Source organism: Gelidimonas diazotrophica, from assembly GCF_055694025.1.
Window position 1 is genome coordinate 3623544 of the sequence record NZ_CM146349.1, and the last position, 115343, is coordinate 3738886.

Here is a 115343-nt window from a genome sequence, read left to right on the forward strand (position 1 = left end):
AGCATTGATGTCACGCAATCCTGTATGGGGCATACGCGCAAAAGCCGGATTCCCGATAAAATCAGCGTATGCATGTACTGCAATACACGCGCTGCACAATTCACACTTCGCATCAGACAAGAAAAAGGTTTTATATGGTCCCGCACCTCGTCACCGCCCTGAACGGCCCTCTGCTTGAGCTGGAAAAGAAAATCCTGGACGCCACCCCGGCCATCGAGCGCTGGTTCCGACTCGAATGGCAAGAGCACACGCCGCCGTTTTACTGCTCGGTCGATTTGCGCAATTCCGGCTTCAAGCTGGCGCCGGTCGATACCAACTTGTTTCCGGGCGGCTTCAACAACCTCGCCACCGAAATGCTGCCGCTGGCGGTGCAGGCGGCGATGGCTGCAATCGAGAAATATTGTCCGGACGCGAAAAACCTGCTGCTGATTCCGGAGCGCCACACCCGCAACACCTTTTATCTGCAAAACGTTGCGCGGCTGATCCAGATTTTCCGTCAGACCGGCCTGAATGTGCGCTTAGGCACCTTGGCCGAGGGTGTCACCGAGCCGACCCCGATCGAACTGCCGGACGGCACCGTGCTGATGCTGGAGCCGCTGGAGCGCACCCATAACGGACGCCGGGTCGGCCTGAAGAATTTCGATCCATGCACGATTTTGCTCAACAACGACCTGTCGTCCGGCCTGCCGTCGATCCTGGCCGACCTGCACGAGCAGACTCTGCTGCCGCCGCTGCACGCCGGCTGGGCGGTGCGGCGCAAGAGCAACCACTTCGACGCCTACAACGATGTCGCCAAGAAGTTCGCCAAGCTGGTCGACATCGACCCGTGGATGATCAATCCGTATTTCGGCAAGTGCGCCAACATCAATTTTCACGAGCGCATCGGCGAAGACTGCCTGTCCGCCAGCGTCGATACCCTGCTGGCCAAGATCCGCAAGAAATACAAGGAATACGGCATCAAGGACAAGCCGTTCGTGATCGTCAAGGCCGATGCCGGCACCTACGGCATGGGCATCATGACCGTCACCGACGCCAGCGAAATCGTCGGCCTGAACCGCAAGCAGCGCAACAAGATGTCGGTCGTCAAGGAAGGACTGGAAGTGTCCGACGTGATCATCCAGGAAGGCGTGCATTCGTTCGAGAACATCAATGAAGCGGTGGCCGAGCCGGTGGTCTACATGATCGATCGCTATGTGGTCGGCGGCTTCTACCGGGTCCACGCCGAGCGCGGCATCAACGAAAACCTGAATGCGCCGGGCGCGCATTTCGTGCCGCTGGCGTTCGAGCAGCAGCACAGCTTGCCGGACCTGTCGGCCAAGCCCGGCACCGCCTCGCCGAACCGCTTCTACATGTACGGCGTGGTGGCGCGCCTGGCCTTGCTGGCGGCCTCGCTGGAACTGGAACGCACCGATCCCAACCCGGAAATCTATTAATTTATTAGCTAATTAACTTACAGTAGCGCAGGCCTACGCTACTGAAAACATTGTTTTGCATCGTATAAATAATTCTGGAACCTCATGAAAATCGCTTTCCTCGCCGATCCGCTCGACACTTTCAAGACTTACAAAGACACCACTTATTCGATGATGATCGAGGCCGGGCAGCGCGGCCACAGCGTGCATGCGTTCGAGCCGGCCGACATGGCGCTCGACGGCGGCGTGGTGGTAGCCAACGTCGCGCCGGTCACGCTGACCGGCGACCCTGCCGACTGGTATCGGCTGGAGCCACGCGCGCCGCAGCAACTGGATACGTATGATGTGATCGTGGTGCGCAAAGACCCGCCGTTCGACATGGAATACGTGTACGCGACTTACCTGCTGGAACTGGCGCAGCAGGCCGGCGCGCGGATCGTCAACCAGCCGCAGGCGATTCGAGACCATAACGAAAAGCTGGCGATTGCGCATTTTCCGCAATTCATCGCGCCCACCCTGGTCTCGCGCGACATGGCGCGGCTGCGGGCGTTCCACGTCGCGCATCAGGATGTGATCTTCAAGCCGCTCGACGGCATGGGCGGCACCGGCGTGTTTCGCATCGGACCCGACGGCCAGAATCTCGGCACGGTGCTGGAAATGTTGAGCGACAACGGCCGCCGCACCATCATGGCGCAACGCTTCATCCCGGAAATTACGCAGGGCGACAAACGCATCCTGCTGATCGGCGGCAAGGTGGTGCCGTTTTCGCTGGCGCGCATCCCGCAAAACGGCGAAGTGCGCGGCAATCTGGCCGCCGGCGGGCTCGGCGTGGCGCAAGCGTTGTCGGCGCGCGACCTCGAAATCGCTGAAACACTGGCGCCGATTCTGTTCCAGCGCGGCTTGTTGCTGGTAGGATTGGATGTGATCGGCGGTTATCTGACTGAAGTCAATGTCACCAGCCCGACTTGCTTCCAGGAAATCCGGCAGCAGCAAGGCTTTAACGTGGCGGCGATGTTCATCGATGCGCTCGAACAGGCGGCCTGATGCGATTCCCGGCAAGATATTTACGACCTGGAGTATTTTTCAGGACGCAGTATAATCAAGCGGAAATCATTGGTTTTTTAATCATACTCCCGTACTAAACAATATGTCCATGGTTGGAATTCTGCTCTTGACGCATGCACCGCTGGGCCAGGCTTTTATCGAAGCTGCCACCCATGTGTTCCGCGGCCGGCCCGATCGGATCGAGGCGATCGATGTCTTGGCCGATCAGGACCCGCTGGAAGTCCAGCGTCTGGCCCAGGACGCCATCGCGCGCCTGGACGATGGCTCCGGCGTGTTGGTGATCACCGACGTGATGGGCGGGACCCCTTCCAATTGCTGCAACAAACTCAGCCTGCCGGGGCACATTGAAGTAATTGCCGGCATCAGCCTGCCGATGCTGCTGCGCGCACTGACCTACCGCCAGGACACGCTCGATGTCGTGGTCGAATTGGCGCTGGCGGGCGGCCAGAGCGGCGCGGTCCATGTCGATAATCGTATTCGCCTTTCTCCACAATAAAAAAATGATCCAGCAAGATATTGAAATCGTCAACAAACTCGGGCTGCACGCCCGGGCCTCGGCCAAACTGACCCAGCTGGCCGGCAAGTTCCACAGTGAAGTCTGGCTGACACGCAACGGCCGCCGCGTGAATGGCAAATCGATCATGGGCGTGATGATGCTGGCGGCCGGTAAAGGCGCCAAAGTGACGCTGGAAATCGATGGCGAAGATGAAGACGCATGTCTGCAGGCGATCACGGCCATGGTCAACGACAAATTCGACGAAGGCGAGTAATAAGTACATAAAAAACAAGTAAAAAGCAAGTAAGCTAGAACACGCCAGAAGGGCCGCCGGCGATTGCGCCGGTGACTTCGCTGGCGACTTCGCCGGTAATTTATATGCCGGCGCAATACATCACTAAAACCACCGCAGACCAACACCAATGGCATCTTTTTCGCTCCACGGCTTTCCGGTTTCCCGCGGCATTGCCGTGGGCCGCGCCCACTTGCTCACGCCCGCTGCGCTGGACGTAAAACATTATCTGGTCGGCCAGACGCAGGTGGAAGCCGAAGTACGGCGCTTGCAAAATGCGTTTGCCGTGGTGCACCAGGAACTGCGCACCATCTGGGAAGAACTGCCGGTGGACGCGCCGGCCGAACTGGGCGCGTTCATCGATATCCATATTCTGATCCTGTCCGACCCGATGCTGGCGGAAGCGCCGCTCGATATCATCCGCAGCCGCCACTACAACGCCGAGTGGGCGCTGGTGACCCAGATCGATGAGTTGGTGGCCCAGTTCAACGAGATCGAAGACCGCTATTTGCGCGCCCGCAAAGCCGACATCGAGCAAGTTGCCGAGCGCGTATTGAAGGTGTTGACCGGCACCGCCCAGATCTTGCCGGCGCTTGACGATAGCGACGAAGCGCAAGCCCGCCTGATCGTGGTCGCGCATGACATTTCGCCGGCCGACATGCTGCAGTTTCGCAATCGCGCCTTCAGCGGCATCGTCACCGATGTCGGCGGCCAGAATTCGCATACTGCGCTGGTGGCCCGCAGCCTGGACGTTCCGGCCGCCGTCGGCCTGTCGAATGCCTCGGCCCTGATCAAGCAGGACGACTGGCTGATCATCGATGGCGACTCCGGCGTCGTCATTGTCAATCCGAGCCAGCTGATGCTGGACCAGTATCGCGAGATGCAGGCCAAAAGCCAGCGCGAACGCAAAAAACTCGGCAAACTCAAGAAAACCCCGGCCGTCACCATAGACGGCACCGCCGTCACGCTGCTGGCCAACATAGAACTGCCGGAAGATTGCACCGCCGCGATGGAAGTTGGCGCCAGCGGCATCGGCCTGTTTCGCTCCGAGTTCCTGTTCATGGGGCACGCCAGCACGCTGCCCTCGGAAGAACAGCAATTCGACGCCTACCGGCGCGCGGTGCGCGCGATGAAAGGCCGGCCGGTGACGATCCGCACGCTCGATGTCGGCGCCGACAAACGACTGGCCGGCTTCGAACAGAGCGCGACCAACCCGGCGCTGGGACTGCGCGCGATCCGCTATTGCATGGCCGAGCCGCAACTGTTCCTGACCCAGCTGCGCGCGATCCTGCGCGCCTCCGCTTTCGGTCCGGTCAAACTGCTGATCCCGATGCTGTCGCACAGCTTCGAGGTGACCCAGACTCTGGCCATGATCAACCAGGCCAAGGCGCAACTGGTCAAGGCCGGCCGAAAATTCGATGCCGGGATCAAGATCGGCGCCATGATCGAAGTTCCGGCGGCGGCGCTGACGCTGCCGACTTTCATCCGGCACATGGATTTCCTGTCGATCGGCACCAACGATCTGATCCAGTACACGCTGGCGATCGACCGCTCGGATCACGAAGTCGCGCATCTGTACGATCCGCTGCATCCGGCCGTGCTGCTGCTGCTGGCGATGACGGTGGCGGCAGCCGCCAAGGCCGAAATCCCGGTCTCGATTTGCGGCGGCATGGCGGGCGACACCAAGCTGACCCGGCTGCTGCTGGGGATGGGTTTTCGCGAACTGTCGATGCCGGCATCGATGTTGCTGTCGGTCAAGCAGGAAGTGCTGGGATGCGACCTGGAGCGCATCACGCCGCTGGTCAGGAAAATCCTGCGCAGCGACGACCCCGCCGCCATCAAGCAGATGATCAGCCAGCTGGCCGATGCGCCAGCCACTGTTTGACGATCCCCGCAGGTTTGACGATCCCGGCAGAGTTGGTTATTCTTGTTGCCGTTGCGCCGATTTGATGTCAGCTTGCGGGCGCAGGGGGAAACCCAGTGGGGCCCTCATCCAAATACGGCTAAAGCTGCTTGCAGACATCAACAAGCGATAATTTAGCCCGATCAGCGGATTGCTATCGGGCTTTTTTGTATTTAGGAGCCTGTCGGGCTTCGATTCCCTAAGCCCGACAGGCTCCTAGAAATTTTTTCGACTCACGGCAGCGATTTGCACAACACCGCAGACTGCCGTTTCTAGGTTAAACATGTCCTCCCTCGGAATCGTTACCCCGCAATCGATGCATTTTGCCGCTGCGCTCGCCTTGCAGAGCGGCGCGGCGATTGCCGATTACACCCTGACCTATGAAACCTACGGCAGCCTGAATGCCGCGCGCTCGAATGCGGTGCTGGTCTGCCACGCGCTCAACGCCTCGCACCATGTGGCCGGCGTGTATGCCGATCAACCCAAAAGCGCCGGCTGGTGGGACAACATGGTGGGGCCGGGCAAGGCGCTCGACACCGACAAGTTTTTCGTCATCGGCGTCAACAACCTCGGCTCCTGCTTCGGCTCGACCGGCCCGATGCACACCAATCCCGCCAGCGGCAAGCCCTACGGCGCGGCGTTCCCGGTGGTCACGGTGGAAGACTGGGTCAACGCGCAAGCGCTGCTGGCCGACGCGCTCGGCATCAGCCAGTTTGCGGCGGTGATGGGCGGCTCGCTGGGCGGGATGCAGGCGCTGGCCTGGAGCATCATGTATCCGGCGCGGCTGCGGCACTGCATTATCATTGCCTCCACCCCGACGCTGTCGGCGCAAAATATCGCGTTCAACGATGTGGCGCGGCAAGCGATTCTGACCGATCCCGATTTCCACGGCGGCGATTATTACGCGCATGGCGTAGTGCCGAAAAACGGCCTGTCGGTAGCGCGCATGATCGGCCACATCACCTATCTGTCGGACGACGACATGGCCGAGAAATTCGGCCGCGGTTTGCGCAACGGCGATTACCAGTTCAGCTTCGGCGTCGATTTCGAAATCGAATCCTATCTGCGCTATCAGGGCTTGAAGTTTTCCGAATACTTCGATGCCAACACCTATCTGCTGATCACCAAGGCACTCGATTATTTCGATCCGGCGCGCCCATGCAAGGGCGATTTGACCTGCGCGCTGGAAAACACGCAAGCGCAGTTTCTGCTGGTGTCGTTTGCGACCGACTGGCGCTTTGCACCGGCGCGCAGCCGCGAAATCGTGCAGGCGCTGGTCAACAATAAGCGCCGCGTGACCTACGCCGAAATCGATGCGCCGCACGGTCACGACGCCTTTTTGCTGGAAGATCCGCGCTACCACAATCTGGTACGCGCCTATTACGACCGTATCGCCGGAGAGTGCGCATGAATTTCAATCAACTCAGCGTGCTGCGCCCCGATCTGGCCTTCATCGCGCACTGGATCAAGCCGGGCGCGCACATTCTCGACGTCGGCTGCGGCGATGGCGTGATGCTGGATTATTTGCAGACCGATAAAAAGTGCAGCGGCTACGGCATCGAAATCGCCGATGATCGGGTACTGGCTTCGGCCAAACGCGGCATCGACGTGATCCAGCAAGACATGGAAAACGGCCTGGCGATTTTTGCCGACAAAGCCTTCGATACCGTGCTGTGCCTGTCGTCGCTGCAGATGATGGTCAACGTGGAAGCGATTCTGCGCGACATCGCCCGGGTCGGGCGCGAAGCGATTGTCTCCTTTCCCAATTTCGCCTACTGGCCGCACCGCCTGGCCCTGATGGGAGGGCGCATGCCGGTTTCCAAATTGCTGCCGTACGAATGGTATGACACCCCGAATATCCGCTGCGCCACCATTTACGACTTCGAAGAACTGGCCAATCAGGTCGGGCTGCAAGTCATCGAGTGCGTGGCGCTGCACGATGGCAAACCGGTAACCTTCCTGCCCAACTGGCGCGGCAATCTGGCCGTGTTTCGCTTATGCAAAAAGAATCCAGCATGAATGTCATTCCCGGCCAATCTGTGGCCCAGCCAAAAATCCTGCGTTCCAAATTATTCTGGATCAGCCTGCTGTATTTCTCCGAGGGCTTTCCGCTCGGATTGTTTTTTGATTTATTTCCAGTCTATTTCCGTCAACAAGGCGTCGAGCTTTCCAAAATCGGTTTGCTGAGCTTGCTGGGATTGGCCTGGACCCTCAAATTCCTGTGGGCGCCTTTGATCGATTACACGCGCCGCCATCGTTATTGGATGGCCGCAGCCGACATCGGCATGGGATTGGTGATGATCGTCTGCGCACGCGAAGCGGGCTTCGGCCCGTGGGTATGGTTTGCGATTGGCGCGTTCACCACTTTTTCCGCGACGAATGACATCGCCATCGACGGCTACACCATCGAGCAGCTGGATAAACGCGAATTGGGCCTGGCCAACGGCTTCCGGATCGGGTTTTACCGCGTCGGCATGCTGGCTGCCGGCGTGCTGCTATGGTTTTCCGACAAGGCCGGTTGGACCGCAACGTATGGTTTGGCCGCGGTGCTGTTTTTGGTCATTGCCGTGGTCAGCCTGCTGGCGCCCAGGGAACCGCCGCGGCCGGAACGCGAAGCGCCATCCAGCGTGCGCAATGAGTTGACGGCGCTGGCGCAGCAACCGATTTTAATCGCCGCGCTGTTTTTGTTTATCGCCGGTCTGCTGTGGCCGGTATTGGGCGTGCTCGACGCCGCATGGCTGGCGCCCTTCAAATCGGCATGGTGGTTTAAAGGCGGCGCGCCGGTGTTGCTGCTTCTGTTTTCGGCGCTGGCATTTGCGCGTGGCATCCGCGGCCAATCTGCCGCCGTAGCAACGGTCTCGGCGCGCGGACCGATATTCGGCGCAATCGTGTCTTTGCTGAACCGGAAATATGCATTGTTGCTGATCGCGTTCATTTTGATTTTCAAACTTGCCGATTCTTCGATTGGATTCATGATCAAGCCGTTCTGGGTCGACAGCGGCTTCACCAACACGCAAATTGGTTTGGTGTCGGTAAATCTGGGCTTGGGTTTGTCGATTGCGGGCGGCATTCTGGGCGGATGGTATACGGACCGGGTCGGCATTTTCCGTGCGCTGTGGGTGTTGGGCCTGTGGCAGGCGCTGTCTAATTTGGGGTATGTTGCGGCCGCTTTCCTAGTCCCGAAAGCGCTGCAAGGCGCCGACATTGCGCTCACGCACCAGGCCCTGATGTATGGCGCGAGTGCGATCGAGTCCTTCACCGGCGGCCTGGGAACCGCCGCCTTCCTGGCATTTCTGATGGCGATCGTCGATAAATCCCGCGCTACTACCGAATACGCGATCCTGTCTTCGATTTTCGCATTCTCGCGTTCGATTGCTGGATGGGCCGGCGGTATTGGCGCGCAGGAAATGGGTTACGCCTATTATTTCGCCCTCACCTTCATCCTGGCCTTCCCTGCCTATGCATTGCTGCCGTGGATTAAGACAATCTTGCTTGCTTCCGACGATCGGCGATGAAGCGGCACATTCGCTGCTGCCAGCACATGCAAACAGTCGTTACCTGACAGGATGAACAGTAATTAACGATCAATAATATGCTGGAGTATGGCAAAAAACATACAATTTACCGCATATAAAATATGCGGTAAATTAAAATACCCGCATAGTCTGGCGTATCAACAAAATGAAGCGCGACAATTAACCGGAAATATTCACGATTGCCGGATAATGATGATGTTTTCCACAAGGAAATACATTACTTGATTGCGTGGTGGCGCATCTGCATCTACATGCAGGACTTTGCAGCCAACGCCACAATCGCGTGAAACACAAGTTGATATAGAGAACACCCAAAACGATGAATACCTTCCAAAAGCGTACCGCTATTCGGATTGCTGCTGTCAGTGTTTTACTGGCATCCATGGCTAGCCCGGTGGCATGGTTTGTCGCACGCGAAAGAGCGGAGGAAGGCATCGTTTCTTTGGCTATCGAAGAATCAGGCCGATTGCTGCATCACTTCGATGCAATCAATCTGAGCGGCTCGGATGCCGCTGAACATGCTGCGCTTGCTGCGAAAACGATTTCTGGCGGCTTGTTTGAGATCGCTGAAATTTACGATCGTAGCGGGACCAAGCTTGCCGAATCAGTGACCAGCGAGGGGCGTGCGGTTGAATCGTCGGTACCCCGTCATGGCGCACCAAGCTACACGGTGGCGTCTTACCAAAGCATCAAACTTCCTGCGGAAATTTGGGTCTTGCGCGTTTTTGTGCCCTTGCGCGATTCGGCCACCGATATGCGCTTGCCGATTACCGGCTATTTCGAGGGCGTGCGCATTGTGCCAGCCTGGCAACAAGAGCAAATCTTCGCCAGTTCCCTGACCGTGGCGCTCATGGTCTGCCTGGCATCCTTGCTATGCGGTGCTGCGCTGTATCCGGTCGTAGTGCATCTGTCGGCGGACAACGAACGCAAAGCGCGCGAGGTGCTCGATTCCCATATTTCCATGATGGAAGCGCTCGGTCGCGCCATCGCCAAGCGCGACTCCGATACCGGTGCCCACAATTACCGGGTCGCATGGATCGCCGCCAGCATTGCCGAGCACATGGGCCTGAAGGGAAGCGCGATGCAAGCGCTGATTTTAGGCAGCTTTTTGCACGATGTAGGCAAAATCGGGATTCCCGATGCCATTCTGCTCAAGCCCGGCAAACTCGACGATGCGGAATTCGTCATCATGCGCACCCATGTGGAACAGGGCGAGAGCATTGTCAACGGCATCGGCTGGCTCAACGGTGCCAACGAGGTGGTAGCCGGCCATCACGAAAAATGGAACGGCTCCGGCTATCCGCGCAAACTCGCGGGCGAAGCGATACCACTGGCAGCGCGTATTTTTGCCGTGGCCGATGTCTTCGATGCGCTCTGCTCAAAACGTCCCTACAAAGAGCCCATGGGTTTTGCGGCAACGATGGCAATACTGGAGAAAGACACCGGAAACCATTTCGATCCGTCGGTGATGGATGTGTTCCGCACGATGGCGCTCAAGACCTTCAATCGCCTCGCCAACATCAGCGAAAACGATGCCCGGCAACTCCTTGAAGGCCGCGTACGGCAGCACTTTGCGCTGTAACAGGCAGTGCGTGTAGCCCAGGCTACGCGCTGCTAAGGCTTGGCCACGGTCTTTTTCTCGACCAAGCTGCCGATCAATTCGAGTTGCTCCTGCTGGATTGCCAATAGTTCGCTCCACTGGCCCTCTCGCAACAAATCTATTTTCTCGTGCAGCAGCATGATTTCTAGTTCAGCCTTCAGGTTGACTTCATAATCATGCTCGGCATCGAGCCGGTCTTTTTCTGCATGGCGGTTCTGCGACATCAAGATGATGGGGGCCTGAATCGATGCCAGCATCGAGAGAAACAGGTTCAGCAAAATGTACGGATACGGATCGAAGCTGTTGTTGTAATTCACCAGGATGTAAGAGTTCAACGCCACCCAGATCAGCATGATGGCGGCAAAAATACCGATGAAGGTCCAGGAGCCGCCGAAGCGCGCCACCGCATCTGCCGCACGCTGGCCCATGGTGATTTGGGCCTCGAATTCCTTTGATACGTTTCTGGCAATGTGCTTGCGCCCGGCAATATGACGGGCGACTTTTTTGGTGCGCTCGTCCAGTGCTTCATAAGGCATGCCGAGAAGTTTCTTGGCAATGTCATCCAGTTTTAGCATCATGTCTCGCTGTAAGTTTGCATGTTTGCATTATCCTGGAAGCCGCAGTTGCCCGCTTATGTGCGTCACCCAGGTAAAGTCTTTTTTGGTTATAAACGCATATTCCATTCGCGATTTACCGCAATTGTTGCCCTTTCTTGTCCGGTATTCAGGTTAAGATAGTATTCAGAAGAAACATTTTTCCGATGCAACTAAGGAGTACCTATGCAAGTAAAACAACATCCGCTGTCTGTAGAATTTCCGGAATTCAAGGATGCGATTCATACGTTAAAGTTGGGCAATCCGCATTTTGCCAAGTTGTTCAATGAGTACGATGATACCGACAAGGCAATCAACCGCGCCGAGAATGGCATAGCAAACCTGGCTGATGATGTACTCGAAAATCTGAAAAAAGTACGCGTCACGCTGAAAGATCAGTTGTTTCAATTGCTGCAGACTGCAGCCCCAGCCTAAATCACCGGCAATACCCAAAAACGGACAGCGATGCTGTCCGTTTTTGCGTGCTTTAAGCTGAAATACGCTGCCGCATCCCGTTGCTGCCACCAGCCGGGAATGCCGAATAGCGGCAAACGCCAGGCTCTCTGCAGCTTGCGAAGAAATCGTTTTGCTGCTGGTCGATTTCGCTCTGCAAAACATCGAACGTAAAACCATCCTGGTCGACTGCCCTGCTGACCTTATATTGTGAGAACGAGTTCATTCAGAATCCATTGATCGCCGCGTTGCGCGTGTTTCCGGCGAAAAATTTTAGCCTACGTCTGACACGACTACAGTGTCGATTGCCGTATTTTTTCATGTCAAGCTGATGAAACGCGGAGCGCGGCATTTCTTCAACCTCGCGAAAACTCAGTGCAAAACGACAACAAGGCCATACCGCATCGCTTATAATCCCACACGAAAAGTAGGATATTCCATAAATAGTGGTACATGGCAACTTTTTACTCAATGAAATTTTGCGTGTACTGGTTAAATTGACACGGCCTGGCCCGCTAACCGCAACGCATGTTCTTTTCGTGCAGCGAATAATTGCTGCCTGTTTTTTCTCTCAGGGCAATTATCTTCTGTGGCAATATCCTTTCATTGTTTCCGCATCGCGCGCTTTGCCAGTCTTGCCTGCGCAGTGCTGCTGGTGGCCTGCTCCGCGACACCGGACCAGTCCGGCGCGGCTTTCAAGGGGCCTCTGGTGTGGCCGCAGCCGCCCGGCCAGCCTCGTATTGCGTATGAAACTGCACTGCGTTCAGCGGCTGATATTGCGGTTCCCGAACTCGCCAAGGATAAATTGATTCGTGAACTGTCCGGCGCTGCAGCCGTGTCGAACCGCCCTGTTTTTGAAAAACCTGCAGCCATCGTTGCGCGTCAGGGCCGCATTTACGTGGCCGATACCAAAACGGACTCAATAATCGTATTTGATGTGCCGCGGCGCAAACTATTCAGCTTCGGCCAGCGCCCACCGAATGTATTGAAAAACCCGTCGGGACTCGCGCTGGATGCGCAGACGAATGTGTATGTCGCCGATGCCAAACGGCGCCAGATCATGGTATTCGACAGTCTTGGCCTGTTTCTGCGCGCCATCGGCGGCCCGAAAGATCTGGAGCGGCCGACCGGGGTTGCAGTCAGTCGCGACGGGGAACGGATTTATGCGGTTGATCGCTCCGACAACGAAAGCGCTAACCACCGGGTTGTCATTTACTCCAAGGAGGGAGCAAAAATCAAGGTGATCGGCACTCGGGGCAATGGCGACGGTCAGTTCAACGTGCCGCTGCAGGCTACGGTGGCTGCCGATGGCACGCTGTATGTGCTGGATTCAGGCAATTTCCGAGTGCAGGCTTTCGATCGCGATGGCAACTTCCTGCGCGCTTTCGGCAAGGTCGGCATCAATCCCGGCAATCTGGCGCGTCCGCGTGGTATCGCGGTTGACGATGGCGGCAATATTTACGTGACTGACGCCAGTTTTAATAACTTTCAGATTTTCAGGCCCGATGGCCAATTGTTGCTAGCCGCTGGACAAGGTAGCGGTGAAAGCAATCCGGGGAGATTTGGCTTGTTGAATGGCATCGCTGCAGATGAGACCGGACGCATCTATGTGGTGGATCAAGCATTTAACAAGGTGGAGGTTTTCCGCAGTTTAAGCGATCAGGAAGGACAAAAAATGTTGCAGGGGTCAAAAAACGTTCTTCGGTGATTGTTGTGCTTGACCGGTCAATACTTCGCTTCGAAAGAAAGAGACAGATGAATATTCGAAAAATCATTGCAGCATTCGCCTTGCTATCCATGGGGATTGGCTTGGCGCCCGCTGATGAATACGCCACACAATTTTCCAACCGGGGCAGCATTGGCAACACCCGGCATAACATGACCCAGCGGCAGGCGTCGGGCGGTGGGCCGAACGGACTCTTTATGAAGAACGTTCGGAATGATTACGGCGAAGTATGCGTGTATTGCCATACGCCCCACGGCGCCAACACGAAAACGACATTGCCCTTATGGAACCGCACCATGAAGGCGACTACTTACGCCACCTACAATCAGCTTGGAACCTCGTCATTGACGCAGACCGTAGTACAACCTGGGGCGAATTCACTGGCGTGCCTGTCTTGCCACGACGGCCAGACGGCAATCGATTCGATCATCAATATGCCCGGCTCCGACAGATATAAGAAAAGCCAGGAAGATGCTGCTACACAAGACACTGCATTTCTCACTAGTTGGGGGACGGCAAATGTGGGAACTAGTTCGACTGTCCATCAAACATTATCAAGTACTGGATGCCTGGCTTGCCATGCGGCTGGTCCGGGCTTTCCAGGCGCGACAGATTTTTCCTTTTTTGCCATCGGCACCGACCTGACAAATGACCATCCTGTAGGGGTTACCTATCCATCTGCCAACGGCCCCGGAACCGATTTCAATAAGCCGGGGGGCACCAAAGGCTCCGCTTCCTTTTTTGATGATGGCGATGGCTCCATGGATAGTGGGGATGTGCGTTTGTACGATGCCAAGGTGGAGTGCGCATCCTGTCACGACCCGCATGGCGTACCGACAGGAGGTCCCAATAGTGTTTTTAAACCGAGCTTTTTGCGGGTGGACAATACGGGGAGCAAGATTTGCCTGACATGTCATGCCAAGTAATTCCGCGGCCGGCGTCATTCCTGATTTTTGACTTGCACGCCGTTGGCATGCGCGGCCGCCACCCGCTCCAGAAAGCGGTACACCTGCGCATGATCGCTATGGGCGACATTGAAGCGCAGCCAGGGGCTGGGCTGGTCGGCGGTTTCGAACAACTTGCCGGGCGCCAGTAATAGCGCTTCTTCCGCCGCTTGCTGCGCCACTTGCGCGGTGTCGATGGCGCCGGCAAAGCGCGCCCACAGGAACATCCCGGCGCTCGGCCGATGAAACAGTTGCAGGCCGCAATTTTCCAACCCTGTTGCGACCGTGCGCTGCGCTTGCTCGCAGCGGCCGCGCAGGCGCTCGATCGAAAGCCGATGGCGGCCTTCGGTGAGGATGATGGATGCCAGTTTTTCGCTGATTTCGCAGCTGGTCAAGCCTTCCAGCATCTTTTTCTGTGCAAATTCACGGGCCAGATCGCGGTTGCAGGCGATGAAGCCGACCCGCAGGCTGGGCGAGATCGACTTCGACAAGCTGCCGATATAGGTGACCCGATTGAGCTGATCGAGCGCCGCCAGCGAAATGCCGCGCTCCGGCTGCAGATCGGCGAAGATATCGTCCTCGACGATCTGGAAATCGAAGTTTTCCGCAGCGCGCAAAATCCGGTGCGCGGTGGAGATGCTGGTGCAAGTGCCGGTCGGATTGTGCAGGCTGGTATTGGTGAAGAAAGCACGCGGCCGGTGGCTGGCGGCCAACAGCTCCAGTTGCGCGGCATCCGGCCCGCTCACAGTGCGCGGCACGCCGATTACGCGGTAGCCTCCGGTACGCAGCATCGCGATCAGGTTTGCATACATCGGATCATCGACAAATACCGTATCGCCCGGCTTCAGGAACAGCCGCGCACACAAATTGAGCGCCTGGCTGGCGCCTTGGGTCAGGATGATCTGCTCGGCATCGACCTCGATTGCACGTGCATGCAATGCCATTTGCAAGGCCTTGCGTAGCGGCTGATAACCGTAAGGATTGCCATAGCGCACCATCGAGCCGGCACTTTTGCGCGCCAGGGTGGTGAGCGCATGACGAATCTGTTCGCCTTCCAGCCAGTCTTCCGGCAGCCAGCCGCAACCCGGCATCAACAGCGATGACGCATCGGCAAACACATGACTGACCAGCCATTCCGAATCCACTGCGACCCCGGCCATCGAAGGATTGACGGCTGGCGCCGGCACGCTGCGCGACGGTTGGCTGACGTAATAACCGCTGGCGCGGCGCGGCTGCAAATAACCTTCGGCCACCAGCCGGTTGTAGGCATTGACCACCGTGATCAGGCTGACGCCGCACTGTTTCGCCATCAGCCGCACCGATGGCACGCGGCTGCCGATGATCAGTTGTCCCCGGTCTATCTCGCGCCGCAGCGCATTGCTCAATTGATGGAACAGCGGCGTATCTGCAGTGCGGTCGAGTGTAAACATGCTGCGGTTGTGCTCCACAAGGTGCTCCAAAAATAATGAATTGTATCCAGCATCGGATAGGTACAGTTATAGAGGCAATCGCACCAACTGTATATATATAATTGCTACGGACTGACATACAGTAGCAGCACAGCCATTCACTGGAGACACCCAAATGCGCAGCCCTGATTTTCCGCCCACAACCGCGCCAACAACAGCGCCAATGACCGATATCGGCACCGACCATTACTGGATGCCGTTCACATCCAACCGTTATTTTCAGCAGCATCCAAAAATGATCACGCAGGCCAAGGGGGCGTATTTCACGCTGTCCGACGGGCGTCGCGTATTCGATTGCCTGTCGGCGCTGTGGACTACCGCGCTCGGGCATGGCGACCCGCGCATTACCGAAGCGGCCCGTAAACAGCTGGAAACCGTGGATTACAGTCCGCCGTTCCAGCTGGCCAATCCGTGGGCGCACAAGCTTGCCAACCGCATCGCCGCGATGGCGCCGGAAGATTTGAACCGGGTATTCTTCACCAACTCCGGTTCGGAAGCGGTCGATACTGCGATGAAAATTGCGCTGGCCTACCATCGCACCCGCGGCGAAGCCGGCCGCACCCGCTTCATCGGCCGCGAACGCGGTTATCACGGCGTCGGCTTCGGCGGCATTTCGGTCGGCGGCATCGGCTCCAACCGCAAGATGTTTTCGCCGCTGACCCTGAACGGCGTCGATCACCTGCCGCACACCCACAATTTAAAAGAAATGGCATTCAGCCAGGGCCAGCCGCAATGGGGCGCGCATCTGGCCGATGAACTCGAACGCATGGTCGCGCTGCACGACGCCTCCAATATCGCCGCCGTGATCGTCGAGCCGGTAGCCGGCTCCACCGGCGTGCTGGTACCGCCGGTCGGCTATTTAAACCGCCTGCGCGAAATTTGCACCAAGCACGGGATTTTGCTGATTTTCGATGAAGTAATCGGCGGCTTCGGCCGTTTCGGCGCAAATTTCAGTTGCCAGCGCCTCGGCGTGACGCCGGATTTGCTCACCTTCGCCAAGCAGATTACCAACGGCGTGGTGCCGATGGGCGGCGTGATTGCGCGCGAAGGGATTTTCCAAGCCTTCATGAACGGCCCCGACTACGCGGTCGAATTCTCCCACGGCTACACCTATTCCGGCCATCCGCTGGCAGCCGCGGTCGGCAATGCGGTGCTCGACATCATCGAGCAAGATGACTTGATCGCCCGTTCCCGGGCACTGGAACCGGTATTGCAGGAATCTTTCCATGCATTGAAAGGGCAAGCCGGCATCCTGGACATCCGCAACTTCGGCCTGGCCGCCGCAATCGATCTGGAACCGATCCCCGGCAAACCCGGCCTGCGCGGCATGCGGGTGCTGGAAGAAGGAATAAACCAAGGCATGCTGTTCCGCATCAGCGGCGACACCGTGGCAGTCGGGCCGCCGTTCATCTCGACCCCGGACGAATTGCGCCTGATGGGCGAAACGCTGGGCAAAGTGGCGCATGCGGTACCGGCGATTTGAAATACCTTATATAAACGTCAAAGGCTTGGTCCACGAAAAGCACGAAAGACACGAACAAAAGCAAAGGAGGTGGCGCGCCATGAACCATTTTCGTGCTTTTCGTGTCTTTCGTGGACAAGCACTCAATATCAAACATCATCAAACATTAAAAACATGCGGGCTTCCCATATCGGAATCCCGCCACTCAACAAGGAATCAACATGACTGTCATTGGACACTGGATCAACGGCGAACTGGTTGCCGACACTGGGCGTACCCAGGATGTTTTCAACCCGGCAACGGGCGTAGCCACCAAGCAAGTGGCGCTGGCTTCCAAAGCAACCGTGGAGCATGCAATCGCCAACGCGCAAGCGGCCTTCCCGGCATGGCGCAATACGCCGCCGGGCAAGCGCGCGCAAATCATGTTCAAGCTCAAGCAATTGCTGGATCAGCACGTCGCTGACATTTGCGCGCTGATCACCGACGAACACGGCAAAGTACTGAACGACGCCGCCGGTGAACTGCAGCGCGGCATCGAAGTAGTCGAATACATGTGCGGCGTGCCAGATCTGCTGAAAGGCGAACACAGCAAAAACGTCGGCCCGGCGATTGATTCCTGGTCCGAGCGCCAGGCGCTGGGCGTAGTAGCCGGCATCACTCCGTTCAACTTCCCCGCCATGGTGCCATTGTGGATCGCGATTCCCGCGATTGCCTGCGGCAACACCATGGTCTTGAAACCGTCCGAACGCGATCCCAGCTGCATGTTGCTGATCGCCAAACTGGCCAAGGAAGCCGGCCTGCCGGATGGCGTCTTGAACGTCGTCAACGGCGACAAAGAAGCAGTCGATACGCTGCTGACCGACCCGCGGATTCAAGCCATCGGCTTCGTCGGCTCGACCGCGATTGCTGAATACATCTATGCCACCGGTTGCGCCAACGGCAAGCGCGTCAAGGCGCTGGGCGGCGCCAAGAACCACGCCATCGTGATGCCGGACGCCGATATCGACAATGCAGCAAACGCACTGATGGGTGCGGCGTTCGGCTCCTGCGGCGAGCGCTGCATGGCGATCTCGGTTGCAGTGGCGGTGGGCGACGAAGCAGCCGACGCGCTGGTGGCCAAGCTCAAAGAGCGTCTGGCAACGCTCAAAGTCGGCCCCGGCACCGACAACAACAACGACATGGGGCCGCTGATCACGCGCCAGCACCGCGACAAAGTGCTGGGCTACATCGACAGCGCCGAACAACAGGGCGCGACCGTCGCAGTCGATGGCCGCGGACTCACTGTGCCCGGCCATGAAAACGGCTACTTCATTGGCGCCACCCTGCTCGACCACGTCAAGCCGGACATGAAATCCTACAAGGAAGAAATTTTCGGCCCGGTATTGTGCGTGGTGCGCGTGGGCTCGATGGAAGAAGCGATGCAACTGATCGACGACCACGAATACGGCAACGGCACCTGCATCTTCACCCGCGACGGCGAAGCAGCACGCTACTTCAGCGACAACATCAAAGTCGGCATGGTTGGCATCAACGTGCCGTTGCCGGTGCCGGTGGCCTATCACAGCTTCTGCGGCTGGAAGCGTTCCGCCTTCGGCGACAACGGCATGTACGGCCCCGACAGCGTCAACTTCTTCACCCGTCGCAAGACAGTAACCCAGCGCTGGCCCACCGGCGGCGTGCGCGAAACCGCACAGTTCGACTTTCCCAACAATCAGTAAAACGTTGTTGGTTTGAAAGTGAGAAGCCCTGCATAGCGACGCTCTGCAGGGCTTTTTTGTGTTTTTTTACGGTTCTGCGCAGTGTGGAACTTGAATATAAATGATGGAGTATGCCGTTAAAAGCACTGCTTTCCGCATATATTCATTGGCTATTAAAAAATACCAATTACAGTATATTTATATCAGATCTTCAACACGGCTGTACTCGTAGATACCCTGTTCAAAATCAAGCAGCCCCGTAGGTGCGAATTTATTCGCACTTTTAACTATTACATGCGAACTGCTGCGAATAAATTCGCACCTACCAAACGGCGTACCGATAGGGATAATCGCCGATATTTTTCACGGCACAGATGTACACCACACAGCGGATCTGTCGGAAGGCAGTAAGTCGCATTATGTGTCCCGGGATGGCGCAAATCGGGCTATCACGTCAAACTGATTGCAATTGCCTAACGCAGAAACAGCCATTGCCCGTGTTGCGGAGAGGGTGCGCCAGGGTGGGCACGACATTCCTGAAGCGACCACACGCCGTCGTTTTGATACTGGTCTAAAAAATTTTCATCAGCGTTACAAACCACTGGTCGATATCTGGCTGCATTTTGATAACGCTAGTGATGCCCCAACACTAATTGACTGGAGTGGGTAATGAACCCTAAACCGTTAAGCCAGGAGCGCGACGAAAATGCGCGAAATATCACTACAGCGCTGCAACGTGCAGGCCAGCGCGCACGTACAGTTGCAGCGCAAACACAGACCGCCATTATTGTTGTGCGCAATGGAAAATTAATCAGAGAAATGCCCATCAATCAAACAAAAGGGCAGGTCTGGCTAAAATTCATTGTCAATCGATAAAACGATTCTTTGCAACTAAGCCAGACCTGACCCTGATGTTTTACGCGGCCTTGACCCGATATTTTCATTTGTTTCTTATCGACATCACTCACTCGGAGTTTCCGGCCAGCTCAATCCCCCGGGATTGAGGATCATAAATCCAGCCCACTAAGTTATTGATAAGTGTGTCAAACACTGGCCTGCTGCGCCCCTTAATTGCACATTCCCAAACAATAGCAACCCGCCAGTTGGTTCCCAACAGCTTGTTATGGGAAAGCATGTCCCGACTCATGTTGTCTGAAATTTTTGCAAGCCAGAATTCGGTTCTGGTTTTCGGTATTTTAGACAGATGACAGTGATGTCCGTGCCAGAAGCAGCCATTGACAAAAATCACCGTTTTGTATTTGGGCAGAACGATATCCGGGCTACCGGGCAGTGTTTTCATATGCAGGCGAAACCTGAAGCCTCTGGCGTGCAACGCTTTTCGGATAAGAAGTTCAGGCTGGGTATTTTTGCTTCTGATTGCGCGCATATTTTTTGAGCGGACAGCAGAACTATGTACGTCTGTCATGATATTTAACCCCGGCTTACGCCCTGAGACGGTTGGTGTTTAAGTGACCGAAATGCATAAGTAATTACCGATAAGCAGCCTGATAACTGAATGTATACACAGTATATCTTCCTTGACTGAGTTTAATTTAGGACGTATTGTCCTAAATTATTCCCTTTTATGCGATTTATATGGTTACCGTACTCCAAACAGCCAGTCACGAAGAGGCCATGTCTTATCTGGCATTGGCGCGTGAACGCTTTACACAAAGTGACATTGCCAGACAACTTCAAGTCGATGCCCGCACAATACGACGCTGGGAGGCGCGCCAGTCTGCGCCGCCGCCATATATTGTTGCAGCACTCCGTCAACTCATCTTGCCGCTGCATGATCAGGTGGCGGGTGCCGATGATTTCCGCTTTATAGATCTGTTTGCAGGCGTTGGCGGTATCCGTAGCGGCTTTCAGTCAGCCGGGGGGCGTTGCGTATTTACCAGTGAATGGGACAGTTATGCGCAAAAAACCTATACGGAAAATTATCCTGCAGAACATATGATTGCAGGCGATATCACACAAATTGACGCCGGGGATATCCCTGATCACGATGTATTGCTGGCAGGATTTCCGTGCCAGCCATTTTCTATCGCCGGTGTTTCAAAGAAAAATTCTCTGGGACGCGCGCATGGTTTCGCCGACGAAACGCAGGGCACGCTGTTTTTTGATGTGGCACGCATCATCGAGACCAAGCGCCCGCGTGCTTTTCTTCTGGAAAACGTGAAGAACCTGATGTCGCATGACAAAGGCCGTACCTTCGATGTCATCAAACGAACGCTGACGCAAGAATTGGGCTATCACATCCACTGCAAAGTCATTGATGGCGCGCACTTTGTCCCGCAACACCGCGAACGTATCATCATCGTCGGCTTCCGCGAACCGGTAGCGTTTGACTGGGATATGCTGAACCTGCCGGAAAAAAATCAGATCAAACTGGGCAGTATTCTGCACAAAACCGATGGCAGCGAACCATTGCTGGCGTGGGACGGAAGTAAATTTTTTGACCATGCCAATCAATGCATCCCTGCCAAATACACACTGACCGACAATCTGTGGGTCTATCTGCAAAACTATGCGGCCAAGCACCGCGCAGCGGGCAATGGATTTGGCTATGGGCTGGCGCATAAAGATTCAGTCACACGTACCTTATCAGCGCGTTATCACAAGGATGGATCAGAAATTCTGGTGTATCAGGGAGAGCAGAAAAATCCGCGTCGCCTGACACCACGTGAATGTGCGCGCCTTATGGGTTATCCGGATACGTTCCGGATTCCGGTGTCGGATACGCGGGCATATCAGTTGCTTGCGGACGCCGCAATACCGCCGATGATATTCAGCGTCGCGCAGGCAATGAAACCGATGATTATTAATAGCAATGAAAAAGTCCGGCAAGCTACACCGGTGCAAATCAATGTGGGGGAATTAACGATGACGGGAAAATCAAATAATTGGACACGCGAGCAATTGTTAGTCGCATTCAATTTGTATTGCCAACTTCCATTTGGAAAATTGGATCAACGCAATCCGGACATCATCCGATTTGCGGCAATGATAGGACGCACACCCTCTGCTCTTGCAATGAAGTTGGTCAATATCGCAAGTCTCGATCCTGTAATTACTGGTTCGGGGCGCAAAGGTTTGGTTGGGGCCTCAAAATTGGATCGTGCTATGTGGGACGAAATGCAGCAAGACTGGAACAAGTTTGCGCTGGAAAGTCAGATGATGATTGATGCACTTGTGAGTCAAAGCAATGCGACTCTTATTGAGCCACTCGTTACTGAGGAAATAGAAGACGACGTGGAAATCAATTATTCGGCAGAAAACAAAACCTCACAAACACAGATTCGAGTAGGGCAACATTTTTTTCGCCGCGCTGTGATGAGTGCTTACGCCGGACGTTGTTGCATCACGGGCATAGCGCATCCGTCCTTATTGGTAGCCAGTCATATTATTCCTTGGCGGTCGGGTAAGGATAATCGACTCAACCCACGTAACGGCCTCTGCCTTTCTGCTTTACACGATAAGGCGTTTGATAAAGGCTTAATTACTGTCACGCCAGATTACACAATCAAAATTTCCTCATCAGCTCGTCAAATGGCAGACAATCGTTTTGCATCAGAATGGTTAATTGGCTTGGAGGGTAAAAAGATTACTTTGCCTGAAAAATTTAGTCCTTCAATGGAATTTATTGAATGGCATAACGAACATATATTTCTTCGTGATTAAACCGAATATAACTTTTTTATTTGGCAAAATTAAAAATGAATATCCGTTTTTCTTATATGTATCGCGATGCAGGCAATTTCAAAAACTGGGGCGAGATTGTTTTTTCAAATCCGCACAATGTGCCATTGGAGAATTTGTCCTCGATGGTAAAACTAGCATTGCTTGACGAGATGTATTTCGACGCTTTTGCTGTTGGAGTGCCTGATCTTTTTTTCGACGATTACGAAGAGGACCTTGATCACGACTGGCATGAATTTGAACGCTTGGAACAGGTTAATAGCCCACCGACTGATCGACAAGAACGTACTATCGAAACTTTTATTCTCAAATTGACTGAAAAAAAATTGAAGTAACTTTCCTCTAATTCCCAGAACTCGATGCCACATTTCTGAGTGGCCAACACAGAAAATCCCGTGCAGGTCGATCATTTGAACAGCATATAGCCAGACTATTAGCCGATGGCAATGTCGCACTTGAAGAACAAGCCGTTACAGGCGGGCGCAGGCCAGATTTTGTGTTGCCAAGTCTTATCGTTTTAAAAGATGTAAAAAGAACTTTCGATGATGCACTGGTTTTATCCGCCAAAACCACATTGCGCGAGCGCTGGAAACAGATCGCTATGGAAAAATTCAACTGCGCATTGTTTTTGGCGACAGTAGATGACCGTGTATCGTCAGATGCAATTGATGATATGCACCGCCAGGAAATATGTCTTGTGGTGCCTGAATCGTTAAAAAAAGCAAAAGAGACCTGCTACAAAGACAAAGAGAACGTCATCACTTTCCGATCATTCTTTGATGAACAAATATCTGTCAAGCGACCGCATTTCCGGTCAGTGGCGCCAAGGGTAATGCTATAGAAAAAATGGAACGGTGAGGTCAGGCCCAGCCAAGATGCACCACCAGACCCTCAAACGATTCTTTGCAACTAAGCTCGACCTGTTCCAGATGTCCGGAAATCCATCCCACACCATGCAGCATACGGCGCTACTTATTACGGCTTGCGGCCCTGGTTGACTGGCGAAAAAAACAATAACCACGGAAAAAGAGGATTCGAAGCGCTGCGGGATAATCGCTAACCTATACTGACACTTGCATTCCCCACACTTGGGGAAAGTTCAATCACAGGAGCATGTCATGTCAGGCGCCAAACAGCAGAGCGCCAGCGCGTTGGACAATCCAACCAGCCCGCAGATTTCCGGCCGCCAGGCGCGCTGGCAGGATTTGATTGCCGGGTTGTCGATCGCCGGTTTGCTGCTGCCCGAAGCGGTGGCTTATGCCAGCATCGGCAATCTGCCGCCGCATACCGGCGTGATCGCTTTGTTCGCCGGACTGGTCTGTTATGGCCTGTTCGGCAGCAGCCGTTTTGCCATCGTTTCCGCCACTTCATCATCGGCCGCCGTGCTGGCGGCCGCGACTGCATCGATTGCCAATGGCGATGCCGGCTTCAGAATGACGCTGGCGATTGGCCTGGTGCTGATTACGGGCCTGTTTTTCCTACTGGCTGGGCTGGCGCGGATGGGCAATATCACCGATTTCATCGCCAAGCCGGTGTTGCGCGGTTTTGCTTTCGGTCTGGCAATTATCATCATCCTCAAGCAATGCGCCAGTGTGGTCGGGGTCCATCCGCCCAACGGCGACATGCTTAGATTCGTGTCGGGATTATTAGGCGAGATTGCGCACTGGAATCTGGTCGGCATCGCCGTCGGTTCAGTCGCGCTGGCGCTGTTGTTTCTGTTTGCCCGTTTGAAACACGTGCCGGGCGGCCTGATCGTGATCGTGCTCGGCATTGCGGCCAGTAAATGGCTCGACTTGCCGCAGTATGGCGTCGGCCTGGTTGGCGCCATCCATCTGGAACTGGCCACCCCGACGCTGCCGCTGTTGTCGCGCAGCGAGTGGGTGCGGCTGGGCGAACTCGGCTTCGCGATGGTGATGATTTTGTACGCGGAGTCATACGGCTCGATTCGCGGCTTCGCCATCAAACACGGCGACACCATATCGCCGAATCGGGATTTGCTGGCGTTAGGTGCATCCAACCTGCTGTCGGGCTTGTTCCACGGCATGCCGGTCGGCGCCGGTTATTCCGCCACCGCGGCCAATGAAGCGGCCGGCGCCAGATCGCGGCTGGCGGGCTGGATCGCCGCGTTGGTGGTGCTTGCCATTGTGCTGACGATCCTGCCCAGCATCGCCCTGTTGCCGGAACCCGTGCTGGCGGCGATTGTGATTCATGCGGTCAGCCATACCCTGAACCCGGCCATCTTCCGGCCTTATCTGGCGTGGCGGCGCGATCGGCTGGTGATCATCGCGGCCGTGGCAGGCGTACTGTTGCTGGGTGTGCTGGATGGCCTGCTGGCCGCCGTCGGCCTCAGCCTGATGTTGCTGTTGCAGCGCTTTTCAGAATCGACCATCACGGTGCTGGGACGGCTCGGGCAAGGACATGATTTCGTGAATTTGACGCTATATCCGGAAGCCAAGCCGGTCGGCGGCATCCTCATCCTGCGCCCCGACGAACCGCTTTTTTTCGCCAATGTCGAACGCGTAATGCAGCAGGCGCAGCGCACCATCGCCGCCGCAGATCCGGCGGTGCACAGCGTCATCCTGAGCCTGGAAGAATCGCCTGATCTGGACAGCACCAGCCTGGAGGCATTGCATGATTTTTATCGCTTTGTCACCAGCCAGAACAAGCGGCTGCTGCTGGCACGCCTGAAAGGCCCGGTATACGACCTTCTGCAACGGGCCGTTCCCACCGATCTGGCGGTGCCATCCTTCAGCGCGTTGAGCGTAGACGAAGCGGTGCGGATCGCGCAATTAGCATGAGTAAGCCGAGAATCATCGATTCAATCCAATGTATTCGTGGGTTGAATCGATGCGAAATTAATCGCATGAAAATCAATCATTGGAGTAATGCGCCAGGAAGGGCAATATTGCGTCCTTTGCCAGCTTAAGAATTTGCATATGCATCAAAAGACAGAAAATCCCGCACTGAGCCAGGCACTGATCGTCCTGATGTCGATTGCCACCGGGCTTGCCGTTGCCAGCAATTACTACGCGCAGCCGCTGCTTGAAACCATTGCGGGCGCGTTTGCGCTGTCGGTCAATCAAGCGGGTTTTATCGTTACCGCGGCCCAGCTCGGCTATGCCCTTGGCCTGATGTTCATCGTGCCGCTGGGCGATATGTTCGAGCGACGCGGCCTCATTGTGTCGATGACGTTGCTGTCTGCCGGCGGCCTGCTGATTACGGCCATGTCTTCCAGCGTGGCCGGGATGATTGCCGGCACCGCGTTGACCGGGCTGTTCTCCGTCGTGGCGCAAATTCTGGTACCGCTGGCGGCCACGCTGGCTGCGCCGCAGCAACGCGGCAAAGTGGTGGGAACCATTATGAGCGGCTTGTTGCTCGGCATTTTGCTGGCACGCACCGTGGCTGGCGCGCTGGCATCCATCGGCGGCTGGCGCACGATTTATTGGGTCGCCAGCGGGCTGATGGTGATCATGGCGCTCGTTTTGTGGCGCGCGCTGCCCCGTTATAAGGAAGCCAGCGGGCTTAACTATCCGCAACTGCTGGCGTCGATTTTCTCTCTGTTTAGCCGTAACGCAGCGTTGCGCACCCGCGCCCTGCTGGGCGCGCTGTCGTTCGCCAATTTCAGCGTGCTGTGGACATCGATGGCGTTTCTGCTGGCCGCGCCGCCGTATAGATATTCCGAGGCAATGATCGGCTTGTTTGGGCTGGCCGGCGCTGCCGGAGCGCTGGCCGCTACCCGCGCCGGACAATTGGCGGACAAGGGAAAATCCCGTCAGACCACCGCAATTAGTCTGTTATTACTGGCGCTTTCCTGGGTGCCAATTTGGCTCGGTCAATATTCTATTGCCGCCCTTGTGCTTGGAATTATCGTGCTGGATCTGGCGGTTCAAGCAATCCACGTCACGAATCAAGCCATGATTTATCGCCTGATGCCGGAAGCGCGCAGCCGTCTTACCGCCGGGTACATGACCAGTTATTTTATCGGCGGCGCTCTGGGTTCGCTGATTTCGGCCAGCGCTTATCAGTATGCGCAGTGGACCGGCGTCGCCATTGCCGGTGCCACGTTGAGCCTGATGAACCTGCTCACCTGGTGGCTGGGCAAAATCGATAACCCGCAGGTGCCAGCGTAGGAAAGATGCAAGGCTATGTCAGCGACAACATCAAGGTTGACCAGCGCAAGATGGGTGAATTTTTGCGTATTCACGATAGCCGCACTATGCTGTTTCCAGCACAGATTGTATGACATTTTTCGCCGCTTTTTTACGCTTCCGTGCAGCCCTGCACATCAATGATGTGATGGAGTATGCTGTTAAAAGCAATACTTTCCGCATATATTCATTGACTATTAAAAAATACCATTGACAGTATATTCATATGCAAGATTCAACATGGCTGCACGGCTTACGGCCTTTACTTACTCTCCGGCATGGCGGAAGAGTGGTGGCTGGTGATGAGCCATTTTGAACCGTCCCAGCGATAGGTATAGGTATAGCGGCCGCTGACCACTGCGCCGCTCTTGGCGAAGGTGAACGTATAGAGGCCAGCATCGACTGCGGTGTTGCAGCCAATTTCCACGCTGCGCAGGTCTATTTTGCCGGAGGGACGATTTTCCAGGAAATGATGAAAGTAATCCTCTTTTTCCTCGGGGGTCAGGCGTGGCTGGTTGGAAATGGTAGGCAACAAAATGGAGCGCTCTGCGTAGTTGGCTACGACCTGGTGCGGATCGCCCGTGAGCAAGGATTGATTCCAGCGGTCAAACAACGCTGCGATTTCCTGCTCCGAGGTGGCTTTGCAACTTTCGGTTCTTGCGGACTGGGAGGCGGACTGGGGGGCGGACTGCATGCCGCCGGAAGAGGCGCAGCCTGCGAGGACTGTGCAGACAACAAGCGCAATTGCGGTGAGTGGCTTCATTGAAACGCTCCTTTAGTATTGTTGGCGTAACTTGGGGGCAGACCACGTTTCTCTAGCTTTTTAACGCCCGACCTAGGCGCTTAATAATGATAACGCACTGTGCGGTTTATGTTGTCGCGCCAGAGAGCGAGTATGACAAAGAACAGCAGACTCAATGCACTAAGGAAATAGTGGACGCGCCCAGCAGTTCACTGATGCGTTCAATGGCTTGCATGAAAGCATGCGTGGTGCGTTACCGGCGCAAGCGTGCGGAATTTGTCGCTTGGCCAGCTATCAGGGAGGCCAGTTGAATTGATTGAACGCGAACTGCGGCATCCGTCATTTTGGCCGACGAAAATCACTTTCGGCCCATGTTGCGGCGCTGGTTCGGTTCAGGTTGAAATCTGGCGCAACCTGCACCTGGGCGATTTGGGTCTCGTCTTCATCGTGTGCGGAGAGCAGCGCGTAAGGATTATCCTCGTCCGGAACGATGTCCAGCGTGACGGTGATGAGTGCCGAGCGCACCGTCACCGCGACGCTCTTGTGCAGCATCGCGTGCAACTGTTGCTCATGCCTGCGCAAGACTTCCGAGGCGGTCTTGATCAGGGTGCGGAAGGCGGCGGAGTCCAGCGGCTTCGGATCTTTCTTGTTGCGGCCCATGGTCCAGGGGCCGACCAAGGCCGGTTCGGATTCATCGTCCCGGATCATTTCGACGGCCCAGCCTTCGTCGTCCTGGTTTTTGATGACGCGCGCCGTCCAGCCATTGTCGCGCCACAGTCGTGGCTCTTGGGTGGGAGCGTTGTGATCCTGCGCATCCTCCGGCTCAAATTCAAGCGGCATGCCGGTCATTACGCTTTGAACTTGCGCATCAGCGCGTCCAGTTGGATTTTGGAGGCGGAGTCGGTCTGGCTGCTGTCGGCGGAAGAATCTGCATCACGATTCTCGGAAAAGTCGCTGGAACCTTCGTTGGAAAAGTCATCAGGAAATTCTTCGGCAAGATTTTTCCAACCCTTGCTGGCGGCAAATACATTGAACTCTTCCGGCGCTTCCAGCACGATCAGCTTGTCGTCTTGCAAGCCAAGATCGCCATGGCCGAAGTCCGGCCCGACATATCCGAGCAGCCGGAGCCGCGCCAGAACCTGACTGACCAGTACCGTATCTTGATAAAGGCGCTGGCCTGTTATCGACGAGGCAAAATCGACATAGACATCGATAATTCCATAGCCTTCATCGAAGATGCGGATCGCTTTGATTTTCCGCGTTTGGCCGGCCGTATCGGTGACGTCGAATGGGCCGCTGAGCTGGATGTCGGTTTCATTATTCATGCGAGCTAGGATACACCAAATTATATTGCGCCCCGATGTCATGGGCCCGTCATCTGCGCGTCACTATCGGGTCATATTCAGTGGCTAGAATCCAACGGCTATCCCCCCATTCACAGGAACCAAAACCATGAGCAAACCTACCGATCTGTCGGTTATCGCCATCGACCCGGATGATATCGGCTACAACAACTCGCCCAATGCGCATTTCAGCTCGGTGCTGGAAGCCCGGCTGAGCCGGCGCAGCCTGTTGCGCGGTGGTGCCGCCTCCGCCGCCGGTGCACTGTTCGGATCGCTGGGATTATCGGCCTGCGGCGGCACCCACGATATTATTGCCCCGGTTGGGGCGGGCGAGAAGTTGCTCGGTTTCACGGCAGTCAGCAAGAGCTTGCTCGACAGTGTAGTGGTGCCTGCCGGTTACACCGCCACTGCAATCTACGCGCTGGGCGACCCGATCCTCGGCGCGACCGCTGCCTACAAGAATGATGGCACCGATACCGATTTCGAGAACCGCGCCGGCGACCACCACGACGGCATGGAATGGTTCGGACTCGCGGCGAACGGCACGCCGTCCGTCACATCGGTCCAGCGGGGCTTGCTGGCAGTCAACCACGAAGCCACCACCGACGCAACGCTGTCATCGTTCTTTTTGCACGCCAATGGCGGCACCACCACACTGCCGCGCCCGGCAGCCGAAGTGGACAAGGAAACCGCGATTCACGGCGTGTCGATGGTCGAAGTGCGCAACAGCGCCGGCAAGTGGGAATACGTGCAGGATTCGGCATTCAATCGCCGCGTCACCTGTTTGAGCGAGATCGAAATCGCCGGTCCGGCACGCGGCAACGCTCTTTTGAAGACCAAATATGCGACCGCCGGCACCAAGACCCGCGGCACCTTGAACAACTGCGGCACCGGCAAGACGCCGTGGGGCACGTTCCTGACTGGCGAAGAAAACTGGAACGGTTATTTCACGCGCAGTGCGACCGACGACGCCGCGCGCAGCAACGACAAGAGTGTGACCGCACTCAATCGTTATGGCCGCAAACAGGGCGACGCATCGCGCCACGGCTGGGAAACCGGCGGCACGGATGACAAATACGCGCGCTGGAATAATAGCCACAGCGGCACCTCGGTCGACGGCAGCGACGACTATCGCAACGAGATGAACGGCATGGGTTACATCGTCGAGATGGACGTCTACGACAAGACCCGGCTGGCGCAGAAGCGCACCGGGCTGGGCCGCTTCGCGCACGAAAGCGCCGCCTTCAGCAACGCCAAAGTCGGCCAGCCGCTCGCGGTCTACATGGGCGACGATGCGCGCAACGAGTACATCTACAAGTGGGTTTCTGCCGCTACTTGGAACGCGGCCGATGCGACTGCGGCGAATCGCCTGGCCGCGGGCGCCAAATACCTCGACAGCGGCAAGCTGTATGTTGCCAAGTTCAGCGCCGACGGCAGCGGACAGTGGCTCGAACTGGCAATCGGCAATTCGGCCATCGCCAACTACGCCGCCTACCCGTTCGCCGACCAGGCCGACGTGCTGGTACACGCGCGCATCGCCGCCGATGCAGTCGGCGCAACCAAGATGGACCGCCCGGAATGGTGCTCGGTTAACCCGGCCAATGGCGAGGTGTATTACGCGCTGACCAACAACAGCAATCGCCGCGTGGACCCGACCGGCGCATCACAATTGGCGCCAGACAGCGCCAACCCGCGCGCCTATACGGATATCAAGGGAACTTCGACATCGCAGCAGGGCAACCCGAACGGCCATATCCTGCGTATCAAAGAAGCCGCTGCCGGCAGCGCTGCGACGGCCTTTACCTGGGATGTGTACCTGTTCGGCGCCGAGTCGGGTGCCGATGCCGGCAAAGTGAACCTGTCCAGCCTGACCAATGACCAGGATTTTTCGAGTCCCGACGGTCTGGTGTTCAGCCGCTCCACCGGCATTTGCTGGTTTCAGACCGACGACGGTGCTTACACTGACGTGACCAATTGCATGATGCTGGCGGGCTTGCCGGGCCAGGTAGGCGATGGCAAGAAAGTGACGCTGAGCTACCCGAAAACAGCGGGCGGCACGCTGGCGGTGGATACCTATGTCGGCAAGGCCCCTGGCGCTGACACCTTGAAGCGCTTTCTGGTGGGACCGAAAGCGTGTGAAATTACCGGCTTGTGCGAAACACCGGACGGCAAGGCGATATTCGTCAATATCCAGCACCCGGGCGAAACCACCGCGCAGGCCGACATCGCTGACCCGGCCAAGTACACCAGTCAATGGCCGAGCAATGCTGGCTACGGTGCCGGCAAGCGCCCGCGTTCGGCGACGATCGTCATCACCAAGAACGACGGTGGCCGTATCGGCAGTTGACCGGATAAATGGCTGATTTAGCGCAATCGTCAGCGGATTGTATTTTTCTATCTGCTTGACTGGCCGCTATGACTTGCACATGCGTGCGTCGAATGTGAATTCGCGCACGATATCAAGCTTCACAGATCGATATGCCGGATGCGCCGGATTAATGACGGCATTCGTCGATTCCGGAATAATTGCCGATGGCACCAGCATGACCAACTGGCTTGCCGAATGCAGCCATTTACGGCAGAATTCTTGGGCACTGGCCGAGGCCGGCAAGTCAAACCAGTCTTTCGGAAGATCTGTTAGCGGAGGCCGAACGAACAAATCTTCGTCGTCAGGCACGTCGATGGAAACCAGCACCATGGGTGGATGTACCACCCCTGCCAAGTGCACAAACTTTTCCAACGCGCAAATTTCAATGGTAGTGCCGGCATACATCGCGGGAGTACCAATCGGGTTCCAACGTCCGCCATACAGCCGGGCGCCGTCGCATAGCATATCGAGCGCCCACTGTCGCGTCGTGATGCGCCAAAGCCTCAAACGGCGCCCCCTGTCGCGATAGCATTAAGCACTTGGCGCACCGACACGGCGCCCGGTTCGGTATCCATCAGGTCCAGCGGCGCCATATTGCCGAGTGCCTTATTCGGCTGGCGCATCCAGTCGATGGCAGACGATTCGTTCTCGAAGACGTCGATCGCGATGCGCGTTACCGTCCCCATTCGATAAACGCGCTCGGTTGCTGCAGAATCGATTTTGGCTTCGTTGTTTTCGAGTCGGTTTGCAGTCGATGCAGGCACGCGCGCAATGGACTGAATGCGGGTATCCGAAACACCAAAAAAGCTGCTGGCAGATTTCAATATCCGCGCCGGATATCCATCCCGAATCGACTTGACGGCCGCGAAACCGGCAAGGGGCGCTCCAGACACAATTTGATTGAACATCTCCGGGGTAGTCCGCTTTGCGTTAGAGCGGCTCCCCCTTTCAACATTTTTTTTTGCAATTAACATAATTACCTCCATTTGGATATTAAGAATACGCCAAATGGTGCAAGTAGCAAGTGGTTTTAGGGTGGACCCGGCTCCGGCTCACACTCGCGCGCGCCGTTTGAACCAGCCGGTAAGCGACAATCGTTCGCGGGTCGTGGGCAACACTTCGTGCGGCATGTCGGCGGATAAAAATAGCGCCAGGCGATTCGCCAGCGGCGCGATATCCTGCGAATTTTGCGCGCCCCGCTCGGATTGTTGCACCGGATACAAACGCAAGGCACCGCCCTGTTCCGGCAACCACGCATCATTGAGATAGACGATCACCGATACCGTGCGGCAATCGTCATCGTGAAAACGGTCCAGATGCTTCTGATAGAAAGCGCCGGGCGGATACAGGGCGAAGTGACATTCGTAATCCTCCAGCCCCAGATACAGAGTCCGATTGAGCTCCACACGCACCGTTTCCATGATCTGCAAATAGTGGTCGCAGGCGGCCGACTGTCCGACCTCCAGCCATTGAATCCGGTCGCCGCGGATGCCTTCCTGAACCGCCATCGCAGCGCCATGACCGATCCCGGCCGGCGTCAAATCCCCGTGCGCCGCCCGCGCACGGCATTCGCTGGCCAGTTCCAGCGCCAGTTCCGGCGGCAGAAAAACGTCTTGTTGCGACCAGCCCTGTTCGACCAGGTCGTCGGCAATCTGCAACAGCAATGTATTGTCGTACAGCATAATATTTAGCCTATTCAGCCTGAGTTTTTTAATACGCCAGATTGTAAGCCGCAAAATTGCAGGCAGCTTGACATGCATTCGGACAACCTTCCGACAACTTTCTGATTTGCGGACGCAATGCGATAATCTTTTTTCTCCGGCTGCGGCAATGCGCGCAGAAGACATAAGGAAAAACCTTCATCCTGCCTTGAGATATCTGACATGAGCACACCGACCACACCGACCATATCAACCCTTACAGCCGAAAACCTGTGGGCCGACGTCGAAGCGGTGCGCGCCCACGCGCCGCTGGTGCACAGCATTACCAATTTTGTGGTGATGAACTACAACGCCAATGTTCTGCTGGCGCTGGGGGCGTCGCCGGTGATGGCGCATGCGCATGAGGAAGTGGCCGAGATGGCCGGCATTGCGCAAGCGCTGGTGTTGAATATCGGCACGCTGGAGCCGGCCTGGATCAGGTCGATGCTGCTGGCGCAGCAGAAAGCCAATGCACGCGGCATCCCTGTGGTGCTGGACCCGGTGGGAGCGGGCGCCACCGGGTACCGGAATCGCGCGCTGCAAGAGTTGATGACGGCCGGCGGTTTGACCGTGATTCGCGGCAATGCGTCTGAAATCATGAGCGTGGCTGGTTTATCGGCCGCCACCAGAGGCGTGGATAGTTCGGCCTCTTCGGACGCGGCGCTAACGGCTGCGCGCAATCTGGCCGCATCGATGCGCGGCGTGGTGTGCGTCTCGGGTGCCGACGATCATGTGGTGGACCATCAAGGCCGCTGGCTGACTTTATCCAACGGCCATGTGTGGATGACCAAAATAACCGGCGTCGGATGTTCTGCCACAGCAATGATCGGCGCTTTTGCGGCGGTCCAGCCCAATCCTTGGCGCGCCACTGCGGCTGCCATGGCGTATCTCGGCGTTGTGGGCGAATGGGCCGCAGAGCAAGTGATCCAGGCGCACGGCGGCGTGGGTTCGCTGCAAATCAAATTGCTCGATGGCTTGCAGCTGATCGACCGCGCAACTTTCCTGTCGCGTCTGAAATTAACCGTGCATGGCTGATCCAAGCTTGCCATCTCGCATTACCTACTGAGGACTACTGACGTGACCCAACAATCCAGCTCCGACCAACGCATCGTGCACCCGCTACCGTTTCAATATCCACGCGTACTCAGCATTGCCGGCTCGGACAGTAGCGGCGGCGCCGGCATCCAGGCTGACCTGAAGACATTTTCGGCGCTCGGGTGTTTTGGGATGACCGCCATCACCGCCATCACCGCGCAAAATACTTGCGGGGTGGTGGCGATTCACGCAGTGCCGGCCGACATGCTGGCGCAGCAAATCGATGCGGTGGTCAGTGATATCGGCGTCGATGCGGTCAAGATCGGCATGCTGCACGATCCGAAAGTGGTCAGAGTCGTGGCGCAAGCGATCGAACGTTATCGCTGGCCGCTGGTTGTGCTCGATCCGGTGATGGTTGCCAGCAGCGGCGACCGCTTGATTGTCCAGGAAACCATTGCCGTGCTGGTGGCGGAATTGTTTCCTCTGGTGACAGTAGTCACGCCCAATCTGGATGAAGCCGCGCTGTTGCTGGGACGGGCGCTGGAAGTCGAGGCGCAGCTTGCTGACGCCGCGCACGATTTGATGCAATTAGGAGCGCCCGCCGTATTGTTAAAAGGCGGCCACCTGCGCGGCGACGAAGTGGTGGATATCTTGCTGCAATCGGGGCAGCCGCTATTACGCATGGCGAATGCGCGCATTAGAAGCCGCAATACGCACGGCACCGGTTGCACGCTGTCTTCCGCCATCGCCTGTTATCTGGCCCTCGGCCACGATCTGAACGAAGCAGTGCAACTGGCACGCAGCTATGTATATCAGGCGATTATGCAGGGAGCCGATGTAAGCACCGGCCACGGCCACGGACCGTTGAATCACGCATTTGCACCGGTGCAAATGCAAAAACTGCTGATCACGCCAGCCGCTTGAATGGTGGGTTGCACCCACCCTACGTCACTAAAAAACAAGGAGTATTGCCATTTACATGGCATTTACCGCATATATTAATTGCGTTATATAAATATACTATGGCAGCGTAGGGTGGGTGTAACCCACCGTTTTTGCAGGATCAAACGGCGTGGGTTGCACCCACCCTACGCCGTTGCGAGAATCGGTACAGCGTCCCCAGCAACAACGTCAGCGCCAGGCTCGGCAGCGCCGAACCGATCTCCGGCACCAGGCGCGGCGCGGCATGAAACGCTGCAATGCCGAGCAGCCAGATCAGCACTGGAACCGTATTAATACTGTGCTGCGTGGCGCGGCCCTGCATGCTCAGTTGCGAAATCACCACGCCGAACAACGGCACAAAGATCGAACTCAGCACCAGCAGAAAAGGCTCCAGGCTATGCATCGGCAACACGATGGCGCAAGCGGTTGCTACCAGCGCCATCGTGATGCCCCAGGTTTTGACGCTGAAATGACCGCCGATAAAATTCAACGACACCGCGCCCGAATACACATCGCCATACGCATTGTCCATTTCATCAATCAGGATCAAACCCAACGCCACCAGTCCGCCCTGCGCCAGCAATAACGCGCCGACCAATTCCACGCCGGGCGCGGTAGTGCTGATCACCAGCACGCCCAGCGCGTAGCACCAGATATTCGCAATCGCATAGCCGATCCAGGTGCCGCGCACGGTGGCCGCCCCGGTTTTGCCGTAACGGGCAAAGTCGGCCACCAGCGGCAGCCACGAAACCGGCATCGCCATCACCAGATCAATCGCGGCGATGGTGCTCATCGAGCCGTCGCCGGCTTTGTTCCAGAGCACTGCCAAACCCTGGCTGTGCGCCCGCATCCCGAACTGATAGCTCAGCCAGAGCAGCGACAAAACCACCAACGGCAAGCCGAAACGCCCGACAAAGCGGCGCACCAGACCAATCATCGAGCCATTGGCCAGGCCGACCAGCAACAGTCCCCAGAAAATCGAGGTCAGCACCGGCACCCAAGCCGCCTGGATGCCGGTAATTTCCTTGATCAGCGCGGTGCTGCTGTCGCGCATGATGACCAGCTCGAAAGCGGTCCAGCCGATCAGTTGCACGATATTCAAAATGACCGGAAGTTTGGCAAACGCGCTGCCCAGAGTCTGGTGCATCAAGGCCGGGCTGGACAGCCCGCGTTCGCAGCCAATCAAGGCCACCCAGCCGAGCAGTCCAGCGCCCAGCAGCGAGCCGATGACAATCGCCAGCAGCGCACTTTGGGTGCCCATCGCCGGCACCAGATACGCGCCGACCTGCATCACCAGCAGGCCCACGCCCAAGCTAAACCACAAGGACGCGTGCTCGCGAAAGCCGAACACTCTTTCGGACAGCGGGATCGGTATTAAGGCAGGGTTGGCAGGCGTAGGGCTGGATGACGCGTGCGGGGTAGTATTCAAAGCCATTGTTATCTTTCATCTTTCGCGGGTGATATCGCCTGGCAGCCTGTTACCGCGGCCGGCAATTACGGCGATTCCTCCCGCAGCTGCGGGAGGAATCGCCATTTTAAGTAATTAACAAGGTGTATTTTTCAAGAGGCAACAAACATATGCGCAAATAGCATCGTTTATGCATATACCCCACTGTTTTTAAAAACAGACAACTCTTCAGTCCGCATATTAACTAAGAGTGAAATGGTGCAGGTATGTAGATACTCTGTTCAAAATCAGGCCTTTAAACGTTGAAACAACAACGGCGTAGGTGCGAATTTATTCGCACTTTTAACGATTCCATGCGAGCTGTTGCGAATAAATTCGCACCTACAGGAACTGCTATACCAGCCCCGCGCCCACCGCCACACCGACTAATGCGTGTGCGTGTGCGTGTGCGTATGCTGCTGCTCAAGATTTTCCAATATATGGCGCGTCATCCCAATCGCCAGTTCATGCTCGCCCAAGAACACTTTGCCTACCTTTTCCTGCCGCAGCAGAACGGCTTCGCTTTCGCTATGGGTACGCACCACGGTCTGAATCGACGGATTCAGCGCTCGGGCCGTTTCAATCATGGCGCGCACGTGGAAGGTGTCGGGCGTTGCCACTACCAACATCGACGCGCGGGCAATATGCGCCTGGATCAGCACTGCCGGTTCCGCCGCATTGCCGGCAACCGCCGATATGCCGCGCTTGCGCAGTTGCTCCACCAATTCCCGATTTTGTTCCGCCACCACGTAATGAATCCCGCGCTCGGTCAACACCTCGGCAATGCGCCGTCCGACGCGGCCATATCCGACCAGCACCACTTGCCCGGTCAACTTATCCTGTTCGACCGTCGTCGGCAACCCGGCCAGCGGGTCATCCGGGCGCTCCAGCATGCGGGCCAGCGCGGGTTTGGAATGTATCCAGTTTTGTAGCGGCTTAATCGCCTTGAAAACCAGCGGATTCAGGCCGATGGAAATAATCGCTCCGGCCACGATAAAGCTTTGCGCTTCCTGCGGCAGCAACTCCAGAGTAATCCCCAGCGCCGCCAGAATGAAAGAAAACTCGCCGATTTGCGCCAGGCTGGCCGACACAGTCAATGCCGTATTGAGCGGATACCGAAGCAGCAAGACCAGCACAAAAGCCGCCAGCGATTTCCCCAGGATAATCACCGCCACCACCGCCAGCACATGCAGCGGACTCTCCATCAATACCTTCGGATCGAACAGCATCCCCACCGACACGAAGAACAGCACCGCGAACGCATCCCGCAAAGGCAATGATTCTTGCGCGGCGCGGTGACTTAACTCCGATTCCCGCAGCACCATGCCGGCGAAAAATGCCCCCAGCGCGAACGAAACGCCGAATACCATCGTCGAGCCATAGGCAATCCCGACCGCGGTGGCAATCACGCACAGGGTGAACAATTCGCGCGAGCCGGTGCGGGCGACGCGCCACAGCAACCAGGGGAATAGCCTGCGCCCCACCACCAGCATGAACACCACAAAACCTGCCACCTGTCCCAGCGTGATCGCAAGCGTCTTCCATATATTGCCGCCCGCTTGCACTTCGGTGCCGCCCAGCCAGCCAGAAAGCGCCGGCAAAAGCACCAGCACCAGCACCGTTACCAAGTCTTCGACCACCAGCCAACCGACCGCAATGCGGCCGTTGATGGAATCCAGAATTCCCTTATCTTCCAATGCACGCAAAAGCACCACGGTACTGGCAACCGATAACGTCACGCCAAAAACCAGGCCGGCGCCCATGCTCCAGCCCCACAAATGCGCGATGCCCATGCCCATTGCCGTCGCCACGGCAATCTGAAATATTGCGCCGGGCAAGGCGATGCGACGCACGTCCAGCAAGTCATTGAGCGAAAAATGCAAACCCACGCCAAACATCAGCAGCATGACGCCGATCTCCGCCAACTGCCCTGCCAGCGCCACATCGGCGACAAAGCCCGGCGTCGCAGGACCGATCAAAATGCCAGCGGCAAGATAACCGACCAGCGCAGGCAGCTTCAGGCGTACCGCGATGAGACCGAAAATAAGTCCGAAGCTGAGTGCTGCGGCGACTGTAGTAATAAGAGTGATTTCATGCGGCATATGGGAAATTCTCCTTTTTGTTGTGATGGTTTTTTCTCGCCGATACAAAACGAGAACATTGGGATATTAGTAGTTAGGTGTGCAGGCCTCCGTGCCTGCATGCCGGCACGGAGGCCTGCACACCTTTCAGCACATCAAACGGACCGTTGCCCAAGCGCGATAACGCCAGCGCCGCATAAAGCCAGAATCACGCCGACCACGTCGCTCCAGGTCGGCGTGATGCCATCGACCGTCCACAGCCACAGCAAAGCGGTAGCAATATAAACCGCGCCATAAGTGGCATAAATTCTGCCGCTCGCCGCTGGATGCAAGGTAAGCAGCCAAACGAAAACCATCAGGCTGAGTGCCGCCGGCAAGAGTAGCCAAACGCCGCCTTTGCCCGTCAACCAGAGCAGCGGCAAGTAACAGCCCACAAGTTCAGCCACGGCGGTAGCGAAAAAAAGCCCGAAGGTTCGTGCCAAGCCGCTCCACTCCATAATCATCCCCCGCTGGACTTCAGAAAAATTGGACGGTGTCATAAGTTGCCATCGTCATGCACGCATCAGCCGCTATAAAACGCCCAGGACGCCAGAGGTTGGCGCAGAAATGGTTGAAGACTATCCCAAGTGCTTGATTATATTACGGACAAAAATAGCGGTTTTCCGGGCGCAAAGCCCAAATTCGCCGCGCTGCCGATAAGGGCGCCGCAGTTTGCGGTGCCACGCGAATGACGCAAGAAAGCTTCAAGCTGCCAAATAATCGATCTTCGATCGTGATAAAGTCAAATTTGACATCCAATGGAGCAGTCTTAATTTTCGACCACCACGAGGAACCTATGAACATCTTAAGAAGAATTTTGGCGCTTATTCTGACGCTCGGCAGCCTGGCATTCGCCCAACACGCCGCGGCACAGGAAGCACCGGATGCGCTGGTCAAACGGATCAGTCAGGAAGTGCTGGATCTGGCCAAGGCGGACCAGGAAATTCAGGCCGGCAACCAAAAACGGGTGCGCGACTTGGTGGAAGCCAAGATTTTGCCGCATGTCGATTTCCAGCACATGACCGCCCTGGCCTGCGGCCCCGATTGGAACCAGGCAACGCCGGAACAACAAAAACAACTGACGAGCGAATTCCGCGCGCTGCTGGTCTACACCTACTCCGGCGCGATTTCGCAAATCAAGGATCAAAAAGTCACGTTTAAGCCGATGCGCGCCGATCCGGCCAACGTGGAAGTCCGGTCTACGGTGGCGCAGCCGCGCGGCGAGTCAATGCCGCTCAACTATCGCCTTGAAAAACTGGCGGACGGCTGGAAAATTTATGACATCAATATTCTGGGTGCCTGGCTGGTAGAAACTTACAAAAGCAGCTTTACCGCCGAAATCAGCAAAAGCGGCATCGATGGTTTGATCAAGGTTCTCTCAGACAAGAACAAAAAGCTGGCGGAGAGTGCTGGGAAAGCTTCAAAACCAAGTTGAGCGTCGCGCATGTTCCGAGCTGCTGAAGGTTGCTGCAAAAAACAGTGATCGCACCGACAGAATCGGAAATGTACAGAGTTTAGCAAAGTTATGTAAAATACATAAACTTCGTAACTTTGGTATAAACATGGACCCTATTCTGAACCCTTATGCACCTGGTGCGGGTAGCCCGCCTCCTGAACTTGCTGGTCGCAGTGCTATAAGAGAGCGCGTCAGGGTATGCGTCGAACGACTGCGGCACGGCAAGCAAACCAAGAGCGTAATGATGATTGGCCTGCGCGGTGTCGGAAAGACCGTGCTGCTTGATCAAATGCGAAACGATGCAGAAAAAAATGGCATCCATACCATCCGGATCGAAGCCCCTGAGGGGCGTTCGCTTCCCGCACTTCTTGCGCCGCAGCTTCGACTCGCCCTACTCCGCCTGAGCCGAATCGACGCCGCAAAGGATCATGCGATCAGAGGCCTTAGAGCTCTGGCAGGCTTTGCGAGCAAACTGAAAGTCACCTACAACGACATTGAAGTTGGCCTGGATTACGAGTCTGAACCTGGCTTAGCCGACAACGGATATCTCGAAGGCGATCTGACGGCGTTGCTTGAGCAGGTTGGCATCGCTGCACGGGAAGCTAAAACCGTTTTAGTTATTTTTATAGACGAGCTTCAGTATGTCCCGGAAGCACAGATGGCGGCCCTGATTTCAGCCCTTCACCGTTGCGCGCAAAGCCAACTTCCCGTCACTGTTGTAGGGGCAGGCCTGCCGCAACTCAGAGGCCGAATGGGCGAAGCCAAATCCTATGCAGAGAGGCTTTTCGACTTCCCAGAGATTGGGCCGTTGAACAAAACCGATGCCAAGGAAGCGATCGTCAAACCCGCAGAAAAAGAAGAGGTTGAAGTACTAGATGAAGCTGTCGATCTCATCGTCGCGAAAACCCAGGGCTATCCGTATTTTTTGCAGGAATGGGGAAAACACGCTTGGGATATTGCGCAACGGAGCCCGATCACGGAGCAGGATGTTGCCGACGCTTCGCAAGAAGCCGTTGCCGCTCTCGATGAGAGTTTTTTCCGCGTTCGCTTCGACCGGCTCACTCCAGGCGAGAAGAAATATCTGCGTGCCATGGCTGAACTAGGACAAGGCCCGCACAGATCAGGCGATATTGCAGATCAACTCGGACGATCCGTCCAATCATTTGGCCCGACGCGTAGCAATCTGATCCTGAAAGGCATGATTTGGAGCCCAACCCATGGCGACACAGCGTTCACCGTGCCACTGTTCGACGAGTTCATGAAGCGGATCATGCCCGGAGACGATTGGAAAAATGGGGTTGCATGAAGACCCTTTTGTGCATAGTTTCTACCGCGCTGTATCAAGACCATAGCATCCAACCGTAGCGCAGCATGCTGATAGCGCAGAGAGGATGAATTACGCTGTCCAGCCTTCATGGTTTTATAAAAAAGGTGGAGTATCGCTTAAAACAGGCATTTTTCCGCATGTATCACATGCGGTATTAAAAAATACACTTGTAGGTATACGTAAAAATATACGGTGCAATGCGCTGCGCTTATTGCACCCTACGAATTGCGCTTTACGGCCTTTGCACCTTACGGTCTTGCCACCACGGCAGTTTATTGGGGCGGTTTCGGCACCGCCTGCGCACAACGCTTGAAGCCGAGCGAAATATTCATGAAATTCAAAAAGCGTGCTTTACCGCCATCGGCAGACATCGTCCAAACCCGTTACGCTTTAAAGTATGCGAATATATATCACATGAAGATACATTATGAATGACGAGCTGAAGCCTGATTGGGAACCCCGGTCTGACGCGGTACTTGACGACCAGATCGCCGCCTACGATGCCATGCGCCAACGCTGCCCAGTGGCACACAGCGATTATCTGCACTGGTCCTTGTTCCGGCATGACGATGTGCTGCGCGTGCTGAACGACCACCAGACTTTCAGCAGTGCCGCTTCCACGCATCTTTCCGTGCCCAATGGCATGGATCCGCCACAGCACACCGACTACCGGCGCCTTATCGAGCCGTATTTCAGCCCGCAGCGGATGGACGCGTTCGCACCGCGGTGTCGGGATATCGCGGTCAATCTGGTACTCAGCCTGCCCGCAGACGGCGAAACCGAGCTGATGGCAGCGCTGGCCCAGGACTTTGCGCTGCAGCTCCAATCGGCCTTTCTGGGCTGGCCGGCGGCCATGCACGAGCCGCTGCGCGAATGGACCCGCAAGAACCATGAAGCCACGCTGGCCAGAGACAAAATAGCGATGGACGAAGTTGCTCTTGAATTTGACGGCTATATCAAGGACTTGCTAACCGTGCGCCGCGAGGCCGGCTCCGATGCCCCCGACGACATTACCACCAGCCTGCTGCGGGAGCGGATAGGCGACAGGCTACTTGGCGATGATGAAATTGTCAGCATCTTGCGCAACTGGACGGTAGGAGAACTGGCCACCATGGCTGCCTGCGTCGGCATTCTGGCCCACTATCTGGCCGAGCATCCTGAACTTCAGCAGCAATTGCGGCAACAAACGTCGTTATTGCCCGCTGCAATTGATGAAATATTGCGGATACATGCCCCGCTTATCGCCAACCGCCGGGTAACCACCAGGCCGGTGGAGATCGGCGGCCACCAGCTAGCCGCTGGCGAACGGATAACCGTCATCTGGGCGTCGGCCAACCGGGACGAAGCGGTCTTTGGCAACCCCGATGCATTCCGGCTCGACCGCGATCCGGCGCAAAACCTGCTGTACGGTGCCGGCATCCACGTTTGCCCGGGTGCCCCTCTGGCCCGGCTGGAACTGCGCATTATCATGGAAGAACTGCTGAAAGGTACCAGCCTGATTGCACTGCTGCCGGGCAAGGAAGTGGTAAGAGCGGTTTATCCCGCCAGCGGGTTTTCTGCACTGCCACTGCGGATCAAGACAATTTAAGGCAATCCGATCACGACCGGCAGATTGAATGTTGGGCTGATGCAGCGCTAGCCCAAGCTAGCGCGCTGTATCCAGACCGTAACGCCCAACCGTAGGGTGCAATAAGCGTAGCGCATTGCACCGCATGCTGACGGCGCAGAGATTACGAGTTGCGCTGTCCAGCCTTTCTGGTTTTATAAAACAGGGGAGTATCACTTAAAACAGGTACTTTTCCGCATGTATCACATGCGGCATCAAAAAATACACTTGTAGGTATGCGTAGGCACATGCGGTGCAATGCGCTGCGCTTATTGCACCCTACTAATTGCGCCTTACGGCATTTGAACCACATCCACAGCAGGTTACCCTTTTTGTGGCATGTCAAAAAATTGAGCAAACCAGCGAGCCCAGAATGGTAGGGGATGAACTTTGTCCTTTTCACCCTTGGCAATTGCTAGTTCATTCTGACATATGATAATTAGTGCGGAAAGGGAAAGCGGTTCACTACATTCAATCTCACATGCCTGAGCCATCCATTGATTAATGTCGTCCTCTACAAAACCGCGGTCGCCTTTCCTATAAATTTCAGCAGTTAATTTTCGGTAGTTGCGCGCGAATTCAGCATGGCGCCTCGACCGATCTGAAAAAGAAAGTACCAACGAAAAGGACGATGAAACGGTGATAAATACCGCAATGCGAACAACCATCGCAGGATCACTAATTTTCCAAATCGCAGCAGATCCACCAATAAGAGATACTGCCTTGGAAAATTTATCAAAAAAATCGAAGAATCTCTCGCGTTTAAGGTGATACAGGGCTGAAAGTTCAGTTTTGTATATAACCTCGTGCCTCTTGTCCCAGAGATAACTATTTTCCCCCGTTAAGTCTGTCATTTTTTATCAGGGGGCTGCTTCGGCGAAGTGGTTATTGGGACTTTTTGTGAGACGAACGACTCGTTTATTGAGTCAAAAATCCCGCCCCTTTTATGTTCGGGATTAGGTTGCTGCTTATTCGGTGTTTGTGTTGGTGTATTGCCCTGTTTTTTGTTATCTGACACGTTATTCCCTTGCACTTTGATTGTTATGACTAGTCATTGATCGCGCGACACCGTATCTCACTTTTTATCAAGTCCTAAAACAAAACTCCGGCGATCTCTCGCCGAGGTTTGTTTCATTTACAAGCAGCTCATGGCGTAACCCGCACTCAACCACAACTCCCAATAGCCCCGCAAGCCGTACAAAAATCACAGCCATCCTTCTTGATCACGGTGCTATTGCCGCATTCGGCGCACAACCGGCCGGCCATTGTGGTGCTGACTTTCGGCTGGTGGGTTGGTTCGTCGGTGACTACGCCCATTGCGTTGACCGGGGTGCCGGCTTCGGTCAGGATGCCTAGCATTGCGTAGCGGTGGATTACCAGTTGCGCGACGTAGGCTACTGTGGACGGATAGCTGGCTTGCTTTTCGTTGCCGGGGATGCGCGCCAGGAAGTCGCCGCGTGGCTCCGCGTAGTTGAGCAGCTTGCGCAGCTTCATGCCAATCCAGGCCGGATCGATTACCCGCATGTCGAGGCTGAGTAGTTTGCATAAGCCATCCAGTGCGCGCGGGTAGGCGCCGGTCAACCACATGCTGTATGGACGTCGGGTGCCGTCCGGCATTTGCAATTCTTTCAGCATCAACACGAAATCGTCTTCGGTGGATGGATTCCTGACGTCAGCCACCCAGGCCAGCGTGCCGTCGGTGCCGGTCTTCGGCTCGTGCGGCGCGAACAGTGCATTCAGCACCGGACTAGGATCGCCGGGCCTGGCGTCGAGCGCGCCTAATTGGTTGTAGCGCCATTCCAGCAGTTGGGCCAGCGCGGCGGTGGTGCTGGGCACTTGCGCCATGGCACCGTTCGGCGGCATCGGCATCTGGAAGCCTTCGCCGTAAGCATGCGTGAGCACCGAGAGTTTCTTGCGCAGCCAGCCGCGATCATTAGCGCGCATGTCGGTCGACAGGGTTTTGGCGATTGCATCCAGGCCGCGCGGCGGTTGGCCGCCCAGCACCCAGACTTCAAACGGCACATCGGCCTGGTCCGACACCGCCACCGCGAAATCGCCTTGCGGAGAACGGATGGTGGCGCTGACCCAACCGGAAGTGCCAGCCGGCAAACCCGGACGCGATGGCCAGCGCAGCGACGCCAGCGGCGGCGACATGGCGACTTCGGTCAGCACCAGCCGTTTGTCTTGTTCCGACAGCGTGATCGGCTGCGGCGTGCTGACTTCCGCCGTGGTGGCAGTGGCCGCAGCAGGAACCGACAATACCGCGCCCAGCACGCTGTTGGGACGATAAGTGGTGATGCCTTTGAGACCCTTGCGCCAGGCTTCCATGTACAGATTCTTGAACTCGACATACGGATAATCGGCCGGCACGTTGACGGTCTTCGAAATCGCGGCATCGACGTAGGGCGCGACTTCGGCCACCATCAGCATGTGGTCGGTGGCGGAAATTTCCAGCGCCGAGATGAACGCCGGCGGCAGTTGATCGACATCGTGGCCGAGCGCGCGATACATCCGGTACGCGTGGTCTTCCACTGTGTAATCTTTTTTGGAACCGTCGGCCATGCGCTTCATGCGGTTGTAAAACCACGAGAACGCTGGCTCGATGCCGTTCGACGCATTGTCGGCAAACGCCAGCGAAATGGTGCCGGTCGGCGCAATCGAAGTCAGATGCGAGTTGCGGATGCCGTGGGTGCGGATCGCTTCCTTGAGTGCGTCGGGCAGGCGCGCAGCGAAGCCGCCCTGCAGATATTTGTCGGCTTCCAGCAGCGGAAATGGGCCGCGTTCCTTGGCCAGATCGACCGAGCCAAAATAAGCGGCGTCGCGCATTTCGCGGGCGATGTCGGCGGACAGTGCGCGCCCTTGTTCGGAGTCGTAGCGCAGGCCCAGCATGATCAGGGCGTCGCCCAAGCCGGTAAAGCCCAGGCCCAGGCGGCGCTTGGCTTCGGCTTCTTTCGCCTGTTCTTCCAGCGGCCACTTGGTGGCGATCAGGACGTTGTCGAGCATGCGCACCGCGACTTTGGTCACGCGTGCCATCAGGGCGAAATCGAACGCCGCCTCGGGCGTGAACGGCGCGGTCACGTAGGCGGTCAGATTCAGGCTGCCCAGGCAGCAGCAACCGTAATCCGGCAGCGGTTGTTCGCCGCACGGGTTGGTGGCTTCAATGGTTTCGCAATACGACAGATTGTTTTCAGCATTGATGCGGTCCATGTACAGCACGCCCGGCTCGGCCGCGGCGTAGGTGCTTTGCATGATCAAATCCCACACTTCACGCGCCTGCACGGTGCGATATACCCATAAGCCGTCGGCGCGCAGATAAGCGCCGTTGTGCTTGAGTTCGGCATTCGGCTCGTTGGCGTGAGTCAGTTCGAATGGCAAATCGGCCTCCACCGCTTGCATGAAGGCGTCGGTGACGCCGACCGAGACGTTGAAGTTGTTCAGCTGGCCGCGTTCTTGCTTGACGGTAATGAAGTCGAGCACGTCCGGATGGGTCACGTTGACCACCGCCATTTGCGCGCCGCGACGGGCGCCGGCCGATTCCACCGTTTCGCACGAGCGGTCAAATACTTTCATGTAGGAAATTGGACCGGACGCGCTGCTGCCGGTGCCTTTGACTAGCGCGCCCTTGGGCCGGATCGCGGAAAAATTGTAGCCGACGCCGCCGCCGCGCCGCATGGTTTCGGCCGCCTGCGCCAGCGCAGTATAAATGCCGGGCTTGCCGCCGACGCGCTCGGTGATAGAGTCGCCGACCGGCTGCACGAAGCAATTGATCAGCGTGCTTTGCAAGTCGGTGCCGGCGGCGCTGTTGACGCGCCCGGCCGGGATGAAGCCATGCTGCATTGCCCACAGGAATTCATCGGCGTGTCTCTTGCGCTGCTTGCCTTCCTCGACTTGCGCCAGCGCCTTCGCCACGCGCGCGCGGACTTCATCGATGCTGGTTTCGCCGCCCTTGGCGTATTTTTCTATCAACACTTCGGTGGAAATGACTTGTGGCTCGGCCAGCGCGATGGCGGTGTTTTCCAGTTTTTGCATGCTTGACTCCTTGGTGCCGGCGACACTGCGCCGGACGTTAATCTGAATTCGGTAATGTGGTGTTGGCGATGCGTCCAGATGCGATGAGTGCGATTGGAATAAGGTATTTGTTGCGACCGGTTTTCAATCTCTGAAAACGCCTGCGATGCGGGTTTCGGTGGGGCGTATTATCCCCCAATTTAAGCAGCTTCGGCAACCTAAACAACACATACAGTGAAAATTTTATAATCACTACTAGATGTAGTGGTATGGCGGAAATTCCGTTTACGCCCGCACAGGCCGGTACAAGCGCCAGTTTACCAAATTTTCCCGTCATCCAGCGGCGCTGGTCCGCAACGCAACAGCAGGCGGTGCGCTACTATTTGCCAAAATTACACACCCTGTATTTTCAAGGAATTGTCATGACACATGTCTTCATCACCGGTGCATCGAGCGGCATCGGGGCTGCGCTGGCGCTCGAATATGCGGCGCAGGGCGCGGTGCTGGGCTTGGTCGCCCGGCGCGGGCCGGCGCTGGCGCAGCTGATTGCCAGCCTGCCCAACCCGCAACGGCATCGCAGCTATGCGCTGGATGTGACCGACCATGCGGCCTTGGCTGCGGCGGCGCAGGATTTCATCGTCTACGCGAACACAGCCGGGGTCGAGATCGTGATCGCCAGCGCCGGCATCTCGCAAGGCACGCTGACCGAGTACGCGGAGGATTTCGCCATATTCGAGCGCATCATGGCGGTCAATCTGAACGCGACGGTTGCCACCTTCGCGCCGTTCATCGCCGGCATGCGGCGGCAGGCGCAGTCGGGCCGGCGCGCTTGCCGGCTGGTCGGGATCGGCAGCGTGGCCGGCATCCGCGGTTTGCCGGGCGCGGAAGCATACAGCGCATCGAAGGCGGCCGTGATCAGCTATTGCGAATCGCTGCGGCTGGAGCTGCAGCCGAGCGGAATCCGGGTCGTGACCATTTCGCCCGGCTATATCGATACCCGGATGACCCAGGCCAACCACTACCGGATGCCGTTCCTGATGCCGGCGGCCAATTTTGCGGCGGCGGCGCGGACGGTGATTGACGCCGGCGCCAGCTATCGGGTCCTTCCATGGCAAATGGGCGTGGCGGCCAAACTGCTGCGGCTGATGCCGAACTGGCTATATGACTGGATTTTCGCCAGGGCGCCGCACAAGGCGCGTGCCAGCAATTCAACCGGAGTTGGTCATGCTGATTGATGCGGTGGGACGGGTGCATGTGGCAATTACACCAGAGTCACCACCGCGCATCGTCAGTCTGGTGCCGTCGATCACCGAACTGTTATGCGACCTCGGCCTAGCGCACCGGATCGTCGGGCGCACCGGGTTTTGCATCCACCCGAAAGATCTGCTGCGCACCATTCCAAAAATCGGCGGCACCAAAGATGTCAATCTTGAAAAAATCCGTGCACTGAAGCCGACGCATCTGATCGTCAACATCGATGAAAACGAAAAGCCGACGGTCGAGGCGCTGTCCGCCTTCATCCCGCACGTGATCGTCACGCACCCGCAAACGCCGCGCGACAATCTGGAGTTGTACCGGTTGCTGGGCGGCATTTTCGGCGCTGCCTCGCAGGCCGATTGTCTGTGCCGCGCATTCGAGCATGCATATGCTGAACTGGCGGCGCGGCCAAGCCAAGATGCGCGCACCGTGCTGTACTGCATCTGGAAAGACCCGTGGATGACGGTGTCGAAAGAGACTTATATCGCCAACATGCTGGCGCAAATCGGCTGGCAGGTGTGGCAAGCGCCACAGACTGGGCAAGTTCCAGTCCGCTATCCCGTCTTCGAATGGACGCCTGCCGTGCTTGATGCGATTGACACGGTGCTGCTATCGACCGAGCCGTACCGTTTTACAGCAGCGCATGTCGATGCACTGGAGCGCCAGATCGGCAAGCCGGTGCAACTGGTCGATGGCGAAATGCTATCGTGGTACGGCAGCCGGGCGATTGCCGGCTTGCGCTATCTGAAAACGCTGGCAGAACTGTAGGTCGGAAAAGCGCAGCGCCTTCCGACGTTGCGTCTTGATTGTCGGAAGGCGCTGCGCTTTTCCGACCTACGTTTCAAATATAGGGGTATGCCTAAAAACACTGCCATTTCCGCATATATTCATTGCGGCGTCAATTTATACCGTGTCTAGTATAAATACAGGTTCAAAGCGCTTTGCCAGTCACAGCCTGGAACCGGAAAATCCCATCATCCCCAACCGTGCGTTGCAGGCTGCCGTCGAACCACAGCAAATGCAAATGCGCCAGCGCCTCGCCCAGCGCGAAGCTCAACTGATGCGAATCGAGCGGGCGCTGGAACATGATCGGCACGATATCGGCGGCGGATTTCGGCTTGATGCAGGCGTCCAGCACTTCGGCCAAACGGGCTTGGTGATGCTCGCTCAACTGCGCAATGCGGGTCGCCAGGCCGCGAAAAGGTTTGCCGTGGCTTGGCAGCACCAGCGTGTCGGTTGGCAGTGTTAAATACTTCTGCAATGAATCCAGATACTGCTGCACCGGATTGGATTCCGGCTCGACCGCAAACACCGAGACATTGGTTGATATCCGCGGCAACACCATGTCGCCGGCAATCAGCAGCGCATCCTCGACACAAGCCAGCGCTGCATGTTCGGGCGAATGGCCGAAGCCGGTAATTACGCGCCAATCGCGCTTGCCGATGCGCACGTTCTGGCCTTCCTGCAAGCGGTGGTAAGCGGCGGGCACCGACGGCACCAGCGTCGGGTAATAACTCTTGCGCCCCTGCAAGGTTTCCAGCATTACCGGGTCGATCAAGCCGTGCTGCTGGAAGTGCGGCAGCATCGCGGTGCCATCCACGCCCGGCAGCGCCGCCGACATCATGCGCGCAAAGCTGTATTCGCCGGCCGTCATCCAGAGCGGCGCATCCCAGCGGCTGCACAGCCAGTCGGCCAGGCCGACGTGATCCGGATGGCAGTGGGTGGCGATCACCCGCAGCACCGGCAAACCGCGCAGATGGGTGGCGAAGATCGCTTCCCAGTTGGCGCGGGTGGCGTCGTTGGAGATGCCGCAATCGACGATGGTCCAGCCGGTTTCGCCCCGGAATGTATCCTCCAGCAGCCACAGGTTGATGTGATTCAGCGCGAACGGCAAGCCCATGCGCAGCCAGTGCAAGCCCGGCGCGACTTCAAACAATGCACCGGAGGCCGGCAAGCTGTCGCCGAACGGATAATCGAGTTGTGCTTCCAGAGCATTCATAGCGGGGTTTTCCTTGTTGGTGGGATTTGTCTGTTAACTGATGTTACGCACTGCCGTAGGATGGGTGCAACCCATCATGTAAGTTCGATGGGCGATGGGTTGCACCCATCCTACGAAACTATTTTAGGATTTACACGAGTGGCAGTCTCGCCTATACAATGTGGTTGACGTTAACGTTAACTGCGATTCTAAACACAAATTCATATTACCGCCTCATGCCGACCTATACCATCACCGAACTGGCGCGCGAATTCGACATCACGCCGCGCGCGATCCGCTTTTATGAAGACCAGGGTTTGATCAGCCCCGCACGCGAAGGCGCCGGCGGGCGCAGCCGAATCTACGCGGCGCGCGACCGCACCCGCCTGAAGCTGACGCTGCGCGGCAAGCGCCTCGGCCTGACTTTGCAGGAAATCAAAAGCCTGGTGGACATGTACGAGTCGCAGAAAGACACGGTCGCCCAGTCCCAGAGTTTCCTCGACGTGCTGACCCGGCACCGCAAGACGCTGGAGCAGCAGCGCGAAGACATCGCAGCCTCGCTGGCGGAAATCACCGCCCACGAAGCCGAATGCCGGCGCGTGCTGGCCGGCGGCAAGCTGGTCAAGGCCAAATCCAAAAAGAATACGGCAGAGGCAAACGAGCCGGCGGCAAGCGCTGCCGCCGGCAAATGAAGCACGGAATCCGGCCCAAATAGTTGCTCCGACGTTGATCTAGCGTTGAAATATAGTTGACGTTTACGTTAACGTCAATTGCAGGTATTATTTGCGTTCCATTTTTACGTTCAAATTTCTCGATAACCCCGGAGTCCGCGATGCCAAAACCGATTTCATCCGAACCCGTTGCAACCCAGTTGGCGGCCAGTTTTGCGCAGCAAGGCGTGCTGATGGCATGGAATGCGCGCCTGGCCAGCGCTGCCGATGGCGCCTGCGAAATCGTGCTGCCGATGAGCGCGGTGGTAACCCAGCAGCACGGCTTTTTTCATGGCGGCGTGATTGGCACTCTGGCCGATGCGGCTGGCGGTTATGCGGCCAATACGCTGTTGATGCCAAGTCATGAATGCCTGTCGGCCGAATACAAAATCAATTTCGTCGCGCCCGGCATTGGCGACACCCTGATCGCACGCGGCAAAGTGCTGAAAGCCGGCAAGACGCTGGTAGTTTCCAGCGCCGAGGTTTTTGTAGTGAAAGATGGCGTCGAAAAACTCTGCGCGATCATGCAGCAAACTCTATTTGTAATTCCTGTAAATTAATTCCTATAAATTAATTCCTGTAAATTCCAATCCAACGTGAGGACGACATGCTCCATTTATCCGGCTTGAACTTTGACCACGGCGAAGATATCGCCGCGCTACGCGACACCATCGCCCAATTCGCGCAGGCTGAAATCGCGCCGCGTGCAGCAGAAATCGACCGCAGCGACCAGTTCCCGATGGACCTGTGGAAAAAAATGGGCGACCTCGGCCTGCTCGGCATTACCGTCTCGGAAGAGGACGGCGGCATCGGTATGGGTTACCTGGCGCACATCATCGCGATGGAAGAAATTTCGCGCGCCTCGGCTTCGGTCGGCCTGTCGTATGGCGCGCATTCGAACCTGTGCGTGAACCAGATCAAGCGCAATGGCACGCCCGAGCAAAAAGCCAAATACTTGCCGAAGCTGATCTCCGGCGACCATATCGGTGCGCTGGCAATGTCGGAGCCGAACGCCGGTTCCGACGTGGTCAGCATGAAGCTGCGCGCCGACCTGAAGGGCGACCGCTATGTGTTGAACGGCAACAAAATGTGGATCACCAACGGCCCCGACGCCGATACCTTGGTGGTCTACGCCAAAACCGATCTGGAAGCCGGCCCGCGCGGCATGACCGCCTTCATCATCGAAAAGAGCTTCAAGGGTTTTTCGATTGCGCAAAAACTCGACAAGCTCGGCATGCGAGGCTCGCACACCGGCGAACTGGTGTTCCAGGATTGCGAAGTGCCGGCGGAAAATATCCTAGGCGGCCTCGGGCGTGGCGTCAACGTGCTGATGTCGGGCCTCGATTTCGAACGCACCGTATTGTCGGGCGGGCCGCTGGGCATCATGGTCGCCTGCATGGACGTGGTGGTGCCGTACATCCATGACCGCAAGCAGTTCGGCCAGGCGATTGGCGAATTCCAACTGATGCAAGGCAAGTTGGCCGATATGTATTCGACCATGATGGCCTGCAAATCGTATGTATACGCAGTCGGCCAAGCCTGCGACCGGGCCAAAAATCCGGAAGCGGTGCGCGCGCTGCGCAAGGATGCAGCCGGCGCGATTCTGTATTCGGCTGAAAAAGCCACCTGGATGGCGGGCGAAGCGATCCAGACTCTGGGCGGCAACGGTTACATCAACGAATATCCGGTTGGCCGCCTGTGGCGCGACGCCAAGTTGTACGAAATCGGCGCCGGCACCAGCGAAATCCGCCGCATGCTGATCGGCCGCGAATTATTTGCCGAGACTGCGTAAGAATAGGAGATATTCAAGTGCAGCAGTTTCTGTAGGAGCGCACCCGGGCGCGAAGGCAGTCGCCAGACTGCTGCCGTTGATCGCGCCCGGGTGCGCTCCTACAAAGACACGCCAGTCTCGCAGATGTTTTCCGTGGATGCCCAATAGTGCTAAATTAGCCAGTTACAAACCCATCACAAAACCGGCATCCGACACCACTCCATGAACGCAGCCACCTTCCCCAAACTTTTATCGTCGCAAGTCGGCTATGACATGGCGCGCACCATGCTGGACGGTTTCGACAAGCATTACCGGCTATTCCAGGAAGCCAGCCAGACTGCGCGCCAGCGTTTCGAGGCGCAGGACTGGCATGGGATGCGCCAGTTGCAGCGCGACCGCATCGCGTTCTACGATGCCCGCGTCAAGGAAGCGGTGGAAATCCTGGAAGACGAATACGACGCCGCCACGCTCGATGACGAAGTCTGGCAGCAGGTCAAGCTGCATTACATCGGCTTGCTGACCCGCTATCACCGGCCGGAGCTGGCCGAGACTTTCTACAATTCGGTGTTTACCCGGATGATGCACCGCTCGTATTACAACAACGATTTCATTTTCGTGCACCCGGCGGTGGCGACCGAATATATCGAAAACGACGAGCCGGCCAGCCGCCCGACTTACCGCGCCTATTACCCGATCCAGGACGGCTTTGCCAAATCCATAGCGCGCATCGTCAACAATTGTTCGATGGCAACGCCGTTCGAGGATCTGGAGCGCGATGCCGGCTGGGTGGTGCGCGCTTTCGAGGATGAATTCGGGCCGCCCGCAGCGGCCCAGAATTTTCAAATCCATGTGCTCGACGCGCTGTTTTACCGCAACAAGACCGCGTATGTAATCGGCCGCATCATCAATGACGACAATGTGATTCCGCTGGCGCTGGCGATCCGGCACAACCCGGACGGCCGCCTGCGCATCGATACCGCGCTGTTCCGCGAGCAGGAACTGGCGATCGTGTTCAGCTATACGCACGCTTACTTTCTGGTTGAAATGGAAGTTCCTTCGGCTTACGTGCAGTTTTTGCGCACGCTGATGCCGCGCAAACCCAAGGCCGAAATCTACACCTCGCTGGGCTTGCAAAAACACGGCAAGAACCTGTTTTATCGCGATTATCTGCATCACATGAAGCATTCCAGCGACGATTTCATCATCGCGCCCGGCATCAAGGGGCTGGTCATGCTGGTGTTTACCCAGCCGTCGTTCCCGTATGTGTTCAAGGTGATCAAGGATTATTTCCCGCCGCCGAAAGAAACCACCCGCGCCAAGATCGAATCCAAATACAAGCTGGTGAAAGAGCATGACCGCGGCGGACGCATGGCCGATACGCTGGAGTTTTCGAATGTCGCGTTCCCGCTGGGCCGCATGGATGAAGCGCTGCTGCGCGAACTGCAAACGCACGCGCCGTCGCAGATAGAAATCATCGACAAGGAAGTTTTCATCAAGCATTGCTACATCGAACGCCGCATGACGCCGCTGAATATCTGGCTGCAGCAAGGCACCGATGCGCAGGTCGAACACGGCATCATCGAATACGGTCGCGCGGTCAAGGAATTGATTTCCGCCAACATCTTCCCCGGCGACATGCTGTACAAGAACTTTGGCGTGACCCGCCACGGCCGGGTAGTGTTTTACGATTACGACGAGATCGAATACCTGACCGATTGCGTGATCCGGCGCGTGCCGGAAGCGCGCAACGAAGAGGAGGAAATGAGCAGCGAAACCTGGTACAACGTCGGCCCGCACGATATTTTTCCGGAGACCTACCGCACCTTCCTGCTGGGCGATGCGCGGGTGCGCAAGTATTTCCTGCAGCACCATCCGGACTTTTTCGATCCGGCCATGTGGCAGTCTTACAAAGACCAGTTGCTGGCCGGTGAGTACAGCGATATTTTTCCGTATCCGCAGCAATCCCGTTTCATTAACCGGTATTGATGACATGCAATTTTTAGTACCGTAGGATGGGTGCAACCCATCGCATATCGAACTTACGTGATGGGTTGCACCCATCCTACGGTGCTTTTCATGTCTTGCATGCACCGTGAGAAACATCAGTTAAGGATATAAAAAACAGGGTGTATGCTTAAAAACAGGGTAGTTACCGCTTAGTTTCATTGCGGAATTAAAAAACACACCAGTCAGTACCTGGCACTGTAAAGCTGCACTACTGACAAACATCGGTATTTCGCGTAAGTTTTCATTTACTTTTAAAGAGGTGTCAAATGCATGATCCAATCGTAATCGTCGGCGCAGCACGTACTCCGTTGGGCGCTTTCCAGGGCGATTTTTCCTCTATTACGGCTAGTGAACTCGGCGCAGTCGCCATCAAGGCGGCAGTCGAGCGTTCCGGCGTCAATCCGGAATTGGTCGAAAACGTATTTTTCGGCAATTGCCTGATGGCCGGCCAAGGCCAGGCCCCGGCGCGCCAAGCCTCGATCAAGGCTGGCTTGCCGCTGTCGGCAGGCGCAGTCACGATGTCCAAGATGTGCGGTTCGGCAATGCAAGCCACGATCTTCGCGTTCGACACCATCACTGCCGGCACCAATGAAGTGATCGTCGCCGGCGGCATGGAATCGATGACCAACGCGCCGTATCTGATCCCGAAAGCACGCGGCGGTTACCGCATCGGCCACGGCATGATTTACGATCACATGATGCTGGACGGTCTGGAAGACGCATACGAAAAAGGCCGCTCGATGGGCACTTTCGGCGAAGAATGCGCGGCGCAATATCAATTCACCCGCGAACAGCAAGATACCTTTGCGATGGAATCGGTGCGACGCGCGCAGGCTGCTACCGCTGACGGCTCGTTCCAGTGGGAAATCGCGCCGGTCACCGTATCCGGTCGCGGCGGCGATGTGGTTGTCGAAAAAGATGAAGGCCCGCTGAAAGCCAAGCTCGACAAAATCCCCAATCTGAAACCGGCGTTCCAGAAAGACGGCACTATCACCGCCGCCTCGTCTTCTTCGATCAACGACGGCGCTGCTGCGCTGGTAATGATGCGCGAATCGACGGCCAAAAAACTCGGCTGCACGGTGCTGGCCCGGGTGCTGGCGCACACCACCCATTCGCAAGCGCCGAACGCCTTCGCCACCGCACCGGTCGGCGCAATCGAGAAACTGTACAAGAAAGTCGGCTGGAGCACCGCCGATGTCGATCTGTTCGAGATCAATGAAGCCTTCGCCGTGGTGCCGATGGCCGCGATGAAAGAGCACGGCATTCCACGCGACAAGGTCAACGTCCACGGCGGCGCTTGCGCATTGGGCCACCCGATTGGCGCATCAGGCGCACGCATCATCGTCACCCTGATCGGCGCATTGAAAAAAACCGGCGGCAAGCGCGGCGTCGCCAGCCTGTGCATCGGCGGCGGTGAAGCTACTGCGGTTGCGATCGAACTGGCGTAAGGGAATACATGTAGGGGCAGGTTCTAAACCTGCCCTTGCTTGATTCGCCAGGGGCGGGTTTAGAACCCGCCCCTACGGCGGGAAAGGTTGATCGACCGCATCGATCCTTTGGCCTTCCGCCCCCCCATCCCAGCCCTCCCCCTGCTAAGAGGAAGGAGTGTTCATGGTGGTCTATATAGCTACTAGTTACGGTTTTTGAGAATTTTATAAGGCAACTCCCGACATGGTCTTATCCGAACAGCACCAAATGATCCGCGACGCATTGCGCGCATTTTCACAAGAACGCTTGCTGCCCAACGCCGCGCGCTGGGACAAGGAACATCATTTTCCGAAGGAAGAGTTGAAAGAGCTGGCCGCACTCGGCGCGTTCGGCGTGGCGGTGCCGGAAGCACTGGGCGGAGCCGGACTGGATTACCAGTCGTTAGCGCTGGTGCTGGAAGAAATCGCCGCCGGCGACGGCGGCACTTCGACCGTGATTTCGGTCAACAATTGCCCGGTATGCAGCATCGCGATGATGTACGCGAATGACGCGCAAAAGGAACAATGGTTAAGGCCGCTGGCCAAGGGCGAGATGCTGGGCGCATTCTGCCTGACCGAGCCGCATACCGGCAGCGACGCCGCCGCCTTGCGCACCACCGCCAGCCCGGACGGCGATCATTACGTGATCAATGGCGTCAAGCAATTCATCACCAGCGGCAAGCACGCCGATGTCGCGATCGTGATGGCGGTCACCGACAAGGCGGCCGGCAAGAAGGGCATCAGCGCATTCTGGGTCCCGACCGACACCCCCGGTTATATCGTGACCCGGCTGGAAGACAAGCTCGGCCAGCATTCGTCGGACACCGCGCAAATCCTGTTCGAGAATTGCCGCGTGCCCCGTGAAAATCTGATCGGCGCAGAAGGCCAGGGCTACAAGATCGCGCTGTCCGGACTCGAAGGCGGGCGCATCGGCATCGCCTCGCAAGCAGTCGGCATGGCGCGCGCCGCATTCGAGGCCGCGCTGCTGTATGCGAAAGAACGCGAAAGCTTCGGCCAGCCGATCTTCAATCACCAATCGGTGCAGTTCAAACTGGCCGATATGGCGACCCAAATCGAAGCGGCGCGCCAGTTGATCCAGCATGCAGCCAGCATGAAGGATGCCGGCTTGCCGTGCCTGAAGGAAGCGGCGATGGCCAAGCTGTTCGCTTCCGAGATGGCGGAAAAAGTCTGTTCCGACGCGATCCAGATCCACGGCGGTTATGGCTATGTGACCGATTTCCCGGTGGAACGGATTTACCGCGACGTGCGGGTGTGCCAGATTTACGAGGGCACCAGCGATATCCAGAAAATTTTGATCGGCCGCGCGTTGTAAATCGTGACTACGCAGATACCATGAAAAAAGGCGATCAAGCCGCCGCCACCGCCTGCCCCTGCGGTGGCGGTGACGGTCACGGCACGTTTGCCGATTGCTGCGCGCCCTTCCTTTCCGGGGCGCTGGCGCCGCCGACTGCCGAGGCGCTGATGCGCTCGCGTTACAGCGCCTACACGTTGCGCGACGACGCATATTTGCGTGCGACCTGGCATCACAGCACGCGCCCGGTTGCGGGATTATTCGATGACGATGCGGGCTTGACCTGGCTCGGACTTACGATAAAATCGCCGTTGCATTTACGTTTACGTAAACGCAAAGAAGCGCCTCAAGATACGGAACAGTGTGACGCCGACGCAGATGCCGATACCGTGGAGTTTGTTGCGCGTTACAAGATCGGTGGCCGCGCCCATCGCCTGCACGAGGTCAGCCGTTTCGTGCGGGAACAGGGGCGCTGGTTTTATGTTGATGGCAGTTTTCCGGAGTGATTGAACAGAAAATGACAGATCCAATGACGAACTTAACTAATTTAGCTAACTTAACCACCAGCTATGACCAGGGCGCACAAGACAGCGAACTGATCGAACAAACCCTCGGCAATTTTTTCGACGCCATGGTGGCGCGCGTACCGGACAGCGAAGCGCTGGTTTCCTGTCATCAGAACATCCGCTATACCTATCGCGAACTGCAGACCGAAGCCAGACGACTGGCAAGCGCATTGCTGCAGCTGGGCTTGCAGCGCGGCGACCGCATCGGCATCTGGTCGCACAACAATGCGCAGTGGCTGCTGACCCAGCTCGCCACCGCCAATATCGGCGTGGTGCTGGTCAATATCAATCCCGCCTACCGCCTGGCCGAGCTGGAATACGCGCTCAACAAAGTCGGCTGCAAAGCCTTGATCGCGATGCCGGAATTCAAGCACAGCAACTATATCGAGATGATCCAGACCCTGGCGCCGGAGCTAGCCAATTGCGCACCCGGCGCGCTCAATTCCGCCCGGCTGCCGGATCTGAAAACCGTGATCCACCTAGGTCAGCAGAACGTCCCCGGCATGCTGCGCTTTGAAGATTTCATCACGACCGGCGATGCGCAGGATGCGCGGCTGGCGCAAGTCGCCGCCACGCTGGACGCCCGCGATCCGATCAATATTCAGTTCACCAGCGGCACCACCGGTTTCCCCAAAGGCGCCACGCTGACGCACCGCAATATCCTGAACAACGGCTTCTTCGTCGGCGAGGCGATGCGCCTGACCGGCGCCGACCGGTTGTGCATTCCGGTGCCGCTATACCACTGCTTCGGCATGGTGCTGGGCAACCTGGCTTGCCTGACGCATGGCGCGACTATCGTCTATCCGAATGACGGTTTCGAGCCTTTATCGGTGCTGCAGGCGGTGCAGGACGAGCATTGCACCGGCCTGCACGGGGTGCCGACCATGTTCATCGCGCTGCTCGATCATCCACGCTTTGCCGAATTCGATCTGTCGACGCTGCGCACCGGCATCATGGCCGGCTCGCCATGCCCGATCGAAGTGATGAAACGCGTGGTGCGCGACATGCACATGGCCGAGGTCACGATTGCCTACGGCATGACCGAGACCAGCCCGGTCAGTTGCCAGAGCAATGCCGATACGCCGCTGGAACAGCGCGTGGCCACCGTCGGCCGGGTGCAGCCGCATCTGGAAGTCAAGATCGCCGATCCTGAATCGGGCGCAACCATGGACATCGGCGTCACCGGCGAACTCTGCACCCGCGGCTATTCGGTGATGCATGGCTACTGGGGCGATCCGGAAAAAACCCAAGAGGCGATCGATGCCGACGGCTGGATGCATACCGGCGACCTGGCCACCATGGATGCGCAAGGCTATGTCAACATCGTCGGCCGCATCAAGGACATGGTGATCCGCGGCGGCGAAAACATTTACCCGCGCGAGATCGAGGAATTCCTCTACCGCCATCCGGCGATTCAGGATGTGCAGGTAGTCGGCGTGCCGGACGCGAAATACGGCGAAGAACTGTGCGCCTGGATCGTGCTGCGACCCGGTGCAATCCTGGATGAAACGGCGCTGCGGGCTTTCTGCGATGGCCAGATTGCCTATTACAAAGTGCCGCGCTACATGCGCTTCGTCGATGCGTTCCCGATGACCATCACCGGCAAGGTGCAGAAATTCAAGATGCGCGAAATGATGAAAGAAGAACTCAAGCTGGACGAATCGAAGACCGCCTGATCAGAGTAGGGACGGGTTCCAAACCCGCCCTTTCGCCGCCAAAGTGCGAGGGCGGGTTTGGAACCCGCCCCTACGTGCTTTTGTGGCCGTGCATAACATCAGATAAACAACAAAGACAACCAAGGATGCGGCAATGCCCCAACTGACAAGCACACTGAATACCCGCTCGGACGATTTCAAGGCCAATGTGGCCGCGATGCAGATCATCGTCGATGACCTGAAAGCCAAAGTCGCCAAAATTGCCGAAGGCGGCGGCGAAGCCGCACGCAAGAAGCACATCGCCCGTGGCAAATTGCTGCCGCGCGAGCGGGTCCAGATGCTGCTCGATCCGGGCACGCCGTTCCTGGAATTCTCGCAACTGGCCGCGTTCGACATGTACCACAATGCCGCGCCGGCGGCCGGCGTGATCACCGGCATCGGCCGCGTGGCGGGTCAGGAATGTGTGATCGTCTGTAATGACGCCACCGTCAAGGGCGGCACTTATTACCCGATCACGGTCAAGAAGCATTTGCGTGCGCAGGAAATTGCCGAGCAAAACAAGTTGCCGTGCATTTATCTGGTCGATTCCGGCGGCGCTAATTTGCCGAATCAGGATGAGGTATTCCCCGACCGCGACCATTTCGGCCGCATCTTCTACAACCAGGCCAATCTGTCGGCCCAGGGCATTCCGCAAATCGCGGTCGTGATGGGTTCCTGCACCGCCGGCGGCGCGTATGTGCCGGCGATGAGCGACGAATCGATCATCGTCAAGGATCAGGGCACGATTTTCCTCGGCGGCCCGCCGCTGGTGAAGGCTGCCACCGGCGAAGTGGTGAGTGCCGAAGACTTGGGCGGCGGCGATGTGCATACGCGCTTGTCGGGCGTGGTCGATCATCTGGCACAAAACGACCTGCACGCGCTGTCGCTGGCGCGCACCATGGTTTCGAACCTGAACCGGAGTAAAAAGCACGAGACGACATTGCGCGAGACTAGCGAACCGAAGTTCGCCGCGCACGAGTTGTATGGCGTCATTCCAACCGATACCCGTAAACCGTTCGACGTGCGTGAAGTGATCGCCCGCATCGTCGACGGCAGCGATTTCGACGAATTCAAGGCGCGCTACGGCACCACGCTGGTGTGCGGTTTCGCCCATATCCACGGCATGCCGGTCGGCATCATCGCCAACAACGGCATTTTATTCAGCGAATCGGCGCTGAAAGGCACCCACTTCATCGAAATGTGCTGCCAGCGCAAGATTCCGCTGGTATTCCTGCAAAACATCACCGGCTTCATGGTCGGGCGCAAGTACGAAAACGAAGGCATCGCCCGCAACGGCGCCAAGATGGTGACCGCAGTGGCAACCGCCGCAGTACCGAAATTTACCGTGATCATCGGCGGCAGCTTCGGCGCCGGCAATTACGGCATGTGCGGCCGCGCATTCTCGCCGCGCTTCCTGTGGATGTGGCCGAATGCGCGCATCTCGGTGATGGGTGGCGATCAAGCCGCTGGCGTCTTGGCTACCGTCAAACGTGACGGCATCGAACTCAAAGGCGGCGAATGGAGCGCGGAAGAAGAAGCCGCTTTCAAGCAGCCGATCAAGGAACAATACGAACATCAGGGCCACCCGTATTACGCCAGCGCCCGTCTGTGGGACGACGGCGTGATCGATCCGGCCGATACCCGGATGGTGCTGGGATTGGGGCTGTCGGCTGCGCTGAATGCGCCGATTGCCGATACTAAATTCGGCTTATTCAGGATGTGAGCATGAACTATCAAACCATAGCACTGCAACGCGACGGCCACACTGCGTTGGTGATCCTGAACCGGCCCGAGGTGCGCAACGCCTTCAACGAGGTGACGATCGCCGAAATCACCCAGGCCTTCCTTGAAATCAGCATAGACACCAGCATCCGTGCGGTGGTGCTGGCCGCGCGCGGTTCGGCGTTCTGCGCCGGCGCCGATCTGAACTGGATGCGCAAGATGGCCGACTACACGCAGGAAGAAAACCGTGCGGATGCGGCGCAACTGGCGCAGATGCTGCGCACCATTTACGAATGCCCGCAGCCGGTAGTGGCCAGGGTGCAGGGCGATTGCTATGCCGGCGGCATGGGGCTGGTGGCCGCCTGCGATATCGCGGTGGCGGTTGAAGAAGCCAATTTCTGCCTGTCCGAAGTCAAGCTGGGGCTGATTCCGGCCACCATCTCGCCTTACGTAATCAAGGCCATGGGCGAGAACGCGGCGCGCCGCTACTTCCTCACCGCCGAACGATTTACCGCCGAGGAAGCGCTGCGCATCGGCATGGTGCATGAAGTGGTGGCGCTGCATGCGCTGGATGCAACCATGACTGCCATCGTCAAGTCGCTGCTGAGCAACAGCCCGAACGCGGTGCGGCAAGCGAAACGCCTGGTGCGCGAAGTCGGCGGCAAGCCGATCAGCAGCATCCTGATCGCCGACACCGTCGAAGGCATCGCCCAGATCCGCGCTTCCGAAGAAGGACGTGAAGGCGTCAGCGCCTTTCTGGAGAAGCGCAAACCATCGTGGTTAATCTAGGTCTGGTTAAAATCAGTTCCTGAAAAACATGGAGTATCTGTGTAAAAATGGTATTTCACGCAATTAAATATGGCGGTGTTAAAAATACATCTGACAGTATATTGTGGACGTACCAGTCCCTTCCCCCTGGAAGGGGGAAGGTTAGGATGGGGGTGGAACGGTTGAATACAGTGAAGCGTATCAAACCAATGCTCACGGCAAATGCGCGATCCTTGCGCAAGGACATGACCGATGCCGAGCGCATGTTGTGGCATGCGCTAAGAGGCAAACAACTGTATGAATGTCGTTTTAGACGGCAGCATCCAATCGGACCTTATATCGCTGATTTTGCCTGTATCAATAAAAAATTACTAATTGAACTAGATGGCGGACAGCACCAAGATCAGATTGTCTATGACCAACATCGCACTGTATTTTTGGAAATGCAGGGTTGGCAAGTTCTCCGATTTTGGAATAACGATGTGTTGAATAATATGGATGGGGTTTTAGCGGTCATAGTGGAAGCATTGGCCGTTCGACCCCCATCCTAACCTTCCCCCTGCCAGGGGGAAGGAACTAAAAGCCACCGCAGGAATACTGGAGCAGCTTTGACAGAAAATGCACAATCCGACTGGGTCGAACGCAGCCTGCGCAGCGTCTGGCATCCATGCACCCAGATGCAGCACCATGCCGGAGTAAACCCGGTGCCGCTGATCGCGGTCAGCCATGGCCGCGGCGCTTGGCTGTATGACCATGAAGGGCGGCGTTATCTCGATGCGATCAGTTCGTGGTGGGTCAACCTGTTCGGCCACGCCAATCCGCGCATCAATGCGGCGCTGAAAGACCAGCTGGACCGGCTCGAACACGCGATGCTGGCCGGCTTCACCCACGAGCCGGTGATCCAATTGTCGGAACAGTTGTCGGCCCTGACCGGTCATGTGCTGGGCCACTGCTTTTACGCGTCGGACGGTGCATCGGCGGTCGAAATCGCGCTGAAGATGAGTTTTCACGCCTGGCGCAACAACGGCAAAAGCGACAAGCAGGAATTCGTTTGCCTGCAGGGCAGTTACCACGGCGAAACCATCGGCGCGCTGGCGGTGACCGACGTCGCCTTGTTCAAGGACGCCTACGGCCCGCTGCTGCGCGCTGCGCACGTGGTGGCCTCGCCCGATGCACGCGGTGCTGCCGAAGGCGAAACCGCCGCAGACGTGGCGCGCCGCGCCGCCTTGGACGTCGAACGCTTGTTTGCCCAGCGCGCCAACCATATCGCCGCCATCATCATCGAACCGCTGGTGCAGTGCGCCACCGGGATGGCGATGCACGACCCGGTCTACCTGCAAGAAGTCCGCAAACTGTGCGACCGCTATCAGGTCCACATGATCGCCGATGAAATCGCCGTCGGCTGCGGCCGCACCGGCACTTTCTTCGCCTGCGAACAGGCCGCGCTTGCAGGCAAACCTGTCTGGCCGGATTTCCTGTGCCTGTCGAAAGGCATCAGCGGCGGTTACCTGCCGCTGTCGCTGGTGATGACGCGCGAGGAAGTCTATCAAGCGTTTTACAGCGCCGACGTCACGCGCGGCTTTTTACATTCGCATTCTTACACCGGCAATCCGCTGGCTTGCCGCGCCGCGCTGGCGACGCTGGCGATCTTCGAGCAAGACGACGTGCTGCGCACCAACCGCGCGCGCGCCGAGCGGCTGACCGCAGCATTGGCGCCGCTGGCAAATCACCCGCGCGTGCGCCACTTCCGCAACCGCGGCATGATCTGGGCCTTCGATGCGGTGATCGGCGATGCGACAGCGGCGGCTACCTTCTCTGCGCGCTTCTTCAGCGCCGCGCTGGAGCAGGAATTGCTGCTGCGCCCGATCGGGGGCAGCGTCTACCTGATGCCGCCGTATATCCTGAGCGACGCCGAAAGCGACGGCCTCGCGGCGCGCACCCTGGCCGTGTTTGAACAAGTGATCGAAGTTTGACGATGGAACCGATATGAGTCTCGACGACGCAGTTGCACCCGGAGTTGACACCGTAGTTGCCACCATATTGGCTGCCATTCCAAATACCGAATTGGAGCCAGCCGCTGACGCCACGGATACGCCCTCGCGCTTCGCCTGTTTCGTCACCGGCACCGACACCGACGTCGGGAAGACGCTGATCTCGGCGGCGCTGCTGCACGCGCTGGTGCAAACCGGCGTGCGCGCCTGCGGCATGAAGCCGGTCGCGGCCGGGGCAGAATTGATTGACGGCGTCTGGCACAACGACGACGCCGATGCGCTGGCCGCGGCCGGCAACGTCGTCATGCTGGCGGCGCTGACCACGCCCTACCTGTTCAAGCAAGCGGCCGCGCCGCATATCGCCGCCGGCCTGGAACGCATCACCATCGAATCGGTACCGATCCTGGCCGCCTACACCGAAATCGCCGCCGCCTCGGACGCGGTAGTGGTCGAAGGCGTAGGCGGTTTCCGCGTGCCGCTGTCCGACGGTTTCGACACTGCCGACCTGGCGCAGCAACTGGGCTTGCCGGTGGTGCTGGTGGTCGGCCTGCGGCTGGGCTGCATCAATCACGCGCTACTGACGGTTGAAGCGATCGCCGCGCGCGGTTTGCTGCTGGCCGGCTGGGTCGCCAACGAACTGGAGGCGGACATGCACTTCGCCGACGAAAATATTGCAGCGCTATTGCTGCGCATCCCGGCTCCGCTGCTGGGCCGCGTGCCGCGCCTGGCGCAGCCGTGCGCTGCCGCCGCGGCCGAATATCTTGATTTTTCTGGCCTGCCGAACTGGCCGGCCAACCCGTAGGGGCACGGCATGCCGTGCCCCCACGAACATGAACCATTGAAGGAATAACGATGTCCCAAACCCCGTCGCAACAATCCACTGCAGTTTCCTTCCATCCGCCGGCAGCTGCCATCACCTTGCCGCAAGAAGCGACCTGGCCGCTGGCCGACGTGCTGGCGCTGTTCGAGCTGCCGTTCAATGACCTGATGTTTCAGGCGCAGCAAACCCACCGCGCCCATTTCCCCGAAGGCGATGTCGAGCTGGCGACGCTGCTGTCGATCAAGACCGGCGGCTGCGAGGAAGATTGCGGCTATTGCCCGCAAGCGGCGCGTTACGACACCGGCGTCGAAGCCAAGAAAATTCTGGAGTTGGACGAAGTGCTGGAGGCAGCGCGCGAAGCCCGCGCCAGCGGCGCGACCCGTTTTTGCATGGGCGCGGCCTGGCGTTCGCCGAAAGAGCGCGACATGGAAAAGGTCGAAGCGATGGTGCGCGGGGTCAAGCAACTCGGGCTGGAAACCTGCGCCACGCTGGGCATGCTGGAAGCAGATCAGGCGAATCGATTGAAGCAGGCGGGGCTCGATTACTACAACCACAATCTGGATACTGCCCCGGAATTCTACAATAACGTGATCTCCACGCGCGAATATCAAGACCGCCTGGATACACTGGGGCGGGTACGCAATGCCGGGCTAAAAGTGTGCTGCGGCGGCATCGTCGGCATGGGCGAATCGCGCCAGCAGCGCGCCGGCCTGATTGCGCAATTGGCAAACCTGAATCCGTATCCGGAATCGGTGCCGGTCAATCATCTGGTGCAGGTGGAAGGCACGCCTTTGCACGGCATCGATCCGCTCGACCCGCTCGAATTCGTGCGCACCATCGCGGTGGCGCGCATCACGATGCCGAAAGCGCGGGTGCGGCTGTCGGCCGGCCGTCGTCAAATGGGCGAAGCGGTGCAGGCGATGTGCTTCCTGGCCGGCGCCAACTCGATTTTTTACGGCGACAAGCTGCTCACCACCGGCAATCCGGAAGCCGAGGACGACCGCGCGCTGCTGGCGAAACTCGGTTTGAAAACCCATGCCTCGACCCTGACCGAAGCGCAGAAAGAGCGCTGCGGCGGGTGAAATACCTATTCCCTTGTCCGTGACGGTGGGGCGGGCTCCAAACCTGCCCTTGGTTGCCCCACCGTAATTTCACCTTAATCGGCCTCACCCCAGAAAGTATCCACATGTTCACCAAAATCCTGATCGCCAACCGTGGCGAAATCGCTTGTCGTGTTGCCGCCACCGCCCGCAAGATGGGCATCAAGACCGTCGCGGTATATTCGGAGGCCGACGCCAACGCCAAGCATGTCGCGGTGTGCGACGAAGCGGTTTGCATCGGCCCGGCAGCCGCCAAGGAAAGCTATCTGTGCGCCGACAAGATCATCGCGGCAGCCCTTGCAACCGGTGCGCAGGCGATCCATCCGGGTTATGGTTTCCTGTCGGAAAACAGCGATTTTGCCGATGCTTGCGTTACAGCAGGGCTAGTCTTCATCGGCCCGCCGGCGTCCTCGATCCGCGCGATGGGTTCCAAATCGGCCGCCAAGTCGCTGATGGAAAAAGCCGAGGTGCCGCTGGTGCCGGGTTATCACGGCGACAATCAGGATGCCGATTTCCTGCAACTTGAAGCCGACAAGATGGGCTATCCGGTGCTGCTGAAAGCCAGCGCCGGCGGCGGCGGCAAAGGCATGCGCGTAATCGAAAAATCGGCCGATTTCAAGGCTGCATTGGCGTCCTGCAAGCGCGAAGCGATCAGTTCCTTCGGCGACGACCGGGTGCTGGCTGAAAAATATTTGCAGCGTCCGCGCCATATCGAAATTCAAGTGTTCGCCGACACTCATGGCAATTGCGTCTACCTGTTCGAACGCGACTGCTCGGTGCAACGCCGCCACCAGAAAGTGCTGGAAGAAGCGCCGGCGCCCGGCATGAGTGCAGAACGCCGCGCCGCGATGGGCAACGCCGCGGTGGCCGCAGCAAAAGCAGTCGGCTACGTCGGTGCCGGCACGGTCGAATTCATCGCGAATCAGGATGGCTCGTTCTATTTCATGGAGATGAATACCCGGCTGCAGGTCGAACATCCGGTTACCGAAATGATCACCGGCACCGATTTGGTCGAGTGGCAATTGCGGGTCGCGGCCGGCGAACCTTTGCCGTTGCTGCAGCATGAATTGAAGCTGCACGGTCACGCGATTGAAGCGCGGATTTACGCGGAAAACCCGGAAAAAGGTTTCCTGCCATCAACAGGCACGCTCAAGCATTTGCGCACGCCGTCGGCGGTCACTTTCGAACTTGGCTCGGCCGGCTTACCCCCATCCCGGCCTTCCCCCTTTCAGGGAAAAGGTGAGAACGGAGCCGCAAGCGGCTATATTCGGATCGACAGCGGCGTGCGTTCGGGCGACACCATCTCGCCGTTCTATGACCCGATGATCGCCAAGCTGATCGTCTGGGGCGAAGACCGCGACGAAGCGCTGGCGCGCATGGCGCAAGCCTTGTCCGAATATCAGATCGTCGGCCTCGCGAATAATATTGGCTTCCTGCAGCGCTTGATCGCAAGCCAGCCGTTTGCCGGCGCCGATCTGGATACCGGCTTAATCGAGCGCAACGCTGACGCGCTGTTTCCAGCGGCGGCCCCAGTCTCGATTGATGTGCTGGCGCTGGCGGCGGTGGCTTTAGTGACTTCTGAAAAATCGGCGGCTGCGAATGACCCGTTCGGAAACACTAGCGGCTGGCGCATGAATAGCGTATTGCAGCGCACTCTGCATTTTGCCGATGCGGCGCTGGACGACGCCGAGGCGCAACCGCTCACCGTGGATTATCACTCGGACGGTTGGCAAATCGGGCTGGGCGCAACCTCGGTCAAGACGACTCTGGGCCTGCATGGCAACAGCAACTTCAGCCTGACGCTGGACCAGCGCGCGGTGCGCGGCTCGGTGGTGCGCGACGGCGATGTATTCCACGTTTTCACTGGCGGCGGACACACCGCGCTCAATTACAACGATCCGCTGGCGCATGCCGGCGCAGCAGAAGTCGATGGCGGCCGTTTGACTGCGCCGATGCCGGGCAAAGTAGTGGCAGTGCTGGTCGAAAAAGGCCAGCAAGTCAAGAAAGGCGAACCGCTGGTAATTATGGAAGCGATGAAAATGGAGCACACTATCGCCGCTCCTGGCGACGGCATGGTCGAAGAAGTGTTGTACGCGATTGGCGATCAGGTTGCCGATGGCGCGCCGTTGCTGGCGTTCAAGCTTGCATAATCACTGATACGCACTTTCGTAGGTCGGGTTAGCGGCTTCATCGCGTAACCCGACATTTTCGGCTACGAATGTCGGGTTACGCTACGCTAACCCGACCTACAAAAACAGCATCCCATTTTTTCTGATTTTTCTTATGCAGATTTTATTTTATAGCCCCGATAACAAGCCGGAGCCCTGGCTGGCCGGATTGTCGCAAGCCTTGCCGCAGGCCCGCGTGCAAGTCTGGCAACTAGGCATGAGCGCAGCAGATGTGTTGCCGGCCGATTACATCGTGGCCTGGAAACCGCCGGCCGGCATGCTGGCCGGGCATGCCGGCTTGAAGGCGGTATTCAATCTCGGCGCCGGGGTCGATGCGATTCTGCAACTGGGCAACGCGCTGCCGTCGAACGTGCCCATCGTGCGCCTCGACGACGCCGGCATGGCGGTGCAGATGGCGGAATACGTCAGCTACGCAATCCTGCGCCATTTCCGTCGCTTCGATGCCTATGAGGCGCAAAGGCGCGCTGGCATCTGGCAGCCATTGGCACCGCGCGACAAGCAAGATTTCACGGTCGGCATCCTCGGTCTGGGCGTACTCGGCAGCCGGATTGCCGCAGCGCTGCAGCATTTCGGTTTCCCGCTGCGCGGCTGGAGCCGCAGCCGAAAAGAGCTGTCGGGCATGACGTGCTTTGCCGGCGAAGAGGAACTGGATGATTTTTTGCAGGGGACTCAGGTTCTGGTTTGCATCCTGCCGCTGACCGCAGAAACCACCCAAATCCTCAGTCGCAGCAGATTGGAAAAATTGCCGAAAGGCGCGTATCTGATCAACGTCGCCCGCGGCGCGCATGTGGCGGAATCGGACTTGCTGGCCTTGATCAAATCGGAGCATCTGGCCGGCGCGACGCTGGATGTGTTCCGCACCGAACCGTTGCCGCCGCAACATCCGTTCTGGCAGGAACCGCGAATTTCGATCACGCCGCACATCGCCGCGTTGACCCGGCGCGACGAAAGCATCCGCCAGATCGCCGAAAAAATCCGTGCTTTGGAACTGGGCGAACCTATTGTCGGGATCGTTGATCGAAGCAAAGGGTATTAAGTAATACGCGCTGTCCACGAAAGACGAGAAAAGAGATAACAGCACGGTGCGCTTGATTGCTGAGTTGGCGCATGGTTTTGTAGAACCTCGTTTATTCTTTCGTGCCTTTCGTGTTTTTCGTGGAAAAAGATTTTCTCTTATTCAAGCCAAGGACATTCTAATGAATCCATCTAGCAATCTCCCGCAACACGTCAAGATCGTCGAAGTCGGCCCGCGCGACGGCTTGCAAAACGAGAAGGAAACCATCCCGGCCGAGATCAAGATCGCACTGATCGACCGCCTCACGCAAGCCGGCTTCGTCAACATCGAAGCAGCCTCTTTCGTGTCGCCCAAATGGGTGCCGCAGATGGCGACTTCAAGCGAAGTAATGGCCGGCATCACGCGCAAGCCGGGCGTGGTGTATTCGGTGCTGACGCCGAACATGCAAGGTTTCAAGGCGGCGCTGACAGCCAAGGCGGATGAGGTGGTGATCTTCGGTTCGGCCTCCGAAGCCTTTTCGCAAAAGAACATCAATTGTTCGATTGCCGAATCGATCGAGCGTTTCCGCGATGTGGCGCTGTCTGCCAAGCAACACGGCTTGCGCTTGCGCGGCAGCATCAGTTGTGCGTTCGGCTGCCCGTATCAGGGTGAAGTGTCGGCCGACGCGGTGGCTGACGTGGTGCGCCGCATGCGCGAACTGGGCTGCGACGAAATCGACATTGCCGACACCATCGGCGTGGCCACTCCGCTGAAAGTGCATGCGATCATGCAGCGCGCTGCGCAGGAGTTTCCGTTGGCGCAACTGTCGGGCCATTTCCACGATACCTACGGTCAGGGCATCGCCAATATCTACGCCAGCCTCGAAGTCGGCGTGTCGATATTTCATTCGTCGGTGGCGGGTCTGGGCGGCTGCCCGTATGCGAAAGGCGCGACCGGCAACGTCGCCACCGAAGACGTGCTGTTCCTGATGCAGGGTTTGGGCATTGCCACCGGCATCGAGCTGGACGCAGTGGTGGACGCCGGCCAGTTCATCTCGCAGCATCTGGGGCGCAAGGCAGTCAGCCGCGCCGGCAATGCGCTGGCGGCGAAACGGGCCGGTTGATCAAAACGACGGCCGGCTCTACTCGGCCGGGCCGTGGTGCGTTCCCTGTTCGATCATCAGAAGCGCCACTTTGTGCGCTTCCGCTTCGGCCTGTTCTGCGCTGGTAAAAACCGCGTCAACAGAGACGCGCTGGGCAGGAAAAATACTGTTTCTGTGCATGGGGCTGGGAGACGGGCCGTAAATCGCCACCATCGCCGCCCAATGTTCGCTCTCGGGCAAGCGCGCGCTGGAATACTCGATTTCATATTCGCCGATTATTTCGTCTGGCATTGCAGTCTCCCTTGAAAGACAGAAAGGATAAGCGCTGCGGCTTACTCCTCCATCCCGATCAGCACTTCGATGTCCGCTATCGCCATGCGCAGCATCAGTTCAGGTTTGGCCTCTTCGGGAGAGACGCAGGCGACGAAGGCATCAGGAACGGACTTTTTCAAAAGTCCATCACGCTGGATAAAATACTCTCCCTGGCCGTACACGATGGTATAGGTCAAACGCTGCCCGCTGCGTCGCGTATATTCATGAACTAGCATTTTGCTCTCCCGGTTAGCTTTTGTAGCATTTAAGATGCAGCCATCGAATGATTAAATATACTCGCATTGGCGTTTGCCAGATGCGTACTGCGCAACTGAATTACATCTGAATTACCGCCAAATTGCAGCTAAATTGTAGCCGAATATAATGGGCTTGTAGCGCCTTGAAAAATCCGCGCCGGCATCTGCAACGCGCGCTGAAATGACAGCAGCGAACGTTGCGTATAAATACGTTGCGTATAAATATTGCGCATCTATCCGTTCTGTCCAAATACAGGGAGTCGCTTAATCATGTATTCACGTTTCGTAACGATGCTCGGCATCAACCATCCGATCATCCAGGCGCCGATGGCCGGTGGCGCCACCACGCCCGAACTGGTGGCGGCGGTCAGCAATGCCGGCGCCTTGGGCTCGTTCGCGGCCGCCACGCTGTCGCCGGCGGCGATTGCCGAAAGCCTGCAACGGGTGCGCGCCCTGACCCGCCGGCCGTTCAATGTCAACCTGTTCGTGCTGGAAGAACCGCCTATGAATGAGGCCGAACTGGCGGTGGCGCAGGCGCGTCTGAACCCGTTTCGGGCTGCTCTGGGCTTGCCAGCGGCAACCAGCCCCACCAAATTCTGCGAAAACAACCAAGCCCAGATCGCCGCCCTGCTGGCGCTGGCGCCGCCGGTGGTCAGCTTCACTTTCGGCGTGCTCGACGCCGCCACGGTGGCGCAATTCAGGCAAAAAGGTTCGTTCGTGATCGGCACCGCCACCACGGTGGCCGAAGCCAAAGTCTGGGAAGCGGCCGGCGCCGATGCGATTTGCATCCAGGGGATTGAAGCCGGCGGCCATCGCGGCACCTTTCTGGGCGATTTCGAACAATCCGGAATCGGCCTGATGGCGCTGATTCCGCAAGTCGCGCGCGCGGTCAATCTGCCGCTGATCGCGGCCGGCGGCATCATGGATGGCCGGGGCATCGCCGCCGCGCTGATCCTGGGCGCGCAAGCGGCGCAACTCGGCACCGCCTTCCTGTGTTGCCCGGAAGCCGGGATTCACCCGGGCTGGAAACAACGCATCCCGCACACCAGCGACGACGGCACGCGCCTGACGCGGGTGTTTTCGGGCAAGTATGCACGCGGCATCGTCACCGATTTCATGCAACAGCTGCGCCCGTTCGAGCAAGAGATGCCGGCGTATCCAATCCAGAACGCACTGACCGCGGAAATCCGCCGAGCAGCATCCCAGCAAGGTCAGCTGGAAATGATGTCGCTCTGGGCCGGACAAGGCGCAGCCCTGGCGCGCCCAATGCCGGCCGCGCTGCTGGTGCAAACCCTGGCCGACGAGCTGTCGATCGCGCTGCCCGGGCGCTGATGGCAGCGGCGCATCGCCAGCCTGCTCAACCACAATAAATATACAAGGCCAGGTATTTTTTAATTGCGCAATGAATATATGCGGGAAATGCACTGTTTTAATGCATACTCCTGCTTTTTATTGACGACGCATAGCTGTTCAGCCGGCAAGATAATTAAGAGTGAAATGGTACGATTTTGTAGGAGCGCACCCGGGCGCGATCAACGGCTGCAGTCTGGCGACTGCTTTCGCGCCCAGGTGCGCTCCTACATAAAAACTGCTTCGGCTTGGAAGTTTCTTATAGCGGGCTGAATAGTTACGATAATTTCGAACGTGCCGGCAAGCGTTTTAAATACATTGCCAGCGCCGCACTTGCGTAAAATGGGCCGCTTCAATTTAAAGAGGTATCTAGCGATGAAAAAATCCGGCCTGGAAAAACAGAAAGCAATGAAACTGACCGGCAAAATGAAGCAAGCCGGCACCAGCCCGGCGTTCGGCCAGGATGCCGCCGCGCCGCTGGACCGGCGCGATCAGCGCAAGCTGGATCAGGCGCTCGGTCTGGTGCCATTCGCGGTCAAACTCCACGGCGATCTGGTGGCCCAGTTGCAGGCTGTGGCGCAAACGCGTGCAATGGGAATGAACGAAGTGGTGGCGGAACTGCTGGTAAAGGCGCTGGCCGAGCAGCCGAAATAACGCGAGCCTGATAAACCAGCAGCAAGCCAGTAGCGCACTCTGGTTTCAAGCTGGAAAACCGCAGATGGCGCGAGTGCGCAATCTGCGGCAGAGCGCCGGATTACTTGCGCAGTTTGGCCAGTTCGGCCTGTACGTCTTTCACCACGTCGGCACCGCCATCGGCGGCGAATTTGTCGAACGCTGGTTTGACTTTGTCGCGCATGCGGCCGATTTCCTTGTCACTGACCACGCTGACCTGCATGCCCTTGGACTTCAGGTAATCAACCGCCTTGATCGCAGCCGCGCGGCTGTCCTGGCGCTCGAAACTGCGCGAAGCCACGGCGGACTCCTGCAATGCCTTTTTCTCATCGGCGTTCAAGCCATCCCACCATTTCTTGCTGGCGAGCACGATCCACGGGCTGTATACATGCTTGGTGATCGACAGGTATTTCTGCACTTCGTAGAACTTGCTGGACTGGATGGTGTTGACCGGGTTTTCCTGACCGTCCACGGTCTTGGTTTCCAGCGCGGTAAATAATTCCGAGAATGGCAGCGGCACCGCATTCGCGCCGAAGCTATTGAACATGTCGATATACACCGGGTTTTGCATCACGCGCAGCTTGACGCCCTGCATGTCTTCCAGCTTGGTGATCGGGCGCTTGGTGTTGGTCAGGTTGCGGAAACCGTTTTCCCAATACACCAATCCGACCAAGCCTTTTTCCTGCAGACGGTTAGCCAGTTTCTGGCCGAATGGGCCATCCAGCACCGCATCAGCTTCTTTTTCATTGGCAAACAGGAAGGGCAAATCGTAGACGCCGAAATCCTTGACGATGCCGACCAGGGTGGCGGTGGAACCGACCATCATTTCCTGTGCGCCGCCGATCAGCGCATTTTGCATTTGCATGTCGCCGCCCAGGCTGGCGTTGGCGAAGCCTCTGGCTTTGAGCTTGCCGCCGGTGCGCTTGGCCAGATCGTCGGCAAAGAACTTGACCGCGCGGCCTTGATTGCTGTCATCGGCCAGGCCGTAGCCGAAGCGGATGATGCGCGCCTTGTACTCAGCCGCTTGCACCGCAGTGCTGGTTACGCCTGCAATTGCCAGTGCCATCACCAGTGTTTTAAGGATATTTTTCATACGGTCTCCAAGTGTTGCTGTGTGAATGAATATTAACTAAACCAGACCATCGGTACGGTGATGATTCCGGGGAAAACGATGAACACGATAATCAGGGCGATATACGCCAGCAAGAACGGCCAGATGCCTTTGGTGGCGCTTTCCAGCGAGATTTTGGCCACGCCGCAGACCACATTGAGCACCGTGCAGACTGGCGGATGGATCAGGCCCAGCGTTCCGACCAGCACGAACATGACGCCGAAATACGTGCCATCGATGCCGGCCTTCAGCGCCAGCGGCATCAGCACCGGCGCCATCACCAGGATCGTCGGCGTCAGATCCATCACGATGCCGACCGCCAGCAGCAACAGCATGATGGCCGCCATCAGCGCGCGCGGGTCACTCATCAAGGGCCCCAGCGTCTCGGTCAACTGCGCCGGCAGATCGGCCAATGTCACCATATACGACGACACCAGCGCTCCGGCCACCAGGAACATCACGGTACTGGTGGTCTGGGCCGCATCGACAAATAATTTCACCAGTTGCTTCAGCTTCACCTCGCGATACACGAACAGGCTGACTCCCAGCGCATACACAGCAGCCACCACCGCAGCTTCAGTCGGCGTAAAAAAACCGCCGCGCAAGCCGCCGATGATAATGACCGGCAACATCAATGCCCAGACGCTGTCGATCAGTGCGCTGCGGCGCTCGGACCAGGCGCGTTTCGGTTGCGGCGTGACATTCATCTTGCGCGCCAGCACCATCCAGACTGTCACCAGCACGACCCCCATCAGGATGCCCGGCACGATACCCGCCATGAACAATTTGCTGATCGAAGTATTGGTGGCGACGCCGAAGATGATGAACGACATCGAAGGCGGAATGATCGGTGCGATGATGCCGCCGGAGGCGATCAGGCCGGCCGAACGCGGCACCGGGTAACCGTTATCGCGCATCATCGGGATCAGCAAGGTCGCCAGCGCGGCGGTATCGGCAATCGCCGAACCGGACAGGCTGGCCAACAATACCGAGGCACCGATGGCGACATAGCCGAGTCCGCCCTTGATATGACCGACCAGGCTGACCGCCAGTGTGATGATGCGCTTGGAGATACCGCCGGCATTCATCAATTCGCCGGCCAGGATGAAGAACGGCACTGCCATCAGCGGGAAGTTGTCGGCGCCGGACAGCAAGTTTTGCGCCACCAGTTGGGCGTCGAAAAAGTCCAGATGGAACATCAGCGCGACGCCGGTCAGCATCAGCGCAAAAGCAATCGGCATCCCCAGCGTCATCAGCAGGACGAGGGAACCGAGGAAGATGGCGAGCGTCATTCTGCGGCTCCCTGCTGGATGATTTCATCCACCGAAGGGACGGTGCTTCCTGGCACCATCGCGTCCGGATGCCGCGTGACGATGCGCCACAAATTAATCGCAACAATCAGGATCATCGAGGCGGCACAGATCAGCCCGGCGGCAGCCATGAAGGCAGTCGGATAACGCAGCACGGTGGAATAGGTGCTCATGCCGATCACGGTCTGGGTCCAGCTGCCGTACAGAAACAGCCAGAGCCCGTACAGCATCAGCAAGTGACTGATGACCGCGCAGATGCGGCGCGCACCCATCGGCAAGCGCGCCTGCACCATCTCGACCCCCAGATGGGCATGGCGGCGCAAGGCCAGAATCGCGCCGAGGAAAATCAGCCAGACGAACATCAGGCGGGAAATCTCTTCCGCCGCCGCGAAGCCGGTATTGAAAACATAGCGCAACACGACGTTGCCGAACACCAGCGCCACCATGATGGCCAGCGCCAGCGCCATCAGCCATTCGACGCTATGCTCCAGACGCGGAACCAGTTGCTTCATTATTGTGTCTCCTTGTTGTATCCACTATTTTTAAAATCAGCACAGCGTTGCGTGATGTCGTCAATCAACTGTTCCGGTGCGCGCCGGATATCCAGCCGCAGCGCGTTCTCATCCTCGGCCGGCGGCTCCAGATCGCGCAACTGGCTGTCGAGCAAGGCCAGCGGCATGAAGTGATTACCGCGCGCCAGCATGCGGGCCGCGATCAATTCACGGTCGCCGTCGAGATGCACAAACACCAGCGCCGGATCGCCTTGCCGCAACAAATCCCGATAACGGCGCTTCAGCGCCGAACAGGACAGCACCAAGCCGACGCCCTGTTGTTGCGCGGCGCGGATGCGCGCTTGCAGGATCAGCAACCAGTCCTGACGGTCGGCATCATCGAGCGCGGTCCCGGCCACCATCTTGGCGACATTGGCGGCAGGATGATCGTCATCTCCTTCCACATAGGCGACGCCGATGCAATCAGCCAGGCGACGCCCCATTTCGCTCTTGCCGCAACCGCTCACGCCCATGATGACCCAGCGCAGCGAATGACAATCTGTGATTGTTCGATGGTTCATTCTGCTTATTTTTTCTTGATATTTATTGACTTGAAGTTGGCAACACGCCTATGTTAGCGCTAACATTGCGAGGATTTTAATCATTTCGAATACTTTGTAAAGTCATTTCGATGTGGCGCTGCAGCAAAAAACTGCTGCTTTTATAGTCAAAATTTATTCATGGAATCTACCGGCCGCAGCCAGCACGGGAGCGCCAGGAAAGTCTGATCAAGCATTGCAAGGCGCCGGCGATTCCGGTACAACCCTCCCTCATGTCCATACGCAAACCCCGCCCTACCCGCTCCGGCAGCGTGACGCTGGCAGATATCGCCGCCCGCGTCGGCACCAGCACCATTACGGTCTCACGCGCAATCAATACGCCGCACCTGGTGTCGGACGCGCTGCGGGTGCAGATCGACGCCGTCATCGCCGCCACCGGCTATGTGCCGAATCGTGCCGCCCGGGCGCTGGCCCGCGCCCGCTCCGACAGCATTGTGGTATTGGTACCGTCGCTATCGAATACGGTCTTCATCGAAATCCTGGCCGGTGTGCACGATGTGTTGTATCCGCATGGCTACCGCACCCTGATCGGCGATACCCGCTATTCGGCGGCGGAGGAAGAAAACCTGCTGCGGGCCTATCTGGAGCACTCGCCGGACGGCTTGCTGATCACCGGTTTCGACCAGACCGCGCTGACGCGCCAGCTGATAGCCAACAGCCGGATTCCAGTGGTGCACATGATGGAACTGGGGCAGTCCGACGCCTTTTCGGTCGGCCTGCGTCAGTTCGATGCGGGGTTCGCGATGACCGCACATTTAATCGAACGCGGCTACCGGCACATCGGCTTTCTGGGCGCGCAACTCGATCCGCGCGTGATGGAGCGGCTGGCCGGCTACCGGGCCGCCTTGCAGCAAGCCGACCTGCGCTATCCGGCGGGCGAACTATTAAATAGCGCGCCGTCCTCGATCGGACTCGGCGTGCAACTGCTGGATCAGCTGCTGCAGCAAGCGCCCGATTGCGACGCGCTGTTCTGCTGCAATGACGATCTGGCGCAGGGCGTGCTGTTCGAATGCCAGCGGCGCGGCATTCGCATCCCGCAACAACTGGCGGTGGCCGGCTTCAATGACCTGACCGCTTCGGCCTGGATCAATCCGAGGCTCACCACCATCGCCACCCCGCGCTATGCGATCGGTCACGCAGCCGCAACAATGTTGCTGCAACGCATGAAAGGCCGCATGCCGGAACCGGCGCAAATTGATCAGGGCTTTACGCTGGTGGTGCGCGAAAGCACCTAGTCCGCTGGCTCTGCGCTGGCTCCGCGCTGGTTCCGATAATGCAGACCGGTGCTGCGTATCCATTGCATTTACGGCAATGCTATCTGATCGCACGCTCAAACGGCGCTGCATTTTGACGGCATAATGGTCTTCCCCAAAAAATCATAACCATGAGACCCGATCAATGACGATGACAGCACAGGATTTCGATCCCGAAACCCATGTCGGCCCGCTGCCGTCGCCCTGCATCAATCTGTGCAAAATGGATGATGCTTCAGGTCTGTGCCAGGGTTGCCGGCGCACCATTCCGGAAATCATCGCCTGGAGCAAAGCCAGCGAAAACGATAAACGCACGATGTGGCAGGAAATCAAGCGCCGCCTTCGCCCCCTTTCAAAATAATAAAATAATCGAGACCTCCAACAATGACCGTACAGTTTTACAAACCCCAACACACCGTCACCGGCCCCGCTTACAGCCAGTGGTTCAAGTACCTCGCCACCACGGTGACGATTGCGCTGGCCGCGTATGCGATACGGGTCACGCTGCAATTTCCGCTGGCCAATTACGGTTTCGGCATCAAGGCGCTGCTGTTTTTTTCCGCCCTGATGCTGCTGGTCAGTTATTACTGGTTCCTGAAATCGACCACCACCGTCGACCAGAACGGCATCACCCAGACCTGGATGTACAACAAGCAAGTGCTCTGGGCCGATGTGCGCAGCGCCAAAATGATCGGCATCCCCTATCTGGACTGGATTTTCCCGCCGCGCATGATCATCCGCACCGGCATCGCCTTCACCACTTTCAACGGCGGCAGCGAAGCGCTGCTGGTTGAATTCGCCAAAATATCGCTGGCTTACCAGATGAAGGCATGAGATGACGCAAGCAATCGATACGCCGCTGCAGATGCCCGCCACCATGCAAGTTCTGGAACGCGGCTGGCTATCTTCCAACAACATCCTGTTCGGCGGGAGCGGCCAGACCGCCCTGGTCGACAGCGGCTACCACACGCACGCAGCGCAAACCCTGGCGCTGGTGCAATACGCGCTGCAGGGGCGGCCGCTGGAACGATTGATCAACACCCATCTGCATTCCGACCATTGCGGCGGCAATGCGGTGCTGCAGCAAGCCTACGACTGCCGCACCACGATCCCGGCTTCGGAAGCGCAAAAAGTCAGGACCTGGGATGAAGACGCACTGAGTTTCAGCGCCACCGGCCAGCAATGCGAACGCTTCAGTTTCGACGACACCATCGAAGCCGGCGCCAAGCTGACGCTGGGCGACATGGAATGGCACGTGCTGGGCGCGCCCGGCCATGATCCGCATTCGCTGATCCTGTTTTGTCCTGAGGAGCGGATTCTGATTTCTGCCGACGCGCTGTGGCAAAACGGTTTCGGCGTGGTGTTCCCTGAACTGGAAGGAGAATCCGGCTTTGCCGAAGTGCGCGCCACGCTGGAACTGATCGCCACGCTCGACGCCCGCCTGGTCATTCCGGGCCACGGCGCGCCTTTTACCGGCGTGCAACAGGCGCTCGACGTCGCGTTTTCCCGCCTCGACTATCTATCCGCCGATCCGGTGCGCAACGCGCAGAACGCAGTCAAGGTGCTGCTGAAATTCCTGCTGCTGGATCGGCAAAGAATCGCAATTGCCGAGCTGCCGCAACTGCTGTCGCAGATGCGCATATTGCTTGAGGCCAACCGGCGCTTGCTGCAACAACCGCTGCCGGTGCTGACGCAATGGGCGATTGCGCAGTTGGTAAAAGCGGGCGCGGCGGTGGTTGAAGGCGACCTGCTGGTCAATCGGGACTGACCGTGCTTTCACATATACTCCAGATAACGATGGCTATTTCCACAATGAAATAGAGGGTATTTTTAACATACTCCGGTTTATTTCGCGGCAAGCGCGCCTATTCGGCCGGCATGCCAATGAAAAGCGAAGTGGTGCGGCTCTGTAGGAGCGCACTTGGGCGCGATCAACGGCTGTAGTCTGGCGACTGCTTTCGCGCCCGGGTGCGCTCCTACAAAAACTGCTTCGGTTTAGAAGCCTCTTATAGCCGCCTGAATAGCTACTTCAAGGCTGCAAGCCCGGCAGCACCGACCATTCCGGCTCCTCGAATTCTCCGATAACCGTAATTTCACAATGCGTCGCATGCTTTTCGAGAATTGCGCGCACGGTTTCACTCCTGCGGTCATCCTTCGCATCCCGGTGCGCCTTCGAATCCCAGCTTGCAATCGCCAGCAACACGTTGGGATCGCCAATTTTCCGGTGCAGATACGTCCCTCGTGCCCCGGGCGTACGCTGAATGATCTCGCTGGCGCGCACCCACGCTGCAGCGTACTGCTCCACCGAGTAACCCGGCTTCATGCGAACCTCGAAGATGAATTTCATGTTTTAGCCTCGTTCCTTCCGATTGCGGACGCAGTGATCTGTCGATCCATTCTGGCCGCATCTCGACTGTACCCGCTATCAAGGCGGTAAGCCGCACGCCCCTGGTGTGCGGCTTACCGCCTGGTTCACTGCAAATTTAGCCGAGCGTGTAATCAGCATCGGCAAACGATTGCAGCGGCGGCAAATCGTCGTATCGGGTGGGACGATTCTGCTGCTTTGCGAGGAAAGCTTCCAGCAGGTTGCTGCCCTGCCAGATGCCGGATTGCAGCCATGCCATCTGTTGCAATGCGTCGTGGGTTGAATGATCGCGCGCGTAGTGGATCGCCTGCTTGCTGCCCCAGATCGCGACTGGCGGTTTTTGGGCGATTTCGTGCGCCATTGCCAGCGCGGCTTCGATCAGCTCTTCCTGCGATTCGAATACCGCATTCGACAATCCCAACGCCAGCGCACGCTGTGCCGGCAGGCGACGGCCGGTGTAGGCCAGCTCGTGCACCACGCCTTCGGGGATCAACTTCGGCAAGCGTTGCAAGGTGCCCATGTCGGCAGTCATGCCGATATTGATTTCCTGAATGCAGAAGAAGGCGTCGGCCGTAGTCAGGCGGATATCGCAGGCGCAGGCCAGGTCCACCGCGCCGCCGATGCAACCGCCCTGGATGGCGGCGATGACCGGCATGCGCAATTGTTCCAGCTGAGTAAATACCTGCTGCATCCCGGCTACCGTGTGGGCGATGGTGGCGCGCCCGGCCGCGCTTTTTTCATCCAGCGTGAAGCCGGAAGCGCCGGCATTGGCGAACACATCGAGCGCCATGCCGGCGCTAAAGTGTTTGCCGGTGGAAGAAATCACCAGCGCGCGAGCCGGCGCGTCGCGCTGCAAACTGCTCAGGATCGCAATCAGTTCGCGCCAGAATACCGGCTGCATGGTATTCATGGCTTGCGGGCGATTGAGCACCAGATGGGCGACCTGATCGGCGATGGTGAAAGTGAAGCATTGGTTTGACATGGCATCTCCTTGAAATAAGGGTCGATTGTGTTCCAATTCACTAGAGCAGACAATCTAGCACGCTCGTACTTTTTTCATCCTATAATCGACTTTCCATTTGAAATTTTCGCGAGGTCACCATGGCATTGCCTGCCGCACTGCAGAATCTACGTCTTCCCGTTATCGGCTCTCCGCTGTTCATCGCCAGCGGTCCGGCGCTGGTGATTGCCCAATGCAAGGCCGGCATCGTCGGCGCTTTTCCGGCGCTCAATGCGCGCCCGGCGGAGTTGCTCGACACCTGGCTGAGTCAGATTCAGGCCGAACTGGCAACCTACCAGGCGGCCAATCCTGAGGCGAAAGTGGGACCGATCGCGGTCAACCAGATCGTCCATCAGTCCAATGACCGGCTGGCGCACGACGTCGAAGTCTGCGTCAGGCACCGGATTCCGATCATCATTTCCTCCTTGCGGGCGCCACCGAAAGAGATGCTGGATGCAATCCACAGTTACGGCGGCATCGTGCTGCATGACGTGATTTCGATCCGTCACGCGCAAAAGGCGCTGGAAGCCGGCGTCGATGGCTTGATTCTGGTGGCGGCCGGCGCCGGCGGCCATGCCGGCGCTTTGTCGCCGTTCGCGCTGGTGGGCGAAATTCGCAAATTTTTCCAGGGTCCGGTGGCGCTGTCGGGTTCGATCGCAACCGGCGATGCAATCCTCGCCGCGCAGGCGATGGGCGCCGATCTGGCGTATATCGGCTCGCGCTGGCTGGCCACCAAGGAATCGAACGTGAACGACGAATACCGCAACGCGATTGTCGAATCGGCGGCGGCCGACATCGTCTACACCAACCTGTTTACCGGGGTGCATGGCAATTACCTGAAAAAATCCATCGTCCAGGCAGGACTGGACCCGGAAAACCTGCCGCAAGCAGATAAAACGGCGATGAATTTCGGCACCGGCGAGGGCAGCAAGGCCAAGGCCTGGCGCGATATATGGGGGGCCGGGCAAGGCGTCGGCCTGATGACCGATGTGCCTACGGTGGCCGAAATGGTGACGCGCCTGAAAGACGAGTACGATGCGGCGAAACGGCGGATTTGCACCGATATGTAAAATAGGTGGAGTATGCCAATATTTAATGCAATTACCGCATGTATACATTGCGGCATTAAAAAATACTCCACTTTCATGAAGTAAAGTAGTGCAGGCCTCCGTGCCTGCAACCGGTTGCAGGCACGGAGGCCTGCACTACTATCAAAAAAATCCGCCACTCTTGCGAGTGGCGGATTTTTTTAATTTAAAAAGTTTTATTTTTTCTTCAAGGGTGCGGCGGCTATGGTTGGCTTGGCTGCTTCGCCTTTCTCCTTGGCCGCTTTTGCCACCAGAAAATCCATCACTTTCAGCGCGGCGGCCTGCAGCGCGGCTTCCGGCTGACTGCCGCTCAGACCGGCGCCGGCGATCGATGGCGATGTGATGTAACGGCCGCCGACGGCGATAGTGGGCACGCCGTCGATCTTGTATGCGGCCTGCAATTGGGTGGCGGTGCGCACTTTGGCTTGCACCCCGAAGGAATTGTACATATTGACGAATTTTTGCTTATCCACGCCCTGTTTGGCGATGAAGTCGGCAATCGATGCATCCTTGTCGAGCGGTTGGCGCTCGACGTGGATCGCGTTGAATACCTTGGCGTTCAATTTCGAGGCAAGACCGAGCGCTTCAAGTGCGTAATACAGGCGCTGCTGCGGCACGAAGGATTCATTGAAAGCGATCGGCACCCGCTTGAAAACGATATTGTTGCCCTGCTTTTTGACCCAGGCATCCAGCGACGGCTCGAATGCATGGCAGTGCGGGCAGCTGTACCAAAAGAATTCGGTGACTTCGACTTTTTCGCCGATGTCGGTTTGCTGCGCCTTGTCCAGCGTACGGAAATCGACACCGTTTTTTGGATTATCGGGCGCGGCACTGACGGACAGCGCCAGCAGGCTCAGGCCAAGAGTGACAAATAGTTTGGGTAACAAGCGCATACGACTTTCCTTTTCTGGTTTATTTGGGGCTACGCACGACAGCGACGTCGACGCCGTTTTCTGACAGTTTCTCGCGGATACGGTTCATTGTTTCGATCTGACCAAAAGGACCGACACGCACCCGGTACAGGGTGCCGCTATCGGACAGGCGCTCGGTCACGCGCGCTTCGAACCCGAGCAGGGCTAGCTTGGCTCGGGTGCTGTCGGCATCTGCCTGCTCCCGAAACGCACCGGCCTGCAGATAATACGTGTACTTCTCTTCCCCGGCGGCGGGCTTGGCGGGTGCTTCCTTTTCAGCCACCGATTTTTCGACCAGCGGCGCCTTGCCGGATTCGACTGCAGGCTTGGCGGCGGTCTGCGGCTGCGGCTTCGATTCCGGCAGCGCCGCCGGTGCGGGTGCGACTTCTTCGGCCGGCTTGGCGAGGTCGCGGGCGGCTTCCTTGGCCGCGTCCTTGTTGCCATACAGCGGCTTGTTGGGATCGACCACAATTGCGCCGCCGCTGCCTTCGACGGCTCTCGGCTGGGCCCCCTTGTTGATGAAAGGCAAACCTGCTTTGGTGATGCTCAGTGCGACCGCCAGCGCAATCCCCAGGCCGATGATCAAGCCAATGATCAAACCCAGTAAGGTGCCGCCTTGCTGGCCGGAGTTGCGTGCACTAGCGCGTACTTTGCTGCTCTTTTTTTGGTGAGTTGCCATACTTCTCCAATTACATCGATTACATCTTTTCAGGAGCCGAGACGCCGATCAGCGCCAAACCATTTCGCAATACTTGCCGCGTGGCACACACAAGCGCCAGTCGCGCCATTTTCAACGGCGCATCATCGACCAGCACCCGTTCCGCATTGTAGTAGCTATGCAGTTCGCCGGCCAAATCGCGCAGGTAAAACGCCACCTGATGCGGCCCCAGTTCTTCCAGTGCATGTTCCAGCGCGTCCGGATATTCAGCCAACTTGGCCAGCAAAGACGCTTCGCGCGGGGCTGTCAAAGGCGCCAGGTCGACCCCGGCCAGAGTGGCCGCATCGCCGCCCCACAGTTCCAGCATGCGGCAAATACGCGCATGCGCGTATTGCACATAATACACAGGATTTTCGTCCGATTGCGCCAGCGCGACATCGACATCGAACACGAATTCGGTATCGGCCTTGCGCGAAATCAGGAAGAAGCGCACTGCATCGCGCCCGCGCGTGAGGTCGCCGGCATTGTTCTCGCCGGCCGACCATTCGATCAGGTCGCGCACCGTCACATAGGAGCCGGCGCGCTTGGAGATTTTCACCTCTTCGCCGTTCTTCATCACGGTCACCATCTTGTGCAGCACGTAATCCGGGTAGCCCTGCGGCACGCCCATATCGACCGCCTGCAGGCCGGCGCGCACGCGGGCGATGGTGCCGTGGTGGTCGGAACCCTGGACGTTAATCGCCTTGGTAAAGCCGCGTTGCCATTTGGTGATGTGATAGGCGACGTCCGGCACGAAGTAGGTGTAGGTGCCGTCGGATTTTTGCATCACGCGGTCCTTGTCGTCGCCGTAATCGGTGGTGCGCAGCCACAGCGCGCCATCTTGTTCATAGGTCTTGCCGGCTTGCACCAGCGTGTCGACGGTGGCGGCGACTTTGCCATCGCCGTAGAGCGACGATTCGAGATAGTAATGGTCGAACTTGACGCCGAATGCCAGCAAGTCCAGATCTTGCTCGCGCCGTAAGTAAGCAACCGCAAACTGACGGATCGAATCGAGATCGTCGGGCGCGCCGCTGGCCGATACCGATGCGCCGTCGCTGCCGGTAACCGTCTTGCCGGCCAGGAAATCCTGCGCAATCTCAGTGATGTAATCGCCGTTGTAAGCGGACGCCGGCCAACCGTCGTCGAGCGGCGTCAAGCCCCGAGCCCGGGCCTGCACCGACAGCGCCAGGTTGCCGATCTGAACCCCGGCATCGTTGTAATAAAACTCACGCGTGACCGCGTAACCCTGCGCGTCCAGCAGCGCGGCCAGCGCATCGCCCAGCGCACCCTGACGGCCGTGGCCGACATGCAAGGGGCCGGTCGGATTGGCGGAGACGAATTCGACCACCACCTTCTGGCCGGCGCCGACCGTGCTTTTGCCGTATTCCGTGGCTTCCGTCAGCACCGTCTTGACCACCGATTGCCGCGCCGCAGCCGACAGGCGCAGATTGATGAAGCCCGGCCCGGCGATCTCGGCCGCTTCGATCAAGGTTCCATCAGCTGCTTCTGCCATCAGCGCGGCAACGATTGCCTGCGCCAATTCACGCGGGTTTTTCTTCAATTGCTTGGACAACTGCATGGCGATATTGCATGCGACATCGCCATGCGCCGGATCGCGCGGACGCTCCAGCGTGACATTCGCCTGCACTTCGGTGCCGGCCAGCAAGGGCGCCAGCGCCGTGTTGAAAAGTTCGAGAATCTGTTGTTTTTGATCGGCAAGCATGGGCAAATGGGGCGCAGCGGCATGGCCGCCCGCGATAAATTAATCGATGGGCGCAATTATACTGGCATGCACTTGGCCTGTACTTGGCCTGCGCTGCAGCCGCATGGACATGACGCGAACGTGATCAAACGGAACCATGGATTGCTTCCAGCGCCAAAATGCCGCATATTCGGCTGCGGCTGTTTGCAATGCCATGTCTGTTCCCTGGAGTATTGATGCTTGATTACTATTTCCCTGCCGCACTGGCGCCCGAAATCATCAGCGGGCGCAAGAACCGGATCGTCGCGGCGCTGCCCGCCAGCGGTCTGCCGCCGTCAATCGGCGCCCGGGTGCAGCTGTATTGTGGCAGCGGCAAGAAGGACCGGGTGCTGATCGCGCAAGGCCGCATCTGCGCAGTCCAGCCGGTATTGCTGTGGGGCGAGCTGATGGCGGTCGATGGGCGCGACCTGTCGGCCGCAGAAGCGGAAACCTTCGCGCTGGAAGAAGGTTATGCGTCCTTTGCACAACTCAAAGGCTGGTGCCAGCAGCGCCATGCCCTACCTTTCTCAGGCTATCTGGCACAGTGGGAAGCACGCCCGATTCCAATCCAGGCCCAGCTTTTTTAAGTTCAGCACATAGTCTGATACAGATCAGGATTGCATGCTGCCCCCATACCGCATAAGCGACCCGCACGATATGGCTATGCTAGTATCAAACGATTGATTCGTTGCAACGTTGCGAGCTTGTCGGGGCAGGAATAGGCTTATTAAAAAAGTCTTTTGCAGCGCAGTAACGACATTTCATGGTTCGGCACATGCCACCGAATTGATGCTGAGGGTTCAGATTTATTGTTGAAGACGGAGGGTATTGCTGTGGACCGTATCATTAAAAATAATTACACCAGCACCGCGCAATTGAAGGAATTGATGACTGCACCGCCGATGACTGCAGAGCAGCACACCAAGCTGATGCGCAAACGCATCGCGCATCGCAGAATGATCGAAGATGCCAAAGAAAGCCATCTGCAAAATAGCGCGGATTGGGAATTTTCCGGCTAGGCCGCGAGCCGCTTGACGATCTGGATACCGTATTTATACTGATCTACAGTATAAATTTTTGACGCACTGTTGTATTGCGGCAAACATGGTGTTTATTGCCATACTCCATCATAATAAATAATGCATGGCAGGCGATTATTTCCTTTGTAGGATGGCTCGATCTTTGCTATAAATACAATAGCGATCCAGTCTCGGAAGGAGAAAATCATGCTGCGCCGACTCTATTACACGCTACCCGACGTACCTGCCGCCCGGGCCATGCTGGACGAATTATTGCTGGCCCGGGTCGAGGAAAAACACATCCGTTTCTGGGCCAAGGACGGCACCTTGCTGCCGGACATGCCGGAAGCCGGCTTCCTGCATAAAACCGATGTGGTTCACGGTATGGAACTGGGCGCGGTGGTCGGCACCTTTACCGGCCTTGGCATCGGTATTCTGTTGACCTTATTCCCGCTGGAAGGCTTGCCTCTGCCGACCATGACGATTCTGGGTGCCGCTATCGGTGGCGCCTTGTTCGGTGCCTGGGTGTCGGGCATGGTAGCAGCTGCAATCCCGAATTCGCGCCTGAAAGCGTACCAGGAAGACATCGAACGCGGCCAGGTGCTGCTGATCGTCGACCTGCCCCATCGGCGCGTGCCGGAAATCGAGGAAATAATCGCTAAGCGTCATCCTGAAATACGTTTCGGCGGCGAGGAACCGCATACGCCGGTATTCCCGTAACCGCATCCGGCCTTGCCATTGCGCAGCCAGGAAGGGTGCGATCTGTCCAACCGGTCCATTACCCTGCTCTGGGCTTGGCCAGTAATGCTTTCAAATTCGCCAGCCGGTTCTGTGGCGTAATAATTTCTGCTTCGGTCGGTACCGCATCGCCTTCATCGAGCTTCATTTCCTTGATGAAACGCGAGATGTCGCAGTGCACGCTTTCGCGCGCGCGCATGCGCTTCTTGCACCAGCTGACATGCAGGGTGCGCTGGGCGCGGGTGATGCCGACGTACATCAGACGCCGCTCTTCCTCGATGCGGGCGCCGAGGATTTCTATCGGAACTTCGCCCTCGGCACCATTGCCTTTGTGGGGCAGGATGCCTTCTTCCACGCCGACCAGAAATACGTGCGGAAACTCCAGCCCTTTGGAGGCGTGCAGCGTCGACATCCGCACCGCGTCGGGTTCTTCGTCACGACCTTCGAGCATCGTCATCAGCGCCACCATCTGGGTCAGATCGAGCAAGCTTTTTTCGGCAGCGTTGCCGTCCTTGCCGCCGCTGCCTTTTTCTTTCAGCCAGGTGGTGAAGTCGAGCGTGTTTTGCCATTTGCTCTGGGCCTGGCGGTCGTCGAAGCTGTCGTACAGATAGGCTTCGTAATTGATCTCTTTCATCATGTCGTCCAGCAGTTCGGCGGCGTGCCCTTCCCGGTGCGCGTGCATTTCGAGCTGGTTGATGAAAGTGCAAAATTGCCGCAGTGGGTGCAATTGGCGGTCGGCCAGTTGCGCCTCGATGCCGCCTTTGAAAACCGCTTCAAACAATGAACATTGCCACTGGCCGGCGACCTTGCCGAGCGTTTCCAGCGTCGATTGGCCGACGCCGCGCTTGGGCGTGGTGACCGCGCGGATGAAAGCCGGATCATCGTCCTGGTTGGCGACCAGGCGCAGATAACTGACGATATCCTTGATTTCAGCCTTGTCGAAAAAACTCTGACCGCCCGAAATCGTGTACGGAATGCGCTCCTTGCGCAGCGCCTGCTCGATCACCCGCGCCTGGTGATTGCCGCGGTACAGGATCGCGTAATCGGAATACTGGGTGCGGCGTTCGAAACGATGGGCCGACAACATGATGGCGATTTGCTCGGCTTCCTGCTCGTTGTCTTGCATGCCGAGCACCGTGATCGGCTCGCCCAGGCCGTGCTCGGACCAGAGTTCTTTCTCGAACAGTTTCGGATTATTGGAAATCACCGCGTTGGCTGCTTGCAGGATACGGGTGGTGGAACGGTAATTCTGTTCCAGCTTGATGATCTTCAGATCAGGGAAATCGACTTGCAGGGTTTTCAGGTTTTCTACCGTAGCGCCGCGCCAGGCGTAAATCGCCTGATCGTCGTCGCCCACCGCCGTAAACAGCGGCTTCTTGCCGGGCCCTGACACCAGTAGCTTGACCAGTTCGTACTGACAGGTATTGGTGTCCTGGTATTCGTCCACCAGCAGGTAGCGCAGGCGGCGCTGCCATTTGTCGCGCACCGTCTCGTCAGTGCGAAACAGTTCGACCGGCAAGCGGATCAGGTCGTCGAAATCGACCGCCTGATAGGCCGACAGTGTGGCCACATAATTGCGGTAGATGCGCGCGGCTTGCGCTTCGTCTTCGTCTACCGCTTGCTGCAGCGCAGTGTCGGGGTCGATCAGGCTGTTTTTCCATAACGACATCGCGCTCTGGATGCGGCGGATCAGCTGCTTGTCGGTGGTGATCGCCAGATCCTGCACCAGCGAGAAGCAGTCGTCGCTATCCATGATCGAGAAACGGTCTTTCAGCCCGAGCGACTTGGCTTCCTGCCGCAAAATTTTTACGCCCAGCGAATGGAAAGTCGAAACCGTCAACTGCTTGGCCTGGCGCGGCTCCTTCAGCAGTTTGGCGATGCGCTCCTGCATTTCCAGCGCCGCCTTGTTGGTGAAAGTCAGCGCGGCGACGTTTTTAGCTTCGTAACCACAATCTTCGATCAAATGCGCGATCTTTTGTGTGATCACGCGAGTCTTGCCAGAGCCGGCACCGGCCAGCACCAGACAGGGACCGTCCATGTAATGGACCGCATCGCGTTGCGGTGCATTTAAACCATGCGTTAAACCATGAGACATCGGGAAGGCAGACAAAAAGACGACGAGGCCAGACATTGTAGCAGCGCGCTGAAGCCGGCAACGGCTAGCCTTTCTAGCGCTTTCTTGCTTTATTTGATTGATATAAAGTAATTTATTTGGTTCCTTTACAGGATATAGTCGCAAAGAAACATTTTGTCATGCAACATGATGCGACTTGCATGCAAGAGCCCGGAACAGGTAGTCAATGTACTTCATGACAACCTTAATCCATCGCCCTGGCCAAGACTGCCATTGCGTAATCAACAACACACAAAAGGAGCCATAACATTATGAATGCGCTATTAAACCGACTCCGACTATGGCAAAAATTTGCCATTCTGGCTCTATTCGGCGTGATTCTGGTGGCTGCGCCATTCATTATGTATATCAATGAAGCCGGCAAAGTCATCAGCGCAGCCCGGCTGGAAATCCAGGGCTTGGCCCCGGTGCGCCTGGTTCTCAAGACAATGCAAATGGCGCAGCAGCATCGCGGACTGTCGGCAATGGTTCTGAACGGCAATACCACGGCCCAGCCGAAGCGGGCTGGCAAGATGGAAGAAACCGATCGCGCTTTCGCCGCGTTTGATGCCGAACTGCAAAAAAATATCAAAGACCCAGCGATCACCAGCGCCTGGTTGCAAACCAGCAACGCCTGGAATGCACTCAAAGGCAAGGTCGCGCAAGGCGCGATTTCAGCACCGGACAGCTTCACTGCGCATACCGCGATGATTGCGCAGTTGTTCAGGATCAAAGCGCTGTTGATGGAATATTACGGACTGAGCTTTGATCCTGAAGCGCAGAGTTATTACCTGATCGATGCCGCGCTGGGGCAAGCGCCGATGCTGGCCGAAATATTTGGCCAGACACGCGCCGTAGGCGCCGCCTTGCTGGCTGCGCACAGCGCCGCAGTGGAAGACCGCATGAAAATAATCGCATTGATCGACAAGGCCAATGAGCGTTACCAGGGCTTGAACGATTCACTCGAAAGCGCAGTCTCGCGCAGCCCGCAACTCAAGGACAAATTGGCTGCACCCGGCCAGGCCGCGCTTGCCACCGCCAACCAGGCAATCAAGCTGGCGCAAAACGAAATCGTCAAAGCGGAACAACTGCAGTTTTCCGCCCCCGACTACTTTAACCAGTTCACTACTGCCATTGACACCCAGTTCAAACTCAATGAAGTCGCACTGGTGGAACTGGAAGCCATCCTCGTAGCCCGCGCCGCGCAGCTGACCACCACCAGCTATTTGCTCAGCGGCGCTATTGCATTGTTCAGCCTGCTGGCGGCCTTCATCAATTTCCTCATCACTCGCGGCCTGCTGCGTCAACTCGGCGGCGAGCCGGCATATGCCGCCTCGATTGTGGAAAAAATCGCTGACGGCGACCTTTCTGCCACCATCGAACTCAAGCCGGGCGACCAGTCCAGCCTGCTGTTTGCGATGCGATCCATGCGCGACCATCTGGGGGTCATCGTTGGCAACGTGCGCAGCGGCACCGACGCGATCGCCACCGCCTCCGGCCAGATTGCGGCCGGCAACTTCGATCTGTCGTCGCGTACCGAAGAACAAGCCAGCACGCTGGAACAGACCGCCGCCTCGATGGAAGAATTAACCGGCACCGTCAAGCAAAATGCCGACAATGCGCGCCAAGCCAATCAACTGGCGGCTTCTGCCTCGGAAGTTGCGGTCAAAGGCGGTGCGGTAGTAGCGCAAGTGGTTGACACCATGCATGACATCAATGCCTCGGCAGGGAAAATCGCCGACATCATCAGCGTCATCGACGGCATCGCTTTTCAGACCAATATCCTGGCGCTGAATGCGGCGGTCGAAGCGGCGCGCGCCGGCGAGCAGGGGCGCGGCTTTGCGGTGGTAGCCACCGAAGTGCGCAATCTGGCGCAGCGCTCGGCTTCTGCTGCGAAGGAAATCAAGGCCTTGATCGACGACTCGGCGCAGAAAGTCAATGCCGGCAGCACGCTGGTAGGGCAAGCCGGCGCCACCATGCAGGAGATCGTCACCAGCGTCAAAAAAGTGGCCGACATCATGAATGAAATCACCTCCGCCAGCCAGGAGCAAAGCGAGGGCATCGAGCAAGTCAACCAGGCGGTGGCGCAAATGGATGAAGTCACGCAGCAAAATGCCGCGCTGGTGGAACAGGCCGCGGCAGCGTCCGAAGCCCTGCAGGAACAGGCGACGCAACTGGCGCAAGTGGTCAGCGTCTTCAAACTCGCCGGGATGTCGACACTGGAGTCGACATCCCTGCCCCATTTTTCGCCACCCGCTAAACATTCCGTAGTCAGCAAGATTGCCAGTGCGCCAAAAAAGCAAAAAACAATCCCCCATGACGCAACGGCGTCGTCTGAAGGATGGAAGGAATTTTAACCAGACTAATCCAGCGCCCCCTCGAAAAAATTCCATAACTTGGCGAGCGCGTGGGATGTTACAGAGCACAAATGCGTTGCACTTTGGTTGTTTTCCCCTCTTCGTGCAACCAGATAAAAAGAGCCTTACACCGGCCTGAACCGGCCTAATTGATTTCACTAGAAAACAAAACATGAAAATAAGTAATCTTAAAATCGGGGCGCGACTAGGGATCTGTTTTGCAATTATTCTTGTTTTGTCGTTTATGACTACCGGCGTTGCGATGTGGCGACTACAGATCGTTGCCGAAGAAACACGCATGATGATGGAACAGCCGCTGGCCAAGGAGCGCATGACTGCCGACTGGTATCGCTATATTCATAGCGCGGTACGACGCACCGCAGCAATCGCAAAAAGTTCCGACCCGTCACTGGTGGCGTTCTTTGCCGAAGATAGCGCAGCTACCAACAAGGGTGCTTCGGAGATGCAAAAAGGCGTCGAGCCATTGTTAACGACAGACAAGGAAAAATCACTGTTCCATGCCATCGGCGAGCAAAGAAAAATCTATGTCGCCGCGCGCGATACGATCCTCAGGATAAAAGCAGAGGGCCAGGCAGAAGAAGCCAACCGGATTATCGAGCAAACCTTCATGCCGGCGGCAAAGACGTACCAGAATCTGGTGCAGGAATTACTCGAAAATCAACGCGAAAATATTAATGCAATCGGCAGCAAAATTGAAGCCGACTATCGCACCAGCAAATTTGCATTGCTGATGCTCAGTTTGGTTGCGCTGCTGTGCGGAATAGGATGTACATGGATATTGACGCGCAACTTGCTAAAGCAGCTCGGCGGCGAACCGGAATATATAGCCGCCATCGCACATCAAATCGCCACTGGTAACTTGGCAGTTGCGATAAACACGCAACCTAAAGATGATTCCAGTGTGCTGCATGCAATGAAGACAATGCACGACAATCTGGCCAACATCATCAGCCAGGTGCGTAGCGGTACCGAGACGATTGTTACTGCCTCGGGGCAAATCGCGGCAGGCAATTTCGATCTATCCAGCCGCACCGAAGCACAGGCCAGCGCGCTGGAAGAAACGGCGTCCACGATGGAAGAGTTGACCTCCACGGTCAAGCATAATGCCGACAATGCACGCCAGGCTAATCAGCTGGCGCAATCCGCGTCGGAAGTCGCGGTGAAAGGCGGCGAAGTAGTCGCACAAGTGGTCGACACGATGGGTTCGATTGATACCTCGTCGAAAAAAATCGCCGACATTATCAGCGTCATCGATGGCATCGCTTTTCAGACCAATATCCTGGCCCTGAATGCGGCGGTCGAAGCCGCGCGCGCCGGCGAACAGGGGCGCGGCTTCGCGGTGGTCGCAACTGAAGTACGCAATCTGGCGCAACGCTCGGCTTCCGCCGCCAAGGAGATCAAGACATTAATCGACGACTCGGTCGACAAGGTTGATGCCGGCAGCAAGCTGGTGGAACAGGCAGGCAAGACGATGGCAGAAGTCGTCTCCAGCATCCGACGCGTAACCAACATCATGGGTGAAATAACCACCGCAAGTAAGGAACAGAGCGATGGCATCGAGCAGGTCAATGAGGCGATTCTGCAGATGGATCAAATAACCCAGAAAAATGCCGCATTAGTCGAGGAAGAGGCTGCGGCAACGGCGTCCTTGAAAGATTTGGCCGATGATCTGGCGCTCGTAGTCAGCGCGTTCAAGCTCGAAACAATGCCCATCATAAGGCCTTCTGCACCAGATATTTCTTCTTTGGCGACGCGAAATCAAACGTCCAAGACATTGCAGATTGCACAGACGGTACCGCAACGCATCCGATAACCGATGATTGAGCACGCCGGCCCGAAGCGGCGTGAAGATTTTTTAATGTGTTTGTTAAAGGGAATGAAAAAAATGAAAAAACTATTCAATGGAATTGTGATCGGCCTGTGCGTACTGGCTTTCAATGGGGCAGCAGTTGCTGCCGACAAGGGAACCGCTGACGAAGCGGTTGCCATGGTTAAAAAAGGCGTGGCTTTTGTGAAGGCGAACGGGAAGGAAAAAGCGTTTGCTGAATTCAGTAATCTGCAAGGCCAATTCGTTGACCGCGACCTGTACATCATGGTCTACGACATGCAAGGCATCAACAGGGCACACGGCTCAAACCATAAATTGATCGGCAAAAATCTTCTTGAAATTAAAGATGCTGACGGTAAAGATGTCGTCAAGGGCTTGATTGCCGTTGCCAATAAAGGCAAGGGCTGGTTCGATTACCGATGGCCAAACGGTGTCACCAAAGCCGTTGAGCGCAAGTCCACTTATGTTGAAAAAGTGGACGACGTGCTGATCGGTGTTGGCATTTACAAATAATCAGGTCGATTGGATGTGGTCGTTATTATCGGGCTGCATCCTGTTGCCAGCTTCTGCACACACTGACTGAATCCGCTGCCGCTCGGGCCTAGCAAGGAAAATAGCATCATGAATTTGAATAATTTGCGCATTGGCGTGCGCTTGAGAATTGGTTTCGGCATCATTCTGGCGCTGCTGGTCGTGGTGGTTGTGGCCGACAATATGAGTAGTGCCAATAACAGGAAAAAATTGTTTGAAGGGTTAGAGGCCGCCAACGCCAAGTTGATGCTGACCACAAAAATGAAGAGCGAGCAACTTGAAGGCGTGATCGCCATTCGCAGCATCGGCTTGCAGTCAGAGGTCAGTGCGATGAATCAGGAGGAGGCAAAGCTCAAACAGCATCGCATGCTGTTTTCTGAAGCGCGTGACACACTCATAACGATGGGTGTCACCGACACAGAAAAAAAGATTTTTGAGGATATTGCGCGCCTCGATAAGGAACTCGAAACACCGACGACTGAGGCGATCGCACAGGCACTCGCCTTCAATAGCGAAGGGGTAGGAAGTATCATCGCTACCCGGATCGATCCAGGTTATCGGCAAGTGCTGGCTGAAATCAATAAGCTGGTCGACCTCCAGCGGGCGGCTGAACAAGAGGTGCGCGACCAGGCAATAGTTTCCAGTCAGCGATTAATGTACTTGTTGTATTTGGGCTCGGCAATTGCAGTGATTATCGGTAGTGGGTTGGCATGGATTATTACGCGCAGCATCACGCAGCCGCTTGATAAGGCAGTGCAGGTCGCGCGTCGCGTAGCGGACGGCGATCTGACGGAGGCCATCACCGTAGAATCGACGGATGAAACCGGCAAGCTGATGCAGGCGTTGCAGGAGATGAACCAGCATCTGGCCAGCACGGTTGGTCAGATACGCAGCGGCACCGACGCGATCGCCACCGCCTCCGGCCAGATTGCCGCCGGCAACTTCGATTTATCTTCGCGTACCGAAGAACAAGCCAGCACACTGGAACAGACCGCCGCTTCGATGGAAGAACTAACCGGCACCGTCAAGCAAAACGCCGACAATGCGCGCCAGGCCAATCAACTGGCAGCATCGGCCTCGGAAGTTGCGGTCAAAGGCGGCGAAGTAGTCGCACAAGTGGTCGACACCATGCATGACATCAATGCCTCGGCCAGAAAAATCGCCGACATCATCAGCGTCATCGACGGCATCGCTTTTCAGACCAATATCCTGGCCCTGAATGCGGCGGTCGAAGCGGCCCGCGCCGGCGAGCAGGGGCGCGGTTTCGCGGTGGTAGCCACCGAAGTGCGCAATCTGGCGCAGCGTTCAGCCAGCGCTGCGAAAGAAATCAAGGCCCTGATCGACGACTCGGCGCAGAAAGTCAATGCCGGCAGCACGCTGGTAGGGCAAGCCGGCGCCACCATGCAGGAGATCGTCACCAGCGTCAAAAAAGTGGCCGACATCATGAATGAAATCACCTCCGCCAGCCAGGAGCAAAGCGAGGGCATCGAGCAAGTCAACCAGGCGGTGGCGCAAATGGATGAAGTCACGCAGCAAAATGCCGCGCTGGTGGAACAGGCCGCGGCAGCGTCCGAGGCACTGCAAGAACAAGCCACGCAACTGGCGCAAGTGGTCAGCGTATTCAAACTCGCCGGGATGTCGACAACGATTCAGTCCAGGCCAATCCGGCAAGCCACAGCGTTGCCAGTCAAGCAGCAGATTGCGGCCCGACCGGCCGGTGCGCCAGCCAAGCAAAACGTGATTGCACATCCTAAAACAACGTCGGATAGCGACTGGGAAGAATTCTAAACCCGGCCGCCTGACACTCCAATTGCACCGGTGTGTAGAAGGTTGGGCTAACGTCTTATCAGCCCAACCTTCTACAAAGCACGTTCCGACATTTACGCACAAAATGGCAAGACTTGACCGCGCAAGGGCTACCAGAGTATGTCCCTGCCAAACGGATTGCTTGCCTTGGCTATACCCACTGATATTTTTTGTGAAATGCCCATATGACCAACGACGCCCATTGCTTCAGCCTGGCCGGCAAAAAAGGCCTCATCCTGGGCCTTGCCAATGAGCACAGCATCGGCTGGGGCTGCGCCCAGATGGCGCGCCAGCAGGGCGCCGAGGTGGTAGCTTCGTGCCTGAACGAAAAGGCCCGGCCTTTCATCGAACCGCTGACCACTGCGGCCGGTATCGATCTTATGCCCTGCAACGTCGAGCAGCCGGGTGATCTGCAGGCGCTGGTGGAGCACGCTGTAGCCCGGATGGGCCGACTGGACTTTGTGGTGCATTCGATTGCCTGGGCGCCACTGGAGGACTTGCACTGCAAGGTAATCGACAGCACCAGCACCGGCTTTGCCCGGGCCATGGAGGTGTCGTGCCACTCGTTTGCCACGCTGGCAAAATTCTGCGCACCGCACATGTCCGAAGGCGGCAGCCTGCTGACCATGACTTATCTCGGTGCCGACGAAGCGGTCCCTCACTACGGACTGATGGGTCCGGTGAAAGCGGCGCTGGAGTCGCTGGTGCGCTACATGGCGATGGAGCTGGGGCCGCAGCGCATCCGGGTGCATGCCGTGTCGCCCGGTCCCATCCTGACGCGTGCCGCCTCGGGCATTCCCGAGTTCGACGACCTCATGCAAAATGCCATTCGCAAGGCCCCGCTGGGCCGTCTTGTGACGCTCGATGAAATTGCCCGGCTCTGTGTCTTCCTATGCTCCGATGCCTCTTCCGGCATGACAGGGCAGACTATTTACGTCGATGCAGGCTGCCACGCAGTAGCCTGACTTCCCGCGATTCCCTCCATGCTGCCAATTAGAAAATATTATGCCTCTGACCCTGAACACTGATTTGATTGAAAACGTCACATACGACGAAATCACTCTGGGCCAAAGTGCCCGCTTGCTACGCACCCTAACTCTGGCCGACATCCAGGCCTTCGCAGCCGTATCGGGCGATTCCAACCCTGCCCATCTGAATGCCGAGTACGCCAACGCTACCCTGTACCACGAGGTGATTGCCCACGGCATGTGGGGCGGTGCGTTGATTTCGGCCTTGTTGGGCACGCAGTTTCCCGGCCCCGGCACCATTTATCTGGAGCAGGCGTTGCACTTCACCAAACCCGTTCACATCGGTGACACGCTCACCGTGACGGCCACGGTGGTGAGTAAGGACGATGCCAACAAGCATGTCGAACTGGATTGTCAAGTGCTCAACCAGAAAGGCGACCGCGTGCTGCACGGCATGGCCCGGGTGCTGGCTCCCACAAAAAAGGTGCGCCTGCCGCGCGTCAATGCGCCGCACATCCAGCTGTTTGACCCTGAAGCCCGTTTCAAAGACCTGCTGGCGCTGAGTACTGGCATGCCGGCAGTGCGTTGTGCTGTGGTGCACCCCTGCGATGTGGAGTCGCTTAGCGGCGCCATGGATTCAGCCCGCTACGGCCTGATAGTGCCGGTGCTGATCGGTCCCGAGGCGCGCATCCGCCACATTGCCAAAGAAGCTGGCATCGATCTGACGGACGCTGAAATTATCTCGGTGCCGCACAGCCATGCGGCCGCGGAAAAGGCCGCCGATATGGCCGCCAACGGGGAAGTGGAGGTGCTGATGAAAGGCAGTCTGCATACCGACGAGCTGATTCACGCAGTACTGGCCCGCCCGGCACTGCGCACTGGACGGCGCATGTCGCATGTGTTCCGCTTCGACGTGCCGTTGTACAGCAAGCCGCTGCTGGTTACCGACGCCGCACTCAACATCCGCCCCAGCCTGCTGGAAAAGGTCGACATTATCCAGAACGCCATCGACTTTGCTCGCATCATGGGCGTAAAAATTCCCAAAGTCGCCATTCTGTCGGCGGTGGAAACCGTCAATCCCAACATCCCGTCCACGCTGGACGCCGCGGCGCTGTGCAAGATGGCCGACCGGGGTCAGATCACGGGCGGCATACTCGATGGTCCGCTGGCTTTTGACAACGCCATTTCGGCCCACGCAGCGCAGGTCAAGCACATCAAATCAGCCGTATCGGGGAATGCCGACATCCTGGTTGTGCCCGACCTGGAATCCGGCAACATACTGGCTAAACAGCTGGAGTACCTGGCGGGAGCCACCGGCTCCGGCTTGGTGCTCGGCGCCCGGGTGCCAATTGCCCTGACCAGTCGTGCCGACGGCCCCATGGCCCGTGTGGCTTCGGCGCTACTGGCCCAACTGGCGGCCCATGACGCCCGCCGCGACCACGCGCGCCAAGACTGATAAGGAGCGGGACATGGCCATTCTTGCCGTCAATGCGGGCTCTTCAACGCTGAAATTTTCCATTCATCCGCGGCAGAGGGGGCAGGTACAGCCCAGTGTGCTCGCCGGTAGTATCCAGGGGCTGGAGCCCGGTGGCGCACCGGTATTGGGTTGGACCTTTCGGGGGCAGCAGCAAACCCGCCAACTGCCCGCCACCACGGGAGATCCGTTTGATCAAGCCCTGCGTAGTTTGGGCGAGTTGCTAGCGGGCGAACCCAGCATTCCCCCCATCGAAGCCATTGCCCATCGCGTGGTGCATGGAGGGCGGGACTTTTCTGCCAGTGTGCTGGTTACCGACGAGGTGCTCGTCAGACTGGCCCGGCTCAATTCACTGGCGCCGCTGCACCAGCCGCACAACCTGCAGGGCATTCGGGCGTTTCAAAAAGCGTTTTCCGCTACGCCGCAGGTGGCGTGCTTTGATACCACCTTCCATGTAACCCTGCCCGAGGTGGATTACAGCTTTGCCCTGCCGCAATCTCTGGCCGAACAGGGCGTGCGCCGTTACGGCTTTCATGGCCTGTCGTACCAGTACATCATGGCTGTGCTGTTGCAACGCAGCACACATGCAGGCGGCCGCGTCCTGATGGCTCACTTGGGCAATGGAGCGAGCCTGTGCGCGGCCCGGGAGGGGCGCAGCTGCGCCACGACCATGGGTTTTTCAGCGCTGGACGGCCTGATGATGGGCACTCGCAGTGGCTCTTTGGATGCCGGCGTGCTGCTGTACCTGCTGGAGCAGGGTTGGGACCATAATCGGCTGCAAACCCTGCTTTACAAACAAAGCGGCTTGCTGGGTGTCTCTGGCATCTCGGCTGACATGCGCCGGCTGCGTATCGATGGCAGTGTTGCCGCGCAACGGGCCATAGACTTGTTTACCCATCGGGTGGTGCGCGAATCCGGTGCGCTGATCGCTTGCCTGGGCGGGTTGGACGTGTTGGCCTTCAGCGGCGGCATCGGCGAGCATGACGCCGTGCTGCGAGCCCAGGTGTGCGAGCGCCTGGGTTGGCTGGGGGTGGCGGTGGACCCTGCACTGAATCAGCAGGCCACGGGTAATGCGGTGATGCCCATTCACCAGCCGGACAGCCGCGTGCAGGTGTGGGTAGTGCCGACGGACGAAGGCCGCGTGGCGGCACAGGAGGCGGCGCGGTTGATTTAACGCCACATCGACATACGTTGCCTGATTAATTTCATTAATATAAAAACCATAATAGGGACATTGAAATGCATATTAAAAACTTGAATATCGGCCAACGGCTGGCTCTTTCTTTTGGCTGCGTCATTGCGTTATTGCTGGTGTTATCCATACTCAGCTTTAGCCGGGTTGAGAGCCTTAAAAATGAAATTACACTAACCGCGAATGACCGTTATCCGATGACGGTATTGGCCAATCAGATCATCCGCGAGATTAACGCCCAGGCACGCTACATGCGCAATGCGCTGCTCATGACGAACCCGGAAGACGTGAGCAAAGAGCTTGCCCGCGTCGATGACAGCGGCAAGGCTGCAGGTCTTGCGTTCGACGATCTCGACAAGATGGTTATATTGGAAAAAAGCCGGGAGTTCATAAAAACACTGACCGTGTTCAGGCAGCAATACCTGCCATTGAAAGCAAGTTTTATCAATCTCGTCAACGGCGGCAAAAAAGACGAAGCGGCAGCATTTTTACTGGCTGAAGTGCGTCCGATGGAAATAAAATACACCGCAGAACTTGAAAAATTCCTGCAATTCCAGGACAGCCTGATGGCGCAAGCCGGCAAGCAATCGATTCAGCAAGCCGAGAGCGCAGAGTTGTGGATCATGCTGCTGGCGATAAGTGCCGGCATCTTCAGTGTGTTGGCAGGTATTCTGACGACCCGCAGCATCACGCATCCTCTGAGTGAAGCGCTCAAGGTTGCCCAGACAGTTGCCGCCGGCGACCTGACCAGCCCGATTGACGTCAAATCAACCGATGAAACCGGCCAACTGATGCAAGCAATGCAAGACATGAACACCAGCTTGGTCAAAACCGTCGGTCAAGTACGCAGCGGCACCGATGCAATCGCCACCGCCTCCGGCCAGATTGCGGCCGGCAACTTCGATCTGTCGTCGCGTACCGAAGAACAAGCCAGCACGCTGGAACAGACCGCCGCCTCGATGGAAGAATTAACCGGCACCGTCAAGCAAAATGCCGACAATGCGCGCCAAGCCAATCAACTGGCGGCTTCTGCCTCGGAAGTTGCGGTCAAAGGCGGTGCGGTAGTAGCGCAAGTGGTTGACACCATGCATGACATCAATGCCTCGGCAGGGAAAATCGCCGACATCATCAGCGTCATCGACGGCATCGCTTTTCAGACCAATATCCTGGCGCTGAATGCGGCGGTCGAAGCGGCGCGCGCCGGCGAGCAGGGGCGCGGCTTTGCGGTGGTAGCCACCGAAGTGCGCAATCTGGCGCAGCGCTCGGCTTCTGCTGCGAAGGAAATCAAGGCCTTGATCGACGACTCGGCGCAGAAAGTCAATGCCGGCAGCACGCTGGTAGGGCAAGCCGGCGCCACCATGCAGGAGATCGTCACCAGCGTCAAAAAAGTGGCCGACATCATGAACGAAATCACCTCCGCCAGCCAGGAGCAAAGCCAGGGCATCGAACAAGTCAACCAGGCGGTGGCGCAAATGGATGAAGTCACGCAGCAAAATGCCGCGCTGGTGGAACAAGCGGCGGCAGCGTCCGAGGCCCTGCAGGAACAGGCGGCCCATCTGGCGCAGGTGGTCAGCGTATTCCGGCTCGACAGCATGCAGGCGCGGGTGCCGGCTGCCAAGGCCCATCATTTTTCACCGCAGATCAAACGCCTTGCCCCAAGTAAGCGTCCGCTGCCGCCAATGAAGCAAAAAATGATTGCAAATGGCACTGCGGCGTCGGCTGAAAACTGGGAAGAGTTCTAAATTCGAATTGCCCCGTTTCAAGCGCAGCCGCTGCCGTAAATGGTGGCTGCGGGTGACTGCGTTTGATCGATCAGATTCACGCAATCCGTCCATCCCAAGCTGAAATGCCGGGACTGCTTTACCATTCTGCTATTGCGGCCGCACCGGCTCGCCGACTTTTACCAGAAACTCTCATGAAATTTAGCCACAGCATCGACATCGATGACCCGCAAAATCCGTCCATCACGCCATTGACGCGCCAGCAATTATGGCTGGGCCTGGTGTTGCGGGCGGAAGCACCCAAGCTGTTCATGCCGCATCTGGAACAGTGCAATTTAGGTGAGGCGACCGACAACACGGTATTGCGCGAGTTGCATTACGGGGACCTGGTGATCCGCGACCGCGTCACTTTTCATGTCTTGCATCAAGTGCACTACGCGGTGCCGGCGCAGGGCGAGATTGCCGCGTCCAGCCTCGTCATGCACATCGAGGAAGCGCAACCGGGCGAATTGTCGGTGCGCTTCGAGTACGACGACGGCAATGACGCCGCCACCGATGCCGCCAATGAGATGTACAACGAATACCGCCGCTCAGCCTACTTTGCCGCCGACACCGATACCATCGAGATCATCCGGGAACTGGCTGCACAAGGCCAACTGGCCGGACCAGTCTCTTGACGATAGCACATACAACATACGGTATATTTTAGAGCGCTTGTTTTATATGCGGTAACACATGTTTTTTTATGCATACTCGTCATATTAAAAAACAATGGGTAACTATTCAGCCGGCAAGGCAATTAAGAGCGGAATGCTACGATGTTGTAGGAGCGCACCCGGGCGCGATTAACGGCTGCAGTCTGGCAACTGCTTTCGCGCCCGGGTGCGCTCCTACAAAAAACCACTTCGGTTTGGAAGTTTCTTGGTGCGGGCTATCCATAGCAGTAAGCGCGGGTTGCACCCGCCCTACCCGCTTCGGCAGCCATTCGGAAACGACCGCCGAAAGAGTTGCGTCATGCAGTTTTTTCGTGATTTTTGCGGACAAATGCGCGACGCCAGTTATCAACTACCAAGTTCCAATGAACGCGCTGGAACGCTTTGATTGCTGTTGCGCTGCAAGCGATCGTCGAGTTCGCCCAGTGTGGCCACCATGCTATTGCCGGTTTGCTCCATGGTCGTGCGCAGCTCTTGCTCGGTCTGACTCAACTTGGCTTCCACGCTTGCCGCAGTGCTGGCATTTTGTTGCGCCATCTTGCCCAGTTCAACTTCCAGATAGTTGTGCAACCCGGTAAAGCGCGAAGCCTCGGCCTGATCGGCCAGTTTGCGCTGGCTTTCCACCTCTTTGTGCAAGCGCCGGGTCTCCATGATCACCGAGGTTTGCATGGTGACGATGAAAGCCAGAAACAGCACCGCCAGCAAGGCGGTTGCCGCCAGCAGTATCAAGCCGAGCGGCGCCTGCACGGTGGTAAACAGGAACGACAACGTGGTTGGCGCCATGATGGCACTCCAGTTGACTGCCGCAAACAGGGCTACGCAGCCTAGCACCAGCAGCAGCAACACATTTCGTAAATGCATAAAACCTCCATCGATAAGTGAGTGGCGTCGGTTGCGCAGAGATGCACCGCCGTACTTTGGGTTGATTATATTGTAACAACTGATGGAAAAATGTCACTGCCGCTATTGGTGCGCCGCAGTGCCGCAGTGTTAGCGACCGATCATCTGGTGCGCCCGCTTGGTCCGATACATCGCTTCATCGGCACAGCGCAGCAGGGCCTCGGTATCGCCGGCATCGTCGGGGAACAGCGCCAGGCCGATACTCGCGTCGACGATGAAATCCATGCCATTGATCAGATGCGGCTGCAACAACGCTTGCGCGATACGCTCAATCGCTTCCTGCGCTTCCGCTCTGCCGCACAGGTCTTCCGCAATCAGCAGGAATTCATCGCCGCCGAGCCGGGCCACGGTATCGGCGGCGCGCAATGTCTGTTTCAGGCGGCTTGCCACCTCGCGCAATACCGTATCGCCGGCGGCGTGACCGAACACATCGTTGATTTGTTTGAATTTATCCAGATCGACAAAAATCAGCGCCAGATGGGTACCGCGCCGCGGCACCTGCAGCATCGCATGCTTGAGCCGTTCCAGCGCCAGCTCGCGATTGCCCACTCCGGTCAGCGCATCGTTGAAGGCCAGGTATTTCAGGCGCTGCTCGGAATCGATGCGCGCGGTAACATCCCGATTGATGCTGATGATGCCAATCACCTTGCGCTTGGCATCCTCCAGCGGCACCAATATCGATTCGGTATAACCGATCCGCCCATCCTTGCGCCGCATCCTGATCTCGCCCGCCCAGTGGCCCTGCAACAGCACCGCTTCCATCATGTCTTGTTTAAAACAGGCGATATCCTCCGGCAAATACAGCGTGCTGACCGGCTTGCCGATGATTTCCTGACGCGCCCAGCCGTACAGCCTTTCCGCACCGGAATTCCATTCGAGCACGTTGCCGTCCATATCGATCACCACCACCGCATCGAACAGGAAGTCGAACGCTTTTGCACGTTGCTCAAGCATGCTGCCCTCGCTCAATAAGCCTTTTGCCCGATGCTGTGCAATACCAGGCAACGCTAGCTGCACCGCCGGGCTTGTTCAAAGCCGCCCGGCCCGATAACCGACATCCAAAAACTGACAGGCTGTTGCAACAGCCGATCCCACCGAGATTCTCGCAGCGCATCTCCCTATAACAGATGACACCACAGCTAAAAACCGGTTGGTTGATTCGCATCATGGAATGAAAGAATTCCAGCGGCCAGACGCCACGGTTGCACCATGTTTGATGCCCAAGAATGTATTTTGCATACAACATTATTTTTAATATTGCTGAAAATAAAGTAATAGAATCTATGCAAGCAAGCCGATTGCTGGCATATTAATTGAGATTAATAGCACGATCGTTCGTTTGTAATAATAAACCCCACAGGAGACAGCAATATGAAAACAAAATTACTTGCAGGTTTGGTAGCATCCTGCTTCGCTGCGCCAGTACTGGCGCAATCCAATATCACCATCTACGGCCTCATGGATGCCGGTATTCATGTTTCCAGCAATGGCGAAGGCACCAAGACCAAACTGGTCAGCGGCATTGCCGACGGTTCGCGTCTGGGCTTCAAAGGTACCGAAGATCTGGGGGGCGGTTACAAGGCCATTTTCAACCTGGAAGCGCGCGTCGAACTCGATACCGGCGGCAATCAAACCGGCAATATCAGCGACAACCAGGGTTTTGCGCTGACCAGGGGATTGGCATTTAACATCCCGGCGGCGGCAGGAGGATCGGCAACGGCAGCTAGATTGTTAGCCGGTGCACGCGGTGCCTTACAGCCAGCGATTAACGTCAATACTAACGCTGCTTTGTTTGACCGTACTTCGATGGTTGGCCTGATCACCCCGGTCGGCGCGATTCTGGCGGGGCGCATGTATACGCCTGCCTATGAAGTCTTTGCAGCAGCGGATACGTTTGAAACCGGCACCGCCGGTAGCTGGGGCGGCGTTGCGCTCGGTAGCGGCGGCATTTTAACGGCAGGGACAGCGATTCGCTCCGACAAGGCGCTGCAATACCGGATTCAGTTGCCGAACGGCATCTCCGCCGCACTGATGTACGGCTTCAAAAATTCCGGTTACATCGGTCTGGACAAGCGATTCTATGCGGCCAATGTGATGTACAAAGCCAACGGGCTTAATGTCGGCGTCGGCTACAACAATGGTCAGGACCAGGATGGCAACAGCGGCTTGATCTCGACTGCCATCGGCGGCTCTTATACAACAGGCAATATGAAGTTTTTCGCCGGTTATCAAGCGATGAAAAATGACCACTCTGTTTTGATACAAAGATTCAACGCCGCATTAGCCCCGACTTTTGCTCAATTCGGCGCCCTGGGCCCTTCACTTGCCAGCACATTTAACGCAAACCTGGTCAGGAACTTCAAGCTGGACGCCGACAGCTATAGTCTCGGCATGCATTACACCATCGGCAACGGCCGCGTGATGGGTTCGGTCAGCCGCCAAAATGACAAAACGGCGCTCAACAACGATGCCACGCAATACGCAATTGGTTACGACCATAACCTATCCAAGCGCACCGACATCTACACCGTTTTGGCTTATATCAAAAACGATAACGCAGCACAATACGCGCCAGGCGCAGCCAGTGCTCCTGGCGGCTTCACCAGCGCCGGAGGCGTCTCCGGCAAGGCGATTCAAATCGGCATGCGCCACCGGTTTTAAGCTGGAAATGCTGTAATCCGTCGCAATCCGGTCGCAAGCTGGCCGGATAAACGCAAAGAGGGTGCCGTTCAGGCACCCTCTTTTGCATTGTGGGCAGCATCTGGCATTAAAAATATACATAGCCGCGTATTTTTAATACCCGCAATCAAATCATGCGGAAATACCATGCTTTTAATACATACTCCCCATGTAATGCATCTCATTGCAGCCAGCATGCGCGACATCAAATATCCACCGGATCGACTTCCAGCGACCATTTGGCGCGGGTCTTTATTTTCCGTAGCGCGGCCAGCCAGACTTTGAGGAAGGCTTGCAGCGCCGGGCGCGACGGGCATTCGATCAGCAACTGGGCGCGATCGACGTTGGCTACGCGGGTCATCGTCATCGGAATCGGGTCGTTGATGGTGATGCCGGCGTGTTCGACTGCGCTTGCGGCCTGCTTCAGGAAATCAATCGCGATTTCCAGTTCGCGCGCTTCGGCCCGCAGCAGCGCCTGATACAGGTAAGGCGGCAAATGCGCTTGCTGGCGTTCTGCCAACAATTCGGTGGCGAAATGGTCGTAATCGTGATTGACCACCGCCGCATATAACGGATGTTGCGGGTAACGGGTCTGGATCAGCACTTCGCTGACGCTGCCGCCTTCCTTTTGCGCGGCGCGACCGGCGCGGCCGGCGACTTGCATCAGTTGCGCGAACAGCCGTTCGCTGGCGCGGTAATCTTGCGAGAACAACGCGGTATCGGGGTTCAGGATGCCGACCAGCGTCAGGTTTTTGAAATCATGGCCCTTGGCCACCATCTGGGTGCCGATCAGGATATCGACCTCGCCCCGATGCACCGCGTCGAATGCAGCTTGCGCGCTGCCTTTGCGGCGGGTCGAATCGGCATCGATGCGGCTGATGCGCGCTTCGGAAAAAATTGCTTGCAAGCCTTCCTCCACCCGTTGCGTGCCGCGCCCCAGCGGTTGCAGGTCGACATTGCCGCAGGTCGGACACGATCGTGGGATGCGTAGTTCCAGGCTGCAGTGGTGGCAACGCAAGCGGTGCTCGGGTTTATGCAGCACCATGAACGCAGTGCAGCGGCTGCAGTTGCTGATCCAGCCGCAGGCGTCGCAGGCCAGCACCGGCGCATAGCCGCGCCGGTTCAGGAACAGCAGTGATTGCTCACCACGCTCCAGCCGCAGTTTTAGCGCGGCAATCAGAACTGGCGTCAGGCCATCGACCGGCTTGTTGTGCTCCATGTCGATCAGGCGCACGGTAGGCAAGACGGCTGCCTTGACCGCACGCTGGCGCAACTCCAGCTTGCGATAACGGCCGGTTTGCGCATGCTGCCAACTCTCCAGCGACGGCGTGGCGGAGCCCAGCACAATTGGAATTCCAAGTTGGTGCGCGCGCCACACGGCCAGATCGCGCGCCGAATAACGCAATCCTTCCTGCTGCTTGTAGGACGGGTCGTGCTCCTCGTCGATGACGATCAGTTGCAGCTTCGGCAACGAGGCCAGGATCGCCAGCCGGGTGCCGAGCACGATGCGGGCTTGCCCCAGGTGCGCCGCCAGCCAGTGCGTGATGCGTTCGCCTTCGGCCAGACTGCTGTGCAGAGTGGCGACCGCAACGCCGGGAAAACGGGCCCGGATGCTGCCTTCAAGCTGCGGCGTGAGATTGATTTCCGGCACCAGGATCAGGATTTGCGCAGCGTCAAACCGCGTCAGAATGTGCGCCGCGGCTTGCAGATAAACCTCGGTCTTGCCGCTGCCGGTAACCCCGTACAGCAAATACGGCGCGAATCCTTGCGCGCTTGCAATCGCGTCAACCGCTTGCTGCTGCTCCGGATTGAGAACCGGCATTGCGGCCGGCGTGGCGTCATGCACGGCGGCAATCTTCGCCAGCTTTTTCAAGGCGCGATCGAGCGCGGTGGTTTTCAGCGCGCGCAGATTGCGCGGCAAGCCGGGAATCGCAACTTCGCCCAGCGGGCGCTGGTAGTAATCGGCGGCAAAAGCGCACAGCGCGAACCACTGCTCGGACAGTGCCGGCAACTGGCTGCGAATCGCCAGCGCATCCTTGAGTTTGCCGGCCGGAACCGCGGTCTCGACATTCACCGCGACAATCAGCCCGACCACTTCGCGCGGGCCAAACGGCACCAGCGCCAGTTGACCGACCAAAGGTGCCGCTGCCGCCTGGTGTTCCGGGCGCCAGCGGTAATCGAAGCAAAAGTCGAGCGGAGTGTCGAGCGCGACTCGGATGATTGTCACGGAATAAAGCCTATTTTGATGGGATGTGCTGCTGTTACGCGTTTTTTCTACTTGTCCACACAGCCTGTGGATAACTTTGTGGATAGATGTCTGTCAAGTTGCAAAAACAACATAGCTGAGCCTGCTACAAGCTTGCTAAGGCTACCGGGATAATAGAATAATTACTTTATAATCAATGACTTGAATATTCAGTTAGCGGATTTTCATCGCACCGATCGAAATCCACTAACTGTTATTATTTTTGTGCATAAGTAAGCAATTTTTGCCCTGCCTGCAGGTATCAAGTGCTGATTGAGTGCGGCCTTGCAGGCACTATGCTGCTGCAAGCCGCACCCGGCAACAGGCCGATGCGGCAAGCGCAATCAGGCTCTTTGTTGCCGGCTGTAGTCATGCACCGTTTCGACCATCGCCGTCACCGCTTCCGGTGGCGTGAACTGCGAAATGCCATGACCCAGGTTGAAGACGTGACCGTTGCCGTCGCAGGGCGTGCCGAATGCATCGAGCACCTTGATCACTTCGGCGCGGATCTGTTCCGGCTTGGCGAACAATACGCTCGGATCGAGATTGCCTTGCAGCGCGACCTTGTCGCCGACCAGCGCGCGCGCTTTGGTCAGATTCACAGTCCAGTCCAGGCTGACCGCGTCGGCACCGATGTCGGCGATCTGATCCAGCCACAGGCCGCCGCCCTTGGTGAAGACGATCGATGGAATGCGTACGCCATCTTTGTCGCGCTTAAGAAGTTGCATCACTTCACGCATATAAAACAATGAAAATTGCTGATAGACGCCATCGGCCAATGCGCCGCCCCAAGTGTCGTACATCATTACCGACTGCGCGCCGGCATCAATTTGTGCGTTCAGATAATCAGCCACGGTGGCGGCATTGATCTTCAGGATGTGGTGCATCAGATCCGGGCGCTGATACAGCATCGTCTTGACCCGCCGGAAGTCATCCGAGCCACCGCCTTCGACCATGTAGCAGGCCAATGTCCACGGGCTGCCGGAAAAACCGATCAGCGGGACCCGGCCATGCAATTCGGTACGAATTTGCGTGACCGCATCGAATACATATTGCAGCGAGCCCATGTCCGGGACTTGCAGCGCCATCACTTCTTTTTCATTGTGCAGCGGACGCTCGAACTTCGGCCCCTCGCCTTCGACGAAATACAAACCCAGTCCCATCGCATCGGGCACCGTCAGAATGTCGGAAAACAGGATTGCCGCATCCAGCGCGTAGCGGTCCAGCGGCTGCAGCGTGACTTCTGTGGCGTAATCCGGATTCTTGGCCAGGCCCAGAAAGGAACCGGCCCGCTCCCGCGAGGCACGGTATTCCGGCAAGTATCGACCGGCTTGGCGCATCATCCAGACTGGCGTGTAATCGGTGGTCTGACGCAGCAGTGCGCGCAGGAAAGTGTCATTCTGGAGCGGAGCAAATTGGGTCATGGGATGCGTCTGGTGGCGAAAATAATCCGACATTATCGCCGATAACGATGCACAGTCGAGCAATCCAGCATCCATCGCAGACGAATGTCAGAAATAAGTGGGCAGCAAGATAAAGATTTAGCGGGCTAATGCAGCATAAGTATCGCAACGGCAGATTGTGCATACGCAGTCGTAGTCAAACCGCAAAATGGGTTTTATATCTGCCGCCGCGCAATTCCTTGCCGGATGTGGTGGCACGATAACTGCGCAGTTGCCGGCTCACACCACTTTTAGTTTGGCGTAGTCCGGATTGGCTGGCGGGTAGGTCAGCCGCATTTTTTCCAGTACTTCCACCAATATGCTGGCGATTGCCAGGTTGCGGTGAGTTTTGCTATCGGCCGGAATCACATACCAGGGCGCATGATCGGCATCGGTTTCCTGGATCGCCTGTTGATAGGCTTTCTGGTAATCGGCCCAGTATTGCCGTTCCAGCAAATCATTGGGGTCGAATTTCCAGTGTTTGTCGGGGTCGCTAATGCGCTCTTCCAGGCGCTGCTTTTGCTCTTCTTTTGAAATATGCAAAAAGAATTTCAACAGCACCGTCCCGCTCTCCGTCAGCATGCGTTCGAAATCCCGGATCTGAACATAACGACGCTGGCATTCCTTTTCGTCAATCCAGCCATGCACGCGGCTAATCAGCACATCCTCATAATGGCTGCGATTGAAAATCACGATTTCGCCCTGTCCCGGCACTTCCTTGTGGACGCGCCACAGGTAATCATGCTCACGCTCGTTCTGGGTGGGCGCTTTGAATGCGACGCTGCGTATCCCGAGCGGATCGATCAGCCCGAACACGCCGCGCACCGCGCCATCTTTGCCGGAGGTATCCATGCCTTGCAGCACGACCAGTAATTTACGCTCACGGGCAGCATAAAACACGTCCTGAAAGCCGGCGATGCGCTCCGCTAGCTTGACTACCTGCAGTTTATCCTCGGATTTGCCATTCGCTTTCCCCGCCGCCGCCAATGGCTTGCTGGCCGCATCGGCATCATGCAAGTCCAATTTTTTCTTGGCGCGAAACAATTCACAGATGTTCATTGTGTTCTCCGATTCAAGTAATCCTAAAAACCTCAGTTGGACGGGGGCGAGTGTGCATTTTTCTGGCTTTCTGGCTAGGCGCGACGCCCGTAACCCTATAGGGTAGGAGTTTGTCCTTGCAAGGACAAACCGTTACGCAGGCGCGGGGCAATGCCCCACGAAACCCCAGCTTCACCGAAGCAACCTTCATGTTGCTAGGAGAAGCAACGACGCCAGGGAGACTGAAAAATGTGCAATCGGCCCCGTAGCGCTCTTACCCAATTAGAGAACGTCTTAAATTGCACAATTCTCAATATATCCAATTACTTATCGAGGCTGATTAGCGGTCAACTGAGGTTTCTAGGATAATTGGCTGCGTCAACCTTGATGCAGCGATCCATCACCACCTGCAATCCGGCCGTGCGCGCCTTGGCCGCTGCCGACTCGTTGTTGATCCCCATCTGCATCCATAACACCTTGGCACCGATAGCGATGGCGGCGTCGGCGATCGGGGGGATCTCGGCCGATTTGCGGAAACAGTCGACGATATCGATTCCGATTCCTTCTGCCCGCATGGCAGCAGCAGCTTCATCTAGCGTTGCATAGCAAAGTTCTCCCAGTATGTAAGTACCTGCTAACAATGGATTGACTGGAATGATTCGGTAGCCGTAAGCCTGCATCGCGCCTGCTACTTCGTGACTGGGACGGGTGCTCTTGGCTGACAGACCAACCACCGCGATGGTGCGATTCTGTGCAAAAAGATGCTGAAAATTAATCTCTTTTACCGGTTTTTCGGGAGGCTGCATGGCGACTAATCCTGTATAAGCACGAGGTTGGCAAGGCTGACCACAAAAACCTTTCGAAAAAAATGAAAGGCAGCCAAAGCTGCCTTTCATTTTACTGCTAGCGCCACAGGGTGACGATTAGCGTTTTTGACGCAATTTCTGGATTGTCGCCAACTGCGCAATCGCAATGGCGAGTTCGATCTGCGCCTTTGCATAGTCAATTTTGGATTCTCTATTGACCATCGCTTCTTCAGCCAGCTTTTTCGCTTCCGTTGCCTGGGCTTCATCCAGGTCGGCACCGCGAATCGCGGTGTCGGCCAGTACTGTAACCACATTCGGTTGCACTTCCAGGATGCCGCCAGCTACGAAGACGTATTCTTCTTCGGCCCGGTCAACCATCTTGATACGCACCGCACCCGGTTTGATGCGGGTAATCAGCGGAGTATGTTTGGGATAAATTCCCAACTCACCCGATTCGCCCGGCAACGCGACGAATTCGGCTTCGCCGGAGAAGATAAGCTCTTCGGCGGAAACAACGTCAATGTGAATTGTGTGTGCCATGTTAGAACCTTCTCATTCATCAAAGACCGATAGATGGCAGGCGATCTGTGTACCCAACGCAACGTCGGCCACAGATACCGCACTGCCAGGCGATTAGTTCATCTTTTTCGCTTTTTCGATCGCTTCTTCGATTGTGCCAACCATGTAGAACGCTTGTTCCGGCAGGTGATCCAGTTCGCCGGATGCGATCATCTTGAAGCCCTTGATCGTATCTTTGAGCGAAACGTACTTGCCTGGGGAACCGGTAAATACTTCAGCAACGTGGAACGGCTGCGACAGGAAACGCTGCATCTTGCGTGCCCGTGCCACCAGCTGCTTGTCTTCCGGTGCCAGTTCGTCCATCCCCAGAATCGCGATAATATCGCGCAATTCCTTGTAGCGCTGCAAAATGCCTTGCACGGCACGAGCGGTGTCGTAATGCTCTTGACCAACCACTTGTGGGTCCAGCTGACGCGAAGTCGAATCCAGTGGATCAACCGCTGGATAAATACCCAAAGAAGCGATATCGCGCGACAGCACCACGGTCGAATCCAAGTGAGCAAAAGTAGTCGCAGGAGAAGGATCGGTCAAATCATCGGCAGGCACATACACGGCCTGGATCGAAGTGATCGAGCCAGTTTTCGTTGATGTAATGCGCTCTTGCAGTCGGCCCATTTCTTCGGCCAGAGTAGGCTGATAACCCACGGCGGAAGGCATCCGGCCCAGCAACGCGGATACTTCGGTACCAGCCAGCGTGTAGCGGTAGATGTTATCAACGAAGAACAGCACGTCCTTGCCTTCATCGCGGAAGCCTTCAGCGATAGTCAGGCCGGTCAGCGCGACGCGCAGGCGGTTGCCCGGCGGCTCGTTCATCTGGCCGTACACCATCGCTACCTTGTCGAGAACGTTGGAATCCTTCATCTCGTGATAGAAGTCGTTACCCTCGCGAGTACGCTCACCGACGCCGGCAAACACCGACAAACCCGAATGCTGCTTGGCGATGTTGTTGATCAATTCCATCATGTTGACGGTCTTGCCCACACCCGCGCCGCCGAACAGGCCAACCTTGCCGCCTTTAGCGAACGGACAGATCAGATCGATCACCTTGATGCCGGTTTCGAGCAAATCCTGCGATGGTGACAAATCATCATAAGCTGGAGCTTTACGATGGATCGATGCGCGCACCTCACACTTGACCGGACCTGCCTCGTCAATCGGGTTGCCAAGCACATCCATGATACGGCCCAAAGTTCCGACGCCAACCGGCACCATAATCGGCTTGCCGGTGTTTTGCACCATCATGCCGCGGCGCAGGCCGTCAGAAGTTCCTAGTGCAATGGTACGGACGATGCCGTCGCCAAGCTGTTGCTGCACTTCCAAAGTCAGGGCAGCGCCTTCCATCGTCAGCGCGTCATAAATCTTGGGCATCGCGTTGCGTGGAAATTCTACGTCTACCACTGCGCCGATACACTGAACGATTTTGCCATCAGCCATTTTCGTTCCTTCAAATAGTTAAATTCGTTTCACGCTTGCGCGCTATTAAACCGCAGCCGCACCGGCGACGATCTCGGAGAGTTCTTTGGTAATTGCAGCTTGGCGGGTCTTGTTATAGACCAGCTTGAGCTCTTTAATGACGTTACCTGCATTGTCGCTAGCCGACTTCATCGCCACCATCCGGGCCGACTGCTCGGAAGCGATATTTTCAGCCACAGCCTGATAAACCAGCGCCTCGACATAACGCACCAGTAATTCATCGATTACAGTCGCGGCTTCCGGCTCATAGATGTAATCCCACGAATGGGCATCCTTATCGCCTTCCAGCTTTTCAGCCGACAACGGCAGCAATTGCTCGATCGTCGGCTCCTGCTTCATCGTGTTGATGAATTTGGTATAACACAGGTAAACTGCATCCAGACTACCTTCCTGGTACGCATCCAGCAATACTTTCACCGGGCCGATAAGTCTTTCAAGATGCGGCGTATCGCCTAGCTGCACCGCGTGCGACACCACTTTGGTGCCGATACGGTTGAGAAAGCCAAAACCCTTGTTGCCGATCGCCGTAGCCTCGATACCGACACCCTGCGCCTCAAACTCTTTGAGCTTGGCGGTAACCGCGCGCAGCACGTTGGTGTTCATGCCGCCACACAAGCCCTTGTCGGTAGTAACCACGATGAAGCCCACCTTGCGGGCGGCTTCGGTCTTGACCAGGAACGGGTGCTTATATTCCGGATTGGCTTGCGACAAATTAGCTGCGATATTACGAATCTTGTCACTGTAGGGACGGGCCGACCGCATCCGATCCTGCGCTTTGCGCATTTTGGAAGCGGCGACCATTTCCATCGCCTTGGTGATCTTTTTCGTATTCTCTACGCTATTGATCTTGCCACGTATCTCTTTGCCTGAGGCCATGAGTATTCAGCTCCAGTTAGGATTAATACGCGCCGGATTTTTTGAAATCAGCAACTGCGGCAGACAACGCAGCTTCGCTGTCTTTGTCGAGTTGCTTGGTTTCTTCAATCTTGGCGAGCAGCGCTGCATGACTGGTTTTCAGGAAGCTATGCAGTCCGGACTCAAATGGCAATACCTTCTTGACTTCGATATCATCGAGGTAACCTTTGTTGACTGCGAACAGGGTCGCGGCCATCAAGGAAATCGGCTGCGGCGAATACTGCGCCTGCTTCAACAATTCGGTTACGCGTGCGCCGCGATCGAGTTGCTTGCGCGTAGTTTCGTCGAGGTCGGAAGCGAACTGTGCAAATGCTGCCAGTTCGCGGTACTGCGCCAGATCGGTACGAATACCGCCAGACAGGCCCTTGATGACCTTGGTCTGTGCCGCACCACCGACCCGCGACACCGAAATACCGGCATTAATTGCTGGACGGACACCGGCGTTGAACAACGAAGTTTCCAGGAAAATTTGGCCGTCGGTAATCGAAATCACGTTAGTCGGCACGAAAGCGGAGACATCGCCAGCTTGGGTTTCGATAATCGGCAAAGCTGTCAGCGAACCGGTTTTGCCGGTGACTGCGCCATTGGTGAACTTCTCGACGTAAGCGATATTGACACGCGCTGCGCGCTCCAGCAAACGTGAGTGCAGGTAAAACACATCGCCGGGATACGCTTCACGACCTGGCGGACGGCGCAACAGCAAGGACACCTGACGGTACGCTACCGCCTGTTTGGACAGGTCATCGTAGACGATCAATGCATCTTCGCCACGGTCACGGAAATATTCGCCCATCGCGCAACCGGAATAGGCTGACACATATTGCATCGCGGCCGATTCAGACGCGGAAGCGGCAACCACGATGGTGTACTCCATCGCGCCATGCGCTTCCAGCGAGCGCACGATGTTCTTGATGGAAGAGGCTTTTTGGCCAATCGCAACATAGATACAGGTAACGCCCTGACCTTTTTGATTGATGATGGCGTCAATCGCCACTGCCGTTTTACCGGTTTGACGATCGCCAATGATCAATTCACGCTGGCCACGGCCGATCGGCACCATCGAATCAATCGACTTCAGGCCAGTTTGCATCGGCTGTGAAACGGATTGACGCGCAATAACACCTGGTGCGATCTTTTCGATCGGAGCGGTAAGTTTGGCGTTGATCGGACCTTTGCCGTCGATCGGTTGGCCCAGCGCGTTAACTACACGACCAAGCAACTCAGGACCGATAGGCACTTCCAGAATACGGCCCGTGCATTTGACTGTGTCGCCTTCGGAAATATGCTCGTAGTCGCCCAGAATCACTGAGCCGACCGAGTCACGTTCGAGGTTCAGCGCTAGGCCGAATGTGTTGCCGGGGAATTCCAGCATCTCGCCTTGCATCGCGTCGGACAGACCGTGAATGCGGCAGATACCGTCGGTAACGGAAATAACCGTACCTTGATTGCGAATCTCAGCACTGTCGCCGAGCCCTTGAATGCGGCTCTTGATCAGTTCGCTGATTTCAGACGGGTTGAGTTGCATACTAACTCCTAATTATGTTCTTGCTGCTTATTTGCGGCTTACT

At 57.3% G+C, this 115343-nt stretch carries 105 protein-coding genes and 1 pseudogene; 67 read left to right on the plus strand and 39 right to left on the minus strand.

The features are described from left to right. Positions 1–134: 134 nt before the first annotated feature. The 9 genes from gshA (at position 135) to KGFNPO_RS16835 (ending at position 10286) form a co-directional block, all read left to right on the plus strand. On the plus strand, positions 135–1433 hold the full coding sequence (gene gshA, locus KGFNPO_RS16795) for a glutamate--cysteine ligase (RefSeq protein ID WP_472632370.1): 1299 nt from the start codon (positions 135–137) through the stop codon (positions 1431–1433). A gap of 84 nt (positions 1434–1517) precedes the next feature. Beyond that, on the plus strand, positions 1518–2456 hold the full coding sequence (gshB, locus tag KGFNPO_RS16800) for a glutathione synthase (RefSeq protein ID WP_472632371.1): 939 nt from the start codon (positions 1518–1520) through the stop codon (positions 2454–2456). Between the two features lie 109 nt (positions 2457–2565). After that, the gene (locus KGFNPO_RS16805) at positions 2566–2973 is read left to right on the plus strand and encodes a PTS sugar transporter subunit IIA (protein WP_472632372.1); all 408 of its coding nucleotides are present in this window, start codon (positions 2566–2568) and stop codon (positions 2971–2973) included. A 4-nt stretch (positions 2974–2977) separates the two neighbouring features. Further along, complete coding sequence (locus KGFNPO_RS16810; RefSeq protein WP_472632373.1) at positions 2978–3247, plus strand: HPr family phosphocarrier protein; 270 nt, start codon at positions 2978–2980, stop codon at positions 3245–3247. Positions 3248–3395: 148 nt separating this feature from the next. Continuing rightward, complete coding sequence (gene ptsP, locus KGFNPO_RS16815) at positions 3396–5150, plus strand: phosphoenolpyruvate--protein phosphotransferase (RefSeq protein ID WP_472632374.1); 1755 nt, start codon at positions 3396–3398, stop codon at positions 5148–5150. Positions 5151–5451: 301 nt separating this feature from the next. Beyond that, on the plus strand, positions 5452–6579 hold the full coding sequence (gene metX / locus KGFNPO_RS16820) for a homoserine O-succinyltransferase MetX (protein WP_472632375.1): 1128 nt from the start codon (positions 5452–5454) through the stop codon (positions 6577–6579). Continuing rightward, positions 6576–7187: a methionine biosynthesis protein MetW gene (gene metW / locus KGFNPO_RS16825; RefSeq protein WP_472632376.1), complete on the plus strand. Its 612-nt coding sequence runs from the start codon at positions 6576–6578 to the stop codon at positions 7185–7187. Before metX ends, metW begins: the two co-directional genes overlap by 4 nt. After that, on the plus strand, positions 7184–8683 hold the full coding sequence (locus KGFNPO_RS16830) for an MFS transporter (RefSeq protein WP_472632377.1): 1500 nt from the start codon (positions 7184–7186) through the stop codon (positions 8681–8683). Before metW ends, KGFNPO_RS16830 begins: the two co-directional genes overlap by 4 nt. Positions 8684–9023: 340 nt before the next feature. Continuing rightward, a complete protein-coding gene (locus KGFNPO_RS16835) occupies positions 9024–10286 on the plus strand; it encodes an HD-GYP domain-containing protein (RefSeq protein WP_472632378.1) in 1263 nt (420 codons plus the stop codon). Positions 10287–10318: 32 nt separating this feature from the next. On the opposite strand, the gene KGFNPO_RS16840 is transcribed toward KGFNPO_RS16835, so the two are convergent. Continuing rightward, positions 10319–10879, minus strand: coding sequence for a DUF1003 domain-containing protein (locus KGFNPO_RS16840; protein ID WP_472632379.1), 561 nt, complete (start codon positions 10877–10879; stop codon positions 10319–10321). Between the two features lie 204 nt (positions 10880–11083). Between KGFNPO_RS16840 and KGFNPO_RS16845 the strand changes: the two genes are divergently transcribed. Beyond that, positions 11084–11332 (plus strand): YdcH family protein, encoded by a 249-nt coding sequence (locus KGFNPO_RS16845; RefSeq protein WP_472632380.1) that lies wholly within the window; start codon positions 11084–11086, stop codon positions 11330–11332. A gap of 52 nt (positions 11333–11384) precedes the next feature. On the opposite strand, the gene KGFNPO_RS16850 is transcribed toward KGFNPO_RS16845, so the two are convergent. Then, positions 11385–11576 (minus strand): hypothetical protein, encoded by a 192-nt coding sequence (locus KGFNPO_RS16850; RefSeq protein ID WP_472632381.1) that lies wholly within the window; start codon positions 11574–11576, stop codon positions 11385–11387. Positions 11577–11939: 363 nt separating this feature from the next. Here KGFNPO_RS16850 and KGFNPO_RS16855 point away from each other — a divergent pair, with 363 nt between their 5' ends. Both KGFNPO_RS16855 and KGFNPO_RS16860 read left to right on the plus strand, forming a co-directional pair. Then, on the plus strand, positions 11940–13058 hold the full coding sequence (locus KGFNPO_RS16855) for a 6-bladed beta-propeller (protein WP_472632382.1): 1119 nt from the start codon (positions 11940–11942) through the stop codon (positions 13056–13058). A 47-nt stretch (positions 13059–13105) separates the two neighbouring features. Continuing rightward, entirely contained in the window at positions 13106–14002 is an 897-nt protein-coding gene (locus tag KGFNPO_RS16860; RefSeq protein ID WP_472632383.1) for a cytochrome c3 family protein, read from the plus strand. Positions 14003–14016: 14 nt separating this feature from the next. Here KGFNPO_RS16860 and KGFNPO_RS16865 read toward each other — a convergent pair whose 3' ends face one another. Next, entirely contained in the window at positions 14017–15450 is a 1434-nt protein-coding gene (locus tag KGFNPO_RS16865) for an aminotransferase-like domain-containing protein (protein WP_472632384.1), read from the minus strand. 202 nt (positions 15451–15652) lie between these two features. On the opposite strand from KGFNPO_RS16865, the gene aptA reads away from it, so the two are divergent. The 4 genes from aptA (at position 15653) to KGFNPO_RS16885 (ending at position 19524) form a co-directional block, all read left to right on the plus strand. Continuing rightward, positions 15653–16972, plus strand: a complete 1320-nt coding sequence (aptA, locus tag KGFNPO_RS16870; protein ID WP_472634518.1) for an omega-aminotransferase AptA — start codon at positions 15653–15655, stop codon at positions 16970–16972. A gap of 200 nt (positions 16973–17172) precedes the next feature. Next, positions 17173–18669, plus strand: coding sequence for a CoA-acylating methylmalonate-semialdehyde dehydrogenase (locus tag KGFNPO_RS16875; protein WP_472632385.1), 1497 nt, complete (start codon positions 17173–17175; stop codon positions 18667–18669). A gap of 442 nt (positions 18670–19111) precedes the next feature. Beyond that, positions 19112–19318 carry a hypothetical protein gene (locus tag KGFNPO_RS16880; RefSeq protein WP_472632386.1) on the plus strand — a complete coding sequence of 69 codons (207 nt, stop codon included), beginning with the start codon at positions 19112–19114 and terminating at the stop codon, positions 19316–19318. Continuing rightward, positions 19318–19524, plus strand: coding sequence for a hypothetical protein (locus KGFNPO_RS16885; RefSeq protein WP_472632387.1), 207 nt, complete (start codon positions 19318–19320; stop codon positions 19522–19524). Before KGFNPO_RS16880 ends, KGFNPO_RS16885 begins: the two co-directional genes overlap by 1 nt. A gap of 88 nt (positions 19525–19612) precedes the next feature. Here KGFNPO_RS16885 and KGFNPO_RS16890 read toward each other — a convergent pair whose 3' ends face one another. After that, positions 19613–20074 carry a very short patch repair endonuclease gene (locus KGFNPO_RS16890; RefSeq protein ID WP_472632388.1) on the minus strand — a complete coding sequence of 154 codons (462 nt, stop codon included), beginning with the start codon at positions 20072–20074 and terminating at the stop codon, positions 19613–19615. A 209-nt stretch (positions 20075–20283) separates the two neighbouring features. Between KGFNPO_RS16890 and dcm the strand changes: the two are divergent. From dcm to KGFNPO_RS16920, 6 genes and pseudogenes are all read left to right on the plus strand, one after another. Continuing rightward, positions 20284–21471, plus strand: a pseudogene (gene dcm, locus KGFNPO_RS16895) (DNA (cytosine-5-)-methyltransferase); the annotation flags it as partial. Positions 21472–21984: 513 nt separating this feature from the next. Further along, on the plus strand, positions 21985–22332 hold the full coding sequence (locus tag KGFNPO_RS16900; protein ID WP_472634519.1) for an HNH endonuclease: 348 nt from the start codon (positions 21985–21987) through the stop codon (positions 22330–22332). 35 nt (positions 22333–22367) lie between these two features. Then, positions 22368–22685 (plus strand): hypothetical protein, encoded by a 318-nt coding sequence (locus KGFNPO_RS16905; protein ID WP_472632389.1) that lies wholly within the window; start codon positions 22368–22370, stop codon positions 22683–22685. A 35-nt stretch (positions 22686–22720) separates the two neighbouring features. Continuing rightward, a complete protein-coding gene (locus tag KGFNPO_RS16910; protein ID WP_472634520.1) occupies positions 22721–23191 on the plus strand; it encodes a type II restriction endonuclease in 471 nt (156 codons plus the stop codon). Positions 23192–23468: 277 nt separating this feature from the next. Then, positions 23469–25148: a SulP family inorganic anion transporter gene (locus tag KGFNPO_RS16915; protein WP_472632390.1), complete on the plus strand. Its 1680-nt coding sequence runs from the start codon at positions 23469–23471 to the stop codon at positions 25146–25148. A 138-nt stretch (positions 25149–25286) separates the two neighbouring features. Next, the gene (locus tag KGFNPO_RS16920; protein ID WP_472632391.1) at positions 25287–26480 is read left to right on the plus strand and encodes an MFS transporter; all 1194 of its coding nucleotides are present in this window, start codon (positions 25287–25289) and stop codon (positions 26478–26480) included. A gap of 280 nt (positions 26481–26760) precedes the next feature. On the opposite strand, the gene KGFNPO_RS16925 is transcribed toward KGFNPO_RS16920, so the two are convergent. From KGFNPO_RS16925 to KGFNPO_RS16935, 3 genes are all read right to left on the minus strand, one after another. Then, entirely contained in the window at positions 26761–27261 is a 501-nt protein-coding gene (locus KGFNPO_RS16925) for a DUF4440 domain-containing protein (protein ID WP_472632392.1), read from the minus strand. A gap of 318 nt (positions 27262–27579) precedes the next feature. Continuing rightward, on the minus strand, positions 27580–28089 hold the full coding sequence (locus KGFNPO_RS16930) for a hypothetical protein (RefSeq protein ID WP_472632393.1): 510 nt from the start codon (positions 28087–28089) through the stop codon (positions 27580–27582). Next, entirely contained in the window at positions 28089–28565 is a 477-nt protein-coding gene (locus tag KGFNPO_RS16935) for a hypothetical protein (RefSeq protein ID WP_472632394.1), read from the minus strand. The genes KGFNPO_RS16930 and KGFNPO_RS16935 overlap by 1 nt, the downstream gene beginning before the upstream one ends. 127 nt (positions 28566–28692) lie before the next feature. Between KGFNPO_RS16935 and KGFNPO_RS16940 the strand changes: the two genes are divergently transcribed. After that, positions 28693–30930, plus strand: a complete 2238-nt coding sequence (locus tag KGFNPO_RS16940) for a PhoX family protein (protein ID WP_472632395.1) — start codon at positions 28693–28695, stop codon at positions 30928–30930. A gap of 66 nt (positions 30931–30996) precedes the next feature. Here KGFNPO_RS16940 and KGFNPO_RS16945 read toward each other — a convergent pair whose 3' ends face one another. The 3 genes from KGFNPO_RS16945 to KGFNPO_RS16955 all read right to left on the minus strand — a co-directional run bounded on the left by KGFNPO_RS16945 (position 30997) and on the right by KGFNPO_RS16955 (position 32633). Beyond that, entirely contained in the window at positions 30997–31458 is a 462-nt protein-coding gene (locus KGFNPO_RS16945; RefSeq protein WP_472632396.1) for an RES family NAD+ phosphorylase, read from the minus strand. Further along, positions 31455–31925 carry a type II RES/Xre toxin-antitoxin system antitoxin gene (gene parS / locus KGFNPO_RS16950; RefSeq protein WP_472632397.1) on the minus strand — a complete coding sequence of 157 codons (471 nt, stop codon included), beginning with the start codon at positions 31923–31925 and terminating at the stop codon, positions 31455–31457. The genes KGFNPO_RS16945 and parS overlap by 4 nt, the downstream gene beginning before the upstream one ends. A 78-nt stretch (positions 31926–32003) precedes the next feature. After that, positions 32004–32633 carry a 2OG-Fe(II) oxygenase gene (locus KGFNPO_RS16955; protein ID WP_472632398.1) on the minus strand — a complete coding sequence of 210 codons (630 nt, stop codon included), beginning with the start codon at positions 32631–32633 and terminating at the stop codon, positions 32004–32006. A gap of 201 nt (positions 32634–32834) precedes the next feature. On the opposite strand from KGFNPO_RS16955, the gene thiM reads away from it, so the two are divergent. Together thiM and thiD are read left to right on the plus strand one after the other, a co-directional pair. Continuing rightward, positions 32835–33686 carry a hydroxyethylthiazole kinase gene (thiM, locus tag KGFNPO_RS16960; protein ID WP_472632399.1) on the plus strand — a complete coding sequence of 284 codons (852 nt, stop codon included), beginning with the start codon at positions 32835–32837 and terminating at the stop codon, positions 33684–33686. A gap of 42 nt (positions 33687–33728) precedes the next feature. Beyond that, the gene (thiD, locus tag KGFNPO_RS16965; RefSeq protein WP_472632400.1) at positions 33729–34610 is read left to right on the plus strand and encodes a bifunctional hydroxymethylpyrimidine kinase/phosphomethylpyrimidine kinase; all 882 of its coding nucleotides are present in this window, start codon (positions 33729–33731) and stop codon (positions 34608–34610) included. A gap of 139 nt (positions 34611–34749) precedes the next feature. Here the strand turns inward: thiD and KGFNPO_RS16970 are convergent, their stop codons facing one another. From KGFNPO_RS16970 to KGFNPO_RS16980, 3 genes are all read right to left on the minus strand, one after another. Continuing rightward, a complete protein-coding gene (locus KGFNPO_RS16970) occupies positions 34750–36063 on the minus strand; it encodes a purine-cytosine permease family protein (protein ID WP_472632401.1) in 1314 nt (437 codons plus the stop codon). Between the two features lie 398 nt (positions 36064–36461). Continuing rightward, entirely contained in the window at positions 36462–38177 is a 1716-nt protein-coding gene (locus KGFNPO_RS16975; RefSeq protein ID WP_472632402.1) for a cation:proton antiporter domain-containing protein, read from the minus strand. Positions 38178–38311: 134 nt separating this feature from the next. Beyond that, entirely contained in the window at positions 38312–38653 is a 342-nt protein-coding gene (locus tag KGFNPO_RS16980) for a YnfA family protein (protein WP_472634521.1), read from the minus strand. 338 nt (positions 38654–38991) lie between these two features. Between KGFNPO_RS16980 and KGFNPO_RS16985 the strand changes: the two genes are divergently transcribed. The 3 genes from KGFNPO_RS16985 to KGFNPO_RS16995 all read left to right on the plus strand — a co-directional run bounded on the left by KGFNPO_RS16985 (position 38992) and on the right by KGFNPO_RS16995 (position 42566). After that, positions 38992–39630: an MlaC/ttg2D family ABC transporter substrate-binding protein gene (locus tag KGFNPO_RS16985; RefSeq protein WP_472632403.1), complete on the plus strand. Its 639-nt coding sequence runs from the start codon at positions 38992–38994 to the stop codon at positions 39628–39630. Between the two features lie 127 nt (positions 39631–39757). Then, entirely contained in the window at positions 39758–40957 is a 1200-nt protein-coding gene (locus KGFNPO_RS16990) for an AAA family ATPase (protein ID WP_472634522.1), read from the plus strand. A gap of 448 nt (positions 40958–41405) precedes the next feature. Next, the gene (locus tag KGFNPO_RS16995; RefSeq protein ID WP_472632404.1) at positions 41406–42566 is read left to right on the plus strand and encodes a cytochrome P450; all 1161 of its coding nucleotides are present in this window, start codon (positions 41406–41408) and stop codon (positions 42564–42566) included. 341 nt (positions 42567–42907) lie between these two features. Here the strand turns inward: KGFNPO_RS16995 and KGFNPO_RS17000 are convergent, their stop codons facing one another. Together KGFNPO_RS17000 and KGFNPO_RS17005 are read right to left on the minus strand one after the other, a co-directional pair. Continuing rightward, a complete protein-coding gene (locus KGFNPO_RS17000) occupies positions 42908–43438 on the minus strand; it encodes a hypothetical protein (RefSeq protein ID WP_472632405.1) in 531 nt (176 codons plus the stop codon). Between the two features lie 310 nt (positions 43439–43748). Beyond that, positions 43749–46613 carry an adenosylcobalamin-dependent ribonucleoside-diphosphate reductase gene (locus tag KGFNPO_RS17005; RefSeq protein ID WP_472632406.1) on the minus strand — a complete coding sequence of 955 codons (2865 nt, stop codon included), beginning with the start codon at positions 46611–46613 and terminating at the stop codon, positions 43749–43751. A gap of 401 nt (positions 46614–47014) precedes the next feature. On the opposite strand from KGFNPO_RS17005, the gene KGFNPO_RS17010 reads away from it, so the two are divergent. Together KGFNPO_RS17010 and KGFNPO_RS17015 are read left to right on the plus strand one after the other, a co-directional pair. Further along, positions 47015–47827, plus strand: a complete 813-nt coding sequence (locus KGFNPO_RS17010; protein WP_472632407.1) for an SDR family oxidoreductase — start codon at positions 47015–47017, stop codon at positions 47825–47827. Beyond that, positions 47817–48617, plus strand: a complete 801-nt coding sequence (locus KGFNPO_RS17015; protein WP_472632408.1) for a helical backbone metal receptor — start codon at positions 47817–47819, stop codon at positions 48615–48617. Before KGFNPO_RS17010 ends, KGFNPO_RS17015 begins: the two co-directional genes overlap by 11 nt. Positions 48618–48780: 163 nt before the next feature. On the opposite strand, the gene KGFNPO_RS17020 is transcribed toward KGFNPO_RS17015, so the two are convergent. Further along, positions 48781–49848, minus strand: coding sequence for an MBL fold metallo-hydrolase (locus KGFNPO_RS17020; RefSeq protein ID WP_472632409.1), 1068 nt, complete (start codon positions 49846–49848; stop codon positions 48781–48783). 215 nt (positions 49849–50063) lie between these two features. On the opposite strand from KGFNPO_RS17020, the gene KGFNPO_RS17025 reads away from it, so the two are divergent. The 17 genes from KGFNPO_RS17025 to KGFNPO_RS17105 all read left to right on the plus strand — a co-directional run bounded on the left by KGFNPO_RS17025 (position 50064) and on the right by KGFNPO_RS17105 (position 70060). Continuing rightward, positions 50064–50519 carry a MerR family transcriptional regulator gene (locus tag KGFNPO_RS17025; protein ID WP_472632410.1) on the plus strand — a complete coding sequence of 152 codons (456 nt, stop codon included), beginning with the start codon at positions 50064–50066 and terminating at the stop codon, positions 50517–50519. A 140-nt stretch (positions 50520–50659) separates the two neighbouring features. After that, entirely contained in the window at positions 50660–51097 is a 438-nt protein-coding gene (locus KGFNPO_RS17030) for a PaaI family thioesterase (RefSeq protein ID WP_472632411.1), read from the plus strand. Positions 51098–51144: 47 nt separating this feature from the next. Then, positions 51145–52329 carry an isovaleryl-CoA dehydrogenase gene (locus KGFNPO_RS17035; protein WP_472632412.1) on the plus strand — a complete coding sequence of 395 codons (1185 nt, stop codon included), beginning with the start codon at positions 51145–51147 and terminating at the stop codon, positions 52327–52329. A 201-nt stretch (positions 52330–52530) separates the two neighbouring features. Beyond that, a complete protein-coding gene (aceK, locus tag KGFNPO_RS17040) occupies positions 52531–54294 on the plus strand; it encodes a bifunctional isocitrate dehydrogenase kinase/phosphatase (protein ID WP_472632413.1) in 1764 nt (587 codons plus the stop codon). A gap of 287 nt (positions 54295–54581) precedes the next feature. After that, complete coding sequence (locus KGFNPO_RS17045) at positions 54582–55763, plus strand: acetyl-CoA C-acetyltransferase (protein ID WP_472632414.1); 1182 nt, start codon at positions 54582–54584, stop codon at positions 55761–55763. Positions 55764–55986: 223 nt separating this feature from the next. Then, positions 55987–57114: an acyl-CoA dehydrogenase family protein gene (locus KGFNPO_RS17050; RefSeq protein WP_472632415.1), complete on the plus strand. Its 1128-nt coding sequence runs from the start codon at positions 55987–55989 to the stop codon at positions 57112–57114. Positions 57115–57134: 20 nt separating this feature from the next. Beyond that, the gene (locus KGFNPO_RS17055) at positions 57135–57599 is read left to right on the plus strand and encodes a YchJ family protein (RefSeq protein WP_472632416.1); all 465 of its coding nucleotides are present in this window, start codon (positions 57135–57137) and stop codon (positions 57597–57599) included. Between the two features lie 23 nt (positions 57600–57622). Further along, the gene (locus KGFNPO_RS17060; protein WP_472632417.1) at positions 57623–59335 is read left to right on the plus strand and encodes an AMP-binding protein; all 1713 of its coding nucleotides are present in this window, start codon (positions 57623–57625) and stop codon (positions 59333–59335) included. A gap of 133 nt (positions 59336–59468) precedes the next feature. Further along, positions 59469–61076 (plus strand): carboxyl transferase domain-containing protein, encoded by a 1608-nt coding sequence (locus tag KGFNPO_RS17065; protein WP_472632418.1) that lies wholly within the window; start codon positions 59469–59471, stop codon positions 61074–61076. A 2-nt stretch (positions 61077–61078) separates the two neighbouring features. After that, a complete protein-coding gene (locus tag KGFNPO_RS17070; protein WP_472632419.1) occupies positions 61079–61864 on the plus strand; it encodes an enoyl-CoA hydratase/isomerase family protein in 786 nt (261 codons plus the stop codon). Positions 61865–62034: 170 nt separating this feature from the next. Further along, entirely contained in the window at positions 62035–62394 is a 360-nt protein-coding gene (locus KGFNPO_RS17075; protein ID WP_472632420.1) for an endonuclease domain-containing protein, read from the plus strand. A gap of 57 nt (positions 62395–62451) precedes the next feature. After that, on the plus strand, positions 62452–63816 hold the full coding sequence (bioA, locus tag KGFNPO_RS17080) for an adenosylmethionine--8-amino-7-oxononanoate transaminase (RefSeq protein WP_472632421.1): 1365 nt from the start codon (positions 62452–62454) through the stop codon (positions 63814–63816). A gap of 13 nt (positions 63817–63829) precedes the next feature. After that, on the plus strand, positions 63830–64636 hold the full coding sequence (bioD, locus tag KGFNPO_RS17085) for a dethiobiotin synthase (RefSeq protein ID WP_472632422.1): 807 nt from the start codon (positions 63830–63832) through the stop codon (positions 64634–64636). Between the two features lie 50 nt (positions 64637–64686). Further along, positions 64687–65736, plus strand: coding sequence for a biotin synthase BioB (gene bioB, locus KGFNPO_RS17090; protein WP_472632423.1), 1050 nt, complete (start codon positions 64687–64689; stop codon positions 65734–65736). Positions 65737–65840: 104 nt separating this feature from the next. Beyond that, positions 65841–67904, plus strand: a complete 2064-nt coding sequence (locus tag KGFNPO_RS17095) for an acetyl/propionyl/methylcrotonyl-CoA carboxylase subunit alpha (protein WP_472632424.1) — start codon at positions 65841–65843, stop codon at positions 67902–67904. A gap of 133 nt (positions 67905–68037) precedes the next feature. Continuing rightward, complete coding sequence (locus tag KGFNPO_RS17100) at positions 68038–68979, plus strand: 2-hydroxyacid dehydrogenase (protein WP_472632425.1); 942 nt, start codon at positions 68038–68040, stop codon at positions 68977–68979. 160 nt (positions 68980–69139) lie between these two features. Continuing rightward, positions 69140–70060 (plus strand): hydroxymethylglutaryl-CoA lyase, encoded by a 921-nt coding sequence (locus KGFNPO_RS17105; RefSeq protein ID WP_472632426.1) that lies wholly within the window; start codon positions 69140–69142, stop codon positions 70058–70060. An 18-nt stretch (positions 70061–70078) separates the two neighbouring features. On the opposite strand, the gene KGFNPO_RS17110 is transcribed toward KGFNPO_RS17105, so the two are convergent. Further along, a complete protein-coding gene (locus KGFNPO_RS17110) occupies positions 70079–70330 on the minus strand; it encodes a hypothetical protein (RefSeq protein WP_472632427.1) in 252 nt (83 codons plus the stop codon). A gap of 41 nt (positions 70331–70371) precedes the next feature. Then, positions 70372–70587 carry a hypothetical protein gene (locus tag KGFNPO_RS17115; RefSeq protein ID WP_472632428.1) on the minus strand — a complete coding sequence of 72 codons (216 nt, stop codon included), beginning with the start codon at positions 70585–70587 and terminating at the stop codon, positions 70372–70374. A 291-nt stretch (positions 70588–70878) separates the two neighbouring features. Between KGFNPO_RS17115 and KGFNPO_RS17120 the strand changes: the two genes are divergently transcribed. Together KGFNPO_RS17120 and KGFNPO_RS17125 are read left to right on the plus strand one after the other, a co-directional pair. Then, entirely contained in the window at positions 70879–71940 is a 1062-nt protein-coding gene (locus KGFNPO_RS17120) for an NAD(P)H-dependent flavin oxidoreductase (protein ID WP_472632429.1), read from the plus strand. A 393-nt stretch (positions 71941–72333) separates the two neighbouring features. Continuing rightward, complete coding sequence (locus KGFNPO_RS17125) at positions 72334–72612, plus strand: hypothetical protein (protein ID WP_472632430.1); 279 nt, start codon at positions 72334–72336, stop codon at positions 72610–72612. A 100-nt stretch (positions 72613–72712) separates the two neighbouring features. Here KGFNPO_RS17125 and KGFNPO_RS17130 read toward each other — a convergent pair whose 3' ends face one another. The 4 genes from KGFNPO_RS17130 to KGFNPO_RS17145 are packed head-to-tail and all read right to left on the minus strand — an operon-like array spanning position 72713 to position 76123. Next, positions 72713–73723 carry a TRAP transporter substrate-binding protein gene (locus KGFNPO_RS17130; protein ID WP_472632431.1) on the minus strand — a complete coding sequence of 337 codons (1011 nt, stop codon included), beginning with the start codon at positions 73721–73723 and terminating at the stop codon, positions 72713–72715. Between the two features lie 32 nt (positions 73724–73755). Then, entirely contained in the window at positions 73756–75033 is a 1278-nt protein-coding gene (locus KGFNPO_RS17135; protein ID WP_472632432.1) for a TRAP transporter large permease subunit, read from the minus strand. Beyond that, the gene (locus KGFNPO_RS17140; RefSeq protein ID WP_472632433.1) at positions 75030–75563 is read right to left on the minus strand and encodes a TRAP transporter small permease; all 534 of its coding nucleotides are present in this window, start codon (positions 75561–75563) and stop codon (positions 75030–75032) included. The genes KGFNPO_RS17135 and KGFNPO_RS17140 overlap by 4 nt, the downstream gene beginning before the upstream one ends. After that, the gene (locus KGFNPO_RS17145) at positions 75563–76123 is read right to left on the minus strand and encodes a gluconokinase (protein WP_472632434.1); all 561 of its coding nucleotides are present in this window, start codon (positions 76121–76123) and stop codon (positions 75563–75565) included. Before KGFNPO_RS17145 ends, KGFNPO_RS17140 begins: the two co-directional genes overlap by 1 nt. A 251-nt stretch (positions 76124–76374) precedes the next feature. Between KGFNPO_RS17145 and gntR the strand changes: the two genes are divergently transcribed. From gntR to KGFNPO_RS17165, 4 genes are all read left to right on the plus strand, one after another. Continuing rightward, positions 76375–77397: an HTH-type transcriptional regulator GntR gene (gene gntR, locus KGFNPO_RS17150; protein WP_472632435.1), complete on the plus strand. Its 1023-nt coding sequence runs from the start codon at positions 76375–76377 to the stop codon at positions 77395–77397. Positions 77398–77560: 163 nt separating this feature from the next. Then, a complete protein-coding gene (locus KGFNPO_RS17155) occupies positions 77561–77776 on the plus strand; it encodes a DUF1289 domain-containing protein (RefSeq protein WP_472632436.1) in 216 nt (71 codons plus the stop codon). 23 nt (positions 77777–77799) lie between these two features. After that, a complete protein-coding gene (locus tag KGFNPO_RS17160) occupies positions 77800–78249 on the plus strand; it encodes a hypothetical protein (protein ID WP_472614107.1) in 450 nt (149 codons plus the stop codon). Between the two features lies 1 nt (position 78250). Then, positions 78251–79183, plus strand: a complete 933-nt coding sequence (locus KGFNPO_RS17165; protein ID WP_472632437.1) for an MBL fold metallo-hydrolase — start codon at positions 78251–78253, stop codon at positions 79181–79183. Positions 79184–79444: 261 nt separating this feature from the next. On the opposite strand, the gene KGFNPO_RS17170 is transcribed toward KGFNPO_RS17165, so the two are convergent. Beyond that, complete coding sequence (locus KGFNPO_RS17170; protein ID WP_472632438.1) at positions 79445–79762, minus strand: antibiotic biosynthesis monooxygenase family protein; 318 nt, start codon at positions 79760–79762, stop codon at positions 79445–79447. A gap of 136 nt (positions 79763–79898) precedes the next feature. Next, positions 79899–80762: an enoyl-CoA hydratase-related protein gene (locus tag KGFNPO_RS17175; protein ID WP_472632439.1), complete on the minus strand. Its 864-nt coding sequence runs from the start codon at positions 80760–80762 to the stop codon at positions 79899–79901. Between the two features lie 119 nt (positions 80763–80881). On the opposite strand from KGFNPO_RS17175, the gene KGFNPO_RS17180 reads away from it, so the two are divergent. Then, positions 80882–81850, plus strand: a complete 969-nt coding sequence (locus KGFNPO_RS17180; protein ID WP_472632440.1) for an NAD(P)H-dependent flavin oxidoreductase — start codon at positions 80882–80884, stop codon at positions 81848–81850. Positions 81851–82044: 194 nt separating this feature from the next. Here KGFNPO_RS17180 and KGFNPO_RS17185 read toward each other — a convergent pair whose 3' ends face one another. Genes KGFNPO_RS17185 through KGFNPO_RS17200 form a run of 4 tightly spaced genes read right to left on the minus strand, consistent with a single transcriptional unit; the run spans position 82045 to position 85394 of the window. Further along, positions 82045–82761 carry a thiol:disulfide interchange protein DsbA/DsbL gene (locus KGFNPO_RS17185; RefSeq protein WP_472632441.1) on the minus strand — a complete coding sequence of 239 codons (717 nt, stop codon included), beginning with the start codon at positions 82759–82761 and terminating at the stop codon, positions 82045–82047. Positions 82762–82780: 19 nt separating this feature from the next. Then, the gene (locus KGFNPO_RS17190) at positions 82781–83458 is read right to left on the minus strand and encodes an SPOR domain-containing protein (protein ID WP_472632442.1); all 678 of its coding nucleotides are present in this window, start codon (positions 83456–83458) and stop codon (positions 82781–82783) included. Positions 83459–83477: 19 nt separating this feature from the next. Further along, complete coding sequence (gene argS / locus KGFNPO_RS17195; protein ID WP_472632443.1) at positions 83478–85199, minus strand: arginine--tRNA ligase; 1722 nt, start codon at positions 85197–85199, stop codon at positions 83478–83480. A 39-nt stretch (positions 85200–85238) separates the two neighbouring features. Next, on the minus strand, positions 85239–85394 hold the full coding sequence (locus KGFNPO_RS17200) for a hypothetical protein (protein ID WP_472632444.1): 156 nt from the start codon (positions 85392–85394) through the stop codon (positions 85239–85241). A gap of 20 nt (positions 85395–85414) precedes the next feature. Between KGFNPO_RS17200 and KGFNPO_RS17205 the strand changes: the two genes are divergently transcribed. The 3 genes from KGFNPO_RS17205 (at position 85415) to KGFNPO_RS17215 (ending at position 86956) form a co-directional block, all read left to right on the plus strand. Then, entirely contained in the window at positions 85415–85804 is a 390-nt protein-coding gene (locus KGFNPO_RS17205) for a hypothetical protein (RefSeq protein ID WP_472632445.1), read from the plus strand. 246 nt (positions 85805–86050) lie between these two features. Beyond that, a complete protein-coding gene (locus tag KGFNPO_RS17210) occupies positions 86051–86236 on the plus strand; it encodes a hypothetical protein (protein WP_472634554.1) in 186 nt (61 codons plus the stop codon). A gap of 207 nt (positions 86237–86443) precedes the next feature. Further along, positions 86444–86956: a DUF1269 domain-containing protein gene (locus tag KGFNPO_RS17215; RefSeq protein ID WP_472632446.1), complete on the plus strand. Its 513-nt coding sequence runs from the start codon at positions 86444–86446 to the stop codon at positions 86954–86956. A gap of 58 nt (positions 86957–87014) precedes the next feature. Here KGFNPO_RS17215 and KGFNPO_RS17220 read toward each other — a convergent pair whose 3' ends face one another. Further along, positions 87015–89069: a UvrD-helicase domain-containing protein gene (locus KGFNPO_RS17220; protein WP_472632447.1), complete on the minus strand. Its 2055-nt coding sequence runs from the start codon at positions 89067–89069 to the stop codon at positions 87015–87017. A 290-nt stretch (positions 89070–89359) separates the two neighbouring features. Here KGFNPO_RS17220 and KGFNPO_RS17225 point away from each other — a divergent pair, with 290 nt between their 5' ends. The 9 genes from KGFNPO_RS17225 to KGFNPO_RS17265 all read left to right on the plus strand — a co-directional run bounded on the left by KGFNPO_RS17225 (position 89360) and on the right by KGFNPO_RS17265 (position 101662). Beyond that, complete coding sequence (locus tag KGFNPO_RS17225) at positions 89360–91444, plus strand: methyl-accepting chemotaxis protein (RefSeq protein ID WP_472632448.1); 2085 nt, start codon at positions 89360–89362, stop codon at positions 91442–91444. 172 nt (positions 91445–91616) lie between these two features. Beyond that, positions 91617–93278 carry a methyl-accepting chemotaxis protein gene (locus tag KGFNPO_RS17230; RefSeq protein ID WP_472632449.1) on the plus strand — a complete coding sequence of 554 codons (1662 nt, stop codon included), beginning with the start codon at positions 91617–91619 and terminating at the stop codon, positions 93276–93278. A 3-nt stretch (positions 93279–93281) separates the two neighbouring features. After that, positions 93282–93806 (plus strand): cache domain-containing protein, encoded by a 525-nt coding sequence (locus KGFNPO_RS17235; protein ID WP_472632450.1) that lies wholly within the window; start codon positions 93282–93284, stop codon positions 93804–93806. A 108-nt stretch (positions 93807–93914) separates the two neighbouring features. Then, on the plus strand, positions 93915–95612 hold the full coding sequence (locus KGFNPO_RS17240; RefSeq protein ID WP_472632451.1) for a methyl-accepting chemotaxis protein: 1698 nt from the start codon (positions 93915–93917) through the stop codon (positions 95610–95612). A gap of 203 nt (positions 95613–95815) precedes the next feature. Next, positions 95816–96595, plus strand: coding sequence for an enoyl-ACP reductase FabI (fabI, locus tag KGFNPO_RS17245; RefSeq protein ID WP_472632452.1), 780 nt, complete (start codon positions 95816–95818; stop codon positions 96593–96595). A gap of 40 nt (positions 96596–96635) precedes the next feature. Next, a complete protein-coding gene (locus KGFNPO_RS17250) occupies positions 96636–98054 on the plus strand; it encodes a bifunctional enoyl-CoA hydratase/phosphate acetyltransferase (protein ID WP_472632453.1) in 1419 nt (472 codons plus the stop codon). Positions 98055–98067: 13 nt separating this feature from the next. Further along, entirely contained in the window at positions 98068–99246 is a 1179-nt protein-coding gene (locus KGFNPO_RS17255; protein ID WP_472632454.1) for an acetate/propionate family kinase, read from the plus strand. A 65-nt stretch (positions 99247–99311) separates the two neighbouring features. Next, the gene (locus KGFNPO_RS17260) at positions 99312–101006 is read left to right on the plus strand and encodes a methyl-accepting chemotaxis protein (protein ID WP_472632455.1); all 1695 of its coding nucleotides are present in this window, start codon (positions 99312–99314) and stop codon (positions 101004–101006) included. Between the two features lie 173 nt (positions 101007–101179). Next, entirely contained in the window at positions 101180–101662 is a 483-nt protein-coding gene (locus tag KGFNPO_RS17265; RefSeq protein ID WP_472632456.1) for an SRPBCC family protein, read from the plus strand. 384 nt (positions 101663–102046) lie between these two features. Here the strand turns inward: KGFNPO_RS17265 and KGFNPO_RS17270 are convergent, their stop codons facing one another. Together KGFNPO_RS17270 and KGFNPO_RS17275 are read right to left on the minus strand one after the other, a co-directional pair. Beyond that, positions 102047–102559 carry a lipopolysaccharide assembly protein LapA domain-containing protein gene (locus tag KGFNPO_RS17270; protein WP_472632457.1) on the minus strand — a complete coding sequence of 171 codons (513 nt, stop codon included), beginning with the start codon at positions 102557–102559 and terminating at the stop codon, positions 102047–102049. Positions 102560–102688: 129 nt separating this feature from the next. Then, positions 102689–103552: a diguanylate cyclase domain-containing protein gene (locus KGFNPO_RS17275; protein ID WP_472632458.1), complete on the minus strand. Its 864-nt coding sequence runs from the start codon at positions 103550–103552 to the stop codon at positions 102689–102691. 417 nt (positions 103553–103969) lie between these two features. On the opposite strand from KGFNPO_RS17275, the gene KGFNPO_RS17280 reads away from it, so the two are divergent. Beyond that, on the plus strand, positions 103970–105259 hold the full coding sequence (locus tag KGFNPO_RS17280; protein WP_472632459.1) for a porin: 1290 nt from the start codon (positions 103970–103972) through the stop codon (positions 105257–105259). Between the two features lie 223 nt (positions 105260–105482). Here KGFNPO_RS17280 and KGFNPO_RS17285 read toward each other — a convergent pair whose 3' ends face one another. From KGFNPO_RS17285 to atpA, 8 genes are all read right to left on the minus strand, one after another. Continuing rightward, on the minus strand, positions 105483–107504 hold the full coding sequence (locus KGFNPO_RS17285) for a primosomal protein N' (protein ID WP_472632460.1): 2022 nt from the start codon (positions 107502–107504) through the stop codon (positions 105483–105485). 362 nt (positions 107505–107866) lie between these two features. After that, positions 107867–108946, minus strand: coding sequence for a uroporphyrinogen decarboxylase (hemE, locus tag KGFNPO_RS17290; RefSeq protein WP_472632461.1), 1080 nt, complete (start codon positions 108944–108946; stop codon positions 107867–107869). Positions 108947–109204: 258 nt separating this feature from the next. After that, complete coding sequence (locus tag KGFNPO_RS17295; RefSeq protein ID WP_472632462.1) at positions 109205–110023, minus strand: PPK2 family polyphosphate kinase; 819 nt, start codon at positions 110021–110023, stop codon at positions 109205–109207. A gap of 326 nt (positions 110024–110349) precedes the next feature. Then, positions 110350–110898 carry a CoA-binding protein gene (locus KGFNPO_RS17300; protein WP_472632463.1) on the minus strand — a complete coding sequence of 183 codons (549 nt, stop codon included), beginning with the start codon at positions 110896–110898 and terminating at the stop codon, positions 110350–110352. Positions 110899–110925: 27 nt separating this feature from the next. Beyond that, positions 110926–111348: a F0F1 ATP synthase subunit epsilon gene (locus KGFNPO_RS17305; protein ID WP_472614174.1), complete on the minus strand. Its 423-nt coding sequence runs from the start codon at positions 111346–111348 to the stop codon at positions 110926–110928. Positions 111349–111441: 93 nt separating this feature from the next. Beyond that, the gene (atpD, locus tag KGFNPO_RS17310) at positions 111442–112821 is read right to left on the minus strand and encodes a F0F1 ATP synthase subunit beta (RefSeq protein WP_472614173.1); all 1380 of its coding nucleotides are present in this window, start codon (positions 112819–112821) and stop codon (positions 111442–111444) included. Between the two features lie 45 nt (positions 112822–112866). Further along, positions 112867–113736 (minus strand): F0F1 ATP synthase subunit gamma, encoded by an 870-nt coding sequence (gene atpG / locus KGFNPO_RS17315; protein WP_472614172.1) that lies wholly within the window; start codon positions 113734–113736, stop codon positions 112867–112869. Positions 113737–113758: 22 nt separating this feature from the next. Next, positions 113759–115300: a F0F1 ATP synthase subunit alpha gene (gene atpA / locus KGFNPO_RS17320; protein WP_472614171.1), complete on the minus strand. Its 1542-nt coding sequence runs from the start codon at positions 115298–115300 to the stop codon at positions 113759–113761. Positions 115301–115343: the final 43 nt, after the last annotated feature.

Coding starts and splice junctions, on each gene's coding strand:
- KGFNPO_RS16995 (WP_472632404.1), top strand. CDS start 41,406: ATGAATGACGAGCTGAAGCCTGATTGGGAACCCCGGTCTGACGCGGTA.
- KGFNPO_RS17115 (WP_472632428.1), bottom strand. CDS start 70,587: ATGCTAGTTCATGAATATACGCGACGCAGCGGGCAGCGTTTGACCTAT.
- KGFNPO_RS16850 (WP_472632381.1), bottom strand. CDS start 11,576: ATGAACTCGTTCTCACAATATAAGGTCAGCAGGGCAGTCGACCAGGAT.
- KGFNPO_RS16805 (WP_472632372.1), top strand. CDS start 2,566: ATGGTTGGAATTCTGCTCTTGACGCATGCACCGCTGGGCCAGGCTTTT.
- KGFNPO_RS16975 (WP_472632402.1), bottom strand. CDS start 38,177: ATGCCGCATGAAATCACTCTTATTACTACAGTCGCCGCAGCACTCAGC.
- KGFNPO_RS17125 (WP_472632430.1), top strand. CDS start 72,334: ATGAAAAAATCCGGCCTGGAAAAACAGAAAGCAATGAAACTGACCGGC.
- KGFNPO_RS17180 (WP_472632440.1), top strand. CDS start 80,882: ATGGCATTGCCTGCCGCACTGCAGAATCTACGTCTTCCCGTTATCGGC.
- KGFNPO_RS17110 (WP_472632427.1), bottom strand. CDS start 70,330: ATGCCAGACGAAATAATCGGCGAATATGAAATCGAGTATTCCAGCGCG.
- KGFNPO_RS17020 (WP_472632409.1), bottom strand. CDS start 49,848: ATGAATGCTCTGGAAGCACAACTCGATTATCCGTTCGGCGACAGCTTG.
- KGFNPO_RS17260 (WP_472632455.1), top strand. CDS start 99,312: ATGCATATTAAAAACTTGAATATCGGCCAACGGCTGGCTCTTTCTTTT.
- KGFNPO_RS16935 (WP_472632394.1), bottom strand. CDS start 28,565: ATGAATAATGAAACCGACATCCAGCTCAGCGGCCCATTCGACGTCACC.
- KGFNPO_RS17175 (WP_472632439.1), bottom strand. CDS start 80,762: ATGTCAAACCAATGCTTCACTTTCACCATCGCCGATCAGGTCGCCCAT.
- KGFNPO_RS17070 (WP_472632419.1), top strand. CDS start 61,079: ATGAACTATCAAACCATAGCACTGCAACGCGACGGCCACACTGCGTTG.
- KGFNPO_RS17045 (WP_472632414.1), top strand. CDS start 54,582: ATGCATGATCCAATCGTAATCGTCGGCGCAGCACGTACTCCGTTGGGC.
- KGFNPO_RS17155 (WP_472632436.1), top strand. CDS start 77,561: ATGACGATGACAGCACAGGATTTCGATCCCGAAACCCATGTCGGCCCG.
- KGFNPO_RS16840 (WP_472632379.1), bottom strand. CDS start 10,879: ATGCTAAAACTGGATGACATTGCCAAGAAACTTCTCGGCATGCCTTAT.
- atpD (WP_472614173.1), bottom strand. CDS start 112,821: ATGGCTGATGGCAAAATCGTTCAGTGTATCGGCGCAGTGGTAGACGTA.
- KGFNPO_RS17280 (WP_472632459.1), top strand. CDS start 103,970: ATGAAAACAAAATTACTTGCAGGTTTGGTAGCATCCTGCTTCGCTGCG.
- KGFNPO_RS17145 (WP_472632434.1), bottom strand. CDS start 76,123: ATGAACCATCGAACAATCACAGATTGTCATTCGCTGCGCTGGGTCATC.
- KGFNPO_RS17005 (WP_472632406.1), bottom strand. CDS start 46,613: ATGCAAAAACTGGAAAACACCGCCATCGCGCTGGCCGAGCCACAAGTC.
- KGFNPO_RS17010 (WP_472632407.1), top strand. CDS start 47,015: ATGACACATGTCTTCATCACCGGTGCATCGAGCGGCATCGGGGCTGCG.
- KGFNPO_RS16940 (WP_472632395.1), top strand. CDS start 28,693: ATGAGCAAACCTACCGATCTGTCGGTTATCGCCATCGACCCGGATGAT.
- KGFNPO_RS17015 (WP_472632408.1), top strand. CDS start 47,817: ATGCTGATTGATGCGGTGGGACGGGTGCATGTGGCAATTACACCAGAG.
- atpG (WP_472614172.1), bottom strand. CDS start 113,736: ATGGCCTCAGGCAAAGAGATACGTGGCAAGATCAATAGCGTAGAGAAT.
- KGFNPO_RS17235 (WP_472632450.1), top strand. CDS start 93,282: ATGATTGAGCACGCCGGCCCGAAGCGGCGTGAAGATTTTTTAATGTGT.
- gshB (WP_472632371.1), top strand. CDS start 1,518: ATGAAAATCGCTTTCCTCGCCGATCCGCTCGACACTTTCAAGACTTAC.
- KGFNPO_RS16900 (WP_472634519.1), top strand. CDS start 21,985: ATGAGTGCTTACGCCGGACGTTGTTGCATCACGGGCATAGCGCATCCG.
- KGFNPO_RS16915 (WP_472632390.1), top strand. CDS start 23,469: ATGTCAGGCGCCAAACAGCAGAGCGCCAGCGCGTTGGACAATCCAACC.
- KGFNPO_RS17240 (WP_472632451.1), top strand. CDS start 93,915: ATGAATTTGAATAATTTGCGCATTGGCGTGCGCTTGAGAATTGGTTTC.
- KGFNPO_RS16980 (WP_472634521.1), bottom strand. CDS start 38,653: ATGGAGTGGAGCGGCTTGGCACGAACCTTCGGGCTTTTTTTCGCTACC.
- KGFNPO_RS17050 (WP_472632415.1), top strand. CDS start 55,987: ATGGTCTTATCCGAACAGCACCAAATGATCCGCGACGCATTGCGCGCA.
- KGFNPO_RS16920 (WP_472632391.1), top strand. CDS start 25,287: ATGCATCAAAAGACAGAAAATCCCGCACTGAGCCAGGCACTGATCGTC.
- KGFNPO_RS17140 (WP_472632433.1), bottom strand. CDS start 75,563: ATGAAGCAACTGGTTCCGCGTCTGGAGCATAGCGTCGAATGGCTGATG.
- KGFNPO_RS17300 (WP_472632463.1), bottom strand. CDS start 110,898: ATGAAAGGCAGCTTTGGCTGCCTTTCATTTTTTTCGAAAGGTTTTTGT.
- KGFNPO_RS17265 (WP_472632456.1), top strand. CDS start 101,180: ATGAAATTTAGCCACAGCATCGACATCGATGACCCGCAAAATCCGTCC.
- KGFNPO_RS17205 (WP_472632445.1), top strand. CDS start 85,415: ATGCTTGATTACTATTTCCCTGCCGCACTGGCGCCCGAAATCATCAGC.
- KGFNPO_RS16930 (WP_472632393.1), bottom strand. CDS start 28,089: ATGACCGGCATGCCGCTTGAATTTGAGCCGGAGGATGCGCAGGATCAC.
- KGFNPO_RS17025 (WP_472632410.1), top strand. CDS start 50,064: ATGCCGACCTATACCATCACCGAACTGGCGCGCGAATTCGACATCACG.
- gntR (WP_472632435.1), top strand. CDS start 76,375: ATGTCCATACGCAAACCCCGCCCTACCCGCTCCGGCAGCGTGACGCTG.
- KGFNPO_RS16885 (WP_472632387.1), top strand. CDS start 19,318: ATGAACCCTAAACCGTTAAGCCAGGAGCGCGACGAAAATGCGCGAAAT.
- KGFNPO_RS17250 (WP_472632453.1), top strand. CDS start 96,636: ATGCCTCTGACCCTGAACACTGATTTGATTGAAAACGTCACATACGAC.
- KGFNPO_RS17000 (WP_472632405.1), bottom strand. CDS start 43,438: ATGACAGACTTAACGGGGGAAAATAGTTATCTCTGGGACAAGAGGCAC.
- KGFNPO_RS17100 (WP_472632425.1), top strand. CDS start 68,038: ATGCAGATTTTATTTTATAGCCCCGATAACAAGCCGGAGCCCTGGCTG.
- hemE (WP_472632461.1), bottom strand. CDS start 108,946: ATGACCCAATTTGCTCCGCTCCAGAATGACACTTTCCTGCGCGCACTG.
- fabI (WP_472632452.1), top strand. CDS start 95,816: ATGACCAACGACGCCCATTGCTTCAGCCTGGCCGGCAAAAAAGGCCTC.
- KGFNPO_RS17160 (WP_472614107.1), top strand. CDS start 77,800: ATGACCGTACAGTTTTACAAACCCCAACACACCGTCACCGGCCCCGCT.
- KGFNPO_RS17190 (WP_472632442.1), bottom strand. CDS start 83,458: ATGGCAACTCACCAAAAAAAGAGCAGCAAAGTACGCGCTAGTGCACGC.
- KGFNPO_RS17185 (WP_472632441.1), bottom strand. CDS start 82,761: ATGCGCTTGTTACCCAAACTATTTGTCACTCTTGGCCTGAGCCTGCTG.
- KGFNPO_RS16875 (WP_472632385.1), top strand. CDS start 17,173: ATGACTGTCATTGGACACTGGATCAACGGCGAACTGGTTGCCGACACT.
- argS (WP_472632443.1), bottom strand. CDS start 85,199: ATGCTTGCCGATCAAAAACAACAGATTCTCGAACTTTTCAACACGGCG.
- gshA (WP_472632370.1), top strand. CDS start 135: ATGGTCCCGCACCTCGTCACCGCCCTGAACGGCCCTCTGCTTGAGCTG.
- KGFNPO_RS17095 (WP_472632424.1), top strand. CDS start 65,841: ATGTTCACCAAAATCCTGATCGCCAACCGTGGCGAAATCGCTTGTCGT.
- KGFNPO_RS17225 (WP_472632448.1), top strand. CDS start 89,360: ATGAATGCGCTATTAAACCGACTCCGACTATGGCAAAAATTTGCCATT.
- aceK (WP_472632413.1), top strand. CDS start 52,531: ATGAACGCAGCCACCTTCCCCAAACTTTTATCGTCGCAAGTCGGCTAT.
- KGFNPO_RS17120 (WP_472632429.1), top strand. CDS start 70,879: ATGTATTCACGTTTCGTAACGATGCTCGGCATCAACCATCCGATCATC.
- metX (WP_472632375.1), top strand. CDS start 5,452: ATGTCCTCCCTCGGAATCGTTACCCCGCAATCGATGCATTTTGCCGCT.
- KGFNPO_RS17255 (WP_472632454.1), top strand. CDS start 98,068: ATGGCCATTCTTGCCGTCAATGCGGGCTCTTCAACGCTGAAATTTTCC.
- KGFNPO_RS16830 (WP_472632377.1), top strand. CDS start 7,184: ATGAATGTCATTCCCGGCCAATCTGTGGCCCAGCCAAAAATCCTGCGT.
- bioB (WP_472632423.1), top strand. CDS start 64,687: ATGTCCCAAACCCCGTCGCAACAATCCACTGCAGTTTCCTTCCATCCG.
- KGFNPO_RS17275 (WP_472632458.1), bottom strand. CDS start 103,552: ATGCTTGAGCAACGTGCAAAAGCGTTCGACTTCCTGTTCGATGCGGTG.
- KGFNPO_RS16810 (WP_472632373.1), top strand. CDS start 2,978: ATGATCCAGCAAGATATTGAAATCGTCAACAAACTCGGGCTGCACGCC.
- KGFNPO_RS17165 (WP_472632437.1), top strand. CDS start 78,251: ATGACGCAAGCAATCGATACGCCGCTGCAGATGCCCGCCACCATGCAA.
- KGFNPO_RS17135 (WP_472632432.1), bottom strand. CDS start 75,033: ATGACGCTCGCCATCTTCCTCGGTTCCCTCGTCCTGCTGATGACGCTG.
- KGFNPO_RS16970 (WP_472632401.1), bottom strand. CDS start 36,063: ATGGCTTTGAATACTACCCCGCACGCGTCATCCAGCCCTACGCCTGCC.
- KGFNPO_RS17305 (WP_472614174.1), bottom strand. CDS start 111,348: ATGGCACACACAATTCACATTGACGTTGTTTCCGCCGAAGAGCTTATC.
- parS (WP_472632397.1), bottom strand. CDS start 31,925: ATGTTAATTGCAAAAAAAAATGTTGAAAGGGGGAGCCGCTCTAACGCA.
- KGFNPO_RS17230 (WP_472632449.1), top strand. CDS start 91,617: ATGAAAATAAGTAATCTTAAAATCGGGGCGCGACTAGGGATCTGTTTT.
- KGFNPO_RS17215 (WP_472632446.1), top strand. CDS start 86,444: ATGCTGCGCCGACTCTATTACACGCTACCCGACGTACCTGCCGCCCGG.
- KGFNPO_RS17055 (WP_472632416.1), top strand. CDS start 57,135: ATGAAAAAAGGCGATCAAGCCGCCGCCACCGCCTGCCCCTGCGGTGGC.
- KGFNPO_RS16905 (WP_472632389.1), top strand. CDS start 22,368: ATGAATATCCGTTTTTCTTATATGTATCGCGATGCAGGCAATTTCAAA.
- KGFNPO_RS16955 (WP_472632398.1), bottom strand. CDS start 32,633: ATGCTGTACGACAATACATTGCTGTTGCAGATTGCCGACGACCTGGTC.
- KGFNPO_RS17170 (WP_472632438.1), bottom strand. CDS start 79,762: ATGAAATTCATCTTCGAGGTTCGCATGAAGCCGGGTTACTCGGTGGAG.
- KGFNPO_RS16860 (WP_472632383.1), top strand. CDS start 13,106: ATGAATATTCGAAAAATCATTGCAGCATTCGCCTTGCTATCCATGGGG.
- KGFNPO_RS17200 (WP_472632444.1), bottom strand. CDS start 85,394: ATGGCATTGCAAACAGCCGCAGCCGAATATGCGGCATTTTGGCGCTGG.
- KGFNPO_RS16835 (WP_472632378.1), top strand. CDS start 9,024: ATGAATACCTTCCAAAAGCGTACCGCTATTCGGATTGCTGCTGTCAGT.
- KGFNPO_RS17030 (WP_472632411.1), top strand. CDS start 50,660: ATGCCAAAACCGATTTCATCCGAACCCGTTGCAACCCAGTTGGCGGCC.
- metW (WP_472632376.1), top strand. CDS start 6,576: ATGAATTTCAATCAACTCAGCGTGCTGCGCCCCGATCTGGCCTTCATC.
- bioD (WP_472632422.1), top strand. CDS start 63,830: ATGAGTCTCGACGACGCAGTTGCACCCGGAGTTGACACCGTAGTTGCC.
- KGFNPO_RS17060 (WP_472632417.1), top strand. CDS start 57,623: ATGACGAACTTAACTAATTTAGCTAACTTAACCACCAGCTATGACCAG.
- KGFNPO_RS16925 (WP_472632392.1), bottom strand. CDS start 27,261: ATGAAGCCACTCACCGCAATTGCGCTTGTTGTCTGCACAGTCCTCGCA.
- KGFNPO_RS16845 (WP_472632380.1), top strand. CDS start 11,084: ATGCAAGTAAAACAACATCCGCTGTCTGTAGAATTTCCGGAATTCAAG.
- aptA (WP_472634518.1), top strand. CDS start 15,653: ATGACCGATATCGGCACCGACCATTACTGGATGCCGTTCACATCCAAC.
- KGFNPO_RS16985 (WP_472632403.1), top strand. CDS start 38,992: ATGAACATCTTAAGAAGAATTTTGGCGCTTATTCTGACGCTCGGCAGC.
- KGFNPO_RS16890 (WP_472632388.1), bottom strand. CDS start 20,074: ATGACAGACGTACATAGTTCTGCTGTCCGCTCAAAAAATATGCGCGCA.
- atpA (WP_472614171.1), bottom strand. CDS start 115,300: ATGCAACTCAACCCGTCTGAAATCAGCGAACTGATCAAGAGCCGCATT.
- KGFNPO_RS17065 (WP_472632418.1), top strand. CDS start 59,469: ATGCCCCAACTGACAAGCACACTGAATACCCGCTCGGACGATTTCAAG.
- KGFNPO_RS17130 (WP_472632431.1), bottom strand. CDS start 73,723: ATGAAAAATATCCTTAAAACACTGGTGATGGCACTGGCAATTGCAGGC.
- KGFNPO_RS17295 (WP_472632462.1), bottom strand. CDS start 110,023: ATGAACATCTGTGAATTGTTTCGCGCCAAGAAAAAATTGGACTTGCAT.
- thiM (WP_472632399.1), top strand. CDS start 32,835: ATGAGCACACCGACCACACCGACCATATCAACCCTTACAGCCGAAAAC.
- KGFNPO_RS16990 (WP_472634522.1), top strand. CDS start 39,758: ATGGACCCTATTCTGAACCCTTATGCACCTGGTGCGGGTAGCCCGCCT.
- KGFNPO_RS16865 (WP_472632384.1), bottom strand. CDS start 15,450: ATGTTTACACTCGACCGCACTGCAGATACGCCGCTGTTCCATCAATTG.
- KGFNPO_RS17270 (WP_472632457.1), bottom strand. CDS start 102,559: ATGCATTTACGAAATGTGTTGCTGCTGCTGGTGCTAGGCTGCGTAGCC.
- KGFNPO_RS17220 (WP_472632447.1), bottom strand. CDS start 89,069: ATGTCTCATGGTTTAACGCATGGTTTAAATGCACCGCAACGCGATGCG.
- ptsP (WP_472632374.1), top strand. CDS start 3,396: ATGGCATCTTTTTCGCTCCACGGCTTTCCGGTTTCCCGCGGCATTGCC.
- KGFNPO_RS17105 (WP_472632426.1), top strand. CDS start 69,140: ATGAATCCATCTAGCAATCTCCCGCAACACGTCAAGATCGTCGAAGTC.
- KGFNPO_RS17035 (WP_472632412.1), top strand. CDS start 51,145: ATGCTCCATTTATCCGGCTTGAACTTTGACCACGGCGAAGATATCGCC.